This is a genomic window from Flavobacterium luteolum (assembly GCF_027111275.1).
GTDB classification, from domain to species: domain Bacteria; phylum Bacteroidota; class Bacteroidia; order Flavobacteriales; family Flavobacteriaceae; genus Flavobacterium; species Flavobacterium luteolum.
Genome location: NZ_CP114286.1, coordinates 2,998,916 through 3,114,258 on the forward strand (window position 1 = coordinate 2,998,916; position 115,343 = coordinate 3,114,258).

General features: G+C 33.6%; 102 protein-coding genes, 3 tRNA genes and 1 pseudogene (2 of these 106 running past the window's edge). 63 read left to right on the plus strand and 43 right to left on the minus strand.

Going from position 1 to position 115,343, the window contains the following annotated elements:
- Positions 1-54 carry the final stretch of a gliding motility protein GldC gene (gldC, locus tag OZP10_RS12905; protein WP_167365406.1) on the plus strand. The gene continues 282 nt to the left of window position 1, outside the view, so 54 of the gene's 336 nt are visible here — the last part of the coding sequence; the start codon falls outside the window, past its left edge; the stop codon is at positions 52-54.
- A gap of 842 nt (positions 55-896) precedes the next feature.
- Here gldC and yihA read toward each other — a convergent pair.
- Positions 897-1,517 carry a ribosome biogenesis GTP-binding protein YihA/YsxC gene (gene yihA, locus OZP10_RS12910; protein ID WP_177210813.1) on the minus strand — a complete coding sequence of 207 codons (621 nt, stop codon included), beginning with the start codon at positions 1,515-1,517 and terminating at the stop codon, positions 897-899.
- 42 nt (positions 1,518-1,559) lie between these two features.
- Complete coding sequence (locus OZP10_RS12915; protein ID WP_177210812.1) at positions 1,560-2,324, minus strand: alpha/beta fold hydrolase; 765 nt, start codon at positions 2,322-2,324, stop codon at positions 1,560-1,562.
- A gap of 378 nt (positions 2,325-2,702) precedes the next feature.
- On the opposite strand from OZP10_RS12915, the gene OZP10_RS12920 reads away from it, so the two are divergent.
- The 16 genes from OZP10_RS12920 (at position 2,703) to OZP10_RS12995 (ending at position 20,551) form a co-directional block, all read left to right on the plus strand.
- Entirely contained in the window at positions 2,703-3,176 is a 474-nt protein-coding gene (locus OZP10_RS12920) for a division/cell wall cluster transcriptional repressor MraZ (protein WP_035691746.1), read from the plus strand.
- Positions 3,151-4,059, plus strand: a complete 909-nt coding sequence (gene rsmH, locus OZP10_RS12925; protein WP_177210811.1) for a 16S rRNA (cytosine(1402)-N(4))-methyltransferase RsmH — start codon at positions 3,151-3,153, stop codon at positions 4,057-4,059. The genes OZP10_RS12920 and rsmH overlap by 26 nt, the downstream gene beginning before the upstream one ends.
- A 21-nt stretch (positions 4,060-4,080) precedes the next feature.
- On the plus strand, positions 4,081-4,428 hold the full coding sequence (locus OZP10_RS12930) for an FtsL-like putative cell division protein (protein WP_066032697.1): 348 nt from the start codon (positions 4,081-4,083) through the stop codon (positions 4,426-4,428).
- Positions 4,419-6,425, plus strand: coding sequence for a penicillin-binding protein (locus OZP10_RS12935; RefSeq protein WP_281631256.1), 2,007 nt, complete (start codon positions 4,419-4,421; stop codon positions 6,423-6,425). Before OZP10_RS12930 ends, OZP10_RS12935 begins: the two co-directional genes overlap by 10 nt.
- Positions 6,422-7,885 (plus strand): UDP-N-acetylmuramoyl-L-alanyl-D-glutamate--2,6-diaminopimelate ligase, encoded by a 1,464-nt coding sequence (locus tag OZP10_RS12940; protein WP_281631257.1) that lies wholly within the window; start codon positions 6,422-6,424, stop codon positions 7,883-7,885. The genes OZP10_RS12935 and OZP10_RS12940 overlap by 4 nt, the downstream gene beginning before the upstream one ends.
- 73 nt (positions 7,886-7,958) lie before the next feature.
- Positions 7,959-9,191, plus strand: a complete 1,233-nt coding sequence (mraY, locus tag OZP10_RS12945) for a phospho-N-acetylmuramoyl-pentapeptide-transferase (RefSeq protein ID WP_281631258.1) — start codon at positions 7,959-7,961, stop codon at positions 9,189-9,191.
- Complete coding sequence (gene murD, locus OZP10_RS12950; protein ID WP_177210807.1) at positions 9,192-10,523, plus strand: UDP-N-acetylmuramoyl-L-alanine--D-glutamate ligase; 1,332 nt, start codon at positions 9,192-9,194, stop codon at positions 10,521-10,523.
- A gap of 76 nt (positions 10,524-10,599) precedes the next feature.
- On the plus strand, positions 10,600-11,910 hold the full coding sequence (locus tag OZP10_RS12955; RefSeq protein WP_281631259.1) for an FtsW/RodA/SpoVE family cell cycle protein: 1,311 nt from the start codon (positions 10,600-10,602) through the stop codon (positions 11,908-11,910).
- 45 nt (positions 11,911-11,955) lie between these two features.
- Entirely contained in the window at positions 11,956-13,044 is a 1,089-nt protein-coding gene (murG, locus tag OZP10_RS12960) for an undecaprenyldiphospho-muramoylpentapeptide beta-N-acetylglucosaminyltransferase (protein WP_281631260.1), read from the plus strand.
- 74 nt (positions 13,045-13,118) lie between these two features.
- Positions 13,119-14,468 (plus strand): UDP-N-acetylmuramate--L-alanine ligase, encoded by a 1,350-nt coding sequence (gene murC / locus OZP10_RS12965; RefSeq protein WP_281631261.1) that lies wholly within the window; start codon positions 13,119-13,121, stop codon positions 14,466-14,468.
- A complete protein-coding gene (locus tag OZP10_RS12970; protein ID WP_281631262.1) occupies positions 14,455-15,177 on the plus strand; it encodes a cell division protein FtsQ/DivIB in 723 nt (240 codons plus the stop codon). The genes murC and OZP10_RS12970 overlap by 14 nt, the downstream gene beginning before the upstream one ends.
- Before the next feature lie 6 nt (positions 15,178-15,183).
- Positions 15,184-16,590: a cell division protein FtsA gene (gene ftsA, locus OZP10_RS12975; protein WP_281631263.1), complete on the plus strand. Its 1,407-nt coding sequence runs from the start codon at positions 15,184-15,186 to the stop codon at positions 16,588-16,590.
- Between the two features lie 79 nt (positions 16,591-16,669).
- On the plus strand, positions 16,670-18,676 hold the full coding sequence (gene ftsZ, locus OZP10_RS12980) for a cell division protein FtsZ (RefSeq protein WP_281631264.1): 2,007 nt from the start codon (positions 16,670-16,672) through the stop codon (positions 18,674-18,676).
- Positions 18,677-18,875: 199 nt separating this feature from the next.
- Positions 18,876-19,325 carry a GatB/YqeY domain-containing protein gene (locus OZP10_RS12985; RefSeq protein ID WP_008467137.1) on the plus strand — a complete coding sequence of 150 codons (450 nt, stop codon included), beginning with the start codon at positions 18,876-18,878 and terminating at the stop codon, positions 19,323-19,325.
- A gap of 75 nt (positions 19,326-19,400) precedes the next feature.
- Positions 19,401-19,474 (plus strand) — tRNA-Arg (locus tag OZP10_RS12990).
- Positions 19,475-19,609: 135 nt separating this feature from the next.
- Positions 19,610-20,551 carry an AraC family transcriptional regulator gene (locus OZP10_RS12995; protein WP_281631265.1) on the plus strand — a complete coding sequence of 314 codons (942 nt, stop codon included), beginning with the start codon at positions 19,610-19,612 and terminating at the stop codon, positions 20,549-20,551.
- Between the two features lie 211 nt (positions 20,552-20,762).
- On the opposite strand, the gene OZP10_RS13000 is transcribed toward OZP10_RS12995, so the two are convergent.
- The 6 genes from OZP10_RS13000 to OZP10_RS13025 form a co-directional block, all read right to left on the minus strand.
- The gene (locus OZP10_RS13000) at positions 20,763-20,954 is read right to left on the minus strand and encodes a hypothetical protein (protein ID WP_281631266.1); all 192 of its coding nucleotides are present in this window, start codon (positions 20,952-20,954) and stop codon (positions 20,763-20,765) included.
- Positions 20,955-21,100: 146 nt separating this feature from the next.
- Positions 21,101-21,607: a hypothetical protein gene (locus OZP10_RS13005; RefSeq protein ID WP_281631267.1), complete on the minus strand. Its 507-nt coding sequence runs from the start codon at positions 21,605-21,607 to the stop codon at positions 21,101-21,103.
- A 101-nt stretch (positions 21,608-21,708) separates the two neighbouring features.
- Positions 21,709-22,173 (minus strand): Mpo1 family 2-hydroxy fatty acid dioxygenase, encoded by a 465-nt coding sequence (locus tag OZP10_RS13010; RefSeq protein ID WP_281631268.1) that lies wholly within the window; start codon positions 22,171-22,173, stop codon positions 21,709-21,711.
- Positions 22,174-22,219: 46 nt separating this feature from the next.
- Positions 22,220-22,735 (minus strand): DUF2199 domain-containing protein, encoded by a 516-nt coding sequence (locus tag OZP10_RS13015; protein WP_281631269.1) that lies wholly within the window; start codon positions 22,733-22,735, stop codon positions 22,220-22,222.
- A 2-nt stretch (positions 22,736-22,737) separates the two neighbouring features.
- Positions 22,738-23,985, minus strand: a complete 1,248-nt coding sequence (locus tag OZP10_RS13020) for a TMEM143 family protein (protein WP_281631270.1) — start codon at positions 23,983-23,985, stop codon at positions 22,738-22,740.
- A gap of 514 nt (positions 23,986-24,499) precedes the next feature.
- Positions 24,500-24,964 (minus strand): hypothetical protein, encoded by a 465-nt coding sequence (locus OZP10_RS13025; RefSeq protein WP_281631271.1) that lies wholly within the window; start codon positions 24,962-24,964, stop codon positions 24,500-24,502.
- Positions 24,965-25,296: 332 nt separating this feature from the next.
- On the opposite strand from OZP10_RS13025, the pseudogene OZP10_RS13030 reads away from it, so the two are divergent.
- Positions 25,297-25,703, plus strand: a pseudogene (locus tag OZP10_RS13030) (helix-turn-helix domain-containing protein).
- Positions 25,704-25,759: 56 nt separating this feature from the next.
- On the opposite strand, the gene OZP10_RS13035 reads toward OZP10_RS13030, so the two are convergent.
- The 3 genes from OZP10_RS13035 to OZP10_RS13045 form a co-directional block, all read right to left on the minus strand.
- Positions 25,760-27,532 carry a DUF6119 family protein gene (locus OZP10_RS13035; protein ID WP_281631272.1) on the minus strand — a complete coding sequence of 591 codons (1,773 nt, stop codon included), beginning with the start codon at positions 27,530-27,532 and terminating at the stop codon, positions 25,760-25,762.
- A 236-nt stretch (positions 27,533-27,768) separates the two neighbouring features.
- On the minus strand, positions 27,769-28,482 hold the full coding sequence (locus OZP10_RS13040; RefSeq protein WP_281631273.1) for a LytR/AlgR family response regulator transcription factor: 714 nt from the start codon (positions 28,480-28,482) through the stop codon (positions 27,769-27,771).
- Complete coding sequence (locus tag OZP10_RS13045; protein ID WP_281631274.1) at positions 28,458-29,540, minus strand: sensor histidine kinase; 1,083 nt, start codon at positions 29,538-29,540, stop codon at positions 28,458-28,460. The genes OZP10_RS13040 and OZP10_RS13045 overlap by 25 nt, the downstream gene beginning before the upstream one ends.
- 81 nt (positions 29,541-29,621) lie before the next feature.
- Here OZP10_RS13045 and OZP10_RS13050 point away from each other — a divergent pair, with 81 nt between their 5' ends.
- The gene (locus OZP10_RS13050) at positions 29,622-29,867 is read left to right on the plus strand and encodes a hypothetical protein (RefSeq protein ID WP_281631275.1); all 246 of its coding nucleotides are present in this window, start codon (positions 29,622-29,624) and stop codon (positions 29,865-29,867) included.
- Positions 29,868-30,115: 248 nt separating this feature from the next.
- The gene (locus tag OZP10_RS13055; protein WP_281631276.1) at positions 30,116-31,645 is read left to right on the plus strand and encodes a SulP family inorganic anion transporter; all 1,530 of its coding nucleotides are present in this window, start codon (positions 30,116-30,118) and stop codon (positions 31,643-31,645) included.
- A gap of 129 nt (positions 31,646-31,774) precedes the next feature.
- Here the strand turns inward: OZP10_RS13055 and OZP10_RS13060 are convergent, their stop codons facing one another.
- The 10 genes from OZP10_RS13060 to miaB form a co-directional block, all read right to left on the minus strand.
- Positions 31,775-34,138, minus strand: a complete 2,364-nt coding sequence (locus tag OZP10_RS13060; RefSeq protein ID WP_281631277.1) for a hypothetical protein — start codon at positions 34,136-34,138, stop codon at positions 31,775-31,777.
- A gap of 281 nt (positions 34,139-34,419) precedes the next feature.
- Positions 34,420-35,619, minus strand: coding sequence for an alkaline phosphatase family protein (locus OZP10_RS13065; protein WP_281631278.1), 1,200 nt, complete (start codon positions 35,617-35,619; stop codon positions 34,420-34,422).
- Between the two features lie 319 nt (positions 35,620-35,938).
- Complete coding sequence (gene groL, locus OZP10_RS13070; protein WP_095928620.1) at positions 35,939-37,570, minus strand: chaperonin GroEL; 1,632 nt, start codon at positions 37,568-37,570, stop codon at positions 35,939-35,941.
- Positions 37,571-37,645: 75 nt separating this feature from the next.
- A complete protein-coding gene (locus OZP10_RS13075; RefSeq protein ID WP_008467105.1) occupies positions 37,646-37,921 on the minus strand; it encodes a co-chaperone GroES in 276 nt (91 codons plus the stop codon).
- 143 nt (positions 37,922-38,064) lie between these two features.
- Positions 38,065-38,409: a preprotein translocase subunit SecG gene (gene secG, locus OZP10_RS13080; protein WP_177210784.1), complete on the minus strand. Its 345-nt coding sequence runs from the start codon at positions 38,407-38,409 to the stop codon at positions 38,065-38,067.
- A gap of 3 nt (positions 38,410-38,412) precedes the next feature.
- Positions 38,413-40,134 (minus strand): tetratricopeptide repeat protein, encoded by a 1,722-nt coding sequence (locus tag OZP10_RS13085; protein WP_281631279.1) that lies wholly within the window; start codon positions 40,132-40,134, stop codon positions 38,413-38,415.
- Between the two features lie 89 nt (positions 40,135-40,223).
- Positions 40,224-40,727, minus strand: coding sequence for an LptE family protein (locus OZP10_RS13090; RefSeq protein ID WP_177210782.1), 504 nt, complete (start codon positions 40,725-40,727; stop codon positions 40,224-40,226).
- A 90-nt stretch (positions 40,728-40,817) separates the two neighbouring features.
- Positions 40,818-42,077: a sigma-54 interaction domain-containing protein gene (locus OZP10_RS13095; RefSeq protein WP_281631280.1), complete on the minus strand. Its 1,260-nt coding sequence runs from the start codon at positions 42,075-42,077 to the stop codon at positions 40,818-40,820.
- Positions 42,078-42,199: 122 nt separating this feature from the next.
- Positions 42,200-42,571, minus strand: coding sequence for a GxxExxY protein (locus OZP10_RS13100; RefSeq protein WP_281631281.1), 372 nt, complete (start codon positions 42,569-42,571; stop codon positions 42,200-42,202).
- Positions 42,572-42,664: 93 nt separating this feature from the next.
- The gene (gene miaB / locus OZP10_RS13105) at positions 42,665-44,110 is read right to left on the minus strand and encodes a tRNA (N6-isopentenyl adenosine(37)-C2)-methylthiotransferase MiaB (RefSeq protein WP_281631282.1); all 1,446 of its coding nucleotides are present in this window, start codon (positions 44,108-44,110) and stop codon (positions 42,665-42,667) included.
- A 561-nt stretch (positions 44,111-44,671) separates the two neighbouring features.
- Here miaB and topA point away from each other — a divergent pair.
- From topA to OZP10_RS13145, 8 genes are all read left to right on the plus strand, one after another.
- A complete protein-coding gene (gene topA / locus OZP10_RS13110; protein WP_281631283.1) occupies positions 44,672-47,200 on the plus strand; it encodes a type I DNA topoisomerase in 2,529 nt (842 codons plus the stop codon).
- A gap of 6 nt (positions 47,201-47,206) precedes the next feature.
- A complete protein-coding gene (locus OZP10_RS13115) occupies positions 47,207-48,358 on the plus strand; it encodes a formimidoylglutamase (RefSeq protein ID WP_177210778.1) in 1,152 nt (383 codons plus the stop codon).
- Positions 48,359-48,620: 262 nt separating this feature from the next.
- The gene (gene porK, locus OZP10_RS13120) at positions 48,621-50,015 is read left to right on the plus strand and encodes a T9SS ring complex lipoprotein PorK/GldK (protein ID WP_281631284.1); all 1,395 of its coding nucleotides are present in this window, start codon (positions 48,621-48,623) and stop codon (positions 50,013-50,015) included.
- A gap of 56 nt (positions 50,016-50,071) precedes the next feature.
- The gene (gene porL / locus OZP10_RS13125; RefSeq protein WP_008467092.1) at positions 50,072-50,719 is read left to right on the plus strand and encodes a type IX secretion system motor protein PorL/GldL; all 648 of its coding nucleotides are present in this window, start codon (positions 50,072-50,074) and stop codon (positions 50,717-50,719) included.
- A gap of 51 nt (positions 50,720-50,770) precedes the next feature.
- A complete protein-coding gene (gene porM, locus OZP10_RS13130) occupies positions 50,771-52,312 on the plus strand; it encodes a type IX secretion system motor protein PorM/GldM (protein ID WP_281631285.1) in 1,542 nt (513 codons plus the stop codon).
- A 43-nt stretch (positions 52,313-52,355) separates the two neighbouring features.
- Positions 52,356-53,345 carry a type IX secretion system ring subunit PorN/GldN gene (gene porN / locus OZP10_RS13135; RefSeq protein ID WP_177210776.1) on the plus strand — a complete coding sequence of 330 codons (990 nt, stop codon included), beginning with the start codon at positions 52,356-52,358 and terminating at the stop codon, positions 53,343-53,345.
- 181 nt (positions 53,346-53,526) lie between these two features.
- Positions 53,527-54,516: a type IX secretion system ring subunit PorN/GldN gene (porN, locus tag OZP10_RS13140; RefSeq protein WP_281634762.1), complete on the plus strand. Its 990-nt coding sequence runs from the start codon at positions 53,527-53,529 to the stop codon at positions 54,514-54,516.
- A gap of 75 nt (positions 54,517-54,591) precedes the next feature.
- Positions 54,592-55,665, plus strand: a complete 1,074-nt coding sequence (locus OZP10_RS13145) for an NAD(P)/FAD-dependent oxidoreductase (protein WP_177210775.1) — start codon at positions 54,592-54,594, stop codon at positions 55,663-55,665.
- Here the strand turns inward: OZP10_RS13145 and OZP10_RS13150 are convergent.
- Positions 55,646-56,029: a DUF983 domain-containing protein gene (locus OZP10_RS13150; RefSeq protein WP_281631286.1), complete on the minus strand. Its 384-nt coding sequence runs from the start codon at positions 56,027-56,029 to the stop codon at positions 55,646-55,648. The two genes, OZP10_RS13145 and OZP10_RS13150, sit on opposite strands and share 20 nt — an antisense overlap.
- A gap of 437 nt (positions 56,030-56,466) precedes the next feature.
- Here OZP10_RS13150 and OZP10_RS13155 point away from each other — a divergent pair, with 437 nt between their 5' ends.
- Positions 56,467-58,389: an ABC-F family ATP-binding cassette domain-containing protein gene (locus OZP10_RS13155; RefSeq protein WP_281631287.1), complete on the plus strand. Its 1,923-nt coding sequence runs from the start codon at positions 56,467-56,469 to the stop codon at positions 58,387-58,389.
- Between the two features lie 236 nt (positions 58,390-58,625).
- Here OZP10_RS13155 and OZP10_RS13160 read toward each other — a convergent pair whose 3' ends face one another.
- On the minus strand, positions 58,626-59,588 hold the full coding sequence (locus OZP10_RS13160; protein ID WP_281631288.1) for an App1 family protein phosphatidate phosphatase: 963 nt from the start codon (positions 59,586-59,588) through the stop codon (positions 58,626-58,628).
- Positions 59,589-59,649: 61 nt separating this feature from the next.
- Between OZP10_RS13160 and OZP10_RS13165 the strand changes: the two genes are divergently transcribed.
- Positions 59,650-60,519 carry a diacylglycerol/lipid kinase family protein gene (locus OZP10_RS13165; protein ID WP_281631289.1) on the plus strand — a complete coding sequence of 290 codons (870 nt, stop codon included), beginning with the start codon at positions 59,650-59,652 and terminating at the stop codon, positions 60,517-60,519.
- A 182-nt stretch (positions 60,520-60,701) separates the two neighbouring features.
- On the opposite strand, the gene OZP10_RS13170 is transcribed toward OZP10_RS13165, so the two are convergent.
- Positions 60,702-61,847 carry a GNAT family N-acetyltransferase gene (locus OZP10_RS13170; protein ID WP_281631290.1) on the minus strand — a complete coding sequence of 382 codons (1,146 nt, stop codon included), beginning with the start codon at positions 61,845-61,847 and terminating at the stop codon, positions 60,702-60,704.
- 117 nt (positions 61,848-61,964) lie between these two features.
- Positions 61,965-62,453 carry a DUF1761 domain-containing protein gene (locus OZP10_RS13175; protein ID WP_177210755.1) on the minus strand — a complete coding sequence of 163 codons (489 nt, stop codon included), beginning with the start codon at positions 62,451-62,453 and terminating at the stop codon, positions 61,965-61,967.
- A gap of 180 nt (positions 62,454-62,633) precedes the next feature.
- Here OZP10_RS13175 and OZP10_RS13180 point away from each other — a divergent pair, with 180 nt between their 5' ends.
- Both OZP10_RS13180 and OZP10_RS13185 read left to right on the plus strand, forming a co-directional pair.
- Positions 62,634-63,476, plus strand: a complete 843-nt coding sequence (locus tag OZP10_RS13180; RefSeq protein WP_281631291.1) for a leucine-rich repeat domain-containing protein — start codon at positions 62,634-62,636, stop codon at positions 63,474-63,476.
- Between the two features lie 260 nt (positions 63,477-63,736).
- Entirely contained in the window at positions 63,737-64,042 is a 306-nt protein-coding gene (locus tag OZP10_RS13185; protein WP_281631292.1) for a hypothetical protein, read from the plus strand.
- 75 nt (positions 64,043-64,117) lie between these two features.
- Here OZP10_RS13185 and OZP10_RS13190 read toward each other — a convergent pair whose 3' ends face one another.
- Together OZP10_RS13190 and OZP10_RS13195 are read right to left on the minus strand one after the other, a co-directional pair.
- Positions 64,118-65,317: a PQQ-binding-like beta-propeller repeat protein gene (locus OZP10_RS13190; RefSeq protein ID WP_281631293.1), complete on the minus strand. Its 1,200-nt coding sequence runs from the start codon at positions 65,315-65,317 to the stop codon at positions 64,118-64,120.
- Between the two features lie 106 nt (positions 65,318-65,423).
- Positions 65,424-65,495: transfer RNA gene (locus tag OZP10_RS13195), tRNA-Glu, on the minus strand.
- A gap of 397 nt (positions 65,496-65,892) precedes the next feature.
- Between OZP10_RS13195 and OZP10_RS13200 the strand changes: the two genes are divergently transcribed.
- The 20 genes from OZP10_RS13200 to OZP10_RS13295 all read left to right on the plus strand — a co-directional run bounded on the left by OZP10_RS13200 (position 65,893) and on the right by OZP10_RS13295 (position 91,057).
- On the plus strand, positions 65,893-66,222 hold the full coding sequence (locus tag OZP10_RS13200; protein ID WP_281631294.1) for a hypothetical protein: 330 nt from the start codon (positions 65,893-65,895) through the stop codon (positions 66,220-66,222).
- Between the two features lie 165 nt (positions 66,223-66,387).
- Complete coding sequence (locus OZP10_RS13205) at positions 66,388-67,188, plus strand: SDR family NAD(P)-dependent oxidoreductase (RefSeq protein ID WP_281631295.1); 801 nt, start codon at positions 66,388-66,390, stop codon at positions 67,186-67,188.
- A 93-nt stretch (positions 67,189-67,281) separates the two neighbouring features.
- Complete coding sequence (locus OZP10_RS13210) at positions 67,282-67,662, plus strand: nuclear transport factor 2 family protein (protein WP_281631296.1); 381 nt, start codon at positions 67,282-67,284, stop codon at positions 67,660-67,662.
- Positions 67,663-67,701: 39 nt separating this feature from the next.
- Positions 67,702-67,956 (plus strand): hypothetical protein, encoded by a 255-nt coding sequence (locus OZP10_RS13215; protein WP_281631297.1) that lies wholly within the window; start codon positions 67,702-67,704, stop codon positions 67,954-67,956.
- Between the two features lie 275 nt (positions 67,957-68,231).
- Positions 68,232-68,663, plus strand: coding sequence for an SMI1/KNR4 family protein (locus OZP10_RS13220; protein WP_281631298.1), 432 nt, complete (start codon positions 68,232-68,234; stop codon positions 68,661-68,663).
- 772 nt (positions 68,664-69,435) lie between these two features.
- Entirely contained in the window at positions 69,436-70,137 is a 702-nt protein-coding gene (locus tag OZP10_RS13225) for an outer membrane beta-barrel protein (RefSeq protein ID WP_281631299.1), read from the plus strand.
- 11 nt (positions 70,138-70,148) lie between these two features.
- A complete protein-coding gene (locus OZP10_RS13230; protein ID WP_281631300.1) occupies positions 70,149-70,880 on the plus strand; it encodes an outer membrane beta-barrel protein in 732 nt (243 codons plus the stop codon).
- A gap of 34 nt (positions 70,881-70,914) precedes the next feature.
- Positions 70,915-72,882: a T9SS type A sorting domain-containing protein gene (locus tag OZP10_RS13235; RefSeq protein ID WP_281631301.1), complete on the plus strand. Its 1,968-nt coding sequence runs from the start codon at positions 70,915-70,917 to the stop codon at positions 72,880-72,882.
- 69 nt (positions 72,883-72,951) lie between these two features.
- The gene (locus tag OZP10_RS13240) at positions 72,952-82,776 is read left to right on the plus strand and encodes a SpvB/TcaC N-terminal domain-containing protein (RefSeq protein WP_281631302.1); all 9,825 of its coding nucleotides are present in this window, start codon (positions 72,952-72,954) and stop codon (positions 82,774-82,776) included.
- Entirely contained in the window at positions 82,766-83,278 is a 513-nt protein-coding gene (locus OZP10_RS13245) for a hypothetical protein (RefSeq protein ID WP_281631303.1), read from the plus strand. Before OZP10_RS13240 ends, OZP10_RS13245 begins: the two co-directional genes overlap by 11 nt.
- Positions 83,279-83,326: 48 nt before the next feature.
- Positions 83,327-84,043 (plus strand): hypothetical protein, encoded by a 717-nt coding sequence (locus OZP10_RS13250; protein ID WP_281631304.1) that lies wholly within the window; start codon positions 83,327-83,329, stop codon positions 84,041-84,043.
- 217 nt (positions 84,044-84,260) lie between these two features.
- Positions 84,261-85,271, plus strand: coding sequence for an RHS repeat domain-containing protein (locus OZP10_RS13255; protein WP_281631305.1), 1,011 nt, complete (start codon positions 84,261-84,263; stop codon positions 85,269-85,271).
- 12 nt (positions 85,272-85,283) lie between these two features.
- The gene (locus OZP10_RS13260; protein ID WP_281631306.1) at positions 85,284-85,760 is read left to right on the plus strand and encodes a hypothetical protein; all 477 of its coding nucleotides are present in this window, start codon (positions 85,284-85,286) and stop codon (positions 85,758-85,760) included.
- 216 nt (positions 85,761-85,976) lie between these two features.
- Positions 85,977-86,891 (plus strand): RHS repeat-associated core domain-containing protein, encoded by a 915-nt coding sequence (locus OZP10_RS13265; RefSeq protein WP_281631307.1) that lies wholly within the window; start codon positions 85,977-85,979, stop codon positions 86,889-86,891.
- An 18-nt stretch (positions 86,892-86,909) separates the two neighbouring features.
- A complete protein-coding gene (locus OZP10_RS13270) occupies positions 86,910-87,335 on the plus strand; it encodes a hypothetical protein (RefSeq protein ID WP_281631308.1) in 426 nt (141 codons plus the stop codon).
- A gap of 104 nt (positions 87,336-87,439) precedes the next feature.
- On the plus strand, positions 87,440-87,625 hold the full coding sequence (locus OZP10_RS13275) for a hypothetical protein (protein WP_281631309.1): 186 nt from the start codon (positions 87,440-87,442) through the stop codon (positions 87,623-87,625).
- Positions 87,626-87,877: 252 nt separating this feature from the next.
- The gene (locus OZP10_RS13280; RefSeq protein WP_281631310.1) at positions 87,878-88,597 is read left to right on the plus strand and encodes a hypothetical protein; all 720 of its coding nucleotides are present in this window, start codon (positions 87,878-87,880) and stop codon (positions 88,595-88,597) included.
- 84 nt (positions 88,598-88,681) lie between these two features.
- Complete coding sequence (locus OZP10_RS13285; protein WP_281631311.1) at positions 88,682-89,194, plus strand: hypothetical protein; 513 nt, start codon at positions 88,682-88,684, stop codon at positions 89,192-89,194.
- A 173-nt stretch (positions 89,195-89,367) separates the two neighbouring features.
- On the plus strand, positions 89,368-90,345 hold the full coding sequence (locus OZP10_RS13290; protein WP_281631312.1) for an RHS repeat domain-containing protein: 978 nt from the start codon (positions 89,368-89,370) through the stop codon (positions 90,343-90,345).
- Between the two features lie 481 nt (positions 90,346-90,826).
- Positions 90,827-91,057, plus strand: a complete 231-nt coding sequence (locus tag OZP10_RS13295; protein ID WP_281631313.1) for a hypothetical protein — start codon at positions 90,827-90,829, stop codon at positions 91,055-91,057.
- A 110-nt stretch (positions 91,058-91,167) separates the two neighbouring features.
- Here OZP10_RS13295 and OZP10_RS13300 read toward each other — a convergent pair whose 3' ends face one another.
- From OZP10_RS13300 to OZP10_RS13315, 4 genes are all read right to left on the minus strand, one after another.
- Entirely contained in the window at positions 91,168-91,422 is a 255-nt protein-coding gene (locus OZP10_RS13300; protein ID WP_281631314.1) for a GIY-YIG nuclease family protein, read from the minus strand.
- Positions 91,423-91,479: 57 nt separating this feature from the next.
- Positions 91,480-91,552: transfer RNA gene (locus OZP10_RS13305), tRNA-Met, on the minus strand.
- 91 nt (positions 91,553-91,643) lie between these two features.
- Complete coding sequence (locus tag OZP10_RS13310; protein ID WP_281631315.1) at positions 91,644-92,168, minus strand: DUF4269 domain-containing protein; 525 nt, start codon at positions 92,166-92,168, stop codon at positions 91,644-91,646.
- Entirely contained in the window at positions 92,161-93,693 is a 1,533-nt protein-coding gene (locus tag OZP10_RS13315; protein ID WP_281631316.1) for a glycosyltransferase family 39 protein, read from the minus strand. The genes OZP10_RS13310 and OZP10_RS13315 overlap by 8 nt, the downstream gene beginning before the upstream one ends.
- A 231-nt stretch (positions 93,694-93,924) precedes the next feature.
- Here OZP10_RS13315 and OZP10_RS13320 point away from each other — a divergent pair, with 231 nt between their 5' ends.
- Positions 93,925-94,344, plus strand: a complete 420-nt coding sequence (locus OZP10_RS13320) for a hypothetical protein (protein ID WP_281631317.1) — start codon at positions 93,925-93,927, stop codon at positions 94,342-94,344.
- Positions 94,345-94,432: 88 nt separating this feature from the next.
- Here the strand turns inward: OZP10_RS13320 and OZP10_RS13325 are convergent, their stop codons facing one another.
- Positions 94,433-94,978, minus strand: coding sequence for a DUF4494 domain-containing protein (locus tag OZP10_RS13325; protein ID WP_177210723.1), 546 nt, complete (start codon positions 94,976-94,978; stop codon positions 94,433-94,435).
- 418 nt (positions 94,979-95,396) lie between these two features.
- Between OZP10_RS13325 and OZP10_RS13330 the strand changes: the two genes are divergently transcribed.
- Positions 95,397-95,639 (plus strand): hypothetical protein, encoded by a 243-nt coding sequence (locus OZP10_RS13330; protein ID WP_177210722.1) that lies wholly within the window; start codon positions 95,397-95,399, stop codon positions 95,637-95,639.
- A gap of 28 nt (positions 95,640-95,667) precedes the next feature.
- Here the strand turns inward: OZP10_RS13330 and OZP10_RS13335 are convergent, their stop codons facing one another.
- Both OZP10_RS13335 and OZP10_RS13340 read right to left on the minus strand, forming a co-directional pair.
- A complete protein-coding gene (locus OZP10_RS13335) occupies positions 95,668-96,606 on the minus strand; it encodes a hypothetical protein (RefSeq protein ID WP_281631318.1) in 939 nt (312 codons plus the stop codon).
- 88 nt (positions 96,607-96,694) lie between these two features.
- Positions 96,695-97,234 (minus strand): helix-turn-helix domain-containing protein, encoded by a 540-nt coding sequence (locus tag OZP10_RS13340; RefSeq protein ID WP_281631319.1) that lies wholly within the window; start codon positions 97,232-97,234, stop codon positions 96,695-96,697.
- Between the two features lie 189 nt (positions 97,235-97,423).
- On the opposite strand from OZP10_RS13340, the gene OZP10_RS13345 reads away from it, so the two are divergent.
- Complete coding sequence (locus tag OZP10_RS13345; RefSeq protein ID WP_281631320.1) at positions 97,424-98,890, plus strand: glycoside hydrolase family 130 protein; 1,467 nt, start codon at positions 97,424-97,426, stop codon at positions 98,888-98,890.
- Between the two features lie 199 nt (positions 98,891-99,089).
- Here the strand turns inward: OZP10_RS13345 and OZP10_RS13350 are convergent, their stop codons facing one another.
- The gene (locus tag OZP10_RS13350) at positions 99,090-99,866 is read right to left on the minus strand and encodes a TIGR03915 family putative DNA repair protein (RefSeq protein ID WP_281631321.1); all 777 of its coding nucleotides are present in this window, start codon (positions 99,864-99,866) and stop codon (positions 99,090-99,092) included.
- Between the two features lie 5 nt (positions 99,867-99,871).
- A complete protein-coding gene (locus tag OZP10_RS13355) occupies positions 99,872-101,128 on the minus strand; it encodes a putative DNA modification/repair radical SAM protein (RefSeq protein ID WP_281631322.1) in 1,257 nt (418 codons plus the stop codon).
- A 293-nt stretch (positions 101,129-101,421) separates the two neighbouring features.
- Between OZP10_RS13355 and OZP10_RS13360 the strand changes: the two genes are divergently transcribed.
- The gene (locus OZP10_RS13360) at positions 101,422-101,667 is read left to right on the plus strand and encodes a hypothetical protein (RefSeq protein WP_281631323.1); all 246 of its coding nucleotides are present in this window, start codon (positions 101,422-101,424) and stop codon (positions 101,665-101,667) included.
- Between the two features lie 36 nt (positions 101,668-101,703).
- On the opposite strand, the gene OZP10_RS13365 is transcribed toward OZP10_RS13360, so the two are convergent.
- Complete coding sequence (locus OZP10_RS13365; RefSeq protein WP_281631324.1) at positions 101,704-103,284, minus strand: tetratricopeptide repeat protein; 1,581 nt, start codon at positions 103,282-103,284, stop codon at positions 101,704-101,706.
- A gap of 425 nt (positions 103,285-103,709) precedes the next feature.
- Between OZP10_RS13365 and OZP10_RS13370 the strand changes: the two genes are divergently transcribed.
- The 7 genes from OZP10_RS13370 to OZP10_RS13400 all read left to right on the plus strand — a co-directional run bounded on the left by OZP10_RS13370 (position 103,710) and on the right by OZP10_RS13400 (position 110,217).
- Positions 103,710-104,936 carry a DcaP family trimeric outer membrane transporter gene (locus tag OZP10_RS13370; RefSeq protein ID WP_281631325.1) on the plus strand — a complete coding sequence of 409 codons (1,227 nt, stop codon included), beginning with the start codon at positions 103,710-103,712 and terminating at the stop codon, positions 104,934-104,936.
- A 37-nt stretch (positions 104,937-104,973) separates the two neighbouring features.
- On the plus strand, positions 104,974-106,422 hold the full coding sequence (locus OZP10_RS13375) for an aspartate ammonia-lyase (protein WP_281631326.1): 1,449 nt from the start codon (positions 104,974-104,976) through the stop codon (positions 106,420-106,422).
- A 21-nt stretch (positions 106,423-106,443) separates the two neighbouring features.
- Entirely contained in the window at positions 106,444-107,514 is a 1,071-nt protein-coding gene (locus tag OZP10_RS13380; RefSeq protein WP_281631327.1) for a type II asparaginase, read from the plus strand.
- A gap of 80 nt (positions 107,515-107,594) precedes the next feature.
- Positions 107,595-108,074 (plus strand): YybH family protein, encoded by a 480-nt coding sequence (locus OZP10_RS13385; protein WP_281631328.1) that lies wholly within the window; start codon positions 107,595-107,597, stop codon positions 108,072-108,074.
- A 37-nt stretch (positions 108,075-108,111) separates the two neighbouring features.
- Complete coding sequence (locus tag OZP10_RS13390) at positions 108,112-108,591, plus strand: hypothetical protein (RefSeq protein WP_281631329.1); 480 nt, start codon at positions 108,112-108,114, stop codon at positions 108,589-108,591.
- A gap of 77 nt (positions 108,592-108,668) precedes the next feature.
- Positions 108,669-109,739 carry a hypothetical protein gene (locus tag OZP10_RS13395; protein WP_281631330.1) on the plus strand — a complete coding sequence of 357 codons (1,071 nt, stop codon included), beginning with the start codon at positions 108,669-108,671 and terminating at the stop codon, positions 109,737-109,739.
- Positions 109,740-109,929: 190 nt separating this feature from the next.
- Entirely contained in the window at positions 109,930-110,217 is a 288-nt protein-coding gene (locus OZP10_RS13400) for a hypothetical protein (RefSeq protein ID WP_281631331.1), read from the plus strand.
- 32 nt (positions 110,218-110,249) lie between these two features.
- On the opposite strand, the gene OZP10_RS13405 is transcribed toward OZP10_RS13400, so the two are convergent.
- From OZP10_RS13405 to OZP10_RS13430, 6 genes are all read right to left on the minus strand, one after another.
- Positions 110,250-110,669: an arsenate reductase ArsC gene (locus tag OZP10_RS13405; RefSeq protein ID WP_281631332.1), complete on the minus strand. Its 420-nt coding sequence runs from the start codon at positions 110,667-110,669 to the stop codon at positions 110,250-110,252.
- 130 nt (positions 110,670-110,799) lie between these two features.
- Entirely contained in the window at positions 110,800-111,273 is a 474-nt protein-coding gene (locus OZP10_RS13410; protein WP_281631333.1) for a DUF6428 family protein, read from the minus strand.
- A gap of 59 nt (positions 111,274-111,332) precedes the next feature.
- The gene (locus OZP10_RS13415) at positions 111,333-111,659 is read right to left on the minus strand and encodes an ArsR/SmtB family transcription factor (RefSeq protein ID WP_111362835.1); all 327 of its coding nucleotides are present in this window, start codon (positions 111,657-111,659) and stop codon (positions 111,333-111,335) included.
- Positions 111,660-111,782: 123 nt separating this feature from the next.
- A complete protein-coding gene (locus OZP10_RS13420) occupies positions 111,783-112,883 on the minus strand; it encodes a DUF1254 domain-containing protein (protein WP_281631334.1) in 1,101 nt (366 codons plus the stop codon).
- Positions 112,884-112,941: 58 nt separating this feature from the next.
- Positions 112,942-114,342 (minus strand): DUF1254 domain-containing protein, encoded by a 1,401-nt coding sequence (locus tag OZP10_RS13425; RefSeq protein ID WP_281631335.1) that lies wholly within the window; start codon positions 114,340-114,342, stop codon positions 112,942-112,944.
- Positions 114,343-114,525: 183 nt separating this feature from the next.
- Positions 114,526-115,343, minus strand: partial view of an exopolyphosphatase gene (locus tag OZP10_RS13430; protein WP_281631336.1) — the 3' portion only. 280 nt of this gene lie beyond the right edge of the window; the window shows 818 of its 1,098 coding nt (coding positions 281-1,098); the start codon falls outside the window, past its right edge — the gene reads right to left on this strand; the stop codon is at positions 114,526-114,528.

Genomic DNA, 115,343 nt, shown 5'->3' on the forward strand with positions numbered 1-115,343 from the left:
ATGAAAGACTTCTGTGACTACTTTGCAGAAAAATTGGAGCTTACAAAGCAATAGAAAATCCAATATAAAAAAATCCCAAATTCCAATTTCAAAGATTGGGTTTGGGATTTTTTGTTTTTTTATTGTAAATTGTCTAGATAAATCAAATTATATGCTGTTTGCTTTTCTTGTAAGTCTTATCGGTTTGTTTTTTTTGCTAGCTAATGCCATACGCTTTTATATGACCTGCAAAAACAGAGATATATTGTATCGTATTATAACAGCTTATTTGGTTTTGTTGTTTTGTGTAGAATTGCTTTGTAATATAATCGGGATTCTTTATCCTAATTCTAATTTCTTCCTTTCGCACTATTATTTTATTTTCCAGTTTATCACGCTTAACCTCTTTTTTTATAAAAGTTTTTCAAGTAAAGTATTAAAGCAGATTATGGTAATTGTCTTTTGGGCCGTGCTGCTTTTTTTAGGATGGCAATATTATAATAAACCTTCGCTTTATTGGGAGTTTAATCTAATAGAAATAACAATAACATCTATTCCATTGCTGTTTTATGCGATCTATTTTATTGTCTCCAATTTAAAAAAGCATAAGCATAATTATTTCTATTTCTGTAACGGACTCATTATTTATGTAACAAGTAGTGCAGGGATTTTTCTCTCAGGAAATACCGATTCTGTATTTTTTACAGAACCATTTGTGCTCGATTTCTGGTTTTTCAATTCTTTATTTTATATTCTGTATCAGTTTTTGATTTATAAAGAATGGAAATCTTTAAATTTCAGAAGAAAAACGAAGCAAAAACTACACTAATAAATTCAAAAAATCCCAAAATTCCATTTTTAAAACTTGGAATTTGGGATTTAACTATTATGGGTTTTTAAATTTTTGGAATTTAATTTTAAAATTCCGAGTTGTTTTTAAAAACTTCTTGATTTACTTGATCGATGTAAGACAAAAGTTCTTCTTTTCCGATAGATTCAGTAGATGAGGTAACAAAATACTGAGGCATTTCGGCCCAGTTGTTGGCAAACATCTGTTTTTTGTAAGCTGCAATATGCGAATCTATTTTCGTTTTGCTTATTTTATCTGCTTTAGTGAAAATAATGCAGAACGGAATTTCACTTTCGCCCATATAAGACATAAATTCGATGTCGATATTTTGAGCTTCATGGCGAATATCAATCAAAACAAAGGCGCAGACAAGCTGCTCTCTAGTTTCGAAATAATCGGTGATGAACTTCTGAAAAGTTGATTTCGTTTTCTTTGAAACTTTAGCGTATCCGTAACCAGGTAAATCGACCAAAAACCAATTGTTATTGATTTTGAAGTGATTAATTAATTGTGTTTTTCCCGGTTTTCCAGATGTTTTGGCTAAGTTTTTATTGTTGGTAAGCATGTTTATTAAAGATGACTTACCTACGTTTGATCTTCCTATAAAGGCATATTCGGGTAAAAAATCCTTCGGACATTTTGATGCGTCAGAATTGCTGACAATAAATTCGGCGGTGTTAATTTTCATATTCCTTCGTTTTAAAACCTCCTAAAAAATAAATTTTAACGGCTATAAATTCTTTTCAGTAAGCCATTTTTCAAGAACTTCGTTAAATTCTTGAGGGTGTTCCATCATTGCGGCGTGTCCGCATTTGTCAATCCAGTACAAATCAGAATTTGGCAGTAATTTATGGAACTCTTCTGCTACATTTGGAGGTGTTACAGAGTCATTTTTACCCCAAATAATGCAAGTTTCAACAGTCATTTTTGGCAAATCTTTAGCCATATTGTGACGAATTGCACTCTTAGCAATAGTTAAGGTTTTGATTAATTTGATTCGGTCATTAGCCGTAGCGTATACTTCATCAATCAATTCGGGAGTTGCTATTTTCGGGTCATAAAATACATCTTCGGCTTTCTTTTTAATGTATTCGTAATCGCCTCTTCTTGGGTAACTGTCTCCCATTGCGCTTTCGTAAAGTCCAGAACTTCCGGTAATTACAAGTCCGGCAACTTTCTCAGGATAAAGTTTTGTATGGTACAAAGCGATATGTCCTCCAAGAGAATTTCCTAAAAGAATTACTTTGTCAAAACCTTTAAAAGTGATAAAGTCTTTTACGTATTTCGCAAAACTTTTTACGTTCGTTTTTAAAATGCTTTGGGTGTATATTGGCAAATCTGGGATAACAACTTTATATCCTTTGTTTGGGAAATATTGTGCTACACCATCAAAGTTACTTAGACCTCCCATTAATCCATGCAGAATAACGATCGGAGTTCCTTCTCCAGCTTCAAAATAGCTGTATTTGCCTTCTTTTTTATAGTGTTTGTCCATCTAATCTAATGCCAATTTCAATTTCGACAAATATAGGGTTAATTCAACAAAAATGAATTTTTGATGTCATTTTTTAACTAGATAATTTCAGTAGAATATGTAAAATGTTAAAAATCAATAGTTAAGGTGCTAATTGTTAAAACATGCAAATGTTAAGAAATGTGCATTATAATCAATTTTTTAAGAAAATTAGCGCATTATTTTTTTGAATGAATAATGTATTTAAGGATCTGTTAATTAATAGTTAAAGTATTGATTGATTGTAGATTATGGAATGTGGTAGTAAAGTGGTTAAACTTATTAACAAAGTGGTATAAAGTGGTAAAATGTGGTAATATTTTTTATATTTTTGCTGTATAACATGTTAACTAGTTTTTTTTGAACACAATTGTTGGAACATATGAATGTAAAGTCGATGCTAAAGGAAGGCTAATGATGCCTGCGCCTTTAAAAAAGCAGTTGACGGCTTCTCTTCAAGACGGATTCGTTTTGAAGCGTTCTGTTTTTCAGCCGTGTTTAGAATTGTATCCTATGGTAGAATGGGATGCGATGATGAAAAAAATCAACAAGCTTAATCGCTTTGTAAAAAAGAACAACGATTTCATTAGAAGGTTTACTGCTGGTGTTAAAGTAGTTGAGGTTGATGCATTAGGAAGATTGCTTGTTCCAAAAGATTTGGTAACGTTTGCAAGTATTTCTAAAGATGTGGTTTTTTCATCTGCGGTTAATATTGTTGAGATTTGGGACAAAGATTTATACGAGAAATCAATTAGCGGCGAAGATATGGATTTTGCAGATTTAGCCGAAGAAGTAATGGGAAATATTAATGACGACGAAGATGGAATATCATAATCCGGTTTTGCTTCATCCAACAGTAGATGGTTTAAATATTAAACCTGATGGTGTGTATGTAGATGTTACGTTTGGAGGCGGTGGTCATTCAAAAGAGATTTTAAAAAGATTAGGGCCAAACGGAAGGCTGTTTGCATTTGATCAAGACGAAGATGCGCTTGCCAATGCATTGCCGGACGAAAGGTTTACCTTGATAAATGAGAATTTTAGGTTCATAAAAAGATTTTTACGTTTTCACGGAGTAAAGTCGGTTGACGGAATCTTGGCAGATTTAGGAGTTTCATCACATCAGTTTGATGTTCCTGAAAGAGGTTTCTCAACAAGATTTGATGCCGAGTTAGATATGCGGATGAGTCAAAGAAATGATTTAAATGCTTATCGGGTGGTTAACGAATATGAAGAACAGGATTTACGTCGTGTTTTTTTTGATTATGGGGAGTTGAAAAACGCGCCCGTTTTGGCAAGAACAATTGTTGAGGCTAGAAAAGATTACCCAATCAAAACGACTGAAGAATTGAAAGAAGTTCTGAAAAAGTTTTTACCGGAGAAAGTTCGAAACAAAGTTTTGGCTCAGATTTATCAGGCAATCAGAATCGAGGTAAATCAGGAAATGGATGTTTTAAAAGAATTTATTGAGCAGTCATTGGAGATTTTAAAACCAGGAGGAAGGTTTTCTGTAATCTCATACCATTCTTTAGAAGATCGTTTGGTGAAAAGATTCATTAAAAACGGAATGTTTGAAGGTGAGCCAGAAAGAGATTTTTACGGAAATTTTTCAGTTCCATACAAAACAATTGGGAAATTGATTGTTCCAGATGATGAGGAGATCAAGATTAATAATAGAGCAAGAAGTGCCAAATTAAGAGTTGCAGAAAAGCTATAATATATATTAAGGTAGGAAATAATGAAAAGTGGCGTATTTAGCATATTAAAAGCAAGATTCCTGATTCATGAAGATGCAGTAAAAAATTGGCGATTTATTGTCTTTATAATTCTGCTGGCCATTTTGATGATTGCAAATACACAGCGATACGAACAAAAGGTTTTTGAAATCGCGAAATTAAATAATGAAGTAAAAGAGCTGAGATCTGAATTTGTAGATCGACGTTCAGAATTGATGAAATTAAAAATGGAGTCAACCATTTCGGATAAAATGTTAGAAAAACAAATTTTTCCGTCGACAGTTCCTCCAGTTAAAATAGAAGTTACAAAAGAAGAAGAAAAAAGTTTCTTTAAAAGAATATGGCAGTAGACGATAAACATATATCCTACAGAATTTACCTCGTAGCAGTTTTCATCTTTTTGATGGCAATTGCTATTGTCGTTAAATTAACCAATATTCAGTGGGTTGAAGGAGATTATTACAGAAAACTGGCAAAACAGCGTACTGTGAGAAACTTTGTGATTCCTGCAAACAAAGGGAATATTTATTCTGCTGACGGAAGTTTATTGGCAACATCGATCCCAAATTATGAAATTCGTTTTGATGCTAAAGCGCCAAAAACAGAAACTTTCGAAAAATATGTAAAGCCATTGTCAGATTCGTTGGCAACGGTTTTAGATAAACCAAGTAGTTATTTTCAGAAAGAATTACGAAAAGCACGTGAAAATAAAAACCGTTATTACCTCATTGCTCGCAATTTGAGTTACACTGAGTATGTGAAAATTAAAGGTTTTCCGTTGTTCAGTTTAGGAGCTTTCAAAGGAGGAATTATAGTAGAGCAAGAAACGGTTAGAAAACATCCAATTGGAAAAATTGCAGAAAGAACAATTGGTTACGACCGTATTGATCCAGCAACTGGAATAGAGGTAGGAAAAGGAATTGAATGGGCTTTTAAAAGTTATCTGAACGGAAAAGATGGTAAAATTTTAAAGCAAAAAATTGCAAAAGGGCAATGGAAACCAATTCGTGATGTAAACGAGGTAGATCCAATTGATGGTTACGATGTGATTTCGACTATAGATGTTTTTATACAAGATATTGCGCACCACGCTTTGTTGAAACAATTGGAAGATTACGAAGCAGATCACGGTTGTGTGGTTGTTATGGAAACGGAAACAGGATACATAAAAGCGATTTCAAATTTAGGAAGAGCAGAAGATGGTTCTTATTACGAAACAACAAATTATGCGGTTGCTGAATCTCACGAGCCGGGATCGACTTTTAAATTGGTTGATCTAATGGCGATTTTAGAAGATAAAGTAGCTGACACAAGTACGGTTTACGATAGCCATGGCGGGGAAATCAGATATTATGGAAGAGCCGTTCGTGATTCGCATAGAGGTGGTTACGGAAAAGTTACTTTAGCACGCGGATTTGAACTTTCTTCTAATACAGTAATGGTTCAGGCAGTTTATGACAATTATAAAAGTAACCCGCGTAAGTTTGTAAATCATATTAATGAATTAGGTTTAAATAAACCATTAGGATTGCATTTTAAAGGAGAAGGAAGACCTTATGTTCCACAGCCTGGAGACAAACATTGGTCAGGAACTACGCTTCCATGGATGGCTTTTGGATACAATGTTTCGGTTACGCCAATGCAGACTTTAACTTTATATAATGCGGTTGCGAATAATGGGGTAATGGTAAAACCACAATTTGTATCAGAAATTAAAGAATGGAATAAAACCATTAAAAAGTTCGATACAGAAGTAATGAATCCAAAGGTTTGTTCGCCTGAAACGCTAAAAAAAGTAAAAGCAGTTTTGGCGAATGTGGTAAAAAAAGGAACAGGTTCTAAGTTGTATTCGAAAGATTTCTCAATGGCAGGAAAAACAGGAACAGCTATGGTGAATTATGGTAACGCAGGAAGAGAAGGAATGTATTATGCATCTTCTTTCGCAGGTTATTTCCCAGCCGATCATCCTAAATATTCTTGTATTGTAGTGGTTCATAAGCCAAATACATCTAGAAATAACTATTACGGAGCAGATGTTGCTGGGCCAGTTTTCAAAAGAATCGCCCAAAAGATTTTTACTGATGCGCCTTCGACAAATAAAATTAAAAAATTAGATTCTAGGATTCCAAAACAGGATGCTAGTTATGATAAATATACGGCTGAAGCTAATAAAAAGCTGAACGAGATTCCGAATTTAAAAGGAATGCCAGGAATGGATGCAATTGCTTTATTGGAAAATTTAGGTTTGAAAGTAAAAGTAAATGGAATGGGGAAAGTGAAGAATCAATCAATTCAAGCGGGAACCAGTATTAGTAAAAACACAACAATTGTATTAGAATTATCGTGAAAGTATTAAAAGACATATTATATAAAGTGGCTATTGAATCGGTAAAAGGTTCAACAGATATTGCTATTCATAAAATTGAATTTGATTCGCGCAAAGTAGAAGCAAATGATATTTTTGTAGCAATTCGCGGTTCGCTTTCAGATGGACATGATTACATAGAGAAAGCAATCGAACTTGGAGCAAAAGCAATTATTTGTGATACGCTTCCTGCAACTGTTGCAAACGATGTTACATATGTTCAAGTAAAAGATACCAATACCGCTTTAGCTTTTATGGCAGCTAATTATTTTGAAGATCCATCTGCAAAATTAAAATTAGTTGGAGTAACAGGAACAAATGGAAAAACGACAATTGCGTCATTATTGTTTCAGTTGTTTGAAAAAGCTGGTTTTAAAGTGGGATTGCTTTCAACTGTAAAAATCGTAGTAGACAAAACAGAATATCCTGCAACGCATACAACGCCTGATTCTTTGACTATAAATCATTATTTGAATGAAATGGTTGAGGCTGGAGTTACGCATTGTTTTATGGAAGTAAGCTCGCATGGAATTCATCAAAAACGTACTGAAGCGCTACATTTTGTAGGCGGAATTTTTACGAACCTTTCTCACGATCATTTAGATTATCATCCAACATTTGCTGAATATAGAGATGTTAAAAAATCATTTTTTGACTCACTTCCAAAATCAGCTTTTGTTTTATCAAACATTGATGATAAAAACGGTTCTGTAATGTTGCAGAATACTGTTGCTAAAAAACTGACTTACGCTTTAAAATCTTACGCAGATTATAGAGCTCAGATTTTAGAAAGCCAATTGTCTGGATTATTGTTGAAAGTAAATGATAATGAAGTTTGGGTAAAACTAATTGGTACATTCAATGCATACAATGTTTTAGCAATTTATGGAACTGCTGTAGAGCTAGGAATTGATAGTCTTGAAGCGTTGCGTTTACTGTCTGATTTAGAGAGTGTTTCGGGACGTTTTCAGTATATCGTATCAGATGGAGGTATTACAGCTGTTGTAGATTATGCACATACGCCAGATGCATTGGAGAATGTTTTAAAAACGATAAACGATATCCGTACTAAAAATGAGCAGTTAATTACGGTTGTTGGATGTGGAGGAAATCGAGACAAAACAAAACGCCCGATTATGGCAAAGATTGCTTCAGATTTAAGTGATAAAGCGATTTTGACTTCGGATAATCCGAGAAATGAAGATCCAGAAGTTATTTTGGATGAAATGGAGCAAGGAGTTGAGCCACACAATTATAAAAAAATGCTGCGAATTACAGATAGAAAACAGGCAATTAAAACAGCTTGTCAATTGGCTCAGCCTAAAGATATCATTCTAATCGCAGGAAAAGGGCACGAAACGTATCAAGAAATAAATGGTGTTCGCCATCATTTTGATGATATGGAAACGGTAAGAGAAATTTTAGAACAACTGAATAAATAAAAAATTAAGTTCAAATACCATCACACAATTGGAATTTGGGATTTCACAATTGGAATTTAAAAAATAAAAAAATATGCTGTACTATTTATTTGAATATTTTGATAAAACATTGGATCTTCCAGGAACAGGAGTTTTCCAGTACATCACATTTAGGTCAGCTTTGGCATTTATGCTTTCGTTGCTTCTATCGACTATTTATGGTAAAAGAGTGATTAACTTTTTGCGTCGTCAGCAAGTAGGAGAAACTGTGCGAGAACTTGGTCTTGCAGGTCAGAATGAAAAAGCTGGTACGCCTACAATGGGTGGATTAATCATCATTTTTGCTACTCTCATTCCGGTTTTATTATTTGCAAGATTGCATAACATTTATATTGTTTTGCTAATTGTAACTACATTATGGATGGGAACAATTGGTTTTGTTGATGATTATATCAAAATATTCAAAAAAGATAAACAAGGGTTAAAAGGAATCTTTAAAGTTATTGGACAAGTTGGTCTTGGTATTATCGTTGGAGCAGTTCTTTATTTTAATCCGGCCGTTACGGTAAGAACTGATACTGGTCGTACAGATGTATTTAAAACTGCTGCAAATTCAACAGTTATTGTGCCTGCAGGTGTCGAAGAAAAATCTACAGCAACAACAATTCCTTTCGTAAAAAACAACGAGTTTGACTATGCGGAAGTATTGTCTTTTATGGGTGATGGATATGAAAAATGGGCTTGGCTAGTATTTATTCCCGTAGTAATTTTTATTATAACAGCAGTTTCAAATGGTGCTAATTTAACGGATGGAATTGACGGACTAGCCGCAGGAACCTCCGCAATATCTGTCCTCGCACTCGGGATTTTTACATTCGTTTCAGGTAATATTATTTTCTCGAATTATCTGAACATTATGTATATCCCCAATTCGGGAGAAATGACGGTTTTTATTTCTGCCTTTGTGGGTGCGCTTATTGGATTTCTTTGGTACAACTCATTTCCAGCATCGGTGTTTATGGGAGATACGGGGAGTTTGACTATTGGAGGAATCATTGCGGTTCTTGCAATTGCTGTGCGTAAAGAGATATTAATCGTTTTATTCTGTGGAATTTTCTTGGCAGAAAGTGCTTCAGTAATTATTCAAGTAGGTTATTTTAAATATACGAAGAAGCGTTTCGGAGAAGGACGAAGAATTTTTCTGATGTCACCGCTTCATCATCATTATCAGAAAAAGGGATATCACGAAAGTAAAATTGTAACCCGTTTCTGGATTGTAGCTGTGATGCTGGCCATTTTATCAATCATTACCCTAAAATTAAGATAAATGAGATTAGTAGTTTTAGGTGGAGGAGAAAGCGGAGTAGGAACCGCGATCCTCGGTAAGAAACAAGGTTACGATGTTTTTGTATCGGATTTTGGAAAAATAAAGGAAAGCTATAAAGAAGTTCTTATCATTAATAAAATTGCTTGGGAAGAAGAGCAGCACACAGAGGATTTAATTCTAAATGCAGATGTGGTGATGAAAAGCCCTGGAATTCCCGATAAATCCCCGATAGTAAAAAAACTCATCGCGGCAGGAGTAAAGGTAATTTCGGAAATTGAATTTGCGATTCCTTACACAGAAGCAATGACCATCGGGATTACCGGAAGTAATGGTAAAACCACTACCACAATGTTGACACATCACTTGCTCAAATATGCAGGATTAAATGTAGGATTGGGTGGGAATATTGGAAAAAGCTTCGCCTGGCAGGTGGCGGAAAATAAATTTGATGCCTACGTTCTTGAATTAAGCAGTTTTCAGTTAGACGGAATAATAAATTATAGGCCAGATATTGCCATTATAACCAATATAAGTCCGGACCATTTAGATCGATACGAATATAAATATGAAAATTATATCAATTCGAAGTTCCGAATAACGATGAACCAGACTGAGAACGATTATCTCATTTACGATGCAGATGATGAGGCAAGTACAGAATGGTTAAAGAAGAACAAAACAAAAGCAAAACTAATTCCTTTTTCATTGACGAAAAAATTTGATGAAGGGGCTTCTATAAATAACAACAAAATGGAAATAAAGATCAACCAAGAAGAGTTTACAATGGATACAGAACACATTGCGTTAGAAGGAAAACATAATATGAAAAACGCCATGGCAGCAAGCTCTGTAGCTAAATTGATGCAAATTAGAAATGCAACGATTCGTGAAAGTCTATCTAATTTCCAAGGTGTTGAGCACCGTTTAGAAAAAGTACTAAAAATACAAAACGTTCAATATATCAACGATTCAAAAGCAACAAATGTAAATGCTACTTTCTTTGCTTTGGATAGTATGAATGCTCCAACAGTTTGGATTGTTGGAGGTGTTGATAAAGGAAACGATTACAACGAATTAATGTCGTTAGTACGCGAAAAAGTAAAAGCTATTATTTGCCTTGGAATCGATAACCGTAAAATTATCGATGCTTTTGGAAACGTTGTTGATATTATGGTTGAAGTAAATAATATGAATGATGCAGTAAAAACTGCTCAAAGATTAACAGAAAAAGGTGATGTAGTTTTATTGTCTCCAGCCTGCGCAAGTTTCGATTTATTTGAAAACTACGAAGACAGAGGAAAACAATTTAAGCAAGCGGTACACAACTTGTAGAAAAGAAAGAGTTTCAGGTTTCAAGTTGAACGAAACTTGAAACCTGAAACAAAACAAAACCTGAAACAAAAAGATTATGAAGGAGCTAGTAAACAAACTAAAAGGAGATAGAGTAATATGGTCATTTGTGGCTTTATTGGCTTTGTTTTCGTTTATGCCTGTTTTTAGTGCGAGTAGTAATCTTGCCTATATCGGGCATGGGACAGGAAATACATTAGGGTATTTGGTAAAACATCTGGCGCATATCTGTATTGGTTTTTTAATTATTTACTGGGTGCATAGAGTTCCATATCACTATTTTAGAGCAATTTCTAAGATTGCGCTTCCAGTCGTTTGGATTTTATTGATCTATACGCTTTTAAAAGGAACTGTAATTGCAGGAGCAAATGCAAGTCGTTGGATTCAGGTTCCTTTTATCGGAATCACATTTCAGACTTCAACATTAGCAGCAATCGTTTTGTTTATTTATGTGGCACGTTATTTATCTAAAACCAAAGAAGAAAATGAGCCTTTTCAGACCTCATTGATTCAGCTTTGGATTCCAGTTTTCATTACGTTAATATTGATTTTACCAGCGAACTTTTCAACTACAGCGTTAATCTTTTCAATGGTTTTAATGTTGACATTTATTGGAAAGTATCCATTAAAATATATTGCTTTTATCATTGGTTCAGGAGTTGCAATGTTGGCATTCTTCTTATTAGTTGCAAAAGCTTTTCCAGATTCAAGGTTCTTTAGCAGGGTCTCAACTTGGGAAAGCCGTATTACGAATTTTACAACAGACAAACCTGATGAAGATGATTATCAGATTGAGAAAGCAAAAATTGCAATTGCATCTGGGAAATTAGGAGGATTAGGTCCTGGAAAAAGTGTTCAGAAAAACTTTTTGCCACAATCTTCTTCCGATTTTATCTACGCTATTATTGTAGAGGAATACGGTTTAGTTGGAGGAGTTTCGATAGTAATTTTGTACTTATTGTTATTGTTTCGTTTTGTAATAGCTTCTCATAAAGCACCAACTATATTCGGAAAATTAGTCGTCGTTGGTGTCGGTTTTCCTATGATATTTCAGGCTATGATCAATATGGCGGTTGCTGTTGAGTTATTGCCAGTTACAGGACAAACGCTTCCGTTGATAAGTAGTGGGGGAAGTTCGATTTGGATGACTTGTCTTGGACTCGGAATTATCATTAGTGTGACAAGAAAAGAAGAAGAAATTGCTGAAGATAAACTTGAGAGAGAAAAAAGAAAAGAAGCCTTACAGCGATTAATAGATAAAGAAATGGCAGAGGAAGATTTGCCTGCAGACGAAATATACGAAGAAGAGCCAATGTATTCCATCGAAGATAATTCAAGAAATCCGATGAATGCGGTTTTAAACAAATAGGATTAGAATATAAAAATTTTTTAAAAAGTTGTAATTTTTAGAACGATGACAAAGTATAAATTCATACTTAGCGGAGGAGGAACAGGAGGACATATCTATCCTGCAATTGCAATTGCAAACGAATTAAAATTACAATTTCCTGATGCAGAATTTCTTTTTGTAGGTGCCAAAGATAAAATGGAAATGCAGAAAGTGCCTCAAGCAGGTTACGAAATAAAAGGTCTTTGGATTGCTGGTTTACAGCGAAAATTGACATTACAAAATTTGATGTTTCCGCTTAAATTGGCAAGCAGTTTATTGGAATCAAAAAGAATAATTAAAAAGTTTAAGCCTAATGTTGTAATTGGAACGGGTGGTTTTGCTAGCGGACCCTTATTGCAGGCGGCAGGTTCGGCTGGAATTCCAACAGTGGTTCAAGAGCAGAATTCTTATCCAGGAATAACAAATAAATTGTTAAGCAAAAAAGCAAATGCAATTTGTGTGGCGTATCAAAATTTGGAACGCTTTTTTCCAAAAGAGAAAATTGTTTTAACAGGGAATCCAGTTCGTCAAGATTTAATTGACATTGAAAGCAAGCGTGATGAAGCAATTGCTTTTTATGGTTTAGATCCTAATAAGAAAACATTACTGGTTTTAGGAGGAAGTTTAGGAGCTAGAAGAATCAATCAGTTAATTGAAAAAGAATTGCAAAATTTTCTTTCTCAAGATGTGCAGGTAATCTGGCAATGTGGAAAATTATATTTTGAAGAATATAAAAAGTACAATCAGCCAAATGTAAAAGTGGTTGATTTTATTGAAAGAATGGATTTTGTCTACGCGGCATCAGATGTCATAATTTCACGTGCTGGAGCTTCGTCGGTGTCAGAATTGTGTATCGTGGGAAAACCAGTCATTTTTATTCCATCGCCGAATGTGGCTGAGGATCACCAAACTAAAAATGCACAGGCAATTGTGGATGAAAAAGGTGCGATTTTGTTGAAAGAATCTGAGCTTGACAGTCAGTTTAGCATTGTTTTTGAAGCGCTGCTGAAAGATTCAGGAAAACAGAAACAACTAAGTGATAATATTAAAAAACTGGCAAAACCAAAAGCTACACAAGATATTGTAGCAGAGATTGTGAAGTTAATTAAATAGAAAAATTAAAAAGCTGAAGACATATAGTTAAGAAACTTTAAAAACTTTAGACATTAAGATATTAAGACTCAATTATGAATTTAAATCAAATACAAAACGTTTATTTTATTGGTATCGGAGGTATCGGAATGAGTGCCTTGGCTCGTTATTTCAAGTTTATTGGAAAACAAGTTTCAGGTTACGACAAAACACCTTCTATGCTAACTAATGAATTGATTGAAAGTGGTATAGATATTCATTTTGAAGACAATATAAATTTGATTCCAACAGATTATTATGTTGAAAATACGCTAGTAATTTACACACCAGCGGTTCCTAAAACACATTCTGAATGGAATTATTTTGTTGAAAGGCATTTTGAGGTTAAAAAGCGTGCAGAAGTTCTTGGAATTATAAGTAGAGATACTTTCTGTTTTGCAGTTGCAGGAACACACGGAAAAACTACTACGTCTAGTATTTTGGGACATATTTTGTTTCAAAGTGGTGCTGATGTAACGGCTTTTATTGGAGGAATTGTAGAAAATTATAATTCTAATTTAATTGGAAGCGGAAAAACAGTAACAGTTGTAGAGGCAGACGAATTTGACAGATCATTTTTGCATTTGCGTCCAGATATTGCTTGCGTAACTTCTATGGATGCAGATCATTTGGATATTTATGGAACGAGTGATGCAATTGAGGCTTCTTTTAGAGAATTTGCTTCAAAAGTTGAAGATAAAAACAATCTTTTTATAACCAAAGAATTGCCTTTAGATGGTGTTCAATGTGCTATAAATGAAGATGCTGTATATAAAGCTTATAATGTTCGAATAGAAGATGGAGCTTATGTTTTTGATGTGCAGACGCCTTCAGAAATTATGAAAGATTTACGTTTCGGACTGCCTGGAAAACACAATTTAATGAATGGATTAATGGCTATTGCGATGGCTAAGACTTTCGGCACCCCGACCGATTCTATCGCAAAAGCCATTGCTTCATTCAACGGAATCAGAAGACGTTTTTCATATCAGATTAAGAGTGAAAATTTAGTTTATATTGATGATTATGCACATCATCCGACAGAAATAAATGCTGTTCATCAGGCAGTTAGGGAATTGTATCCAGGACGTAAAGTGCTAGCAATTTTCCAACCACATTTATTTAGTAGAACAAGAGATTTCGTTGACGGATTTGCAGCAAGCTTATCGCAGTTTGATGAAGTGTTTTTGATGGATATTTACCCTGCTAGAGAGCTTCCAATGGAAGGAGTGACTTCTGAGTGGCTTTTGGGTAAAATGACAAATTCGAACAAAAAAATTGTTGCAAAAGAAGATTTATTAGGTAAAATTAAAGCCAGTGATGCACCTATTATTGTAACAATTGGAGCTGGTGATCTGGGAGAAATGGTTCCGTCAATTAAAAAGGTTTTAAATGAAAATATTTAATTGGGCAAATATTAGATTAGTACTTATTTTCGGACTAGTTCTTTTTCTATATTCTTTCGCACAGCATCGAAATGGCGATCGAAAATTGAAAAAATCTATGGTTGTTTTTGTAGGAGAAAATACGCTTTTTGTGAAGCCGGAAACGGTTAATAAATTGTTGATAGAAAATAAAAGAGACGCTTCCAGTATTAGAAAAGATGAACTAGATTTGAATAAGATAGAGAAAACCCTCGATACGCAAGAGATGATTGAGAAGTCAAATGTTTTTGTAAGTATCGATGGAGTTCTAAAAGCAGTAGTAAAACAGAAGACGCCCATAGCAAGAGTTTATGATGGCGCTGCTTCTTTTTATATTGACTATGAGGGAAATAAAATGCCCTTATCAGACAATTTCACTGCGCGAGTTCCTCTTGTTTCAGGGGCAATAAATGAAAAAAATAACGAAGATTTAGCAGCTTTATTTCGCACAATTTATGACGATGCGTTTTTGAAAAAAAACATCATTGCTATAGAGATTATGCCGAATGGAAGCTTAAAAATGTTTAATCGCAACTATGATTACTTCATAGATTTTGGCAGAACGATGAATGTTGATAAGAAATTTAGAAACTATAAAGCGTTTTTTCAAAAAGCGGTTTTAGATAGTTCGTTATACAAATACAAAAAAATTGACCTTAGGTTTACGGAACAAGTAGTTTGCACTAAATAATAGAAAATGGAAAAAGATAACATTGCAGTAGGTCTAGATATTGGAACAACCAAAATCGTTGCCATGATTGGCAAAAAAAATGAATATGGTAAGTTGGAGATTTTGGGCATTGGTAAATCCAAAAGTTTGGGTGTTGCCAGAGGAGTAGTAAACAACATTACGCAGACGATACAATCGATACAGCAAGCGATACTTGAAGCAGAAAATAATTCAGGTTATAAAATTAAAGATGTAGTTGTGGGTATTGCCGGACAGCACATCAGAAGTATTCAGCATACAGATTACATCAGCAGAAATAATCCAGAAGAAGTAATTGGCGAAAAAGATATTCAACTCCTAATCGATCAGGTAAACAAACTGGCGATGTTACCGGGAGAGGAAATTATTCACGTTTTACCACAAGAATTTAAAATCGATGGGCAATCTGAAATTAAAGAGCCAATCGGAATGTACGGAGGAAGATTAGAGTCTAGTTTTCACGTTGTAGTTGGACAGGCATCTTCAATCAGAAACGTTGGAAGATGTATTCAGAGTTCAGGAATAGAATTGTCTGGTTTAACATTAGAACCATTAGCTTCGGCAGATGCTGTTTTAAGTCAGGAAGAAAAAGAAGCCGGTGTTGCGCTTATCGATATTGGAGGCGGAACAACAGATTTGGCTATATTCAAAGATGGTATCATTCGTCATACAGCTGTAATTCCTTTTGGAGGAAATGTAATTACAGATGATATCAAAGAAGGATGCTCGATTATTGAAAAACAAGCTGAACTTTTAAAAATCAAATTCGGATCTGCTTGGCCAGGAGAAAACAAAGACAACGAAATTGTTTCTATTCCAGGTTTAAGAGGAAGAGAGCCAAAAGAGATTTCGCTTAAAAATCTATCAAAAATTATCCATGCAAGAGTTGTGGAAATCGTAGAGCAGGTTTTTGCAGAAATTAAAGCTTACGGGCACGAAGATCCTCGTAAAAAGCTAATAGCTGGAATTGTTTTAACAGGTGGTGGTGCACAATTAAAGCACATTAAACAGCTGGTAGAATATATTACAGGAATGGATACTAGAATTGGTTATCCGAACGAGCATTTAGCAGGAAATTCTAGTGAAGAAATCTCTAGTCCGCTATATGCAACTGCAGTTGGATTAGTAATGAATAGTATCGAAAACAGTTCGCAAAGTGCTGTTAGATTGGAAATGGTTCAAGAACAGCCAAAAGTTGTTTACAGAACTGCTCCGCCAGTGCAGCGATACGAAGTTGAAGAAAACTACGTTGAGAAAGAAGAAACCATTGAAGAACCTAGAGAAACCGTAACTCAAAGGGTACCTAAAAATGAATCTACTGAGAACAAAATAAGAAGATCATTTTTTGATCGATATGTCGACAAAATCAAAGAATTTTTAGACAACGCAGAATAATAAAAAGAGAAGGATTATTTCTTGCCCCAAGTCAAGAAGTAAAAAATGTACTTAATAAGAATTTCAAAAAACCAAAAAGATGATGAGCAACTCAGAATTTGGAAGTATTTCATTTGATTTACCAAAAAATCAATCAAATGTAATCAAAGTAATAGGTGTAGGTGGAGGCGGAAGTAACGCAATTAACCACATGTTCAAACAAGGTATTAAAGGCGTAGATTTTATCGTTTGTAATACCGATTCGCAAGCGCTTCAAAATAGTTCAGTACCCAATAAGATTCAGTTAGGAGTTAATTTAACTGAAGGGTTAGGAGCAGGAGCAAATCCAGACGTTGGACAGCAGTCGGCAATCGAAAGTATTTCGGATATTGAAAAAATGCTGGATAAAAATACTAAGATGGTATTTATTACTGCTGGTATGGGTGGAGGAACAGGAACTGGTGCAGCTCCGGTAATTGCTCAATTAGCAAAAGAAAGAGAAATATTAACTGTTGGTATCGTAACAATTCCGTTTCAATTTGAAGGGAAAGTACGTCAAGAGCAGGCGATTATTGGAATCGAGAAATTGCGTAAGCAGGTCGATTCTTTAATTGTAATCAACAACAATAAATTAAGAGAAGTATACGGAAATCTTGGATTTAAAGCAGGATTTTCTAAAGCGGATGAAGTTTTGGCAACAGCCTCTAGAGGTATTGCCGAAGTAATTACGCACCACTATACTCAGAATATCGATTTACGTGACGCGAAAACTGTTTTGGCTAACAGTGGAACTGCGATTATGGGATCTTCTGTGGCTGAAGGCGACAACAGAGCTAAAGATGCTATTGTTTCTGCTTTGGATTCTCCATTGTTGAACGATAATAAAATTACAGGTGCCAAAAACGTATTGTTGCTTATCGTTTCTGGAACTAATGAGATTACTCTTGACGAAATTGGAGAAATCAACGATCACATTCAAGATGAAGCTGGTTACAATGCAAATATCATTATGGGGGTTGGTGAAGACGAAACTCTAGGTGAAGCTATTGCAGTAACTATTATTGCTACAGGTTTTGATGTGGAACAACAAAATGAAATTGTAAATACAGAACCAAAGAAAATCATTCATACGTTAGAAGATGAGCAGAGAAGTGTTCATAATTTAACCAATAAACCGCTTGCTTCTTTTGACCTAACTGTTGATACACCGACAGCAAAAGTAGAAGATAAAGTTGTTTTTGATTTAGTTGACGATGATGAAACATTTACTCCAACTGCACAAGCTGTTGCTCCAGCAATCAATCAGGAAGAGTTAGTGGTGATGTCTGAGTTTATCAAAAATCTAGATGTAACTTTCGAAATTGTTTCGCCAATTACAGATATCGATTTTACTATTTCATCTCCTGAGGCGCCAGCTGTTCAGCAAGTACAGCAAGTACAGCAAGTACAGCAACAACAGCCGATTCAACCAGTGCAGCAACAAAGAGTTTTTGAAAAAGAAGAACAAACTGCTTTTTCTTTTGATCTTCCTTTGTTTAAGCAAGAGCCTGTAAGAAGAGAGCCAGTTATTGAGGATAACAGAGTTCTATTTGAATTGACAAATGAAACTCGTGAAATTAAAGTAAACGATCCAGTGCAATTTGTTCCTGTAACTGAAGTTTCAGACAACGGAATTATTAAATATTCTCTAGAAGAATATATGGAAGTTGAAAACGATTTATTGGCTTCTAAACCAGTTGAAAAAGTAGTTGAACCTACAATTCCAGAGGAATTAAATATTACATTGAAACCAAGAGTTGATTTTGCAAGTCAGCCAGATATTTCAACAACTTCTGAAGTTTCTCCTTTAGAATTAACTATTGAAGAAACATTGCGCTTAAGAGCAGAAGAAAGAAGAAAGAAACTAAAAGAATTTAACTATAAATTCCATAACAATGTTTCTAGAATCGATGAGTTGGAAAAAGAGCCAGCTTACAAAAGATTAGGAATAGATTTATCTAATTCTCAGTCTAATAATACAAATTCTAGAATATCTGTTGGAACAGACAGTAATAATGATTTACAATTACGTTCAAACAATTCATTTTTGCACGATAATGTAGATTAATTTTTAGAATCATAATATTGGGTAACCCGAAAATTGGATTTAATTTTCGGGTTATTTTTTTTATCTTCGCACAGAATTTCAAAATTTGACTTCTTAAATAGGTTTTTAAAGTGAATCTTATTTTCACCCTGAGCGAAGTCGAAGGGTTAAATTAATATATCAATTAATAAGCACTAGCTTATTCAAATAAAATATAAACATGAGTTTACAAACACAGATAATGGACGAAATTAAAACGGCCATGAAAGCAAAAGACACAGTAGCTTTAGAAGCTTTAAGAGCTGTAAAGTCAGAATTATTATTGGCTTCAACAGCTTCTGGATCTAAAGAAGATTTATCTGAAGATGAAGAAATTAAATTGCTTCAGAGATTGGTGAAAACTCGTAAAGAAAGCGCAAGAATCTTTACAGAGCAAAACCGTCCAGATTTAGCTGAACCAGAATTGGCTCAAGTAGCAGTAATCGAGAAGTTTTTACCAGCTCAATTAAGCGAAGAAGAAGTAGAAGCTGTAGTAGCAAAAATCATTGCTGAAACAGGAGCTTCTGGAATTGCTTCAATGGGTAAAGTAATGGGATTAGCATCTGCTCAATTAGGCGGAACTGCTGAAGGAAAAACCATTTCTACAATTGTGAAAAAATTACTTTCGTAAATAATAATTTTAGATTTTAGAGCTCAGATTTTAGATTTAATCTGAACTCTAAAATCTAAAATCATAAATAAAACTGACCTCGTAGTTCAACTGGATAGAATATCAGATTTCGGCTCTGAGGGTTGGGGGTTCGAACCCCTCCGGGGTCACTATAAAATTTAAAAGCCTAAGAATGTATATTCTCAGGCTTTTTTTATGGTTCAAAAATACATTCTTAACTTTGACTTTAATAATGGTTTACACATCACGAATTTTTAGTTGAAACTAAATATAAAACCAAAAGCATGACGAAAGAAGAGTCTATTAAAGAGTATTATTTTAGAATTAATAAGAGTATAGATTATATTAAAGAAAACCTTCATGAAGAACTTTCTTTAGAGAAATTGGCGGTCCTTTCAAATTTTTCAAAATTTCATTTTCATAGAATTTTCAAATCAGTTACAGGAACAACAATTAATGATTTTATTAAAAATGCAAAAATTGAAAGAGCCTTATTCTTCTTAATGAACAATCCTTCCAAAACGATTAGTGAAATAGCTATGGAATGTGGTTTTTTAAGTATTTCGTCTTTCTCAAGAGCTTTTCGTGAAGTTAAAGAGCAAACACCTTCTGAATGGCGAAAGTTATATAAAAATAGCAATATTGGTATAATAGATAGCAATATTGGAAAAATGCAGTCCGAAATCGAAAACTACCTTGCACTCAAATTAAATAATTTAAAAAATAATGAAATGAGTGAAACTATAAAACTTGATTTTGAGGTCAAAAAGCTGGAGGCATTTAATGTTATTTATATTCGAAATCTGAATATTCACAAACATGATAGTGAAACATTTGAAGATATGTTTAAACAGCTTTTTAGCTGGGCTTCTCCAAGAAATTTGGTAAATTTTCCTGAAACAAAAGCATTAACTGTTTATAGAAGTAATGCTAATTTATCGGGAATGCTTCAGGCAGATGTCTGTTTGTCTGTTCCTGAAAAAATAAGAGGAGAAGGAATAATTGGAAATATTACCATAAGTGGCGGATTGTATGCTATTTTCCATAAAGAAGCGCCAATGTCTGAATGTTTTAAAACATGGAATTACATTTACGAGGTATGGTTTGAAGAAAATGGCTATCAGCCAGATAATAGAAATTTCTTTTTAAGCCATTTAAATGATCCTAAACTGCATCCTGAAAATCATCACATTATTGATATCTACATACCAATAAAATTATTATGATAATGATGAAATTGTCAGTTAATGTCTCATTTTCCCTTTCGGGGATTGGCTTGCGATTTAATTTTAGAATGAAGTATTTCTAGTTTTAAACCTTTTAGCAAATAAATATAGTTCAGTAACGTCAAGGTTATAAACCAAAAGCGCATTCTTTTAATTATTAAAGAAATACGCTTTTAAAATTGTACATCTGTGCGAATGTCTCGCAAGATATTTACTTTGGCTGCTTTCCAGAATTTTTAATAATATAATAAACCGAAAATACAAAGACAATGCTATATATAACAGCCATTGCTGGATTCTCAAATTTTAGATTCTGAAAGTCAAATTGCTTGTATAAAGTGACGCCTAAAATGATGGCTACTATCCAAAAGACAAATGTAATAGGTTGGTTTTTATTTTCCATATTTAGATTGTTGGTTGTCAAAGATGTTTCAGATTTTGCTTTATAGATTGAATTTTTAAACTATTTAGAAATGCTTTTTTAAATGAAAAGGACAAAAAAGATAAAATTCTTCCTTGTCCTTATATTTTTTTAGAATTTAAAGAATATTATAAAGAGGGTTTAAATTTGCTTATTCCGCTAAATTCTTTATACTCTGAATATATATCAATACCAAGAAGTATCCATTTTCTAGTTCCTCCTGCCTGATATTCAAAGGTGTTTTTCTGTTCTGTTTTATTTATAGTAATGTACTCTGTAGACCATTCTGTACCAAAAGAGTATCCAGTTCTTGGAATCAATGCTGAACGAGCATTTTCGCCATCGCAAATAACGTACAATTCGATTTTTGAAAAGAGATCATCTTCAAGAGTAGTTTTTGAAAGATAGGTATTGCGACTTGAAGATTGTTTTTCGGTTTCGCTATTTTCAAATTCAAATTTTTTATCTTTTTGTTCATTGCCTGGTCTTGTGATAAAAGATAAAGCAAAAAAAGAAAAGAGAATGGCAACGGATAAGCCAACTTTTTTACGAATCTCTACTGCTTTTTTTGCACTAAAAATAATAAGCACTAAAACGAGTGCAAGGTTTAGTATTCCCCAGATTAACTCTATCATAATTTTATTTTAGATATATCAAAAGTACATTTTTATTTCAAAAAATAAGATAATCCTTATTTTAAATTATTAGTCGCAATGTGGCATTATTTCGAAATGATTTACTTTCTGGAAAACAAATTCTCAACAACCCAAGCAGGACCAATCAATAAAAACTGAAGATCTTTTAAGAAAGAAGGTTTTTTGCCTTCAATATTATGCCCGTAAAATTGTCCGATCCAAGCGATAACAAAAACGCCAATTGAGAATGCCCATAACGGTACAACTTGTCCGATATAATAATTTAAAATTAAACAGATTCCCGAGAACAAAGCAATTTTAATAGCCATTGCAACCGATAATCTAATGTAGAAAACCAATACAAAAAGCAGAACCACAAAAGCCCAGTTTTCGATAATAGGTAAATTTAGGTTTAAAGTATTGGCAATAATTGCGCTTGGAATACTCATTAACAAGCCAACGATAGAAAAGAAAATTGCGGGAACGCAAATGTAATGAATCGCTTTATTGGTTGGGTTCTGATGACTTACGGCATATTCTGCAAACCATTGGTCTAATGTTCTCATTGTTTGTGGTTTTAGGGTTAGATGCGTAAATCTAATAAAATTTCTTTTAGCTTTTACCGTGCTGAATTTTCATTATTTCATCTACAATCGAAATGGCTTTTTCTAAAGTAATTCCGTTTTCCTGATCTAGGGTTAAAGGATGATTTTCTTCAATCATTTTTATTTCTGGAATTAATCCTAAACCTTGTTCAATGGCGATTGATTTTAGAGATATGGTTTTGCCGTAAGTAGGAACATCAGTCTGCATCCAGCCAAAATAAGGCTCTTGGTGAATTCTATTTGGATCTTCCCATAAATCCATTCGAAGGCAGAAATTATCTTCGCTTATCGTTGTCCATACATTAAAAACCAAGTCTTCATGATAGTCGATTATCGGAATTATTAATCTTCCACGATGAAAAAAATGTTCTTCATCTACATAACACCAATTTCCTCCAAATTCAATTCGTTTTTCTCTTTCTTCTGGCGGAATAGCAAAATAATAAGCAGGAAATTCGTTTCCAAAACACAAAGGCATTTCGTCAAAAACTTCGCCGCAGCAAGAACATTTGTAAGTATACATTTTTAGTATTTTAGAGAATTTACATTTTGATTATATTGAAAAACATTGTCCCACAACTCATCAATAGCGATAAGCGCTTCATTTAACGGAATCACGTCCCATTTTCCGTTAGTTTCTGTTCCTAATCCTATGCTTTTTAGTTTCAGTAAAGCATCGTTTACATCAAAATCTAAATCGGTATTTAGTTTGGTTTGAAACCAAGATTCAATTTGATTGTCTAGTTCTTCGGCTGTTAAAGCTTCTTCGCTTTCGTGTAAAAATGTATAAGCAAGAATAGTTTCTTTCAAGGCTTCTTCTTCTGAAGAATTTAGTAAAGAATAAAATGCACCGCTATTGTTGCCGACATTCTTAAAATACAAACTGTCAGAAAGGGTTTTAGAGTATCTGATTTTCTTGTTTACAAAGTTGTTGTATTGACGGAAACAATAAGCACCTAAAATTCCTAATGCAATTAAACCTTGATTTAAAGAAGTTTTACTGTTTAGTAAATCGATGGTTTCGCCAGTCTGATAAGCTTCATACATATTAATCAAGGCAGGAATTACTTTGGCGCTTAATAAAGAAAGTCCGCCAAAAAGACCTGGAACCCAAAGCAGCAATTTATCTTTGAGAGACATTTTCGGAATGGCATTCGGGAAAATAGTTTCAAGATCGTTTTTAGGAACACGCTTAAAAATTTTCAGAGCAATAGAACCCGGATCAATTGGCATTTTACTTAACTTGACTTTCTTTTCTTTCAGGTAATCTGCTTCGCTGTAATTAAGATATATTAAGACACGATCATAATATTCAATTTCAACTTCTTTGGTCCAGAAAAAGTATTTTTTGACTTTTTCTTTCGCTTTATGATGTCCGCGAGCATAAAGTTCGAAATCTTTAAAAGCATTAAAATCGATAGAAAGATGCAATCCAATCAAATCAGATTCATTAAATGCATCGTTTAAAGCTTTTTGATTAATTCTGTAGTAATTACCGCGCTCGAGAACTTTCAGCAATGTTTCTTTAAAAACGGGAAAATCGCTTTTATTGATAAACTGTTCACGTTCTTTTTCGCTTAAATCGGGATCGTAAAGCGCGTAATGCTGTTTTAGATTTCGGTTAAGATTAAAAGATTCATAATGATAATAATGTTCGATAATTTCGAATAACTTTTTAAAATCATCAGCCTTTTGTGCGTTTTCGGCAAATGCAGCAATTTGCTTTTCCAGTAAGAATTCTTTATTAAACGGAATATAATGTTCTCTAGTCATGCGGACTTAATTTCGAGGCTTTTACAGAACGCAAAAATACTGCCTGAAATTTGATTTTGGGCTTTATGCGTGATGTTTTTTTAACGCAAAGAGCGCAAAGAATTTTTAATGAAGAAACTTAATAAAACCGCAAAGTTCGCAAAGCTTTGTGGTAATATAGTTTTCCCGCAGATTTTGCAGATTAAGCAGATAAAACAAAATCTCTTAGATCTGCTAAATCTGCGAGAGAAAAACTTTGCAAACTTTCCGTTATCCTTAGCGCTCTTTGCGGTAAAAAAACGATTAAGTAGGTAAACAAAAAAAAGTGAAATTTCCAATCGGTACCAGCGATTTGAAATTCCACTTTCTGTTCCAAAAAAAAAGTGACAAAAAATTAAAAAGCTCTCTATTAGAAAACCTTGCCTAAACTAAAAATTATTCACTACAATATTAGTACAAAACAAAATGATGGCTACGAGTATTTATACCTGTTTTTGTAAATGGTCAAAGATTTTGAATAGTTAGAGTGCAAAGGTTATTGCAATACCGATTTTTTTAATTCGATTACACCTTGAATATATTTTATTAATTCTTCTTTAGTAACTGCAAAAGGAGCTTTTTCGGCTTCGAAGTTCAAATACAGATTGGCAATACTTTCGGCATCAAGATTTTGAGCGAGGTAATGATGCTCTGTATATTCTATAAGATGGTCTACAAAACGTTCGCGCTGTTTTCCTTTTTCGACTGTTTCTAGATCGCCTTCTTTTATTTTTTCGATTACAGATTCTGGCAGATCGATTGTGAGATACATGCAGTTAACAGCAACTTTAGAAAGCAGTTCTTTGGGCACTCTTCCTGTTGCATCGCAATATGCGCAAGGTGCGGGAACCCATTTTAATTGGCGGTTTAAACGGCGGATATCATCCCAATCAACAAATCTTTTTCCAAGACATCTCGGACATTTTGTATCTGATCTTCTAAAAAAATTAAAAATGCTCATTGGTTTGTAAGTAGCTTAGTGGTTTGGTTGGCGCGAATTTAAATAATTAAGTAAGAAAAGTTTCTTGGTTTGCGATTTTTTTTAAGAAAATAATTCACAAAATCCCAATTTTATACAATTGGCATTGATTTAAAACAAATAAAAATAACGATTGCTAAAATCTGAAATCCCTGTAATTACTTGGCATACGAAGTTTTGGTCTTGTATTAGATTTAGTACAAAAAGGAAATGTGCATTGCTTTTTTAGTTGTGAGAAAAATGATACTTTTGTTTGTTAGAAAGGTGTTTTATTGAAATAAAAAACTTTAAAGAATTTTAAATATCTTTGAACTATGAGCACAGCAACAAAACCAAAACATATTGGCCGAAATATCAGCCGAATTAGAGAGCTTAGAGGTATGAAACAAGAAGCGCTTGCTATTTCTATCGGAGTAAGCCAGCAATCTGTTTCTAATAGGGAAGTGAAACCATCGATGACGAAAGACTAAATAAAATTGCCGAAGTTTTAGGCGTTTCTGCAGAGACTATCAAGAATTTTAGTGATGAAGCCGTTTTTAATATTATTGGTAATACAGTTACTAATCACGATAATTCTGCTTTATTTCAATTTCACCCAACATTCAATCCAATCGAAAAGCTGATTGAATCTTATGATGAAAATAAGAAACTTTATGAGCGTTTATTAGAATCGGAAAAAGAGAAGATTTCTTATTTGGAAAAGTTGCTTAAAGAGAAATAATATTTTCGAGAATAATATAAAATTGGAAAAGAGACTTTTGTGAAAAAGTCTCTTTTTTATTTGGTTCTTATGCGTTCAAATAGTAATTCAAAATTAGTTCTTCTCATATCTCTTATCACATATACTAAGGATAATTTGGCAATTCTAGATCGTGTCTTTTTAATTTCTTCTTTTATTGATAATTTACTATCAGAAGAATAAACAAAAACAAAGCTAAATTTTTTATCTGATTTAAATATTTGAATAAATTCTTCTTCTGAAATACTTTTCAAAGTACCATTAATATTTAAAGTTAAAGCATTTCCATTATAATGTTTATCGCATATATTTTTATAATAAGATTTCAACCCGGTACTATTTTCTTCATCTTTATAATACGTTAAGTATCGAGCAGCATTAATAATTTGACTAATTAAAACTCTTGTATCTTGACCTAGACCTTTCTTAACATGATAAAAATAAATTTTATTTTGATCTACTTTAATTAAATCTGCCATCTCAATAAAATTTAAATATGTTCGATCAGTGACAATAAAATCTTTAGTGTTTTTAAAACTCTCATTATATTCTCCTTCAGATTCTTCCGTCCATGATTTAAGAGGAATGGGCGGACAATTTTCAAAATCTATATCTTGAAAAAATATATTTAAATATTCGTCCAAGCTATTTCGATACAAGTACCACGCATTATCTAATTTAAAATATCTTTTTTGTTCATATTCAATTTCACCACAAAACCATAAATCTAAGGGTACACCAACAGAGAATTCAGTATCTTCATTTAGTTTATATCGGCCATACGTTTTTTTTAGAGATTCTATGAATTTTGTTTCATTGGTATCATCTATTAAACCAGTTTGAATTAGTGAATTAATAATATTATTATATCCAAAGGACGAAGCAAACTCAATTTTATCCAAAAGACCATCCTCTTCATTGTAAAATTGCGTTTCAATGGATTGCAGATATGGAAAAATATTAGGGCTATAAAAATCTATCGTTTCTTTATTTTTAAAACAATTGTATGCATAGTTTAATAAGGCATTATTTAGTTTCTCTTTAATTGGATTTAACGCAGAAGCTGGTAATCTATAAAATTGATTAAATTCCACTCCTTCGGTTTCTAAGACTTCTTTAATTTTTATTATCCTGTCAATTAATTCCTTATAGGTAAAATTTGATGAAACTTCGAGAGAAGAACTTCCAGTAATTGATAACTTTTTAGTAGATGTTTTTTTTTGTTTTATTCCTAATCTTTTAAAATCTGCTTCTTCGATTGATGCTAACATTGTTTTGTATATCTTGCCAAAATCATCTTCAAACGCAAGATTATAATTTTCTCTGAAATATCGTTGAGCACCAATTTCTGTTCCAAATAGTCCTCGTTCTTCTATTTGTTTAATCTCGGTTGAGCTTTTGTTGACTAATCTGGAGAGAACCTCCAAACCAAAAAAGTTATCTATATAATCTTCTAATAGGAAATGCCCATAATATCCTTTAGAAATAATAAAAATTGAATTTTTATCAAAAATAAAAAGAACAAAAGATGAATACTGAATTTTTATTTTATCTAAATCTGCTTCATCTTCAACAATTTCAGATAGAAATTCTTGCCAATAAGGAGGTTTTGTGTCTGTAGTAAAAACAAATAGTTTTGCCGACCAATCATCTAAACTTGACTCATTGGAAACTTGAATTTCTGAAAACTTGTTTCCGCTCTTAATATTATAAGTGCGAACGATTTTATCAATCAAGATTTCATTATTCTCACCAGCTTCAACAATAGAATCTTGAATTTTATAAAGTTTTGCATTAACAGTTTTTGACATATTCCTAAGTATTAATATTTTTTTGAATGTTAATTAAAAAGCAAGTTTCAATATTTGAATAAATACAATTTTACGGAAATCCATAGCTCACTAAATTTATTTTCAGACAATTATATCAATAAATAAAAACTCAATACCAAGTATTTATACGCATTTTGCAAAAACAATAAAAAACAAAAAAGCCCAACTTAAAAGTTGAGCCTTTCAAAAATTATCTAATTATCCAAATTGACAAATTATCTCATTGGCAAATTATTTAGCAGAATCTGATATTTCCTTCCCACAGGAATAATATCGCCATTTGACATCGTAAGATTTTTGGATGTAACAGCAGAAATTTTAGTTGTATTTACAATATAAGATCGGTGAACTTGAAGGAAATTCGCACAATCAATTTCGGCACTTATACTCGCAAGCGAGCCGTAAATAACAATTGGAGATTTTAATTTGCAGTTGTACAATTTCATGTAATTACCCAGACTTTCGATGTATAAAATATCAGAAAGAGGCGTTTCAATTACTTGTCCGTTCGAGCGGTACGAAAGTACTTTTTCGTCTGCGGTGTTTTCTTTTTTAAGATTATTTCCAGAATGATACGTTTTGGCTTTTTCGATTGCCTTTGAGAATTTATCAAACGAAATGGGTTTCATTAAATAATCTATCGCATCGTTTTGATAGGCCGAAAGCGCAAAGTCAGAATAAGCCGTTGTAACAATCGTAATGGGGCGTTTGGGCTGAAGTTCCATCAATTCTACGCCAGAAATCACGGGCATATTAATGTCGAGAAAAATAATATCGTATTGGTTTTCGTTGAGCAGTTTTATGGCTTCCATGCCATTAAAAGCGCTTCCAGAATGTTCCAGTTCGTCAAATTTGGAGATATGCGAAATCAAGGCTTTGTGCGCCGGCGATTCGTCATCAATTATTAGACAGCGGTAGGTAAGTGCCATATATTCAATTTTACGATAAACATCTCTTTATCTTTTTTACAGCTCAAATCGTGTTTTAGACCGTATACTTCTAGACGTCTTTTTAAGTTTTCAATTCCAATTCCCGTGCTCGAAAGTCGCGATCCCGAATCGAGATAATTGTTTTTTAAGGTAAAAGTAACGCTTCGGCAATTTACCTTCAAATCAAGATTGATAAAAGGTTCGGCAGTTTCGGCAGAAAACTTCACCGCATTTTCAACCAAGGGCAAAAAGAACAAAGGCGGAATCTCGATTTGATCGTGAACACCTTCAATTTTTTGCGTTACAGCTAGTCTTTCGTTTCTAAACGTGTAATATTCAATGTATTTTTTAATAAACGCAATTTCTTCCTGCATTAAAACATAATCTTTCTTAGAAGCTTCAATCTGATAACGCAGCATGTCTGAAAGATTCAGGATTCGATCTGGAACTTTTTCTGGTTCTGCCAACGCTTCTCCGTAAAGATTATTCATTGCATTCAATAAAAAATGCGGATTTAGCTGTTGTTTTAAAAACGAAAGTTCCGATTTGAAATTCATAATATCTTTATCGGCTTGGCTCATTTTTTTGCTAATAACAATATGCAGGAAATAAAAAAAACAGCCGTTTATAATAAGCGATACAATCTGAAGGGCTTTTAAATTTCCTAATTCCACAAGCGGAAGAAACCAATTCATGAAGAAATAAAAACAAGTCCAATATACGGCTAGAAGCGTGAAAAAGATTTTGAACCTTTTATGAAATAAAAAAGGCTTAATGATGCAGATGTTAAAAATCGTAATCCAGACAATACACGGAAAATACCCCATGGCAATTTTGCTGAGAATAAAAGTCCAGCTATGTCCGTCGAGTTTTACTTCGTCGTAAATGCAGGCGAAAATAACTAAATAAACAAGTGTGTTTACGATTAGGTTTCGTAGAAAAAAATTCTGGTAGATTTTTGCAATTGTCATAGCGGCAAAAATAATACAATCGTATAGTTTGTAAGTATTTATAAAGAAAAATTTATACCAACGCCATTCGTATAAATCGTACGCCATTGGTATAAAATTGCTGTTAAAATAGAGGTTTCTCCTTTATTTTTGAATTCGAATTTCTATACTCTTTTAAAAAAAATAAAAATGTACCAGTTTAAAGAATTAAAAGATGCCGATATGATCGTGGAGATTTTTAAAACAAATGTTCAGAATGAATCTGATCGAGATCATGTCATCGCAATGATGCAAAAGCATTTTCCAGAATATAAAATTAATTTTGATTTGGAAGACTGCGATAAAATTTTAAGAATTGAAGGTTTTGATTTGCAGTATGATAACGTTGTAAATCATGTTTCTCGTTTAGGCTATACTTGCATAAGATTGGAATAATATTTAAAATAACTTCAAAATTAAATCAGGTAAAAATACGCAGCTGTATTTGCTTTTTTTGTAAGTATTTTGCAGAATATTTTAATTTAAAATTAAATACAGAAATGATCGGTTTTATACTTTCGATTTTCCTTTTTCTTTTAGAACAGCTAACTTAATCAAGCTGTTTAAATTCTTATATCATTACTGCTTTTTCATTACGAAAAGGTTTGTGCTTTTTTGCATATTATTTTTCTAATTTTGTGCCCATGAAAAAAGCATTCCAACTCTTCGATTTTAGCCAAAAAGTCAACTATAAAAACGAAATTTTAGCAGGTTTAACTGTTGCAATGACTATGATTCCAGAATCGCTGTCGTTTGCTATTTTGGCTGGATTTCCGCCGTTGGTTGGTTTATACGCCGCTTTTATTGCAGGATTGGTTACGGCTATTTTTGGCGGAAGACCTGGAATGATTTCGGGCGGGGCAGGAGCAACGGTCATTGTTTTGATCGCCTTGATGAAATCGCACGGAATTGAATATGTTTTTGCCGCTGTAGCTCTTGGAGGTGTAGTTCAGATTTGTATCGGACTTTTTAAACTAGGGAAATTTATTCGGTTAGTTCCGCAGCCTGTTATGTTTGGTTTTGTGAACGGTTTGGCAGTTGTCATTTTTATGTCGCAGTTGGAGCAGTTTAAAACAATTGTAAACGGACAGGTTTCTTGGCTTCAAGGAACTCCGCTATATATTATGTTGGGTTTGGTCGCTTTGACTATTGCCATTGTTTTAATTTTTCCGAAGATTACAAAAGCGGTTCCAGCATCTTTAGTAGCTATTATGGTAGTTTTTGCTTTGGTAATTGTTTTTAATATTGAAACCAAAACAGTAGAAGATATCGCTTCGGTTCAAGGCGGATTTCCTCCGTTTCACATTCCGAATATTCCACTTTCTTTTGAAACTTTAAAAGTGATATTTCCGTATTCGGTCATTGTTGCGGCTGTTGGTTTGACGGAAGGTTTGCTTACGCTGAATCTAGTTGACGAAATCACAGGAACAAGAGGAAACAGCAATAGAGAATGTATCGCACAAGGAAGCTCAAATATCTTAAATGGCTTTTTTTACGGAATGGGAGGCTGCCCAATGATTGCACAGACTTTAGTAAATCTTGGTGCAGGATCAAGAGCCAGACTTTCGGGAATTATTGCAGCACTCACTATTTTATTGATTATTCTTTTCGGAGCTCCTGTAATCGGGAAACTGCCAATGGCGGCTTTAGTTGGGGTAATGATGATGGTAGCCATTACGACTTTTGAATGGGCAAGTTTTAGGATTATTAATAAAATGCCACGACATGATATTTTTGTTGGAATTCTAGTAGCTTTAATCACCATTGTGTTGCATAATCTTGCTTTGGCGGTTTTAATTGGTGTAATCATTTCGGCTTTGGTTTTTGCTTGGGAAAGCGCTAAGCGAATTCGCGCAAGACATTATATTGATGAAAACGGAATAAAACATTACGAAATTTATGGACCGTTATTCTTTGGTTCAACAGCAGCTTTTTTAGAAAAATTTGATATTCAGAACGACCCAGATCATATTATAATAGATTTTAAAGAAAGCCGTGTTTCTGATATGTCTGCAATAGAAGCTTTAAATAATCTGACTAAGAAATACAATCAGCTCAATAAAACAGTAGAATTACAGCATTTAAGTGCCGATTGCAGGCAATTGCTGAAAAATGCTGATGCGGTTATAAATGTTAATGTTATTGAAGATCCAACTTATAAAGTGGTTAGTTAATTTAGCTAATGTGCCAATTTGATAATTAGAAAATTGTCTTAGCGTTGTGTATAAACCATATTGCTGGCGCTTCTACAATTATAGACCATCAATAAAATTATCTAATTGTCACATTATCTAATTACCGCATTAAAAAACTCCTCCAACCGAAACTTTTCTAACTTCTGAAATCAGTTGTCCGTCATTAGTAAAACCTTCAATTAAAACCTGTATTTCTTTTTGCTGATTCTTTGGAATTTTAATTTGATAATCTGAACGATCATTTAACTCAATGTTTGGCATCCAGCCCAATGTGCCGAAATAATTAAATTCATCTTGATTTTCAAATTGAGCTGTTTTATAATTAAAATCTTTTGCGAAACCTTTTGTTACAATAAATGTTGTGAATTTTGGTTTGAAATAATTGTTTTTTTGTCCAGTTTTCATGAAAATTTTAATTGTACCATGTCCTATGGTAGAAGTGTCAGAACTTCCAGTCTGATCAATATAAATTTCATCTATTTCATCTAATGTAAGGTTGAAGAGTTGATCAAAATCGAAAACTAAAAAATTGTCAATATATACATTTGGAGATTTTCCAGATTCGCCAAGATAAGAACTTCTTCTTTCTTTTATATATACGCTAAAGTCAGTTGGATTAATGCCAGTTTCATAACCATTTGAAGATAGAAAACTCAATACAGTTCTAAATTCTTTGCCATCAAATTTAAAAGCTTTTGCCATTGGGCTCATGTCGTCTTTATGAGTAAAAACCTCTTTTTTGAAAGTGTTTTTTATTGCAACTTCTTTTAGTTCGCTAGCTTTCGTTTTGGGTGGCGGAAAATTAAAAACATTTTCAGAAGCTTTTAAAATGGGACAAAATGTTTTTTCAAATGATGGTCCTAAAACAAATCGAGGTTCATTTCGAGCTATTCGCGCTTCTATTTTTGTGGTTAAAGCAACATTTTTCTCATTGGTCATTTGTAAAGCCAAAACAGTTGAATCTTGGACAAAAAAATGTTCAAATTTGAAATCATTGTTCTGATCTATATTGGTTTGATCAAATTGATTGTTTTTTAATGCAACGAGAGAAATTTTGTTCTTAGAATTCGGTTTTAGTTCTTTCTCTACTTTTCCGCTTATGGCGAATCCTTTTTCAAATTCAAAACTAATTTTTGGTGGACCTGATTTAATGTTTTCCCATAAATATTTTCCTCTGCTCTGATTTAGCAGCAATAACTCTATGTCTTGTCTTCGAGTTTTATTTTCTGGATTAAAATAAAAATAAGCATCAGTTTCAGGTTTCTCTAAATAGGCATTTAGGTAAAAAGTGCTTAAAATTGTCTTTTTTTGATTGAAGCATACGCTCTTTTCGGGAAGAATGCTAATGCTTAAATCTGCTTTATTAACATCGGTTTTTCCAGATAATAGAATGCTGTCATTAGATGTTATTTTTGCTTCCAATGTTGTAGACGGAATCTTGTTTTCTTCAATATAGGTTAGCTTTTCTGTGATTTCATTTAAATCTTCATCCAATACTCTGATTACATTTACTCCATTTGGCAAATATTTTTTATCGAAATAAAAAGGCTGCTCCGTTTTATTGTTTTTGAAGCTGACTTCTTGTTGCATTGAATTCCCATTTTGCTGAATCAGAACGGTGAATTTTTTATTTTGATACGATTGAAGTCCTTTTTCGTTTGTTTTTAGAACAACAAGTAAATTGTTTCTGGCGGGATTATTAGGAGCACTTAAAATAACTCCAGTTTCTGCAATTTTGCCTAGAGGCTGTGTTATTTTTACTTTATCAGTATTTATTTTAAGGGTATATTTTTCGTTTAAATCGGCTCTTAGGTAAAAAGCCCCATTTCCCGTTTGGTTGGTATGAAAGTGAGTAATTTCATTTGATTTAGAATCCAAAATAACTCCATCGGCCACTTCTATTCCTATTTTATTGCAGTCTGTAATCTTAATTCCGATCGTATTAATAATATCATTTAAGATAATTCCTCCTTCTGGAAACAAGTTTACCTCTGCTGTTTTCCAATTAGGTTCAGTGGTTTGAAATGCATACGGAACGTTTTTATCAATAATTTCGATTGTCTCATTAAAGGAATCATCTTCCTTAAAATTATTCATCCAGTTTGTGTAGAAATGAAAATGATATTTGCCAGATTTAAATTTTTCGTTTAAATGAATTCCGCCAGAAAAAACACCAAATTGTGCAAAAAGTAACTGTTTCTGAACGATTTGGTCTTCGCCATTATAAACGATTAGTTGAACATTTGTAGTATTGCTGTTTGGAATGTTATAGTTTTTACTGAGAATATATCCTTTGAAGGCAATATCTTCATTATTTGTAAAAAGATTTTTATTGAATTGCACATGAATAACCTCGCGATCCTGAGAAAAATAATCATTAAGGTATTTGGTAATTTTGTCTTGATTGGATATAGCCTGTGCAAAAGATTGAAGGCAGAATAGAAAACTAAAAAACCTGATGATTAATTTCATAAATAGAAAATATTTGGCAATTATGATGCTTATAACGTAGCTCTAAAATTAATTAGAATAGTGTCTCAAAATGGTTAAAAGATTCATAATATTTTTAAAGTTTTAACAAAATAACTCGGCGAATGTGAAGCTGGTCAATTAAATAATTATAATGACTTAATATTTATATATGTTATCAAAAAATAAACCCGACAGGTTTTAAAAACCTATCGGGTCTAAACTTTGTTTGTCTTTATGTTTTTGTCAAATTATCTAATTATCAAATTGACACATTATTTAATTTAGCGAAGCATTGACTCAACATCACTCAATTTTCCGTCAATTTCACCCGTTTGTAGGCCTAGAATATGAGCAATTAAGGGATAAACGGAAACATTCTGAAACGTTTTCACCTTTTTATTGACTTTAAAAGCTGGGCCTTTTGCGTAAAAAATAGCATGCATATCTTTTTCATTATTATCATAACCGTGAGTTCCGCCTTTTATATGTGTGCTTTCTTTGCTTACTAAACTCCAACCTTTATCGGCCTCAATAACAAAATCATGAACACGCGGATTCGTTCCGTAATGTAGTCTTTCAGGAACTTCGGTCGATTTCCAGAATTTAATATGAGGAACTTTTTTCAAAGCAGTAGCAATAGAATCTTGATAGCCAGGTTTTGCCTGTAAGCTCATAATCGGATTAATTACGTCTTTATAACCCAACCATTCTGGTTTTAAGTAATCTAAAACGGCTACTTTTTTATCATTGCTAATATTGGCCATTCCGTGATCTGAAACGATAATTAAATTGATTTGTTTTCCGATAGGCAATTGATCCAATCTTCGAGATATTTCACCCATTATAGAATCCATCTTGATGACCATTTTTTTATTTTCAGACGAAAGTGGACCGAAATTATGACCCGTATGATCTGGTTCATCAAAATATAAAGTCACCAAATGCGGACGCTGTTTTTCTGGAAGCTGTAGCCATTTCATAACCGTATCGATTCTTGCACCATACGGAATTTTACCATCGTAATTTTTGAAATAACTTGGATTTCTTTTGTCAATATCAGAACCTGGCCAAAAGAAAGAGGCTGTTTTTACACCTTGCTGTTCGGCTAAATTCCAAATCGGATTTCCACCATAAAATCTCGAATCATTTTTAGCGTTGCTCGATAAGGAAAAAGATTGATTTAAAGAAGCATCATAAAAAACATTATTGATGATTCCGTGATGATCTGGATAAAGTCCTGTTACAATCGAATAATGATTTGGGAAAGTTTTACTAGGATATGAAGGTTTCATTGATTTTGCATGAACGCCTTCTTTTTCAATTTGCTTCAAATTCGGAAGATTGAATTGTTTGCCGTAATCCCAGCGAAAGCCATCCATAGAAACTAAAACTACATAGTTTTCTTTAGCATTTTGGGCTTGTAAAACGAATGAAAGCGAAAGGAAAACTAAAGATAGGAGTGAAGTAAAATACTTTTTCATTTTTAATATTATTGTGAAGCCACAAAGGTATTGATAACAGATTTTTTAAAGAAAAAGAGAATGTTAAATAAAAAAGATAGCCACGAATTCACGAATTTATTTTTTCTAATCGTTATGTTTATTTTTAGCCACAGATTAAACGGATTAAAAGGATTATAATCTGTGAAAATCTTTTTAATCTGTGGCAAACAAATCGCACGCAAAGTGTTCGTTTAATTTATTGACAAAGATTATAGAATCAATAATTCGTGAATTCGTGGCGAACAAAAAAAGCGCTAGAAGTAAATCCAGCGCTTTTAATTTTTAAGAAGAGAATGAATTACATCATTCCTGGCATTCCGCCACCCATTGGCATTCCGCCTCCGGCATTTTCTTCTTTAATATCAATTAATGCACATTCTGTAGTTAAGATCATTCCAGAAACAGATGCAGCGTTTTCAAGAGCTACACGAGTTACTTTCTTAGGATCGATAATTCCAGCAGTAAGCATATCTACATATTCGTCAGTTTTTGCATTGTATCCAAAATCACCTGAACCTTCAGAAACTTTAGCTACAACAACAGAACCTTCAAGACCAGCGTTTTCAACGATAGTTCTTAATGGAGCTTCAACAGCTCGAGAAACGATTTGAATTCCAGTTGCTTCATCAGCGTTGTCAGCTTTTAAATCAGCTAAAGCAAGTTTAGCTCTCAATAAAGCAACACCACCACCAGCAACGATTCCTTCTTCTACAGCAGCACGAGTTGCGTGTAAAGCATCATCAACTCTGTCTTTTTTCTCTTTCATTTCAACTTCAGAAGCAGCACCAACGTAAAGAACAGCAACACCTCCAGCTAATTTAGCCAAGCGCTCTTGTAATTTTTCTTTATCGTAATCAGATGTAGTAGTTTCCATCTGACCTTTAATTTGGTTTACTCTGTTTTTGATGATATCAGCTTCACCAGCACCGCTTACGATAGTTGTATTGTCTTTATCGATAGAAACTCTTTTTGCGTTTCCTAACATTTCGATAGTTGTATTTTCAAGAGTATAACCTCTTTCTTCAGAAATTACAGTTCCACCAGTTAAGATTGCGATATCTTCTAACATTGCTTTTCTTCTGTCTCCAAAACCTGGAGCTTTTACAGCAGCAATTTTAAGAGCACCTCTTAATTTATTTACTACTAATGTAGAAAGAGCTTCTCCGTCAACATCTTCAGCAATAATCAATAATGGTTTTCCTGATTGAGCAACTGGCTCTAAAACCGGAAGTAATTCTTTTAAAGAAGATACTTTTTTGTCGTATAATAAGATGTATGGAGAATCTAATTCAACTTCCATTTTCTCTGGGTTTGTTACAAAGTAAGGAGAAAGGTACCCTCTGTCAAACTGCATTCCTTCAACAACATCAACGAAAGTATCAGTTCCTTTAGCTTCTTCAACAGTGATAACACCTTCTTTACCAACTTTAGCGAAAGCAGTAGCGATTAATTCACCAATAACTTCGTCATTGTTAGCAGAGATAGAAGCAATTTGTTTGATTTTGTCAGAATCGCTTCCAACAACTTTAGCTTGTTTTGCTAAGTCAGCAACGATAGTTTCAACAGCTTTGTCGATACCACGTTTTAAATCCATCGGATTTGCACCTGCAGCAACGTTTTTAAGACCTTCTTTTACGATAGCTTGAGCTAAAACTGTAGCAGTTGTAGTTCCGTCTCCAGCTAAATCATTAGTTTTAGAAGCAACTTCTTTTACCATTTGCGCACCCATATTTTCTAGTGCGTCTTTTAATTCGATTTCTTTTGCAACAGAAACACCATCTTTAGTAACAGTTGGTCCACCAAATGATTTTCCGATAATTACGTTACGACCTTTTGGTCCAAGAGTTACTTTTACAGCATTTGCTAATGCATCAACACCACGTTTTAATCCGTCACGTGCTTCAATATCAAATTTTATATCTTTTGCCATTTTAATTTTTGTTTAAAGTTTGATTTGTTTCAAGTTAAATGAAGTTTTTAACTTCATACCCAATACAATATATTTTTAGATAATTGCAAGGATATCGTCCTCACGCATAATCAAATAATCAGTACCTTCTAATTTTAATTCAGTACCTGCATATTTACCGTAAAGAACAGTATCTCCAACTTTTACAGTCATTGTATGATCTTTAGTTCCGTTTCCTACTGCAACTACAGTTCCTTTTTGAGGTTTCTCTTTGGCAGTATCAGGAATAAAAATACCTGAGGCAGTTTTAGTTTCAGCTGCAACAGGCTCAATAAGTACGCGGTCTGAAAGCGGTTTAATGTTTAAAGCCATGATTTTATATTATTATAAGTTATACGTTTTTTTCTGTTCTATAAACTTTCAGAAACTGTGCCATGCTAGAAAAACTGACATTATTTCTTAAAAAAAATGCCAGCTTTGACAGGCTGGCATTAGATTGTATATCGAGCTACTTTTTATTTTGCTGGTGCAGGTGTTGCAGGCGCAGGAGTAGTTCCTTGTGCTGGAGCAGCAGGTGCATTTACAGGAGCTTCAGTTTTATCAATGATTTTAGATTCAGTATCGCTTAAAGATCCAGAGAAGCTTAAGCTTGAAAGTAAAATTAGCACAATTAAAACAGTAGCCAAAGTCCAAGTACTTTTGTCTAAAAAGTCAGTTGTTTTTTGTACTCCACCTAACATCTGCGTTCCGCTGATTGTAGAAGACAATCCGCCTCCTTTAGGGTTTTGTACCATGATAACTACGATCAATAGAAAACAAACTATTGTGATTAAAACTAAAAAAATTGAAAATGTGCTCATTACTTAATTATTGTTATTGTTATTTTGTTGTAAAATCTTTATATCCGATATGCGGTCTGCAAAGAAAGTAATTTTTTCTGGATATTTCAAAATTAATATTTCATAAGCTTGAATTGCTTTTGTATATTTCTTTTGTTCCAGATATACTCTGGCCAAAGTCTCGGTCATTAGATACGAATTGTCCTCTATAGTAGTCTCAATTTGGACTGCTGGAGCACTTGTTCCAGGTTTAATTGGAGATATTTTCGGATTGGTTTCGATAAATTTATCGATAATTTCAGCCTTCTTTTGTCTCTCTTCTTCTTTAGCAGCTTCTATTTTTGCTTGTTCTTCTGGAGAAAGTTCGTTTGAGCGGTCAATTGGTTCTGTTCGAGATAATTGAAGCCATTCTTGGAACGAATGTTTTTCGCTAAGAGAAAAATCCAAAGGTTTTCCAATTTCTAAATGTTCAGCAGCCGTTTTTGCAGGTTCATTAGGCTCTTCTTCTTCGATTATTTCTTCGATCGGCTCTTCATTTTCCTCTCTAATCTCTTCTTCTTTATCTTCTTCGCGATCCTCAGCTTTGATAACCTCTTGAATTGCTTCTTTTGGTTCTGCAGGTTTTTTTGTTTCAGCTTCTTTAATCGAAGAGAGAATAGATCGCTCAACAGAATTCATTTTAAATTCTGGAATAATCATTTCTTCGATAACGCTGTCGTCTTCCTCTTCTTCAACCGAATTTAAAATAGGCTCTTCTATAATAGGTTCAGCTTTTATTTCCTCAGCTTTTGCAGATTGTTCAGTAGTTGCGGCTTCTGATTCTTTGATCGAACTTAAAATAGAATTTTCAATACGATCAAATTTATGCTCTTCAATTGTAATTATAGATTCAGGTTCAGTTATAGAAGGAGTTTCAGAAACTTTAATAGAACTTAAAATAGAGTTTTCAATACGGTCTATTTTAGGTTCTTCTGTTATTATCGTTTCTTCTTCTATTTCTTCTTCTGATAAGATTTCATTTTCTTCCTCAATATTTGAGACTGAATCAACAGCATCAATTTTATTTTCTGTTTCGATTACTGGTTTTTCAAAACTAACGGAATGCGCTTCTTTAATAGCAAGAAAAATAGACGGATCTATTTCTGGAAGTTTTTTTGGCTCTTCTATTATTATTGGTTTTTCAAAAGTAATAGAATGTGCTTCTTTTATAGCCAGAAAAATAGAAGGGTCAATTTCAGGAACTTTTTTAGGTTCTTCAATAATGACAGGTTCTTCCGCTTTTACTGGTTCCTGCGTTTTAATTGGCTCTTCGATTTTTGTAAATGAAGGAGTTTCTATAGTAGAAATTGGAGTTTCTTTTATTATTTCAGAAACAGCTTGTTCTTCAATGTCTGTTTTTATTTCAATAGCTTTCTGAATTTGTTCAGGCGAAATGATTTCACTGTCAAAAACAGTGATTTCAAGAAGATCTCTCAGTTTTTGCTCGTAGAAATCATTCTGAATAGAAGTGAAAGCTTCAGAAGTAATAAAATCAAATAGAACAGAACGATCAGCAGTATGCGCTGCTGTTACCTTTAAAGCATAATTATACTTAAAACTGTTTTGATTGTAAAGTCCTTTTAATCGCAATGCGCGTGCACTTTGAAAATACGGAAATTCATTCAAAACACTGCCTAATGCATCCGCCTGCTTTTCAGTAATAGCATCGGGTTTGTTCATTAAGTAGGTATAATCGCTAACGTTCATTCTTTATTTTTGGTTTAATCGGTTAATTGTTTAATCGTTTATTCGTTTTGTTTGTTTTATCGATTAAACGATTAAACAAACAGGCAAAACTACCATTTTGCTAATGACTCATTAAAGATATCTTGTGTAATTCTTTCAAAAATAACTCTAATTGCTTCACTTAAAACAGATCCTGTTGGTAAGTCTCTTCCTGGGAAATCATAATAGAATTCAAAAGATTTCTCAAAATCATCTGTTTCTTTCTTTTTATTCATAAAACGAACATTAACACGAATCGATAAACGGTTTTGAGCAGCTTGCTGATCGGCAGTTGCTGTCATTGGAGTAATTCTGTAATCTGTAATTTCTCCTTCATAAACCAAATCACCTCCATTACTGACTAAATTTAAATTGGTTTGATTCATAATCAAATCCTGCAAAGCCAAGGTAAAAGTTCTATCGATTCCAGGTTCAATTAAATCGGCATTATTTTGAAAGAAGTTAACTTGAAATGTTTTAGCATCGATTTTTCCAGTTCCTGTAAAGTTATAAACAGAACAGCCACTCAACATAAAAAGGCTTAAAAGTGCAAAAAGAGAATATATTTTTTTCATAATGTATATTAGTCAAATTCCAATATTTTGAAATTCCAAATTTCGCCAAATATACTAATTTGGGATTTGGAATTTAAAAATGGAGATTTATTATAGGTCGAATTGCTTGATTTTACGATATAAAGTTCTTTCGGAAATACCAAGTTCATCTGCCGCAGCTTTACGTTTTCCTTTGTTTTTTTCTAATGATTTTTTGATCATTTCAATTTCCTTTTGCTCTAAACGTAAAACTTCTTCTTCCTCGATAGTTTCAGCAAACAAGTAATTGTCATCTTGCATCTGATAATTATCTTCACGTACAGCAGGAGTTGTCATAACAGCGGTTCTTGGTTCTTCCTCAAAATCAATTTCGCTGTCATTCTGCTGATTTCCGTATATTTTCTGAATCAGATTCGGATTGATATCCTGTACTTTAGAAGTTCCGTTTTTCATTAACTCCAAAGTCAGTTTTTTCAAATCGTTCAAATCGCTTCTCATATCAAAAAGCACTTTGTATAAGATGTCTCTTTCCGTACTGAAATCGCTTTCTTTTTTGCTGTCATTAATAACAGAAGGTAAATTGCTTCCTTCAGCAGGCAAGTACGATTGTAAAGTAGCAAGACTGATATCTCGATTCGTTTCTAAAACAGAAATCTGCTCAGCGACATTTCGCAATTGACGAATGTTTCCACTCCATCTGAATTTTTGTAAAAGCTGAACAGCATCATCGTCCAATCTTAAAGGCGGCATTTTATATTTATGGGCAAAATCGGCCACAAATTTTCTGAACAACAAATGAATATCGTCCTTTCTTTCTCTTAAAGGAGGTAAAGTAATTTCTACAGTGCTTAAACGGTAGTACAAATCTTCACGAAATTTACCTTTTTCAATAGCATTAAATAAGTTCACATTGGTTGCTGCAACAATACGAACATTTGTTTTTTGAACCTGAGAGGAACCTACTTTTATAAATTCACCATTTTCAAGTACACGAAGTAATCTTACTTGAGTAGTCAGTGGCAATTCACCAACTTCATCGAGAAAAATTGTTCCGCCATCGGCCACTTCAAAATAACCTTCACGAGTACTTGTTGCACCTGTAAATGCACCTTTTTCGTGACCAAAAAGTTCACTGTCAATAGTTCCCTCAGGAATTGCACCGCAGTTTACGGCAATATATTTACCATGCTTTCTGTGTGAAAGCGAATGTATAATTCTTGGAATATTTTCTTTACCAACGCCACTTTCCCCAGTTACCATAACCGAAATATCAGTTGGAGCAACCTGAATGGCTTTTTCAATGGCACGATTTAATTTCGGATCATTTCCAATAATCTCAAATCGCTGTTTTATTGCTTGAACTGTTTCCATATCGATTTTGTTTCAAGTTTTTTTGTTTCAGGTTTCAAGTTTTAAGCTTTGACCTTAAACGCTAGGCTTATATTTTTTTTCTTTTTGCCACAGATTAAAGTGATTAACACAGATTACCTAAATTATAAAATATATCTTTTGTATTGTAGAGATTTTGTTTGAAAATTTACAAGCAATCCTACTTCTGAATCTGATAGTTTTATGTAATTTAAAATCTGAGCAATATGTTCATTTGAAAATTCTTTTATTGCTTTCACCTCTAAAACAATGTCTTCATTAATAATGAAATCTGCATAAAATTTATGAGGTAAAATAATTCCTTTATATTCAATTGAATATTCTTTTTCTCTTTCGAAAGGAATATTATTTTGTTTAAATTCTAATTCTAAAGCGTCTTTGTAAACTACTTCTAACAAACCTGGTCCAAGATTTCTGTGAACTTCCATACAAATTCCAATAATCTTGTAAGTGTCGTTTTCTTTATAGTGTTGCATCAATATTTATTTTACCACAAATCTAAAAGAAATAAAGTAAGAAAAATAATTCAAAAAAAATCATTTTAATCCTTTTAATCTGTGGCAAAAAAATTAATTCATGCTACTAAGCCCAACCGCTTCACCTTTTAAAGTTCCCGAAGTACAGCTTGTGATTTTTACGTTTACGAAATCTCCAATTTTATAATTCTCTTTTGGGAAAACCACTGTAATACTCTGAGAATTTCTTCCAGAAAATTCATCTTTAGATTTTTTAGAAACTTTCTCTACCAAAACTTCAACTGTTTTTCCAACAAACTCTTCGCTTCTAAACCAAGCGTGTTTTTGTTGTAAATCAACAATTTCTTGTAATCTTCTGGCTTTGGTTTCTTCCTCAACATCATCCTTCATTTTTCTTCCAGCCAAAGTTCCAGGGCGTTCAGAATACGAATACATATAACCGAAATTATATTTTACATATTCCATCAAGCTCATTGTATCTTGGTGGTCTTCTTCAGTTTCTGTTGGAAAACCAGCAATCATATCTTGCGAAATCGAAGCATCAGGAATAATCGCCTTAATTTTATCAATCAAAGCCATATATTCTTCACGAGAATGCAGACGATTCATTTCTTTCAAAATTCGGTTACTTCCAGACTGAACTGGTAAGTGAATATGTTTGCAGATGTTTGGATATTTCGCAATAACATGAAGAATACTCTCATGCATATCCTGCGGATTTGAAGTCGAAAATCGAATACGCATTTTAGGAAAACCAACAGCAACCATTTCTAACAATTGATCAAAATCGACCGCAGTTGCTTTTTGCATTTCAGAAGCATTTACAAAATCTTTTTTCAATCCACCACCGTACCAAAGGTAACTGTCAACGTTTTGTCCTAAAAGTGTGATTTCTTTAAAGCCTTTTTCCCAAAGATCTTTAATTTCATTCATAATACTTTGCGGCTCACGGCTACGTTCACGGCCACGTGTAAAAGGCACAACGCAGAACGTACACATATTATCACATCCGCGAGTGATCGAAACCAAAGCAGTAATTCCGTTGCTCATTAAACGAACAGGCGAAATATCTCCGTAAGTCTCTTCTTTTGATAAAATTACATTAATGGCGTCACGTCCTTCTTCAACTTCAGCCAATAAATTCGGAAGATCTTTATAAGCATCTGGGCCAACCACAAGATCAACTATTTTCTCTTCTTCCAAAAACTGACTTTTCAAACGCTCAGCCATACAGCCCAAAACGCCCACTTTCATTTTCGGATTAGTACGCTTTACTGCATTATATTTCTCTAAACGCTTGCGAATAGTTTGTTCTGCTTTATCGCGAATAGAGCAAGTGTTTACCAAAACCAAATCGGCTTCTTCAAGAACTGAAGTTGTGTTATATCCTCCGTCAGACAAAATGGAAGCTACGACTTCACTGTCCGAAAAATTCATCGCACAGCCGTAACTCTCTATAAATAGCTTTTTAGTATTCTCAGGTTTATTTTCCAAAACAAGACTTTCGCCTTGTTTGCTTTCTTCAATAATCTTTTCCATTGTAAAAATTCAAAGTGCAAAGATAGCGTAATTGAATCTAATATGACAAGATGTCAGATAAAGAATTAACAATGTTTTGAGAAATGTTCAGAGCCAGTGTTTTGTGTGCTTTTAATGATAATTAGAAGCTATTTCCAGCTTTCCACTCCATCCCGATAGCTATCGGGACATAAAAAAAGCAAAGTTTCTAATGTTGTAAAAAGAGCTTCCGCTGGTCGCTTTTTTAAAACAAGAAACTTTTGCTTTTTTTATTCCGGGCTTTCCGCTATAATCTGGGCTAGGAAATTCGATTTCAAAAGAAAACTTTACTAAAGTAAGTTGTAAATTGAATCAGAGATTTTAAGAAATGTTTTTTACAATTTAAAATTTTAGCTCTGAAATCTAAAATTAAAAGGGATTTCTTGGTTAAAAATCACTAAAAGTTATACCTATATATATTATCGAGATTATTACAGATAAATCTGCAATTTTAAGTTTCATAATATCAAAATACCTCAAAAATGCATTCGTAAGGTTAATATTTAAAAAAAATAAATACTTTTGTTGCAGAAAAATAGAGCAATGGCAAAGAATTTAGTAATAGTGGAGTCACCTGCAAAGGCGAAAACGATCGAGAAATTTCTTGGGAGTGATTTTCAGGTGGAGTCAAGTTATGGACACATAGCGGACTTACCATCAAAGGAAATAGGAGTAGATGTAGAAAATGGTTTTAAACCTAAATATGAAGTTTCTCCGGATAAAAAAGCCTTGGTAACGAAGCTGAAGTCACTTTCTAAAAATGCCGAAACGGTTTGGTTAGCATCCGATGAGGACCGCGAGGGAGAGGCTATTTCATGGCACTTGGCGGAAGAATTAAAGCTAGATAGAAAAAAGACCAAACGAATTGTTTTTCATGAGATTACAAAATCTGCGATTCTCAAAGCAATCGATAATCCAAGAGAAATTGACTATAATTTAGTAAACGCACAACAAGCACGTCGTGTTTTAGACCGTTTAGTGGGTTACGAATTATCTCCGGTTTTATGGAGAAAAATTAAAGGCGGACTTTCAGCTGGTCGTGTACAGTCGGTTTCTGTGCGTTTGATTGTTGAAAGAGAACGCGAAATACAAAGTTTCAATGCAGTTGCAACTTATTCTATTGTTGCAGAATTTGTAAACGAAGCAGGAAAAGCTTTCAAAGCAAAACTTCCAAAAAACTTCAATACTAAAAAAGAAGCCGAAGATTTCTTAAATCAAAACATCGGTTCTAAATATAAGGTAGCAGATTTAGAAACTAAACCTACCAAAAAATCTCCAACAGCACCTTTTACAACTTCTACGTTACAGCAGGAAGCAGCAAGAAAATTATACTTGCCAGTTGGAATTACCATGCAATTAGCGCAGCGTTTATACGAAGCCGGACTTATTACTTATATGAGAACCGACTCGGTAAACCTTTCTAAAGAAGCAATGGATGCTGCACAAGCAGAAATCATAAAATCGTACGGGAAAGAATTCTCTAAACCGAGAACTTTTGCAAATAAAAGTAAAGGAGCTCAAGAGGCGCACGAAGCAATTCGTCCGACAGATATGTCTCGTCACACCGTAAATATCGACCGTGACCAAGCTCGTTTATACGATTTGATCTGGAAAAGAACTTTGGCTTCGCAAATGAGCGATGCACAGTTGGAAAGAACAAATGTAAAAATTGAAGCAGATAACCATAGTGAGATTTTTACAGCTTCTGGAGAAGTATTGCTTTTTGAAGGTTTCTTAAAAGTGTACTTAGAAGGACATGATGATGATGAGGAAGAGCAAGAAGGAATGCTTCCAGCTTTAAAAGTAAATGAGAAACTGGCAAATAACTATATTACAGCTACTGAACGATATTCAAGACCGCCTGCACGTTACACTGAGGCATCTCTAGTTAAAAAATTAGAGGAACTTGGAATCGGACGTCCGTCAACTTACGCACCAACAATTTCTACAATTATCAATAGAAATTATGTTGAAAAAGGAACTCTTGAAGGCGTAGAGCGTAATTATACACAGCTTACTTTGCAAAATAGTAAGGTAGGAGAAAAAGTTCTAAAAGAAAACACAGGTTCAGATAAAGGAAAATTGGTTCCTACAGATATCGGAACGATTGTTACTGATTTCTTGGTAAAGAATTTCGGAAACATTCTAGATTATAATTTTACTGCAAAAGTTGAGCAAGACTTTGATGAAATTGCCGAAGGAAATATTGACTGGGCAAAAATGATGCAGGATTTCTACAACAAATTTCACCCAAATGTAAAGGAAGTTGAAGCAAATGCAGAACGTGAAAGTGGAGAAAGAATTTTAGGAAAAGATGCAGATGGAAGACAGGTTTCTGTTCGTTTAGGAAAATTTGGACCAATGGCGCAAATTGGAGAAGCAGACGATGAAGATAAGAAGTTTGCTAGTTTAATGGCGGACCAGAATATTGGAAATATTACACTTGAAGAAGCTCTGAATTTGTTCTTGCTTCCAAAAAGTTTAGGAGAATATAAAGGAGAAGAAGTTGAAGTAAACAATGGCCGTTATGGACCTTATGTTCGTCATGGAAGTGTTTTTATATCATTACCAAGAGGAGAAGATCCGCTTAATGTTTCTAAAGAAAGAGCTCAGGAATTAATTGACGAAAAAGCACTTGCTGATGCGCCAATTGCGGTTTACAAAGGCGAAGCTGTTCAAAAAGGAGTGGGACGTTTTGGACCATTCATTAAATGGAACGGACTTTTTGTAAATGTGAGCAAGAAATACAATTTTGATAATCTTTCTCAAGCTGATGTTGAAGAATTGATTGAAGATAAACTTCAGAAAAACATTGATAAAGTTATTCATAACTGGGAAGAAGAAGGAATTGTAGTAGAGAAAGCCCGTTGGGGACGTTCTGTGATTCTGAAAGGTAAAGTCAAAATTGAATTAAGCAAAGATGTTGATGCAACAAAATTAACTCTGGCTCAAGTTCAAGAAATGATTGCTGCTAAAGCACCTGCAAAAAAAGCGCCTGCAAAGAAAACTGCGGCTAAAACAACAACAGCTAAAAAAGCCCCGGCTAAAAAAACAACTGCTAAAAAGAAATAAATATAGATGGAATTTGATTTTCTAGAACCAGTTAATGATGCAATTGTAAGATTCGTCGGAGGACTGTCTTCACAAGAGCTTGGGAGTAAAGTTGTTTTTCATACCCAAGATCAGTTTCCTGATATTGCGCAGATAAATATTGCTATTATCGGTGTTTTAGAAGACCGTACAAACATCAATATGATTAATGAAGTTAATCTTTCTGCTGTACGTAAAAAGCTTTATAGTATGTTTCCAGGTAATTGGGATGCTTCGATAGCAGACCTTGGAGATATACTTGCAGGCGATTCTGTAGAGGACACTTATTTTGCATTAAAGAAAGTTACAGCTGCATTAATCAAGAATAAAGTCATACCTATAGTCCTAGGAGGTTCTCAGGATTTGACCTATGCTTTGTATCGTGCTTACGATGATTTAGAGCAGATGGTAAATTTGGTTGCAGTGGATAATAAATTTGATTTTGGTAAAGAAAATGAGTCGGTTTCTGCTAACTCTTACCTGACAAAAATTATTATTGATGAGCCTAATAATCTTTTTAATTACTGTAATATAGGATATCAAACTTATTATAATTCGCAAGAAGAAATTGACTTGATCGAAAAGTTGTTTTTTGATGCTTATAGATTGGGTGAAATTTCTAATAAAATAACTTTGGCAGAGCCAGTTTTTAGAGATGCAGACTTGGTTAGTATAGATTTAAATTCTGTAAAATCTTCTGCTTCAGCTAATATGGTTACTTTTGAGCCAAACGGATTTAATGGAAAAGAGATTTGTGCTTTGGCTAGATATGCTGGTATCAGTGATAAAGTTTCTTCTTTTGGAGTATTCAATCATAACAGTACATTGGCCGAATCGGCTATTATTGCTCAGATTGTATGGTATTTTATTGAAGGATATCACTACCGCTCAAAAGAATATCCATTTGGAAGTAGGGCTAACTATTTAAAGTATATAGTTCCGTTAGAAGATGAAGAACTGATATTCTATAAAAGCGATAAAACTGACCGTTGGTGGATCGAAATTCCATATGAATCAAATGGCAGCAATAAATTGAAAAGAAATACGTTATTACCTTGTTCTTACGAAGAATATTTGTCGGCTTGCAATCAAGAATTGCCAGAAAGATGGTGGAAAGCGCAACGAAAAAATGCTCTGTAGAACAAAAATATAAGTGAAATCTTAACTTTTTAAAACCTCTTTAAAAATGTTAATTTTAATTAGTAAGAAAAAGCTTATATAATATAAAAATTAACGTTTTACGTCGATTTTTTGAAGCAGTTTGTCGATAAAATATTTTTTTTTTATTTTATTTAACATTATTTTTGAACGATAAAATAAATTCGCAAGTAGTATTGTTTTTTAGATAAATAATAAATACGTTTACGGACTTTTAATAATGAATAGATAATCCCAAATTTATATGAAGAAGTTTATTGCATTTGCAGCAATGTTAACACTAGTAATCGGCTGTGGTAAGTCTGGTGACAAAGGTGAATTAGTCGGTGTTACAGGAGGGAAATGGCATCCCGAGAAGCCTTATGGAATGACATTAGTTCCGGGTGGATCTTTTATTATGGGTAAATCAGATGCTGATTTAGCTAACGTGGAAGATGCTCCAACTAAAACTGTAACTGTTCGTTCATTCTATATGGATGAAACTGAGATTACAAATAGTGAGTATCGTCAATTTGTGGAGTGGGTAAAAGACTCTACAATGAGAGTTCGTTTAGCGATCTTAGCAGACGAAACTGGACAGAAAGCTACTGATGGAAAAGGTAAAAAAGCCGGAAGTATTGCTGATTATGCTTTTAACGACTCTGATCCAGAAAAAATGACAGCTTATGATAAATATATGTATGATAACTACTATAGTGTTGGTACAAAGGATGATCCATATGCTGGAAGAAAATTAAACAGAAAAGTAAAATTAATTAAAGATACTAAAGCTTATCCAGACGAGTACTACGCTGAAGTAATGGATTCTATGTATTTACCAATTGAAGAATCATATAATGGTTTAAGAACAATTGACGTAAATAAATTGAAATTCCGTTATTCTTGGATGGATATTCAAGCTGCTGCAAAAGCAAAAGTTGGAAAAAGAAGTGACTTCGTAAAAACAGAGCAGGTAAATGTTTATCCTGATACTGCAGTTTGGATTAAAGATTTTGCTTACTCGTACAATGAGCCAATGCATAATGATTATTTCTGGCACAAAGCTTACGGAGATTATCCAGTAGTGGGTGTGACTTGGAAACAAGCTAAAGCATTCTGTGCTTGGAGAACTTTAAACAAAAACAGCTACATTAAATCTAAGAAAAAAGGACGTGACTTAGTAAACTCTTTCAGATTGCCAACTGAGGCAGAATGGGAGTATGCTGCTAGAGGAGGTCTGGAGTCTGCTACTTATCCATGGGGAGGTCCTTATACTAAGAGTGATAGAGGTTGTTTCTTAGCAAACTTCAAACCAAGTAGAGGAGATTATGCTGCTGACGAAGCGCTTTACACAGTTGAAGCTAAATCATACGATGTAAATGGTTACGGATTATACAATATGGCAGGAAACGTGTCTGAGTGGACAGATTCAGCTTATAATCCAAACGCTTACGAATATGTATCAACAATGAATCCAAACGTAATTGATGGTAAAAACCAAAGAAAAGTAGTTCGCGGTGGTTCTTGGAAAGACGTTGCTTATTTCCTACAGGTAAGTACACGTGACCACGAATATGCTGATTCTGCAAGAAGTTATATCGGATTCAGAACTGTACAAGATTACATGGGTACTCAAGTTACAGGAAACAGAAAAAAGTAATTTTATAATTTTATCAATATCCAACAAATCTATTTTAAACCTAAAAAAAAAGTATTATGGCATTATTAAGTAAAAAAGCAATGAATTTCGCTTATGGTATGGGAGCGGCAGTGGTAATCGTTGGAGCGTTATTCAAAATTACTCACTTTGAGATTGGACCATTAACAGGTACAGTTATGCTTTCAGTAGGATTAGTTACTGAGGCTTTAATTTTCGCGCTTTCTGCTTTCGAACCAGTTGAAGAAGAACTAGATTGGACTCTAGTTTACCCAGAATTAGCTAACGGACAAGCTAGAGAGAAAAAAGCTAAAGCTGAAACTCCAACTGACGCTCAAGGATTATTATCTCAAAAATTAGATACATTATTAAAAGAAGCTAAAATTGATGGTGAATTAATGTCAAGTTTAGGAAACAGCATCAAAAACTTCGAATCTGCTGCTAAAGGAATTGCTCCAACTGTAGATTCAATCGCTGGACAAAAGAAATATTCTGAAGAATTATCAGTTGCTGCTGCTCAAATGGAGTCATTAAACAGCTTATATAAAGTTCAATTAGAAAGCGCTTCTAGAAATGCTGAGGCTAACAAAGAAATCGCTGAAAATGCTTCTAAATTAAAAGAACAAATGGCATCTATGACTGCAAACATTGCATCTCTAAACAGTGTTTACGGTGGTATGCTTTCTGCAATGAGTAACAAAGGATAATTAGTTTTTAACTAATATTAAATTTATTAATAAAGAACTAATTAGAAAAAAATGGCAGGAGGAAAATTAACCCCTAGACAGAAGATGATTAACCTGATGTATCTGGTTTTCATCGCGATGTTAGCAATGAACGTATCAAAAGAAGTTATTTCTGCTTTTGGTTTGATGAATGAGAAGTTTGAAGGTGCAAACACTACTTCAACAGAAACAAATGCAGGTTTATTAACATCTTTAGATCAAAAAGCTGCTGAAGCAAAAGGAGAATTCGCTATTGCTGCAGTAACAGCTCACAAAGTTGAAACAATTACAAAAGAATTTTATGATTATATAGGTACTCTTAAAGCTCAGGCTGTTAAAGGTTTTGAAGTTGATAAAGCAACTGGAAAAATGCCTTACGAATCTATGGATAGAGGAGATAATATCGATGACTGGTTTACAGGAGACGGTTACACTAAAAAAGGTAACGAAATTATTTCTAAAATCGAAAAATATAAAGCTGATATTAAAGCTGCTTTAGGAACAGACAAAAAATACGCTGCAATTATTGCGGAAGTTGAAAAGAAATTTGATGTTTCTGATGTTAAAAACAAAGAGGGAATTAAAGAAAAATACTTAGCGTACCACTTTAAAGGATTCCCTGCTATCGCATCTGCTGCTAAACTTTCAGCTTGGCAAAATGATGTTAAAAAAGTTGAAACTGACGTTTACAACAGTGCTTTAGGTAAAGCTGCAGTTGCAGCTGCTTCTTACAGCAATTACCAAGCAATTGTTGTTTTAGATAAAAACGCTTATTTCCAAGGTGAAAAAGTTACTGGTAAAGTTGTTTTAGGTCGTTACGACGAAAACACTACACCAACTTCTTTCCAAGGTCCTGGACAAATTGTAAACGGACAAGCTGTTATCTCTTTAACTGCTGGTGGAGTTGGAGAACAAGATATCAACGGACAATTTACTTTCTTAGAGGATGGAAAAAATATTCCTTTAAAATTCTCTGGAAAATATGTTGTAGTTCCAAGACCAAACGCAGCTACAATTTCTGCAGACAAAATGAACGTAGTATATAGAGGAGTTGTTAACCCAATCTCTGTATCTTTCGCTGGTGTTGATGCAAACAAAATTGTTGCTAGTGCTCCAGGATTAGCTTCAGCTGGAAAACCAGGAAAATATAATATGAGCCCAGGTCAAGGTACTGAAACTACAATTTCTGTAACTGGTACTTTACCAAACGGTGACAAAGTAACTGATAAGAAAACATTCAGAATTAAAGGTATTCCTGGTCCAACAGGAACAATTAGAGGTGAGATGGGAGTTGTTAAAGGTCCTAAATCTAACTTAGAGATTGCTACTATTGGAGCTAAACTTCTTGATTTTGATTTTGAAGTTGGTTTAGATGTTGTTGGATTCAACATGAAGATTGCTGGACAGCCTACAGTTGTTGTTACAGGAAACAAAATGAATGCACAATGTAAACAAGTACTTTCAAGAGCAGGTAAAGGAGACCAAGTTACTATTTCTGAAATTAAAACTAAACTTGTTGGAGCTGGTAGTTATTTATTGCCAAGAACTGCTCCTGTAATTTACGAAATACAATAATAAAGTAGTGCAGACTACATTCAATATCTTATACGATACCACGATGAAAGTAAGAAATTTTTTAATAGCTATTGTTTCTATCGCTGGAGGTTTTGCTTCTCATGCGCAATCTAACTTGCTTAATGCTAAAACTCCTGCTCAGATTGGACTTAAAACTCCTGCTCAATTAATCTCTGATAATGATAAGCCTTTGGCTTATGGTTATGTAGATGATAGAGATATCCTGATGGGAAAAACAACATGGGAAATCATTGATTTAAATGAAAAAATCAACTTTCCAATGTATTTTCCGGTAGATACAGCTAATATTGGTCCTAACAGACGTTCTCTTTACGACGTTTTAACTAAAGCTATTAAAGGTGGAAAAATTACTGAAGTTTATACTGATAGTTATTTCAACACTAAAAAATCTATGAAAGACATCGAAGGATCATTATCTCGTATTGATACAACAGATGCAGGTAGAGAGTTAATTAACCAATATCCTGATGACTACAAATCACGTGTTGTGAAGAAAAAAGTAGTTTCTGGTAAAGGTAAAAACAAATCGGTTTCTTATGTAGAAGAAACAGTTGGGCCAACAAGAACGGTTCCTGCTGAATATATCTTGAAACAAGATCTTACTGCTGCAGATGTTACTCAGTATAAAATTAAAGGATACTGGTATTTTGATAAACGTCAAAGTGAATTAAAATATCGTTTACTAGGAATTTGCCCAGTAACTCCAGACGTTTATACAATGAATAGTGATGAAAAGGATTATATTGAATTGTTTTGGGTATTCTTCCCAAATGCCAGAGAAGCACTGCATGAAGCAAAAGCTTTCAATGACAACAACTCAGCTCTTCCAATCTCATTTGATCAGATTTTAAATTCAAGACGCTTTAACGCTGTTGTTTACAAAGAAGAAAACCTTTATGGAGACAGAGCAATTAGCGATTATATGAAAGACAACGCTCAAAATCAGTTGTTGGAATCTGAAAGAGTGAAAGAGAAAATTCGCAATTTCGAACAAGATATGTGGAATTACTAAGTTGCACGTAATCAAATATTTAAAAACTCTTACTACCTTTGTAGTGAGAGTTTTTTTTTTATGTCAAAAAGTTTCAAAACAATCTAATCTTAGATTAATATTTGATTTATTTTTGGTTATGTAAGAAAAATAACAATATTTATAATAAAATTTCGTTTAATGTTCTGTAAAAGTTATCATGATGAAAGTAAGAAATTTATTAATTGCTATTGTTGCTGTTCTCGGGAGTTTGACTTCTAATGCTCAGTCTAATTTACTTAATGCCAAAACTGCCGATCAGATTGGGTATAAGACACCTGCTCAAATGATATCTGATAACGATAAACCTCTGGCGTATGGTTATGTTGATGATCGAGATGTTTTGATGGGTAAAATGGTTTGGGAAATTATTGATTTAAACGAAAAAATCAATTTTCCATTATACTTCCCTGTTGATACTGCTAATATTGGGCAAGATAGACGTTCGCTTTATGATATTTTAACCAAAGCAATCAGAAATGGTAAAATAACAGAAGTATATGCAGATAGTTATTTTAATACAAAAAAGTCCTTAAAAGATATTCAAGGAGGATTATCTCGAGTTGACACAACAGATGCTGGCCGAGAATTAATTAATCAATATCCTGACGATTATAGAACCCGCGTTGTTAAGAAAAAAGTGGTTACCGGTACGGGGAAGAATAAAAAAGTTACTTATGTTGACCAGACAGTAGGGCCAACTAGAACAGTTCCTGCTGAATATATTTTGAAACAAGATCTTACTGCTGCCGACGTAAGTCAGTATAAGATTAAAGGCTTTTGGTATTTTGACAAAAGACAGAGTGATTTGAAATATCGTCTGCTTGGAATTTGCCCAGTAACGCCCGATGTTTACACCATGAACAGTGATGAAAAAGATTATATCGAGCTCTTCTGGGTTTTCTTTCCCAATGCTCGAGAAGTATTGCATGAAGGAAAAGCTTTTAATGATCAAAATTCTGCACTTCCGATTTCTTTTGATCAAATCCTAAACTCTAGACGTTTTAATGCTGTAATATATAAAGAAGAAAATGTTTATGGAGATCGTGAGATTAAAGATTATATTAAGGATAATGCACAGAGCCAATTATTAGAATCTGAAAGAGTAAAAGAGAAGATTCGTAATTTTGAAGAAGATATGTGGAATTACTAAGTTTGTAAACTAAATTATAAGAAAAACTCTTGCTACCTTTGTAGTAAGAGTTTTTTTTATTTTATATACTTCACAATGCTTGATTATTTAATCGTCGGATCTGGATTGGCTGGAATTTCTTTTGCCGAAATCGCCCTAAAAAACAATAAATCTATTTTAGTTGTTGATGACAAATCTCAGAATTCTTCAAGAATTGCTGGTGGCTTGTACAATCCAGTTATTTTAAAACGTTTCAGTGAAGTATGGAATGCCAAAGAACATTTGGTTTTAATGAATGAATTTTACGAACAGGTTGAAGACAAGCTACAAGAGAAATTCAATTTTAAAATGCCAATTCTTCGAAAATTTTTTTCAATAGAAGAACAGAATAATTGGTTTGCAGCTTCTGATAAAATAAACTTAGCTCCTTTTTTATCAACGAAACTAATTACCAAGAAATATCAAGGAATCGATTCTCCTTACGATTACGGAGAAGTTTTACATACAGGCTATGTTAAAACTGGACAGCTATTGGAAAGTTATAAAGCCTACTTAAAGGAAAATAATTTACTTCTTGAAGAATCTTTCCATAGTTCTTTCTTGGAGATTCTTGATTCGGGAATTCAATATAAAAATATTAAAGCTCGCAATATCATTTTTGCAGAAGGTTTTGGCCTACATAAAAACCCTTATTTTAATTATCTGCCTTTGGATGGAACAAAAGGTGAGTTATTTTTAATAAAAGCGCCAGATTTGAAATTGGATTTAATTGTTAACACCAGTGTTTTTATTCTGCCAGTAGGAGGTGATTTATTTAAAGTTGGCGCTACTTACAATTGGCACGATAAAACAGATCTTCCTACCGAAGAAGGAAAACAAGAGCTTTTAGATCGTATTAGAGAAATTATTACCTGTGATTTTGAAATTGTAAAGCATTTTGCCGGAGTTAGACCAACAGTTGCAGATAGAAGACCTTTGGTGGGCACTCATGAAGCATATCAATCCATTCATCTTCTTAATGGATTAGGAACACGCGGTGTAATGCTGGGACCGGCTTTAGCTAAAATGTTGTATGATAATATCGAAAACGGAACCCCGATAGATCGTGAAGCTGATATAAAACGCTTCCATAAAAGATATTTAAAATCTCTTACTCCTGACCGGCCTTAGGATCGTACGATACAAACATATTGATATATAGGTTTCTTGAAAGACGCAGTACAAAAGGAAACAATACAACTAATGTCAATATGATTGTAATAAAAGACTGTTCAATTGTGGCTCCAAAAAAGACAAAAGAGACAATAAAAGCTGCAATTCCGACTGCAACATTTAATCCGTAGCTTACATACATGGCGCCATAAAAAAATGAAGGTTCAATTTGGTATTTGAATCCACAGTGGCTGCAATGTTCATTCATTTTGAGAACTTTGCTTAAATGAAGCGGATTTTTGTCTTCATACATACTTTCTTTTTGGCATTTTGGACAACTTCCTGTTATTATGCTATTTAGTTTGGAACCTCTTTTAAACATTTAAGTAAGTTTTATAGTCTTTAATTCACCTCGATTGTATTTAGATACCAATGTGAATGGGAAAAATTATTTAGAACAAATATAGGGCATTTTCAGGCGTTAAGCTATTAAATTAGGATAAAAACTTACGGCTTATCTCGGTTTGGTTTTGGGAATCCCTCTAACTTATACAATGTTTCTTTTTTTTCTGAAATTCATATTAGGGCATATTCTCAATGCAATTACTTTTTACTTAACTAAAGAAGTAAAATTCGGAATTAGACAAAGTTTTTGGTTTTAGAATTTTGCAAAAGCGATTGTTTTTCAGTGCCAAAACTTCAATTAAAAGTTATACTTTTGCACTTTCAAAATTGTAACAGGATAATTCGCTTGTTTACAGTTTATTTATTTAATGAATAAAAAAGGTTTTTTAACCTTTACATTTACAGCAATACATTATGCTTAATATACACAATCTTTCTGTTTCTTTTGGAGGAACCTATTTATTTGAAGAAGTTACTTTTCGTTTGGGTGCCGGCGACCGCGTAGGTCTTGTTGGTAAAAACGGAGCTGGTAAATCTACAATGTTAAAAATGCTGGCGGGAGATTTTAAACCAGATTCTGGGGTTATTTCTCAGGAGAAAGATATTAGAATGGGATTTCTACGTCAGGATATTGATTTTGAACAAGGAAGAACCGTTTTAGAAGAAGCGTATGAGGCTTTTACAGAAATTAAAGTTGTAGAGAAAAAACTAGAAGAAATCAATCATCAATTGGTTACTAGAACCGATTATGAAAGTGAAGAATATGGACAAATCATTGAAGATTTATCTGATTACACGCATCGTTTTGAGCTTCTTGGAGGTTACAATTATGTAGGAGACACAGAGAAAATTCTTTTAGGTCTTGGTTTTAAAAGAGAAGTTTTCAATAATCAAACAGAAACATTTTCTGGTGGATGGAGAATGCGTATCGAATTGGCTAAACTGTTATTGCAATCCAATGATGTATTGCTTCTGGATGAGCCTACTAACCACTTAGATATCGAAAGTATCATTTGGTTGGAGAATTTCCTTCGTAATTATCCTGGAGTTGTGGTAATTGTTTCGCACGATAAAATGTTCTTGGATAATGTAACGAATAGAACAATCGAAATCTCTTTAGGAAAAGCATACGATTTCAATAAACCATATTCTCAATATTTAGAGTTGCGTCACGAAATTCGCGAAAAGCAATTGGCAACTCAAAAGAATCAGCAGAAAAAGATTGAAGAAACAGAAAAATTAATCGAGAAATTCCGTGCAAAAGCTTCAAAAGCTTCGATGGCGCAATCCTTGATTAAAAAATTAGATAAAGTTGAAAGAATCGAAGTTGATGAAGATGACAATTCGGTAATGAATATTTCATTTCCAGTTTCAAAAGAACCTGGAAAAGTAGTTATTGAAGCTGAACATGTAACAAAAGCTTACGGAGATAAAACGATTCTTAAAGATATTAGTTTATTGGTAGAAAGAGGAAGCAAAATTGCCTTTGTTGGTCAGAACGGACAAGGAAAATCGACTTTTATTAAAGCTTTAGTAAACGAATTTGAATACCAAGGAAATATCAAATTAGGACATAATGTACAATTAGGATATTTTGCTCAAAATCAAGTTGAATATTTAGACGGAGAAATCACTTTACTGCAAACAATGGAAGATGCAGCGACTGATACAAACCGAATGAAAGTTCGCGATATGTTAGGTTCGTTCTTGTTTCGTGGAGATGATGTGGAGAAAAAAGTGAAAGTGCTTTCTGGAGGAGAACGTAACCGTTTGGCACTTTGTAAGTTGTTATTGCAGCCAATCAACGTGTTGCTTATGGATGAGCCAACGAACCACTTAGATATTAAATCTAAAAACGTTTTAAAAGCCGCGCTTCAAAAATTCGGTGGAACTTTATTATTGGTTTCTCATGACAGGGATTTTCTTCAAGGAATGTCGAATATTGTTTACGAATTTAAAGATCAAAAGATTAAAGAATATTTAGGAGATATCAACTTTTTCTTAGAACAGCGTAATCTAGAAAACATGCGCGAAGTTGAGAAAAAAGATGTGGTAAAAAATGCACCTGCTCCGAAAGAAAAAGAGACTAGTAAATTGTCTTACGAAGATCAGAAGAAAGGAAAAGCACTTCAGAACAAGCTAAGCAAGATCGAAAGTCAGATTCAGCAATTAGAAAAACAAATCCAGCACGACGATAAGATGTTAGAAACCAATTACGACAAACATATCGAAGATGCATCATTTTTTACAGCTTACAACAAAAAGAAACAAGATTTAGAGCAATTGTTAATCGACTGGGAAGTTGTTTCAGAAGAAATTGAAGGAATGAATGCTTAATTTTTTTGTTTCAAGTTTCAAGTTTCAAGTTGTAATCTTAAGAGGTAAATTTAACCGCAAGGCACGTTAAGTTTTTTGTAGTTTGCATGCAATGTAAAAAGTTCGCAAAGCTTTATCGATAGATAGCTTTGCGAACTTTGCGTTTTATAAAAGCTTATAGAAATCTTAGCGTGCTTTGCGGTTAAATATTTATTCAGTTCAAAACTTGAAACTTGAAACCTGAAACCTGAAACAAACTACTTAATAATTCCAATCGATTTAGAATGTTCAATTGCTTTGCTGCTGTCTCTAAAATAGCAAACAGAAACATTCAGACTTTCTAAATTTCGCAAAATCTTTTGAACTTCTTTTTTAGGAGATTTGCCAGTTTGTCTAATATAAACCGCAACAACGGTAACGGGAAATATTTTGCAAATTCTTTCGTAAAGTATTGGATCATGCTGTGAATCATCGCCCATTAAAACATATTTTAAAGTTGGGTAGAACTCTACAACATGTTTAATTTTTTCGTATTTATGATCGTGATTTCCTCTTCCGCTCATGAAAAAATCAGTAATTCCTCTTTTGATATCTTTTAGTAGAAAAACCGCTTTTGGCAGTTTGTTGATTCGTGTGAATTTGGCAATAAATCGGTATAAATTCCATTCACTGCTAGAAATATAGAAAAATGCATTTACTTCTTCGGTATTATTTCTTCCAGCAGAACTTAATGCTTGGTAATGTGCTACAACATCATTAAAAACTTTACGATCGTTAACGTTTTTGAACAATAGGATATAAATTTTTCTAAAGATGTTATTGGTGTGCGAAATCAAAAAAGTATCATCAATATCTGATATAATTCCTAGTTTCCCTTTATGAGGTCGTATAAAACTGCCTTTGCAGGTTGTGGTTTCATTTTGGTATTTTAAGCTTACTTCGTAAGGCATCCAGCCAAAATGGGTTTCTTTTTCTAGTGGAATACAAAAGTTAAAGTACCCGTCGTCTAGTGTTTTGGTATGAATTATTTCGTTGTTGTAATGAAGATATACGTCAAAATTTTTGATGGTTTTTATTCTGAACAATTTAAGGATCGAAGTGGCATTTTTTAATTTTCTATTCTCAAAATTGTATTTGTGTTCCCTTTTAAAAACATGCCCCATTACAATTAACTCTTGTTCATTTGCATAACCGCGATATAATTGTAGAATTGGTTTCATTAATTACGTATATTTATGTAACTGTAAATTACTTAATTTAATTGGTTTTAAAAATAAAATTTTGAAAAAGAATATTCTGTTTGTGGTAAATCCTATTTCTGGAGACTTAGATAAATCTGATTTGATAGATGCTGTCGAAGAGTTTGCTGTAACCAATCATTTTGATTTAAAAGTGTATGAGACTACAGGGAAAAATGATTTAAAAGCAATACAATCTTTATATAATGAATCTGAACCAGAACGAATTATTGTTGCGGGAGGAGACGGAACCATAAAAATGGTAGCAGAAGCTATGGAAGATCAAGATGTCATAATTGGGATTTTACCAGCAGGTTCTGCAAATGGACTTTCGGTAGATCTAAATCTTCCGACAGGAATAGAGGAGAACCTTAAAATAGCCTTTTTGCACCATTATATCGAAATGGATATGATTTGCATTAACGGTAAAAAAAGCATTCATTTGAGTGACCTCGGATTAAATGCCAATCTGGTTAAAAATTACGAACAAAGTGATGTGCGTGGTTTTTGGGGATATGCATTGCAAGCTTTTACAACGCTTAAAGAATCTGAAGAACCTTTCGTTGCAACTATTTCAGCAAACAATAAAACGGTCGAACATGTCGCAAGAATGATTGTAATTGCCAATTCGCAGAAATACGGAACGGGTGTAATTATCAATCCGAATGGCGCTATGAATGATGGGAAGTTTGAGCTGGTAATTTTAAAGAGTCTTGATCTGCTTTTAATTGGAAAAATAATTACGGGAAATATGCCAATTGATTCTGAGGATATCGTAATTATCTCGACCGATAAAGCCGAAATTAAAACAGATTATCCCGTTAATTTTCAAATTGATGGGGAATATTGCGGTGCGCAGACTTCGTTAGAAATTCATATTCTGCATAAACAGATGAAAATTGCGGTTCCGTGATTTTATTGAAGAAATATTGATGTTGAATTATGTCGCTCCGCTGGAGCTTTTATATTTTACAGCTAATTTTTTTATAAATATTTCGCTCTTCCAGAGCTAAAAAAAGCTCCGTTAGGAGCGAAATATTTGTAGAAAGTGTATGAGTCACAAGTTCTAAAAGCTCCAGCGGAGCGACACATTTTTTATTTAAACGGATTTCTCTCCTGCCATTCTGTTTTTGGTTCCAAATAATTGAAAAATCTCGAAATATTATGATTGATTAAAGCATTGCTGTGCGTAATTAAACCATACATTTTTACAGGTTTTGCACCAACAGAACTTTTGATTTCAAGAGCGGTTCTGGCAAAAACAATTTCGTGGAAACCTTTTTTAATAGAATACGCAATCATATCGTAAAGCATGTTTAAATACAACATTTTTTCACGCTGCATACTTTCGTCATAGCCTAAAAAATAGGTATCCATTACATCTCCATTTTTTATTAAAGTATTGAAACCGATTAGTTTTTCATCCAAGAAATAACCATACAGAAGAAAATTTTCTCCCATTATTTCTTTAAAAAAACTAAAGTGGTTGCGAGCTAGAAAAAAAGTGTTGAAAGGAGCATTTTTGGCCACATGAAAATAAAGATCGTAAATAACATCTTCATATTGTTTAATATCAGAAAGTGACATTTGCTGTTTTACAATTCCTTCCGATTTTTTTCGTGCGCGTTTGTACTGATCTCGATATTTTTTGGACAATGCATCAATATAATCTTGTTCTGATTTCCAATTTTCATTGATTTTAAAAATCATATTGGGCTGAGTAGAAAACGTGTAATTGTTTTTGAATTCAGCTTGAAGCGGTTCGATTTCTTTTGCGGTAAAATCTTTTATGCTCGTAATGTGAACTTTTCTTCCGCTTTCTTTTAAATCTTTTTTTAGTTGATTAATCGCCTTATGAAGTGTTTTAATCGCTTTGGATTCTTTGATTGTTTTATCAAAAATAAAAGCATTTTGTCCTGTAAGCATATTGTTTCCTACGAATAAAACATGCGAAGCAAAATTCTTTAAAGCAAAATTGCGCACCGAAGTTTTTAAACATTTATCGCGCTCGCCGAAAGATTCGAGTTTTTCTGCAAATAAGAACTGCGTTAACACAATTCCGATTAATTTTTTCTCTTCAAAAAGACCGATAAAATGGCAAGTCATATTTACTGGACAAGAGTTTTCCAGCACTTCGAGATATTCGCGTGTCAAAAAAATGTTATTTGCTGCAAGCGAGTTCCATTCTACAGGCAGTAATGATGCGCTTTTGTAAATCTGGAAAGAATATGTTGTATTCAAAAGAGTGAGCTAATTTCTTCAAAATTAGAGAATATTTATAATAACTAAAGGGGTTTAAGTTATTATTAAGAAAACCCGTTTGAGATTATTCTTCAAACGGGTTTTTTATAAATGATATTAAGCAAATCCGCAAATGATTCCGCCCATAAGAGTTAGAGTAAGAATCCAGTATCCGCTATGGATGAAAATATATTTCCAAGATTTTCTTTCAAACAAACCATTGATTCCAATTAACGGAAAAGCAAAAAATAGCCCCGACATAAAGCCGTGAAGCGCACCATGCTTAAAAGTTCTGTAAGCCATTCCGTAATCTGCCATAAAAGCGGCAAATGAAGGTTTTGCGCTATCCATTAAAGGAGGGCCGCCAACCATTCCGATTGCACCAGACTGATGAATAGTAAGAGACATTAAAGTCATTGTAATCATTAAAGAAAAAATATACGTAAGACCAAAGATTTTAAGCATATTCCCTTTTCTTAACTCTTCTTGAGTAAGATTATTTTCTTTCATCCAGATCGTTCCGAATACTTTTGGGCTGTACCAGATAAAACCAGTTACGAGTGTGACAATGGCTGCAATGAATAAAGCAACGAAGTTAATTTGCATAATGTGAGGTTTTTAGAATTAGTTGATCAAATGTAATCAAAAAAAATGCAGATTTTTAAAAATATTTAAAAGCAGTATAAATCCTACAATTGAAATTTTTATCAACAGTTTGCCGATATTTAGTGTATTTTACCTACGAATTGTATATTTTTACCCTTATAACAAATCCCCAAATCTGTTATGAAAATTGTATTTACTCTTTCGTTATTATTTGCTTTTTCGCTAAACGTTTTGGCAGATGCTGTTTCGGATAAAGAAAAAGAAGCGCTTATAAAATTGTATCATGCAACAAATGGTTTGCAATGGAAAAACAAATGGGATTTGAGTCTTTCTGTTTCTACCTGGTACGGTGTAAAAGCTGAAAATGGAAAAGTTGTTGCATTAAATTTGGCAGACAATAATCTACAAGGAGAATTGCCCGAGGCTTTTTACGATCTTATAAATTTGGAATCGCTCAATTTGGAAAAGAATAAAATTGAAGGAGGTTTGTCTTCTTCCATTTTTAATCTAAAAGAATTGGAAACGCTTAATATTGCCGATAATAAATTGTCAGGAACAATTCCGTCTTCGATTTGCCAATTGACAAAATTGAAAGATTTGGAGCTTTTTATTAATAAGATTTCAGGAGAGCTTCCGTTAGAAATTGGAAAGCTGAATCAGTTGGAAATTTTAGCTGTTTGCCATAATGAGATAAACGGAAAACTGCCTGTTTCGATTTATAAAATCGCTGGACTAAAAGTATTGTTGCTGAATAATAATAAGCTGTCGGGAAATTTGACAAATGAAATTATTAATTGGAGTGCGTTAGAGAATTTTAGTTTATTTGACAATGAATTTTCGGGCGCGATTCCGCAAGAAATTGAAAAGCTTGGCAGTTTAGAAGAATTAAATCTTTCGTACAATAAATTTACAGGCGAAGTTTCAAAAAAGACAGCATTGTTAGATGCTTTAAATATGACCATGATGGACGAAAACGGAAATCCGTTTTTATTAGAAATAAACCAAGAAAATAAATTACAATAGTTACCCAAAATTAATCGATGCTTATGAATGAATTTTACACTCGTTAAACAAGTTGATTAAATATATTTAGTTAATTGCCAAAACCGTAACTATGTTACGGTTTTATGGTTTCTAGAGGTTTTGTCTTAAAAAAAAATAACATTTAATTTAGAATTGAATTCTTTATGTTTGTCTAAAATTTTATAACTTTAATAAAAGTATCCGGAGAACCAAAAACCGATTAATCAGCGGTATTACTAATTACTTAATAAGAAGAAATCATGACACTACAATATCAAGGTGAGCAGTACGGAAAACCAACAACTTTTACAATTAGAATTATTGGAAATAACTTGTCAAAAAGCAGTTCAAACTACCAGATTGATCTTTTGGTAGGTGACAAGAAGCTGCCAACTTTTACAAGTGAAATTCACCAGAGTCTTTCTAATTGCCTGAAAGAAATTTACTTGTTTAGAAAGTACAACGGAATCACATTCAATGAATCAACAGAGAAAATAGTTTCGCTTTATGTTCCTTATGATGTAGTTTTGTTTAACTACAATAAATATGCTTTGTTTAGAGCATAAATTTTTCTCAAAAGAGGATAAAAAAGACCATTTGAAAAAATGGTCTTTTTTTTTATTTCAAAAAGTAAGAAGCTCTTATCGAATTATCTTTAAATACGCACTATAAGCGTCATCTTTAATAGAAGTGCGCATGTAGTATACGTTTTCGTCTTTTTCTTTTAAATCAAACTGAATTAAGCCTGCATCGCAATAATAGTAAAGCAAGTTGTCGTCGGCAGGAAATTCAATATTAGAAATAGGCAGTGTAGTTAGTTTTTCTTCAAAAGCAATTTCTCCATTTGATAAGTCCAGTTCAAAAAGTTTCTTTTTGCGCGTGTATCCCCAAAGATTATCGACTTCTTTTACAATGTATTCTACATTATCGCCTTTAAAATCTGTTTTCCAAAGCTGTGTTCCTGTTTTAGAATCTACAGCGTAAATAGAGGAGACTTCAGGACCTTGTGCTGCAAAATATAATTTTTTGTCGTGGCATACTATGCGTTCTTTAACATTGTTCTGGTTTTCGTCTATTTTAAATTGCCATAAAACATCTAAGCTGTTTGGTTTTAAAGCATAAAGCCAATTTTTGTCGCCCGCTATAAAAATGCTTTCACCATCTGTAACTGGTTTTCCAGTCATGATTTCGTCAAAGCTTTTTTGGTAAAGCAGTTTTCCTGTATTAGCTTCAAAACAATACACATTGTTTGCGCTTTGGGTAAAGATCTTATTGTCGAAATAAAGTGGCTCAATATCGTTGTTTGGAGTGTCTAGTTTGTAGTTCCAAGCCAAGCTTCCATCTTTTAGATCCAAAGCATATAAATTACTGCTCTGATTCTGATTTTGGGCAGTGATAAAAAGTTTTCCGTTAGCTACAATTGGAGTCTGATCTTTTAAAACAATTTGGTCTGTAATGTTTCCTATTCTAGATTTCCAGAAAATAGTTCCCGTTCCGTTATCTACAGCGTAAATCTCTCCATTAATAAACGGAATATATACAACGCCATCGTGTATGGTTATTTTGTTGGCGCACATCTCTGTGTGGGCGTCTGAAGCTTTTACGGTCCAAACAATGCTTTCTACTTCTAAATCCCATGAAAAAATAGAACCGTCGTAATCGTAAATTAAAATTGAGGAATCGTCTAGAGAAATCTTTTTAAGCGGTTTTAGAGACTTGTTAGTAACAGCTTCTTCTGCAGGTAATTTGCTGTTTGTGTAATTGGTTTTGCTGGCGGGCGCTTGTCCAGACATATTTGCAAAGGCGAATACAAATAAAAGGGCTATTAATTTGTGTTTCATTTTAAGATTTGGGTTGATTTTTTGATTGTCTTTTTTAAAACATTTAACGGAGTAAATATAAACAAAAAAAGCTCCAGATTTCTCTGAAGCTTTTGTCTTAAGTAAGTAGTCCGTGGGGGAATCGAACCCCCCTTACCAGGATGAAAACCTGGCGTCCTAACCGATAGACGAACGGACCTGCTTTGCTATTGCGGGTGCAAAAATGCAACTATTTTTGAGATGTACAAAGGATTTTGAGAAAAATTTTTATTTTTTTTTGATTGGAAATTGTTTTAGATGATCGTTTTTTGAGTTTTAATCGAGTTAATGTGGTTGTATTTGTTTGATTAGTAATTTGTTGTTTTATGTGTATGCGAAGAAAAGGTTTGTTTTTAAATGGGAAAATATTTTTTAGAAATATTAAGCAATTTTTGTTTTGAAAGAATAATCTTGTGGTTTTTGAGAAGAAAATGAAAGGTCAAATTAGGAAAATAATTGTTTCTACTATTTTAACAGACGTATTTGACTGGATAAATACGTTCCTTATTTTTTGTTTGTGTCCTTATAAATTTGTCAGATAATAAAAAAGTATGATTATGAATTTAGAACAAAGAGAAATAGCATCAGATTTTGTAGAATTGATGAATAGAATTAATTATTTCAAAAAACTAGAACCAGATCCAAAAAGCAAAAACGAATTTAAGTTATCGCTAAAAATTGCTTCGTATAGCGAATTAAATCTTACAATTGCCTCTTTATTAAAAACAAGTATTTGTGCATTAAAAGATGACCCGATTTCAACAGGAATGGATGTATTGCTTTTGCTTGAAATTGCTTTGCAAATGCTAACAAGTGATGAAATGGAATTGCTAGACGAATTTTATAGGATTAATTCTGAAATAAGAAGAGTTTCTATTGAGGATTAAATTGCGCTTTCTTTGAGTGTTCACTTTGTATAAGTTTTTGTTTTATCAAATGTGAAACTCGCTAGAACAATCTTTCTGCTTGTAAACTTATTAGTTTAAAAACTTGATTTTTGATTATGTTTCTTATAATGAATAAGTTATATCTTTGAGGTAAATATTGCAAAAATGACAAAAGCTAAAGAAGAAGTAATATGGATAACAGGTGCTTCATCTGGCATTGGAAAATCAATGGCTTTTGAATGTGCAAGATTAGGATATAAAGTAGTTCTTTCTTCAAGGCGAAAAGAACTGCTCGATGAAGTTGCTGATTCGGTTAGAGATTCAGGTGGAGAAGCGCTAGTGATTCCGTGTGACATAATGCAAGAAACTTCTATTGAAAATGCAGTCCAACAAATCATTAAAGAGTGGGGGCGTTTGGATGTGGTTGTAGCCAATGCTGGTTTTGGCATTTTTGGAAGTATCGAAAACCTAACAGCCAAGGACTGGAACAGGCAATTGCAAGGCAATGTTACAGGATTAGCTTTAACGGTAAAATATGCACTGCCACATTTAAAGAAAAATAAGGGGAGAATTGGTTTGGTTGGAAGCGTCGGCGCTTATCTTCCTAATCCTAATGTAGGTGCATACGGTGCTTCAAAAGCGGCTGTAAACTCTATTGGCCAAACTTTGCAGGTTGAATTAATGGGAACGGGTGTGAGCTGCACTACGATGCATCCCGGATTTGTGGTTTCGGAAATTGCAAGAATAGATAATGACGGAATTTGGCATCCTGAACAGTCAGATCCGCGACCTTCAAACTTAATGTGGCCTACTGATAAAGCTGCAAAAGTGATGGTAAAGGCTGTTTTAAAACGAAAAAGAAATTACATCTTCACGGGACACGGCAAACTAGCAGTATGGCTGCAAAGATGGTTTCCTGGCGTAATGAGATCTATTATTTCAAAAGGTCCAAAATCAGATTTGTAAATAAGTGGCTTGAATTAAATCTATGTTAAAAGAGCAGCTTTATTTCGATATTAATGTGAAATTTGTGAAATGTCTAATTAACAACGAGATAATATGGAAGGACAAATTATAGAATTGGAAAAGAAATACTGGCACGGAGTTGAAAATAATAGCTATGAAACGGTAAAAAATCTGACACTGTTTCCTTGTATAGTTGCCGGAAAAAATGGTATTCAAAGTATCAGCGAAGCTGATTTCAAAAATATGTTTGACTCTGGGCAGACCAATAAAATAAAAGTGCTGAACATCTATGATGTAAAAGAAAAGCTAATTGCCGAAAATACTGCCGTAATAGGATATCGTCTAGATTTTGAGATAGTAGACCAAAGTCAAAATGCGCCTATAAAGTGTGTTTGTACATCTACTTGGATTAAAGAAAATAATAAGTGGGGGTGTGTAATGCATACCGAAACCGAACTGGAAATAAGATCCTAATTTGGTATTGCTTTTAATAATGAAATTAACCGCAATTTTATGAGTACTACATTCAATTATGAAATTTATTTTGACAAAAAAATGACAGATGAAGAATCAACGGTATTCTGTAATTTAATGGAGGAAGCTACGACTAGCCCGAAACTAATAATTTGGCAAGCGGTTGGCGAAGATTTTGTAAAAGGATTTGTAGAATATAGTTGCAGCGGAATGGATAAAGAAAATTCGATAAAATATTTTATTGAACAAATCAATAAATTAGATTATTCGCTTGAAATAAAAAACTGTTATTAAGGTGTTTATCTTAAGTGTTTTTGTTAATGAATACAAGGTTTATACAAGTTTAAGCGAAATTATAAAAACAAAAAGCTTCAGAGTGATCTGAAGCTTTTTTTCTTAGTAATGGGAAGCATTCAAATATCTAACCAATTTATTGGAGGTTTTTACGAAATTATTCTTAGTTTGTGAGGATCAAATCGGGAGACTTCTTATAGGCGAAACCTCCCAATAAGACATTCTGATGTATTGCATCAATTAGAAAGTATTATTTGAAAATTAGTGATTAAAATATGAGAAAGTTAACTTTAAGTGATCGGTTTTTCCCGCATCAATACAGTAGAATTGAAAATGAAATGGGGATCAAAATACCTGATACAATTAAATATTTTATTTCAGAATATGCAGATCTGTCAGTAAAGGAAAATAAGTTTGTAAATAATGATGGAAAGTTATTTGAAATTTCGCAATTTATAAATTATAGGCTGATGTATGATTTTATCAAAGAATTCAAGGAAGAAGGCTTAGGGAAAAAACTACCTTTAGCTATAGATGATGGAGGCTGGGTATTTTGCATATCTTTTGATGAAGAATGTATGGGTGAAATTCTGTTGTATCAAATGGAAATGGAGTGGAAAACAAAAAATGATGCTTTTGAATTAGTAGCCAATAGCTTTGAAGAGTTTATAAATGGCTTGCGAGAAGAGACCTCCGTTCCTTTATAAAAGTGTACTGCCTCCGCTCTTCGAAATATTCTCTTTTAGCATTGCGCAATCTCGAAAGCTTTTGGGACTGACTTTGCGCCATTTTTTACTAATTATAAATCATAAGCGTTTCAAAAGTCTCTTGATTTTTACGGTTATCGTAAACGAAAAAAAACTCCAGATTTCTCTGAAGTTTTTTCTTAATAGCGGGAAACATTCAAATATCTAACCGATTTCTGTAAGATTACTATAAGGTCGTATCTTAAATGCCATTGGTTTTGCAAAATTTTTATACTTGGATTTCTGGAGCTGCCTTTCTTTTTTGTAAAGTCCCAGCATCATCATGATTTGCATTTTGACGCCATTTAAATATTTGATGTGATCACGTTTAATGTCTGCTAAGCAAGGCCTACAAGCATTTATTTTTGTCAAAAATCCTTCAAGCTGGTCAATCGCCTATTTTAGTTTAGAATCATTGTATCCTAATTTTTCTGCCAGTCCTTTTTTCACTGTTCATTTTCCATGTATAAGACTGCCTTAACGTATTATGTTTGAATTGTGGTAGTAAATAATAAAAGGACTACTAAAAGTAAAGCCGTGTTTTTCATGTGTTTTTTAAAAAATTATAGTAAACGTAATACAATTTATTTGTGACACTTAAGCAAATGTATAAGTAATCCTGAAAACAAAGATTACCTGTAATTAGGTATATAATCGGATTTTTTGTGCCTTTTATCGGATTTTTTTAATTGTAAGCTAAAATTAATACATATATTCGCAGAAATTTTTGCTAATGAAAGTAATATTACACTTAATAATTTTTAGTTTTTTTTTTAGTGCCCCAATCTACAGTCAAAACGAAACTAACATTACCTACGGATTAAAATTTGGTGTTCTGCACTCCACCTTCAGTAATCTTCCAGAGAGCATAAAAGGGAGAGATAATACTTTTGATAACAGTGTTATGGAAAGTAAGGGAAAATTTGGCTTAGAAGGCGGTTTCTTTTTAAATTTTAAACTTCATGATACACGAGTTGCCATTCAGCCGGAAATCTTATTTAGACAGTCAGGAGAAAAAGTGACTTACAAAGATGCCGTTGGAAAAGAATTCGAACTCGGATTAAATTATGCTTTTCTGCAAATCGGTGCTTTATATAAAGTTTATCCTTATGAAGGTTTAAATTTTGGTGCCGGTGCTTTTTATGGTATCAATTTATCTCCCAACGATATAACATATAATTCTAATGAAGCAGGTGGTATGTATGATGTTGCCACGAGACAGTTTTATAAAGATGGTCTTGATGGAGACGATGATTTTTCGTTGTGCTTTGCATTAGGCTATGAACTTCATAAAAGCATACACTTTGACTTTCGCTATTATCTAGGCGTAAAGGACATGATTAAGAGTAATGCATCATCTTTTCAGTTTATCGAAAATCAAAATAAAAGCAGTGTCTTTTGTTTTTCGTTAGGCTACAGTTTTCATCAATGGTAATTTATAAAAAAATGAAAAAAATTATTTTGCTTCTTTTACTAGTAAGCACAAAATCTTTATTGGCACAGGGTGATCGAGAAATTACGTATGGTCTTTTTGGCGGCGGAATTTATTCTAAAATGTCCAATCTTCCAGATGTGATAGTGCCGAAAGGTATTTATGAAGGTTATACTTTAAAAGAAGAAGGCAAGTTTGGAGGAATGGGCGGTTTCTTTATTAATTGGAAATATCCTTATGCAAAAGTTGCTATTCAGACCGAAATCTCCTATTCAGGTCAGGGGACCGATTTGAATTACGAAGATGTAAAAGGACTCAAATATAAAATGACTTTTGGTTATAGTTATATCAATGTCGGAGCGCAGTTTAAATATTATCCTGTGGAAGGATTTTATATTGGCGTTGGGCCTTATGTAGGATTTAATATTGCGAGTGATAATATAAAATACTCCTCAAACGCACAGGAATTGTTTGCCGATTCTGGTGTTTATTTTGAGCCAGATGCCAATGTTCAGAAAGTATTGAAAGAATCTTTGACGGGTAAAAATTATTTCTACGGAGTTTTATCTGCTGGATATGAATTTGGCAATAATCTTTCTATTGGAGCAAGATACTCTTTGGGGCTTACAGATGCTTTAATGACCGAAGAAAATGGACATCGTTACAGCGAAAACAAAAATAAAATCAATAGTATTTCACTAATTATTGGTTATTCATTTGACTTTGATGATTTAGGAAATTTCTAAAAAAAAAACATCATCATAAAAATCACTTTAGAATATGAATAAAAGGATTTTTTTATTGGTAAACTTAACAGCATTTCTAATTGTGAATGCTGTCTTTTCGCAGGAAAAAATAGTTCCAGGAGCAGTTTCAGAACCTTTTTTTTGGATTAAATCCAGAAATACGGGAGAGAGTTACTATTGGGAAAGTCTCATAAACAATAAAGAAGCAAAGGTGCCTGTAAAGAAATACAATGGCGCTGCTTTTAATTTTAATCCCAGTATTGTTATTGATACGGATCTGGATTCTTTAATTGTGCCTCTTGGCTTAGATAGTAAAAGGCGCCAGACACTTTTTATGGTATACAAAGTAAAGGACAGTCTGAAAGAACAATTTTTATGGACAATTAATGATCCTCAAAAAATAATATCGGCTGCGACAAACAAACGTTTGGTTGACTTAAAAAAATATTCTTATCAGTCTTATCAGGAAAAGATCAAACCTCATAAAGCCAATATTCATTTTTTTCAGCAGAATGTAACTGATAGCGTTGCAAAACTGTCTTCATTAACTATTGGCCAGAAATCAAAAATGGAGAAATTGCCGCCAGAAGATTTTAAAGGAAGCATAAGCGAAATCTTGATTTACAACCGCGTTTTGTCTGGTTTAGAAACGCAGAAAGCGGCGAGTTATTTAGCCATTAAATACGGAATTTCACTTTCTCAGTTTGACAATAAAAACTATTTAAACAGTAAAGGAGAAAAGATCTGGGATGCCGAAAAACACAAAGGATTTACGTCGTCAATTACCGCAGTCGGACGTGACGACGCGAGCGGTTTGCTGCAAACCAAAAGCAGCAATATGATAGAAGAAGGAATGATGACGTTTGAAGTTAAAAGTAAATCGGACAAGATTCCTAATGATTATTTTGCTTTTTGGAGCGATAACGGAAAGAATCTCTTAGTTAAAAAGCAAGAGCAAGGAGAACCGATCGGAGTTTCTAGAGAATGGCAGCTGGATTATGCGAACCCTAGTGATCTTAGTTTAGACTGGACATTTAATCCTGCTTTTATAAAAGGAACACTGCCAAAAGACACTTATTACTGGCTTTTAGTTGATTACTCTGGAAAGGGAACTTATGATGAAAACGATTCAGAATACATTCGTTTAGGAAGTACTTCCAGCACAGAAAAATTGGTATTAAAAGATTTTGACTGGAATAAGCAGAAATCTGGGACAGCAAAATTTACTTTAAAAGTAGCGCCACAAATGTTCAGCAGAGTTTGGATAACCGAAGCTTTATGCGGCGTTTCAGGATCTGGTGAGTTAAATTATACCATTGAAGGTGGAGAAGCTCCTTTTACGGTTACAGTTAAAAAAGAAGGCAGTGAAGCAGTTGTAAAACAATGGAGTCAAGCTGCAAAAAGTCAGACCGGCGTGCAGCTTTCATCAGGAACTTATGATTATATCGTAAAAGACAAAAAAGGAAATCTGTATTCAGAAACCGTATTTGTGGCAGATAAGGAAGGAACTTTTCCTAATCTAAAATCAGATTATCTGCTGACAGATGGAAATGCACTTCTTTTGGATGCCAGTGCAGCTCTGCCGTCTGGAAATTATCAATACCAATGGTTTTATGAAGGGAATTTTATAGATGACAATCCGAAGATATTAATCGATCAGCCTGGTAATTATGAGCTTCGATTAATAAACGGGCAGGAATGTAAAACGTCTAAAATGATTGCTGTAGCGACAGATGGAAAAGAAATTACAGATTCTAGTATCCTGATTTTATATCCGAATCCAACTCGAGACGGAAAGTTTGCAATTGCGATGCAGTTTCCTAAAAAGACCGACGCAAAGATTCGCATTTATTCTTTGACGGGATCACTTTTAAAAGAGAAGAAATACAATCAGATCGAAACCTATCTGCATGAAGATAATATAAAAGAACCGTCAGGAATGTATTTGGTTAATGTGAGTTCAGATTTTGGAAATAAGACTTTTAAAGTAATTGTGAAATAACTAGACAAAGAAAGTATTCGTCAAATTCAATAATATAAACCGATTGCCTCAAATCGATTTAATCTACTTATGAAAAATAGAATTATAGTATTGGTATTTTTAATAGGAGCATTTTTGTTTGCCGCTAATATCAGCGAATATAAAATAGCTTCTCTGTTTTCTGAAAACACAGTGGAAGAAAAGGAGGTTTCAGTCTCTGATTCTACGGTTATTCAAAAAAATGAAAATAAAACCACAAAGTTATTCGCAGCTGATATTAAAGAAGGTATAATTGGGGTTGACAATCCTGAAGATATTGATGATGCCTACGATAATGTTTTTCATTTAAAAGTAGATGAACTTCCCGCACAAAATGAAAACGCTTATTTAGAATACGAATTATTCGGTTACGATCAAGCAGCCTCAATTTCCAGAAGTTTAAACAACCAGCCCAGTATTGGAGGGCAATTTTTGTCTTATAACAAAGCATGGACTAGTCAGTCTGAATTATTATCTGAAAAATCATTGCGAATAGGAGATAACGTGCTTTTGTTTACCGCTCCTGAAGGAACTGCGAATGGATACAAAATTAAAAATGTACGAATAGTATATAAAAACGGAAATCAGAATTCCAATTTTACGCTTTTAAAAGCAGCTGATAAATTATATATCAAAGGAACTAATTTTCCTTCTCAGTTAAAAAAAATGACTATTGCCGGAATTACGATAGATGTCACTCAGCCGGAATTTGAATTGGTTTTGGATGCTGAAAAGATCGGAGAATCTGTCTCAGTTTTAAAAGAAACTGCTTCGGGAGTTATTCTAAATGAAGAAATAAAAGTAAAGCAATTTTCTAATGTAGAAAGTTTCAGACCAATTGAGAGTGCAAAAGAACGTGTTTCAAAAATCATCAATTTTGAAACAGCTAATGCTTTAGAATATAAAGATTTCTTGGCTGTTTTTCCTGCCGGCGCTTTAAAAAATAATGTAAAAGTATCGGTAAGCGGTTTACGTAAAATTGATATTGCGCCATTAAACTCGGCAATGGTAAATGTGACCGCTATAAATGCAGGTTTTCGTTTACTGCCACACGGAACTATTTTTGAGAAAGCCGTAACACTTTCACTTCCTTACGATAAAAAAACAATTCCCGAAGGTTATACAGAAAAAGACATCAATGTATTTTATTTTGACGAGAACAAACGTCTTTGGCAGGAAGTAACCAAAGATTCTCTTGACATCAAACAAGGAATTATTAAGGCCAAAACAACCCATTTTACAGATTTTATTGCGGGAATTATCAAAATGCCCGAATCGCCTGAAACTTCGGGTTACACACCAACAAGCATTAAAGATCTAAAAGCGGCCAGTCCGTTGGTAGGAATCCAATCTATTGCACCGCCTTCGGCAAACGGAAGAGGAACCATGAGTACAGGTTTTTCCATCGTTATTCCGAATGGGCGAGGTGGTATGCAACCGTCTTTTAACTTACAGTATGATAGTGACGGCGGACAGAGCTGGGCAGGAATGGGATGGGATATTTCGGCGCCGGCAGTAAGTATTGAAACACGCTGGGGAGCACCAAGATATGATGCAGTTAATGAAACAGAAAGTTATGCTGTTGCAGGAGAAGCTTTGATTCCGAACTCACATAGAGCAGAATGGATTGCCAGGACTGCTGATAAGCAGTTTTATCCAAGAAGAGAAGGTGCTTTTCAGCAGATTATCCGTAAAGGATCATCTCCTAAAAATTATTATTGGATTGTAAAAGATAAGAGTGGTGTTGCGAGTTATTATGGAGGAACACAATCCGGACTTGCGGTTAATAGTGTTTTGCAGGACGCAAATGGAAATATCGGACATTGGGCACTTTGTCTTCAAGTCGATTTAAAAGGGAATACAGTAGAGTACGAATACGACAAACGCGATGGCGAATTGTATCTTAAAAAAGTATACTATACTGGTTCTGGATCGCAAAAAGGAAATTACAGTGTCACTTTCGTAAAAAACTCAGATCTTGGTGAAGCAAACCGAACAGATGTTCAGGTTTCAGCTAGATTAGGTTTTAAACAGCTGAATAATCAATTATTACGAAAAATAGAAGTCCGCTACAAAAATGACCTGGTTCGCAGTTACGAATTGAAATTTAAAGAAGGTGCTTTCAAAAAGACTTTGCTAGAGTCCATTTTAGAATACGATTCAGAGTCTAAACTGTTTTATACGAATAAATTAGATTACTTTGATGATGTTCGTGACGCATCAGGAAAGTACAGTCCGTTTGGAGCGGAACAAGTTTGGAATGTTCCAAATGATAATTTAAAAAATAGCTCGATTCCAGCTTTCAGCGATGTGCTTTTTTCAGGAAAACACTCTTTAGTCAGCAGTTCAGAAGGAGCTACAAATGGCGTAAGTTACCGTCTTGGAATTGGTTTGGCAACTAATGCAGGAAGTTTGAAAGGCTTTACGGTTGGAGGTCACGGAGGAAACAGTTGGGGATCATCTGATACAGCAGTAAGTCTAGAAGATTTAGATGGTGACGGATTGCCAGACAAAGTTTTCAAGAATAAAAATGGTGTTTATTACCGAAAAAATTTGGCTGGTTCGGGACAATTAGGTTTTGGTGAACTACAAGAAATTAATATTAGTGATGTTGGATTTTCAAAATCAACTTCATTCAATTGGGGTGTCGACTTAAATCTGAAATATGGAAATATTGGTTACGATCAGCAAAGATCTACCAATAAAACTAAAGCGTATTTTATGGATTTTAATGGAGACGGTTTGGTAGATTTTGTTAAAAACGGACAAGTATATTATAACCGATTGGAGAATGGAGTACCAACTTTTAGAAATAGCAGTACAGGAACACCTTCGCCCGTTTTTGGAGGAGGAGATATAACAATTCCAGGTTTTACTACGATTTCTGCAGAAGAAATCGAAAAACAGAATCCACTTCATGATGTGGTGCGTATGTGGGAAGCGCCTGTAAAAGGAATAGTGTCTGTTTCGCATCAATACCAATTAATTGAAGATACCACTCCTGATGGAATAAAAGCTCGTGCAGCATACGTAAATAATGCAGGAAATGATAAAGCAGACGGTGTTCGTTTGTATTTTCAAAAAGGAAACCAATTGCTTTGGAATGAGGCGATAGGTCCAAAAGATTATGCCATTAAAACGAAACAAAATACTGGAATTGCTGTAGAAAAAGGAGAACGATTATACTTTAGAGTAAGTTCGGTAAAGGATGGAAATTTTGATGCTGTAAATTGGAATCCTGTTGTCACTTATTCGCAAGTAAAACATTTTGACCGCAGTTCAAGTGGAAATGTAACGGAGAGCGATTTTATAATTCCTGCCACTTTAAAAGATGTCAATGAGTATTCTTTGGCTTCATATAATGCAAATGCAGATTTTTTCAGCAGTTCTGTTGCAGGAAAAACAATTGCTACTGCTGGCAACGTTGTATTAAAAGGAATTTTAAACAAACCAGTGACATCAGATCATATTAAATTGGTTATTACGAAAAGCTATTTGGATCAGACCAATCCAGCTGTAGTTGTTTTTGAAAAGACTTTTTTAGCTAATGAAGTAGCATCATTTAATTTAGCGTCAGTAAATCTCCCTGCATTTGAAGCCGAAACGCAGATTAGTTTGGCTCTTCAAACCGAAACCAACATCAATTGGCAAACTATTTCTTTTGCTCCAACGGTTACAGTGCCAGCTTATGCAGGTGGTGTTGCAGAAGAAGTTCCTATGGAAGTTTCACATACTTTATACAATAAAAGAGAAGGAAATTATAATATTCCAGGAATAACTTCAACGGTAAACGGAAAAGTAAAACTGAGCATATTACCACAGGATTTAGTGTTGGCAACACCTTTCCAATATCCTGGAAATATTAATAATTATAATGGAGATGTAATTATTTCGGCTAAACAAAATAATGTTTTATTGGCACGCAATCGTTACAGAATCACAGCAGGAACCATGGTTTTAGTGAATAATACTTTTGATAATGCGGTCAACTATCCTGATGCTGTTTTAGGAACTCCAATTCAATTGGAAATGACGGTTTCTAATGCGCAGTCTGTGACCATTATTAAAAACTATCCAAAAACCAATGCCTTAAATATTCAAGTTCAGATTACCGATTTAAAGGATATAGCCGATTTAACAGATGATGTAATTTCAAATACTGCAACAGATGATTTTGCCATTTATAGTCTTTTAAACGCTGATGAAAGAACTTTCGGTTTGTACCATCGTCAATGGGGCGGATTTGTGATTAACGGAAATTTAGCTTCCAATACTATTGATCAAACGCTTTTAAAACAGTCAGATGCTTACAATACAGAACCAGATTTAAACAATACAGATCCTGATAATTATGATGGAAAAGGTTATGAAATTGCTGATAGTTATTTTGTATCATTAAATCCGTCTTATAGTAAATACAAATGGGAAGGTCTAGAAGAAGGAATTTACATTAAAGGACAAACCATCGGGACATCGAGATTAGGAGAAGATGATATTGCTGATTATACCGATTTTACTCTTCCGAATCTGCAGGGAGGAAGCACTTCTGCTTTAGATATGATCAGCGAAAGTAAAAGTAAAAGTATTTCTGGGGGAGTTTCTGCAGGAGGTTCAGCAAGTTTTGGATACAGTAAATCGATTGACGGAGATTCGTATATGACCCAGACCATGAGCGATTTTAATGGTGACCGTTTTCCAGATTATATTCGTGGAGGAAATATACAATTGACAGCGCCTGTCGGAAAAGTTTCGGACCAAATCGTAAATATTGGAGATAATTTCAGTCATTCTAGAACAAGCTCTGAAGGACCTAATTTTGGTGGAAGCTACAGTCACGGTGCGCCATCCAATTCTATGAGTGTTACTGTGGCAAAATCGAAAGTAAAAGGGGATTCTGCAAAAGAAACGGCCTCAAAAGAAGCTGAAAAAGGAGGGAACAGCATTTCTGTGAGTGCTTCACAGGGTAAAGGTGAGGACCGTTCTGTACTGATTCATAGCGATATTAATGGCGATGGACTGCCAGATAAAATAACAGAATCTGGAGATGTGTTTTTAAATACAGGTTACGGCTTTTTGCCAGCAGAAAAATGGAACCTAGCGAGTATCAACAAAGGAAATTCTACAGATTGGAGCGCAGGTTTAGGATACAGCATTAAACAGGGATCAATTTCTGGTGGAGCCAATTATGCCAGATCACAGTCGGATAGTGATGAATCTTTTATGGATATTAATGGTGACGGACTTGCAGATAAGATTAGATATGTAGGCAGCACTATGTTGGTTTCTTTAAACTTAGGAAACTCGTTTGATGCGCCGGTTGTGTATCCTAGATTTCCAGAAATGAGTCAGAATAAAGGCGTGAGTTATGGATTAAATGCAAATGTATCATTGGATATAATTGCTTGGTTCTTGCGTATTACACCAACAATAGGAGGAAGCAAAGGCTGGAGTACCAACCGTTCTGAAGGTACTTTTATGGATATCGACGGCGATGGAAATTTAGATTATGTGGTTTCGAAAGACGACGGTCATTTAACAGCACAATTGTCTAACATTAAAAGAACCAATAAACTAAAAAGCGTTACAAATGGCGCGGGAAACAGTTATACTGTAGATTACGAATTACTAAAACCAAGCTACGAAAACCCTTCAGCAAAATGGGTTTTACAAAGTGTTGATGTTTTTGACGGACATACTGGTGACGGAATTGATCATTCTATTGCCAAATTCAGATACGAAGACGGTTATCAGGATCGTCGTGAAAGAGAGTTTTACGGTTTCGGAAAAGTAACTCAGGAACAGATTGATGCAGCAGACAATTCGGTTTTTATGACGACTGTTCAGGAGTTTTACAATCAGGATTATTTCAGAAAAAATCTGTTGAAACACAGTTATACGTTAGACAAAAACGGAAAAATACGCCAGGAGTCTGAAAATGAATATAGTTTTATAGATGTGGCAACACAGGCGAGCGTTGCCGTTTCAGAATTGAATTTACCTTCTTGCGATGCCAAACGTATTTTTGTTGGATTAATTCATGCCAATCAGAAAGTCTATGAAGGCGGTAGCGATTATCTGGAAACGAATACTTTTAATACGTATGATGCTAACGGAAACATTATTCAATACGAAGATTTAGGCAACGGTGCCGCGGCTGATAAAGTAACCGCAAAAATCAGTTATTACGAAAGTACAACGCCTTATTATGGCGGTATTCCAAAACAATTAGAAGTATTTACAACCGATGGTCTACGCCGAAAAAGAGCGACAACCATCAATACGACAACTGCCGAAGTGACGCAGATTAAAAATTACGCTTCAGCAGATAAAATTGCGATTACCGATATTGAATACGATGCATACGGAAACTTGCAGAAAATTACAGGTCCTTCAAATCACAAAGACCAGCGTATGACTTTAGAATATGTATACGATGCAGAAAATCATCAGTACATGACGGAGATTAAAGATGCTTTTGGTTATCAAAACAAAATGGAATACAATTACCGTTTTGGAGTACCAGTTAAAACAACAGACCGTAACGATCAAAGTACAGATTATACTTTGGATACAAAAGGCCGTATTGCAACGATTCGTGCGCCTTATGAAATTGCTTCGGGTAAACCGTATACGATTGCTTATGAGTATTTCCCAGAAGCCAAAGTGCCGTATGCCAAAACCAGAAATTACGATCCAGAATTGGATAAAGATATTGAGACTTATACTTATACAGACGGATTAGGAAGAGCTTTGCAGGTTAAAAAAACTGCCAGTTTATTTACCGCTGCAGGAAGCGCCGATCAAGAAGCGCATATTATTTCTGGAAAAATAATTTATGATGGATTAGGAAGAGCTATAACCAGTTATTACCCAACCACAAGTACAACTTTAGACAATAATTTCAGTACGGCAGTTTCTACTGTCGCACCAACGAAAACAGATTATGATGAAGTAAACCGCCCCATAAAAGTAACCTTGCCAGACGGAAGTTCCAATATTACAGTTTTTGCTTTAGAAAGTTATGATGGTCTTCCAGTATTAAAAACTACACAAACCGATGCATTAAACAAAACCAATACTACGTATACCGATGCTACAGGACAGAATGTAGCCAGTATGCAAAACGATTTGACAACGAAATTTGACACTAATGCATTAGGCGAAATGATCAAAGTTACCGATGCCATGGATCATATCACCAAAAGTACGTACGATTGGCTCGGAAGACGCATCGAATTTACGCATCCAGATGCTGGAACAACGAAAATGGAATATGATTTAGCAGGTAATTTGACTACTCGTATTACACAAGACATTAAAAATACAGTTCCTAATGGAGGCGCTATACAATACGTGTACAATTACAACCGTTTAGAGAGTATCAAATATCCTAAAAACCCGCAAAACAACGTGCAGTACAATTATGGTAAAGCAGACGGTACACCATCTCGCCGAGGCAGATTGTGGTTTGTGCAAGATGCCAGCGGTGGTCAGGAATTTTTCTATGGTAAACTAGGAGAGGTGGAAAAAGAAATTCGAACCCTCCGTATTACGCCTACAGATATACAGACTTATATTTCTCAATACGAATACGATACCTGGAATCGTATTCAGAAAATGATATATCCAGATGGCGAAGTGGTAGAATATACCTATAACCGCGCAGGAAACTTGCAAAGCATGCAGGGTAAAAAAGAAAGCCATACCTACGATTACATCAAACAATTGAGTTATGATGAATTTGAACAGCGCAAATATTTAAAATACGGAAACGACACCGAAACCAATTATACCTACGATCCTGTTATGCGCAGACTACAGCAGCTGCAAGTAAAAAGCGGTTCAAGACAGGTTATGAATAATGCCTACGGTTATGATTTGGTCGGAAATGTATTGAGTATAAAAAATACAGCGCCAATCGTTAATAATACTTTGGGAGGAACTGCTTCGCACGAATACCAGTACGATGATTTTTACCGTTTAAAATCTGCTAAAGCAGTTTATCAAGGCGAGTTTACCAAAGCGAGTTATGAGCTGAATATGAGCTATAACAAAATGCATAATATTACCAAAAAGGATTTGGTGCATATTGTAAATAATGAGCAAAAAGGATATGTATTAGATTATAATTACGACAACGAACTGCACCCTAACGCACCGAACAAAATTGCAGAAGCAGGAAAAGTACAGCCAAGAGAATATGTGTATGATGGAAACGGAAACCCAACAAGCTATACCGAAGAAAAGAATTTCAGAAAAATGACTTGGGACGAAGAAAATCGTTTAATGGGAATTAACGATAACGGAAGAATTCACCAATATACTTATGATGCAGGAGGAGAAAGAGTAATAAAAAGTTCAGGTGACTCGCAGAATGTAGCCATAAACGGTGAAACAGCCGCAACCATTGTTCATACAGATGATTACACAGGTTATGTTTCGCCATATTTTGTAATAAGCAAAGGGAAATTTACCAAGCACTATTTTGAAGGAGCAGGGCGAATTGTAAGTAAACTGGGCAACGGAACTTTTGCACAGCCTTTAAAAATAACAGCAGGAGGTGTCAATTACGGCAAACTGACAGCAGAACAGCAAAAAGCATTAGATACTTATGTGAGGAGTCTAGGATTGCCTCCTGGACCTCCAACACAACAAGGTATTTACGCTACACCAGAATTTACAGGAGATCCTTATCCTAGTGAAGTTTTAAAACCCGTAGAAGAAAACCAAGAACCGCCAGCAGGCTGGCCAAGAAATCCAGTTTTCAATGCACCGGGCGATGTGCCAGGACCGCCAGTACAATTTGGACCGCCGGTAGAACCTACCACCGTAAAATCTGGTGAAGGTTTTACAGGAACCGGTATGCCGGAAAATGATATTTTCTATTTTCATCCGGATCATTTGGGAAGTACTTCGTATATTACCAACAAAAACGGAAGCATTAGCCAGCATGTGGAGTATATTGCTTTTGGGGAGGTTTTGTTTGAGGAGCATAGTTCTACTTTTTCAAGTCCTTACTTGTTTAATGGTAAGGAATTGGATAGGGAGACGAATTTGAGTTATTATGGGGCTAGGTATTATGATGCTAAAACTAGTTTGTGGTTGAGTGCAGACCCATTAGCTGAAAAATATCCTAATGTAGGTGCTTTCGTTTATTGTTTGAATAATCCGATTGTTTTTGTTGATCCCGATGGAAAAGATCCTATCACAGGTATAATAGACGCTGTATCGAGTTTTGCGTTAGACGTAGGTATGGATTACTTTGGAGGTATGTTAATTGAAGGTAAGTCATCTCAAGAAGCATATAATGATATTGGGTGGGCTTCTGCTACATGGGGGGCAGTTGGATCCTATGCGATTTCATCCGTCACTCCAACAGGAACAGCTACCGCTATTAAAATCCAAAAATTTGCTAAATCAAGAGCAGGTAAGATGATAATAGGTACAGTAACTAAAATGACTACTAAAATTATTGATAATTACAGTAAAGGGAAATATGACACAGATGGGCATTTTGATATGGATAAATTATTGGAAGGTGAAGATGGGTTAATGAATATATTTTTAGAGTCATCAATTGAAACTCTAGTTGAACAAGGGTTTGGCAATAAAGCTGAAGAAATGTTGGGTAGTTTGAAAATTGAAAATAAGGCTTTAATACGTAAAGTAAATAAAATGCTAAATAAAGTTGAAAATGGTGAATCTCCTACCAGAATTAAAAATTATTTTAAAAAGGTAAAAGAACAAGGGAACAGAGCATTAAAAGGTACAAATAACCTTTTACGACAAAAGACAAAAGATGCTGTTCAAAAAGGAGCCATTTCAAAAAAAGCAAATCAATATAGAAAAGATAAACAAAAAGAAAATGATAAATAAAATTTTAAAGAGCAAATGGATTTATTTTTTATTGCTAATAGGTATAGTATTATATCTACGAAACAATCAATTAATATTAAACTCTCCTAAATATATTTTTTGGATATTATTCTCATTATCCTTTATTATATTATCTGTATTAGAGATTAAAGATAAAATCAAAATAACAAAAAGCATTTGGGACTATTTTTTCGTAATGATAACGGTTTCTTTTTTTTCCATTTATATCGCTTTAATTTTAAAAATTCCAGTTAATGAATTTATAATATATAAAAGTCAGAACGAAATTTTAGTAAAAAAATGTAAAATATCAAATTACATTTCAGGTCGATCAGATAGATTGCTTTTTTATTTTGATGATAAAATTTATAGTGTCGGATTTCAAAATCATAACCATTTGCAGAGAAAAAATATTATTGATAATTATTTATTAAGAGTGGAGTACAAAAGATCTATTTTTAATACTTATGTAGTACAGGAATATGAGTTAATTAAAAAATAGAATATAGAGAAGACATTAAATTACTAATAACACAAAAAACAAATCTAAATGAAAAATTTAATTCTTTATTTTTTTTTCTTTTTTGCACTTCAGATTAATTCTCAATCTTTTGAAGGCAAGCTTGAATACGTTGTAAATACTACTACTTTAGGTGATACTTTAATAAATGGGATAAGTAAGAATAATTTAATTGAGAATTTGAAAAAACAAGGTGAGATACCAGTTGATACAATAACTTATATGTATACAAGTAAAGGTAACTTTCTTAATATTTATAAATATAAGGACATAGGTATTATAAATACATATTTACAAAAGAATAATTTGCTTTATCGATTTGTTGACAATTCAAATATTGTCTCTGCTATAGATGTTTCACTAGATTTGGAAGAAAAACTGGGGAATAAACCTATTGTTACAAAAAAAGAAAAAAAAGAAATGGTAGGAGAGATTAATTGCTCTATAGTTGAAGTGGCATGGAAAACAGGGATTTATCGATATTATTATGCTGAGGGACTTTTGAGTATAAATCCAGATCTTTTTAAAAATTATAAATATGATCAATTTTATGAATTTCTCAAAATTTCTCACTCATTACCAATAAAAATTGAGAAACAGGTATATAATTTTTATAAGTCAGTATATGATTTAGAAGCATATAATAATGAGAATATTGATGAAGAATTGTTTGTTTTGCCCAAAATGAAGGAAAATAAAGAGCTGGGTAGTATGCAATCAAATAAAAAGATTTTTATAATTAAATAGTTAATAATTTACTGATTCGGAGTTAGTGGTATGAGTTTTTAAAATTATAACTTATTAAAATAAAAGAGAACTATAAGTTAAAGATGAGCAGTAATGCTCATCTTTTTTGCTTTAATATTTTAATTCGCCTGGAGATGTTCCAGGACCGCCGGTACAATTTGGAACGCCTGTTGAACCAGAAACCGTAAAATCTGATGAAGGTTTTACAGGAACTGGAATGCCAGAAAATGATATTTTCTATTTCCATCCGGATCATTTGGGAAGTACTTCGTATATTACAACCAAAAACGGAAGCATTAGCCAGCATGTGGAGTATATTGCTTTTGGGGAGGTTTTGTTTGAGGAGCATTCGTCTAGTTTTTCTTCGCCTTATTTGTTTAATGGGAAGGAGTTAGATAGGGAAACGAATTTGAGTTATTATGGGGCGAGGTATTTGGATATTAGGACAAGCTTGTGGCTCAATGTTGATCCGCTGGCTTTATATAATCCTATATTTGAAGAAGAATTTTATTTTGATGGACAACATAATGGAGGGGTTTTTTATAGTGGAAATCTAAGCTCTTACATCTACTGCTATCAAAATCCAATCAAATACATTGACCCAAATGGGAAACAAACTGAAGTTACAAATAATGGAACTATTTTTAATGCTAACAAAAATACTAAGATAGATCCTTTGTTACGAGGAGTTGACAGAATAACAGAACAATCTCATATAAGAACGAATACTTCAATATATAAAAATGCATTAAATCAAAAACAGGAGAAAAATACAACACATATTTATTCTCACGGATGGTATACTGATGGAGATAAAAACTCTAAAGGATTTTCTTATTTATCAATTTTTTACGAAAAAGAACAAAAACATTTTGCTATTCGGAATACTGAAGATTTAAAAAATTGGCTTGCAAGTAATAATGTTAAAAGTGATTTTTTATCTAAAAAAGATGAAATATTAATACTTCACGGATGCAGAAGTGCTTACGGAGAGAATTCAATAGCAGAAACACTTTCTAAGGAAAATAAAAATACAGGTTTAATTACCGTGGGGGCTACTGGAAATGTACTATATGATGAAAAAGGAGAATATATGGGTACAGCATCTAATGGTACTAAAAATAAAGGCTCTTGGAATGTCTATAAAAATGGTAAAGTAATTAAATCATTTCCATGGAACTGGAAGCCAAATAGTAAAGACGTAAAAAATATAATCGATAGTAAATAAATTAATATTCAAATGAAAATTTCTTCTATTCTAATAAGTTTAATCTTTCTTAGTTGTGTTAAAGATAAAAAACAAAACTCTTTTTATGACAAAGTAGAATATTATCATAGTGATCATTATAATATTCCTGGTCCACCAGATGGAACTAAAAAATTTGATATTTATTATTCTGATTTTGTGGAAAAAAAAGCTAAAACTACTTATGAAAACCTATCGCATTTTGGATTTGTAAAAATTGAAATTAGCAATAACTTCTCAGAAAAGATAGATGATTTTTTTACAAATCAAAATCCGGGAAAATATTATCCAGATTATAAATGTTTAAATTGTTACCAAGATATTTTAATCTTTTATAAAAAAAATAAAATGATTGGTGTTGCAAAGTTTGATTTTAGGTGTAATAAATATTGTTACTCTAATTTTAATTCTGATAAAATAATTTATCTAAAGAAGGATTGTTTAAAATATAGAAATTTATTTAAAGAATAAATTTAGAAAAAAAACGATCACGCGGATATATCCGCCTTTCCCTCGCTCCCGCACGAATCCTTTCGTGAGGCCCAAAGATAATCGATAAAGAATAGCAAAAATATAACCTCGCAAGTTGCGAGGTTTTTTGTGTTTTATAGTTAGACTTATTATTTTTCTGATCATTTAGGAAGTACTTCGTATATTACAACCAAAAACGGAAGCATTAGCCAGCATGTGGAGTATATTGCTTTTGGGGAGGTTTTGTTTGAGGAGCATAGTTCCTCATTTAGTTCTCCTTATTTATTTAATGGGAAAGAATTGGATAGGGAGACTAATCTTTCTTACTATGGGGCTAGATATTTGGATATGAAGACTTCTCTTTGGTTAACTACAGATCCAAAAATGGAAAAATATCCGCATGAAAGCTCATATATATATTGTGGTAATAATCCTATTGCTTTTGTAGATCCTGATGGAATGGATAGAATTTATAGTGCCTCAGGCAGATTGATTAGAGATACAGGTGTAGGCACTAAAATTATGATACAAACAAAACACGGCTTAAGGTATTTATCAGGACTTGACTATACTAAAAAAGGCACTAGATATGCGGTATCTAGAATAATAGCTAAAGAAGCTTCTTTAAGATGTTACGGAGGGTATTATGGAGTTAGAAATATGGATGAGGAAAATACAGGTGCATATACTAACAGGGCAAATACCATTTGGACAAATACTAAGCAATTAAGGAAAGGAACATATGATGATTACAGAGATTTAGGAAGTATGCTTGATCATGAAGGTAATCCTGATTTTGGGCACAAGGGAGAAACAAACCGTAATAATTACACCTTTGTGAGACATGCAAATGTATATTTAGGGCAGTCACAAACAGACGATTTTAATAGCACAAGCGATGATAATAAATATACAGTAGCTACAGGTTTTGCAAACAGAATGTATAATGCCTATTTGAAAGAAGAGATAAGTTTTGAGGATTTTAAAACTCAAGTAGGTAAATTTAATAAACTTAATGCTAAAAATGGAGTTCAGCTTTTATCAAAATTTGATGGGAATGGTATCAGCGTTCAATTACCGGATGGGTCTCATCCTATTCATTTGAAGACTTTAACTTTCCCAGAAGAATAAATATAAATATACAGAAATATGAAAAAGGTAATTATTTTAAGCCTACTTATCTCGATTGGTTGTACAAATAAGCAAAAAGAATTAGAATATTTAATCTGTAAAGATTCTATTCAATATTGGAATTATGAGTGGCCTCGATATAGGGCTCAATATTATGGATTTACGTTTAGTTTTGATAAAAATGGAAATTCAAAAAAATATTCTTTTGGTAAAACAAAAAATAAAAGATGGGAATTTTGGGATATTCCTGATCCAAGCATTAATAGATGGAGTATATCAAAAGATTCCATACTAAGTGTTATGGGAGACAAGCAGAAAATAACTAGATATACTGAGGATACTATCCATGCTATTAATTTAACAGACAAGACTAAAGTTTACTATGTTAGAGTAAAGGGAAATCTAAATATTGATAAAGAGCTTACAACAAAAATAGATTTATAATAGCTTTTTTGAAGTGTTTCAAATTTAGTGATGTTTGCGCCCACTCCCACAAGAATCTGAAAAGATAATCTAATAAATAATAGCCAAAAAGATAACCTCGCAAGTTGCGAGGTTTTTTTGTGTTTTATATAGAGGCTTATTATTTTCCTCCAACGCAACAAGGTATTTACGCTACGCCAGAATTTACAGGAGATCCTTATCCTAGTGAAGTTTTAAAACCCGTAGAAGAAAACCAAGAACCGCCTGCAGGCTGGCCAAGAAATCCAGTTTTCAGGAATGCCAGAAAATGATATTTTCTATTTTCATCCTGATCATTTAGGAAGTACTTCGTATATTACAAACAAGAACGGAAGCATTAGCCAGGATGTGGAGTATATTGCTTTTGGGGAGGTTTTGTTTGAGGAGGTTTTTTGAACAAACTATTGACAAATGGAATCTACAAAGGATGGACTAAATATGAAAAAGGAGCAGTTATCGATAGATTTAAAGGACTTAAAATTGTCCTCTACATCAGGAAATGCTGTGCCAATAAGATAAAAAACATGAAAAAAATTATTTGGATTCTTGCTTTTTTCTCGTACATTAATTTGAATGCCCAGGAAAAAACTAATTATAAACTAAATGAAATTCAATCTTTTAATTCATTTCTTGAGATGAAAACAAAGGATAAATATACTGTTGGATTAAATAAAAAATTACAAAAGACAAAGAAAAATTTTTCTTTTATACCAATTAAAAAAGGAAAACAATATTGGATCTACTTGATGATAGACAAAAAGCAACTTTTTAGTATGAAAAGCGATGACCTCATACTAAGTAAAAGCGAAATATATATTTATGACGTAAATTCAAATCTCTTGATTAGTGTAAATTATGATGATGCAAATCGCACAAGATTTGAAAAAAGGATGAGTAAATATTATTGTGAATTTTATTTACCCTATAGTGATATTGACAGTGTCGATATGTTTAATACAGATCTTTATCCAGATTATTCTATTAAATATACCGGTTCACTAGCATTAATTGACGAACCAATAGATCATAGGCCTTTTTGCATTTACAATTATAAAATGGATAGTTTTTATTATTTTGAGAATAATACAGATAAACTTTATTTCGAACTGGAAGAAATTAATATCAACGATTTATATGAAAAAGTTGCTTTGCTAAAATTTAATAGTAATAATAATATTAATAGATTTAATGTTAGATTTAGAAATCGCTTATTATTAAATGTAAGTAAAAATGTCTCAGATTGATGATAATTCGAAGAGGATTTATAAATATTTCAAAACTTTGAAGTGAATACGTTTCAGATTAGGTTTTTTATAAAAATAAGCAAAATGAAAAAAATATTGTTTGTTTACTTCATAGTGTTTTCTGCTCATTCACAGACTTCACTTCATAATTTACTAAAATCACTAGATGGAGTTGCAGAGATTAATATATCAAAAACTAATAGAATCAAATTTTTTTTAGGAAAAGATGAGTTAAGTGAATTTAACTCAAATAAAGTAATTGAAATTTATAAAGAGTCAGATGCTAAACCAGAAGTTTGCATGGTACCTATTAGCATATCCAGCAGATTTAATGTTTACGTTGAAATACCATTGTTTCTTTTTATGGAGAGGAAAAATCTCGTTACTAGCAATACATATGGTTCTTATATAATATTTGATAAACAGACAAATGCATTATATCGAATAGAATCTGATATGGCTTGCGGTTCTGTATATAAGAAAAACAGAAAAATTCTAGTTACAAATAGTTATTTTGGAGCATTGATGGAAAATGTTTTTATCTTAGATAATAGTCTAAAAAATATTAAGATAGCTAATGGAAATATTGTGAATTAATTTTTTTGTATTGATGATGAGTTTTTAAGGTTGGACTTGACTAATAATCCCTCGCTCCACACGAATCCTTCCGTGAGGCGCAAAGATAATCGATAAAGAATTGCAAAAATAGAACCTCGCAAGTTGCGAGGTTTTTTGTGTTTTATAGTTAGACTTATTATTTTTCTGATCATTTGGGAAGTGCTTCGTATATTACAACCAAAAGCGGAAGCATTAGCCAGCATGTGGAGTATATTGCTTTTGGAGAGGTTTTGTTTGAAGAGCATTCGTCTAGTTTTTCGAGTCCATATTTGTTTAATGGTAAGGAGTTAGATAGGGAGACCAATCTTTCTTATTATGGGGCTAGGTATTATGACGCGAAGACTAATTTGTGGTTGAGTGTTGATAAGATGGCGGAGAAAATGCCTAATTTTGGAACTTTTGTTTTTAGCTTTAATAATCCTATAAAGTTTGTAGATCCAGATGGTAATACGCCATATCCTATAACAATAAGATCATTTGCTCCATTTAAACATTTTGGAGGTGGATTTCATGGTGACGATAGAAGTTTTTCTACTAATCTAAATGCTTCGGCAAGAGTACATCAGAAAATTAATTTTGATACAGATAAAGAAAATATTAGTCTTCGAACATGGAGTTCTAATACTTATCATACTGCCGCACCTTCAATAAAAGCTACCGCAAGTCCATCTGGTACTTTTACTTCGGGTTTTGGTGTTTACAAAGAAGGTTCTGATAAAAATTTCACATTTAGTACTTCTTATTCAGGAGCTAATCCATTAACTCCTGGTGCACCAAATATAGATGTATCTGCAAGTTTTTATATTAATGAAAATAAAGAAAAAGGATTTTTATCAATAAGAGGAAATTTAAAGGGAGATAATTTTCCTAGTACTGAGGCATTTATTACTGATCCAAGCGGGCAAAGTGTCTTTATTGGAGTAGGGTATTATGAAGGAAGTCCATTTTCAAGTCTATGGGGTAAAAATGAAAGACCAATTTCTGAGTTTAGTTTTAATATTATGATAGATAAAAAAGGTAATTTTACTGGTGTGCAATCTACTGATGGTAGCAACAAGGTGTATAGTTTAAAGGAATGGAACGCCCTTTTTGAAAAGGCAGACCCACATAAAAATGAAAAGAATGAATAAAATGAAAAAATTAGTAATTTGTTGTCTAATAAGTTTTTTAGTTATTTTTCTATTATCTTATTTATCTGGATTTAACGATGATATTTTTAGAGAAAAATATTATGAAGGAATATGGTATAAAGATTTAATAAATTACTTTATATATTACGTAATGTGGGTTTTACCATATTGGTGGCTTATATTACTGCTGGGTAGTATGATTTCAGGCATAGTCATGTTTTTATTTGTAATAGTTTGTAACAGAATATTATATTATTTTAGATCCCGATCGCGCTGATTTGGAACTCGATCGCGTAGATTTGCAATCTGTGCCCGAGAAGTAATTTCGTCAATAGTAGTTTGATAAGGAATTACTCTGCATTTTAATGTTTTTAGATGTTTTATTATTTTATTATGAAGCGCTAATGATATACATTTTTAAATTTATAACTCATTAAAAAAGAGCGAAAATTATCAAATTATAACTTAGAGATGAGCAGTAATGTTCATCTTTTTTGTTAGAAAATCTGGTGAAGGTTTTACAGGAACAGGAATGCCGGAAAATGATATTTTCTATTTTCACCCGGATCATTCGGGAAGTACTTCCTATATTGCAACCAAATATGGTTTTATTTCGCAGCCCCGCTCTCCGAAGAGTTCTAATGAAATGCTGTGCGAATGTCTCCTGACTTCGCACTGGCAATCTGAATCAAAAATTACTTATGTCTATTAAAGATCGTATTTAAACAAAAAAAAGCTCCAGATTTCTCTGAAGCTTTTTGTCTGTGTAGCGGGAACAGGACTCGAACCTGTGTCCGCCGCGGCGGATATGAGCCCGACGAGCTAAATCTTAGAAATAAGATTTTTTATGAATTCTCTTCCTGTTCCGGTTTTTAAATATTTTTCTCTTTTCATTGCTTCGGTTTTAGAATTAAAAAAATCAACATGAATAACTATCCACGGTCTGAATTTTAGAGTATAACCTTTTGTTCCAAGAAGATTATGTGATTTGAATCTATCAATTAAGTCAGAAGTGAAACCAGTATAAGTTTTCTTATATTTTTCAGAATAAAGAATGTAAACAACAAATTCATCCATATTACAAACTGATATAAATAAAAAAACACCACTTGTAGCAAGTGGTGTTTTTCTTAGTAGCGGGAACAGGACTCGAACCTGTGACCTTCGGGTTATGAGCCCGACGAGCTGCCTACTGCTCTATCCCGCGATGTTTCGGGTGCAAAGATACACACTAAATACGGTTATGCAAATAATTTTAGTACTTTATTTTTTATAATTTTTATAAAAGACGACTTTTCTTAGATTTTATAATCCAATAATTCTTGGTAAACGTTTCCTTTTAAGCCTAATAGCGCGCCAAATGCAGGTTCGGTTTTTATACCGTTTTCTTTTAGTTTTATGATGGCTAATCTAAAGTTTTCGTCTCTAGAGCAAAGAATCTGGTCTTCAATAAGCATATGTCTGTAGCCATTTTGAAGTTCGGTCGGAGTATTTTGTCCAAAGATTTCTATTTCGAAGGCCTCAATAAAGAAGTTTGCAACAACCGATTCCTTATTGTCAATCACAATTTCTCGAATCGAAAAACGGTTTTCTTTTTCGAATAGATTTTTAATTCTTTCAATAAAGGCAGATTTGTTTTGCCAATAACAGACAATATCCAAATCACTGTCTCCAATAGCAATATTTATAGGAATCGTGCCAACCAAAATAGGATCAAAATCAGCAAGGTTTTCCAAAACTTGATGTTTGGTTAAAACATGAAATGCAGCTTGCTGTTTTGGATTTCCAGTTTTTAAATAAGATATGTCTTTGAAATTAATCATTTATAATTTCGCTTTTTTCTTCGTTAATTTCTTGTTCTAATCTTTTGTTGATATTGATTTTAGCTTTTGTGAAAACAAAAATAGTAGTTCCATATTCTCTGGCGTATTGATTTTTTATCTGATCGCCAATAACAGCCGTTTCAAAATACGGACTTGTTTCTTTAAGCTCTTCATTGTTTTCGTCATATTCCTTAACACGAATCAGATTTTTGTACTGAATGCTAAGATCAAACCAATTGAGATAGTCGGCGTTGAAAGAAACGGCTTTGATTCCTTTCTTAGAATAAAAATTAATCGCTCCCGCTTGTCCGTAATTATCGCAGAGCACAATGGTTTCTTTTTGGTTGGGCAATAATGCGTAAAGTGAATCTGTTTTTCTCGCCAATTCTTTCCAGCCCAGCATATCTGCAAAATCCTGAGGCAAATGATGGTCTTTTCCGTCTTCCCAGCGCAGCATTCCCATTTTTTTGTATTTCTCGGGATGTGCCACCATATATTCAGGACTTTTGTTTGGAAAAGCAATGTTGTACATCGGAATAAAAAACAATAACGGAATCAGGATAAAAACAGGTTTTAGAAAACGTTTCCAACCATCGTTTAGAATTTCAGATAAAAATACAGCTCCAAAAGCAATATAAATCGGATATAATCCGATAGCGTAATAAGCCTTTGCTTTGAAGTAAATAAAAATCAAAAGCGTGAAAATAAAGGTTGCAAAAAACAACTGGTACTTTTTGAAAGGCTGGTAAAATAAAACGGCATAAAGTCCAGCTAAAATCACCAATAATCCTCCAATAAAAAAGAGAATCTGTTCTTTTATAAAGTCGGCTCTATCTACATTGACTAATTGTGTTTCAGCTAATTCTTTCATATGATGTACAATCGGAAAATGATTGCTGTACTGCCAGTAAAGATTTGGCAGAATTAGTATTAATCCTAAAATAAGGGCAAAATAAAACTCCTTTTTTGCGAGTATTTTTCGCTGTTTAGAAAGTAAAATAGCGGGAATTAATCCGAGAAATAAAAACACAATATTGTACTTGTTCAGGAAACCCAAGGCGAAACTTATTCCAGCGAAATAAATCCATTTTGTGTTTTCTGAAGTAATGTATTGTATGAGAAAATAATAAAATGCAGTCCAGCATAAAACGTCGAAAGAATTGGGCTGATATAATGTGTTGAGACGAAGCAAACACGAAAACAAAACGCATAAAGCACCAAGGATTAAAGCATAAAGATTTCCTTTTAAAAGTTCTATAGTTTTCCAGACAATTAAAAGCGTCAATGCGCCAAATAGGGCAGGGAAGAACTTGATCCAGAAAACCGAATTCCCGAGCAGATAAATAATATACGAAAACCAAGAAGTAACAGGCGGAACAGATAAATAGCCCCAAGCCAAATGATGCGCCTGATCGAGATGTAGATATTCGTCACGCTGTAAATCGTATTCTGGACTAATTAAAATATATTGGAGAATGAATTTTAAAACAATAAATCCGAATAAAATCAGGTTTCTTTTGGTCATATAGATTTTGGTTTCTTAGGTTTCTTGGGCTTTTGTGTTATAAGTGGTTTCAAATCAACACGCAATTCTGTAGCTAAGATAGAACTTATTTTGATTTTAGAATATTCGGTATGTTTCTGAGTAAAATGGTGTAAAGTGCAGGTGTTTAGATATTTATAGTTTTAAGATGTCAGTTGGATTAACATTTTTATTACCTTTAGTATCAAGCAAATAACTTTAAAAGAAAATACCATGAAAAAGAAATTATTGATTTTAGTTGTCTTTTTAGGGACAATTTCATTTACAAATGCACAAAGTATAGGAGATGTTACAAAAGCGGCGAGTAAGGCGTCGACAGCGGCAGTACCCGGTTTTGATGTTGCTAGTTTAGCGAATCAGGTTATGGGTGTGCTATCTCCAAAATTAAAATTAACAGATGCTCAAAAACCGGTGGTAAATTCATTGGTAAATGAAACTCTAAACAAAAAGAAGAATATTTTGCCTACGATGGCTACTGACAAAGCGGGCTATACTTCTAAAATGACTACCACTAGAGAGTCTTTTATATCCAAAATGAAAAAGAGTGTAAGTCCGACGCAATTTGATGCACTTACGGCTTTATTGCCAAAATCGGCTTCGGCAGTTACGCCATTGGCAAAAATGCTTTATTAAAATAGGATGAAATAAAAAAAGCAAAATAGAAATCTATTTTGCTTTTTTTATTTTGAGTCTTTTAGAAAAAGTCTTGAATTTAAAGATCTTATTCCTCGACAGTTTCAAATTCCATGTGGTCAATTACTTCTGCTTCTGGCTTTTCTGGTTTAGAAGCTTTCAAGGTATTAAATCTTTCCAACATTTCTGTTTCGCCTTCTTCACCGCTGAAATATGGGAAAACATCCATAATTGGTGTTTCTGTAATAGCAGGAATAGAATATTCGCCCATTGTATTTTTCATTATGTGAAGTGTGTTGTCATAAGCTTCTCGAACATCATTTGCCTGAACCAGCATATACATGCTCGTTTTCCTTTCCTTACCGCTTTCTTCATCATAAGCGATTAAAGTGATTTTAGATTTAAACCATCTGTCTGCATTTTCAAAAGGATGAATTTCAGCATAATTTGCCACTTTGATCGCCGTGATTTTAAATTCTTCACTCGTATAAGCGGCCATTTCTTCGGTCATTCTTTTTTCAGCTTCTGTATAAGACAAAGCATCAACCAAATAAGGCTCGGTTAAAACTTTTTGTCCTCCAGTTTCATCTGTCTTTCTATATTTTACTTTGCATTCGTACCAAATTGCGCTCATCTCTTTTTAAATTTTAAGGATGCCAAAGATAAATCTTACTGCAAAATAATTAGTTAAATCTTCAAATAGATATTCACAATTTTAAATGATTTTTGCTAATGTTTTGAGATTCTGAAAGTTGTGTTTTTTAATCGTGAAAATGATTTGTAATCACATTCATTCTTTTCTGTTTTGCTTCAAAATTAAAAATATTTCCTTCCTGTTTTTAATTTAAACATTTGTAATTCAATTGTTTATTTTCTTGTTTTAAAAATTATCAAAAAAATAGGAAAATTTCTAAATCCAAAAAATCAATTTGTTCGTAAGTACCAGTAACAATGGCTGGGGATGAGGTTGAATTCAAATGGTATTGGTTTTTGGAGCATATTGAATTCTTGCATTTCCAGCAATTGTTTTTATAAATATTAAAAATAAAGGTTTGGGAAAATTAAACGTTCAAAAGTTAAAAGAGACTTTAAAATATCTGGAAAGCAAACAGCGTGAATTAAAAAGACAAAATCAAGATGACACGCGAAGCCTGGAATCGATGATCAAATATTTAAAAAAAGATATGATGGAGCAGCACGATTTGTCTGATCATCATCAATTGATAAAACAAGAAATCAAAGACACCGAAACTTTTATCGAGAACGTCAAAAATATCATCAAAATCAATTCTTAAAATCGTTTAGTATTGTAGAATTTTACTTTTATTCCAATTTAAATTTTTCGGTTTTGCAATCCAGAATCAATTTGTGGTTTAGGAATAGTTTGTTGCCAATCATTCCCTGCATTCCCGAACGTTTCATTAAGAAATTTTGCAGATCTGAAGTACCTTCGATATAGGTAACTTCAGAAAGATTTATAATGGTTTTTTGAAATTGTATTTTCTTTTTCGCGGAAGCGGAATAAACGCTCAAAGTATTTCCCCAAGAATTTCCTTTTTCAGTTTTCACAACGCTATTTTTATTGCGGTATTCCTGCCAGATTTCTTTTGTAGTAATCAATTCATAACCGCTGGTTCCAGAATCGTAAAGCAGTTTTAATTTTTCATTTTCGATGGTAGAAGGAATAAGAATTTTACGTTTTTTAAATTCAAAATCCACAAAATCATCTTCTTGAATTTTTTCAATGAAAGAGCATTGATTGTTTTTAAAATCTAAAATAGTAATTCGTTTTTCTAATAAGTCGGTTCCAATTGTACCAATTATATTTACAGCTTTTAAATCGTCAAAATTTATTTTTTCGCCATAATTCAAAACTTCAAACGTATCTGAAATTACATTCATATTTTCGATTGTGAAAGCAGTAGAAATCGATGAGTTTTCATTGTCAATTTTCGGCTGATTTTGAAATTTTTCAGCAATAGATTCTAATGATTTTTTGTAGAAAACAGTAATAGGCGAACCCGAATCAAACTGCATGTAAAATGTCCGACTAATTCCTTTTATTTTAACAGGTAAAAGCAAAGCAGAATGTGGGTTGTTGTTGCTTGAAATCCATTTTATTGGAATTTTTTCTGCAATTCCCGAAACCTTCAAATAGTTCTCTGGCGGAGTGAATTTCTTTTGGAAATAAAAATAGCCACCCAACAAGAATAAAAGGATAACAATTAAAAGTACGGATGCAATTTTCTTAAATAATTTCATGGTCTGTTTTTTCTGCAAGATTCGGATTTCGATTCCGATTTTCGTGAAAAAACAGTACGACAGTTTTACGTCATTTTTATGACTTGCTTTATAAGAAGTTGGTTTTCAGTTTTATGGCCAGTTCTTGTTTTTGGTCTAAACAGATTCCATTTAGAACGACAATCAGCAGTTTTAAGCTAAGGATAGCAATTAATGGAATTATAAAAAGCGGAAATTTTAAAGTAAACGAATTTTGAATAAACGGACTTGCAATCATTAAAACCGAAAGGATAAGACTTAAAACAATTTGGAGGCTTACAATTTGTTTTCCTAATTCTTTGTTTGTTGAATCTTGGGTTTTATACGTTAAAATTAAAGGAAAAATAACGCTTCCAAACGGAATGATAAGTCCGGATAAAACAGAAAGATTAATCAGTTTGGCTCTTTCGATTTGGATGTTTTCTTTTTTGAAAGTAAGGTTTTCTGGATTGGTTTCTAGAGCTTCGGCAAGTGTTTTTAAAGTAAAACCTTTGAGCATATTTCCAGCTTCAATTCTCTGTATAGTTCGTAGTGAAAGACCCGATTTTTCGGCAAGTTCATTTTGAGTCATGTTTTTTTCTTCTCTCAAAAATTTAACTTTATTCTTCATTGCTTTAAGTTGCTGGTATAAAAACGAAATTAAGAAAAAACTTTTGAGAAAATTGGTTAAAGAGAACTTAGGATTATAGACCAATTCGAAGTTTTAATAAAAAATTAAGTTTTTTACTTTAACAAAAATCACTAACTTGTTGTGTAATAAAATATTCCTTTAATGTTACAGTCTTAAAATTTCCCAGTTATGCGAGTATCCGTTGTCCGAAAAAATGTAAAGTTTTTGCCCGATTCAAGAAGAGTTGTTGCCCGATATTTTATGAACGGGCAGGAACGGACCCAGCAAATGATAGTTCGGATAATGATGCTGGATGAGAAACAGGTGCTGCAGACTTTGGAGCAGACGCTTCGCGAATTTGCGAGAAGACATCGAAATATTTCGGCTGTATTCTTTAGACACTGCGAAAGAATAAGACCAATTATAGAAGGAATGCAGATTGATTATGAAGCCATGTCTCTAGACCGAAAAATGCTGATTGGGTCTTACTGCACGATGGAATATGCTATAGAATCGGCTGCGATTTTTAATCCTTCTATTGTAGAAGATTTTGATCAGACGGGATTGGAAATGGGAGAAAAACGGGTTATAATTTCTTTTCGTGCAACGGGTGAAGGCCATATCTCATCTATTGTTTTTAGAAGAGCTATTTTAGATCGCGACAATAATCTGCATATCATGAAAATAGGAAATCATATTGATCAGGCAGAAATCGAGCATAAAACATTATTTAATAAAGAGCGATTTTTGACCAAGCTGTATGAAATGCATACAACCGATAAGTATATTGCTCAGATTATGCAGGATCTTCCTGATGAATTTGAATTTGCTGTTCTTAAAAACATGCTGATTGAGGCTTTAAAAGATCCTTTGATTCGAGAAGAAAGAAAGGTAGCGCTGGAAGAAATTTTGTGGCTGGCAAATTCCTTTTACGATTTGCAGTTCAAACATGATTCGGATATAACGGAACGTGTCATTTTTCCGATTTCAGATTCTGAAAGCCGCGGAATAGAAGATGCTCGTTTTGTACGTTTTGTTGATGATAACGGCTCAGATCGTGTTATGGCAACTTATACTGCTTATAACGGACACACAATTCTACCCAAATTAATTTCTACTGAAGATTTTTATAGTTTTAGAGTTATGCCACTTCATGGAGAAGGAGCACAGAATAAAAATCTCGCATTGTTTCCGAGAAAAATAAAAGGCAAATATGCCATGCTGGCGAGAATTGACGGCGTGAACAATTATATTATGTATTCTGATCGTGTCACGCAGTGGAACACGCCAATTCTTTTGCAAAAGCCTAAATTTACTTGGGAATTGACTCAGATAGGAAATTGCGGTTCTCCATTATGGACAGAAGAAGGCTGGCTTGTTATTACGCATGGAGTTGGTACAATGAGACGTTATTGTATTGGTGCTTCGCTATTTGATCTTGATGATCCTTCAAAAGAAATAGGAAGGCTTACAGAACCTTTGCTTTCTCCTTTGGAAGATGAGCGAGAAGGATATGTGCCAAATGTGGTGTATTCCTGTGGAGCGATTATTCATAACAATAGTTTAATTCTGCCTTATGCTGTATCAGATTATTGTTCAACTTATGCTGTGGTAGATATGGCAGAGTTGCTTGATGCTCTTAAGAAAAGTAAATAGTAACACCATGTTTAAATTATTTTAACACATAGAGACATAGTTTTTGGAAGTTAAAAAAAGGCGTTTCACTTATTTAAAAGCACATAGCTTATCTATGTGTAGAAACTGGTTTCTTTGAATTTTCTTTTTCATTATAAAAGTCTATGTTTCTATGTGTTGAAAGTGTACTTTTTAATTTCGACTAATGGCTTAGACAAAATTACCTTTTGTTGAGGTTTGGGATTTTCTCCGTCAGGTTTTTCCAATATCGTTTTGGCATGTGTTTGATATGAAGTTTGGTATTTTTTCTGGATTCGATATTGACACTCTTGAAATAATTGCGCCATAGATTCTCGAAAAATTCTTCGTTTTCATCATTGATTTCGGCTAGAAAACTAGATGATGGATTTGACTCAAATTGCATTTCGACCGTAGAAACATTTTCAAGGTCATAATAAATTCCGTACTTGTGTTTTGAATCGTAAATGAGCCAGCGCTGGTCGGCATAACGATTTTTAAAATGCTGTTCGATAAGTGGCAAAACGTCGCAATCGGGTTCTATAATGGCATAATATAATCCGTCTTTCGTTAGTTTAAAACGAACAAAAGCCTTCATTCTATGACTTTCTTTTCCCGTTAAATGTGCTGCTTTTTTTACATTTAGTACTTCGCTTCGGCTTAAATCTGCTTCAATATTAATTTTACTTGCAAAAACGTAGGCTACAAATCGGAACAAAATTTCTTCAATCTGATCTAATTCAGATAAAAAAGCAAAATAAAGATTGTTGAAGCCATGATGCGAAAGACGTTGCTGTAAACCACTTAAAACCCGATTGGCTTTTACCTCATCCGTTATTACAGAATGCGTGTTGGAGAAAAGTAAAGTGTTTGAAATTTCTTCTTTGGCAAAAACAACATCTTTAAGTTTGTACTCGTAGATTTCAAAAATAGCTGTAAGCCAGCCTTCATAACTTCCATCATAAAGAATTTGTGTCATTTGAATTAAAATAAAGCAAGCTGGTTCGAAAAATTATTCTTGTATTTACTGTTTTGCAAATTCAAAATCTGATTTTTTATTTGAATAGGACTCAAATCTTTTTGTAAATAAAAAGGTGAAGAGAAAGCCAAAAAATACTTTGACCGACTGTACGAAATGCCAAGTTTCTTTAAATCATCAGGCTGTAATCTTTTAAAAGTTCTAGCAGCAACAATCTTTTTCGCGCCCAAAAAACCTATTCCTGGAATACGTTGAATCATTTCTAAATCGGCTGTATTGATATCAACAGGAAACTGATGAAGATTTCGCAAAGCCCATCCTAATTTTGGGTCAATATCCAAGTCAAGATTCGGTTGATCAAAACCAACAATTTCATTTACATTAAATCCATAATAACGAATTAGCCAATCGGCTTGGTATAAACGATTTTCGCGAATCATAGGTACGGGAGTTCCAATAGCAGGAAGCCTGTTGTCGTGGCTTATTGGTACATAACCAGAATAATAGACACGACGCATTTTCATTTGTTCGTAAAAGTAATTGGCCATTCCAAGAATTTCCAGATCATTTTCTTTTGTTGCACCAATCACCATTTGTGTGCTTTGTCCAGCAGGAGCAAAAAGCGGTGTTTTGTAGTTCGTTTTTTTCTCTTCCTGATAACCAATAATCTCATTTTTTAGATATTGCATTGGTTTAATCACATCTTTATGATTTTTGTCTGGAGCAAGTAATTTGAGGCTTTGTTCTGTCGGCATTTCGACATTTACACTCAAACGGTCGGCGTATAATCCAGCTTCTTTTAGTAATTCTTCGCTGGCACCTGGAATTGCTTTTAGATGAATATAGCCATTAAAATTTTCTTCCAATCTTAGTTTTTTGACAATTCTAACCAGACGTTCCATCGTATAATCTGCATTGTCAAAAATTCCAGAGCTAAGAAATAATCCTTCGATATAATTTCTTCTGTAAAAACCAATTGTTAAGTCTACAACTTCTTGTACGGTAAAAGCAGCCCGTTTGATGTCGTTGCTTTTTCGGCTTACACAATAAGCACAATCAAAAATGCAATGATTGGTAAGAAGAATTTTTAGAAGAGAAACACAGCGTCCGTCTTCTGTAAAGGCATGGCAGATTCCGCCTCCAGTATCTCCTAATCCTTTATTTTTATTTTTTCGTGTGCTTTGTCCCGATGAGCAAGAAACATCATATTTTGCCGCATCTGCTAAAATTGCCAATTTCTCCATCACTCTTTCCTGTATCATTTTGCTCTTTTTTAGTTGTTTTTGAAACAAAAATTCATTCTTTCAAAACTAGGAATTCATGGTAGAAAAGAAGCAAAAGAAGCTGTTCTAAATTGTATCATTTTTTTTTTGGAAGGTAATTTTTACATTAAAAAATTAATTATATTTAAGATTCAAAAAACAGGTATAAATACGGGTTGATAAATTCCCGAAACTTTATACATTCGCCGAAATTGAAAAACCGATTAACCCCCTTAATATTGGTTTTTATATTTAGAAGTATTAGCAGCGATTACGAACAAACGGCTAAAACAATGAAATTTGTAAAAGGACAAGAGGTATCCTACACAGCAATAAGTGGGAGATCTTACAAGGGAACCATAATCGAAAGAAAAATGGATTTAAAGAAGGCGTTTATCATAAAATCGACTTCAAAAGAAAGAGATTTTCATTATCTCATTGAAATACAAAAGTACGGCACGACCGAGAAAATTTTGTGTGCCGAAAATCATCTTAAATTATTGGAAAAGAAAAAACGTGCAGTAAAGAAGGTGGCTTAGTCTTAGGACATAGTTTTTGATTAAATCTCTCAGAGATCAGATGCCATCTTTTAACCCGATTCTTTTTAAACTGTTGATGATTTTAAAAACAATTTCATCAGAAAACATAAAACTGAAAAGCGTTTCTTTTATTTCTGTCACAGTTTGCGGCTGTAGTTCTAGAAGGTTATTTAGATATATTTTTGCTTTTGCGTCTTCACTAAGCAGCGATAATGAAACGGCTTTTAGCAAAGGATCCCAAATAGTCTCTTCAAAGTCCATTTTTTCTGCCCAGTATAAAGACTTTTGATATTCTTTTTTATGAATGTAATAGTACCAATATCCAACATTAATCCACCACGGATGCGCAGGGTTTGCATGTACAGCATTTTCTAATAAATTAAATCCTTTTTCAAAATAACCTGCAAAAATCAATACGCAGCCAATTCCTGCAGTTATACCAGAAGAATTTGGATTTATTTTCAGGCATTGTTCTGCGGTAGAAAGACAGTCATCCTGATCTTTTTTAAAGCAGTTTATAATAGTCTGTGCATACCAAGCCTGTTGGCAATTAGGATCAATATTTAAGGCTTTTGTAATGCAGTGGCTGCTTTTCTCAATTGTTTTTTTGCAATTGTCTAATCCTAGGGCAATAGAAGCCAAATGCATTTCGCCCAGCATTGCCCAAGCAATTGCATGGTTTGGATCCAACTCTACAGCTTCGGTTAAATTGGATAGAGCACTAGCAAAATTTTCAATAGAATAAGAACGCTGATATTCATGATAACTGCAAATTGCCCTTAAAATGCCAGAGTTGTTTGATATTTTAGATGGCGCCGTTTTTACCATTTCATTAAAAATAACACCATAGTAACCGCCCATAGTAGAAACAATATCTTTTACTATTTCATTTTGAATTCTAATGCCATCATCTAGGGTCGCAGGAGTAAACAATTTGGTCATTACAAACTTGCCAGAAGAAGGGTTTATCAGATTAATTCTTATTTGCAGTTTGTTACTAATAATTTGAATATGCCCTGTAATAATAAAATCGGCTCCAATCAAGTTGGCGGCTTCTAGAATATTTTCATTAATTTTTGAAATGATATCAGACGGGAAATGACCTATTACAGAGATGTCCTGAAAACGGGAAAGTTCTGCACTGATTTCTTCGGAAAGAATTTGCGAAAAAGCCTCTAAATCTGGCCGTTGATCAATTGTTTTAAAAGGGAAGACTGTAATAACAGGATTGCTTTTATTGGTGTTGATAGGAAGCTCAGCAGGTCTTAGTTTATTATTATGAATAAATTCAGGAACATAACCGCCCTTTGGTACATGAATAATAAGGGGATTATCTTTTCCGTCAGAAGAATAATATTCAGTAAGTAATTTTCTTAATCGTCCTGCATGAATGCGAACCATGGCGTCATCATGGGGATTAAAATGAGAAGGTCTACTTAGTGCATTTACTGCTATAGAATATTCTTTAATGAACTGCTGCCTTTGATCTATAGTTTCTGTGACAATATAGCGCAGAAAATTGCTTAAAAGCGTTGAGTTCTTAAAAGAATAGAATTTTAATACATTTTCCAGCTCATTATAAATTTTATCCGAGGGGATTTTTTTTGTAGACTCCATAATAAATTATTTGAAAATTATTAATGTCAAAAAAAAGTCACTGGGGCGTATAAAATGTTAAAGACCAAATGCTTATGAAGTTATAAATTTATGAAAATATTTAACATGTTAGTATTATTTATCTGATATTTTAACGGTTAAATGTAACGGTTAATAACTCTAATGGTGCAATTGTATTAGTTATATTTGTTTGATAATCAGGTAAAAATTGTGTTTTGTTTCTTTTTTTAACCAAAAAAGACTGTAATGTATAGGTGTTGAAATTTTTGCATTCCCATACTAAAAGCTTTTAGGATCAGATGAAAGCTTTTGAGGCGAATAAAAATTCGTACTGAGAGATATCAATTTTTTAAAATAAAATGACTGCCAGGACTGCAAAAATCAGATTAAAAGTTGTATCCCATAATAAACAAACTATAATCATTATGAAAAAAAGGTTTTTGCAAATGACAGCTATGAGGCATTGTGCCCTCATAATTTGTTTTCTCATTTCCAGTTTTGTTCAGGCTCAAGATGAAGGGAATAAAAGCATGGAAATCTATGGTTTTATTATGACCGATATTGGTTATAATTTTAATCAGATACAATCAGATTGGTATGATGTAGTAAGACCAACAAAACTTCCTGCCTATAAAGACCAATACGGACCAGACGGCAGTTATTACGCTTCTGTGCGCCAAACCAGATTAGGATTTAAAAATTACTTTGATACAGGAATTGGCGAATTAAAAACTCATTTTGAATTCGAGTTATTCGGTACGGGTGTCGATGCCGGACAAACTACTTTTCGTTTGCGTCATGCTTATGCGGAATTAGGAAAATTTGGTGCTGGACAAACTTGGAGCCCTTTTATGGATATTGGCGTATTCCCGAATTCGCTCGAATATTGGGGACCAACCGGAATGGTATTTTTTAGAAATATTCAGATACGTTATATGCCAATTCAAGGCGATACTCGATTAACGATTGCATTAGAAAGACCAGGAGCAAGTGCCGATCAGGGAGATTATGCGAATCGTGTGGAACTGCAAGGAGTAAAGGCAAGATTTCCGCTGCCCGATCTTTCGGCAGAGTATCATTATGGCACAAGATGGGGTTATATTGAATTAGCAGGTATTTTGAGAAAAATCGAATGGAAAGATATGAATAACGATCAGTACGATTTGTCTGGAGATGCTATAGGCTGGGGACTTAATTTAAGCACCAATATCAATTTTAGCGAAAATGATGTTTTTAGAGGACAAGTTGTATACGGAGAAGGTATACAAAACTACATGAATGATGCTCCTGTTGACATTGGTATTAAAAACAATTTTGGTAACCCTGTAACTCCCGTAAAAGGTGTTGCGCTTCCTCTAGTTGGTGTTGTCGCTTTTTTAGATCATACTTGGAGTGACAAGTTTAGCACTGCAATAGGATATTCTATGATTGATATTGACAACTCAGACGGACAAACAGATGATGCCTTTAAAAAGGGACAGTACGTTTTGGGAAACCTTTTGTTTACTCCTGTAAAGAATTGCATGGTCGGAGTTGAATTTCAGTGGGGTAACCGCGAAAATTTTAATGACGGATGGAGTACTTCAATAAATAAAATACAGTTTTCTTTTAAATATAATTTTTCACAATCATTTTATAAAAGAATTCAGTAAATGCCTTTTGTTTTTTAATTAATAAAAAAAAGAAAATATGTGTAAAACTGTACAATACCTGCTATTGTTCGGATTGTCTTTAGGCTTTCTTAATGCTCAAACCCGAACTGAAAAAGATCTTCTAGGAGAAAAACAAATCCCAGCAAATGCTTATTACGGTGTGCAGACAGCACGTGCGTTAGAAAATTTTCAGATAAGTAGCTTGACTACGCAATCTTATCCTGATTATGTAAAAGCTTTTGCAATGGTTAAATTAGCAGCGGCACGCGCCAATGCTGATGTCGGCCGACTTAAAAAAGATAGACTTGCTGCTATAGAAAAAGCTTGCCAAGCTGTAATTGATGGCAAATATCATGATCAATTTTTGGTCGATTTGTATCAAGGTGGTGCTGGTACTTCTGCCAATATGAACGTAAACGAAGTTTTGGCCAATATTGCATTAGAACTGAGCGGACATAAAAAAGGAGAATATCAATACATCGAACCTCACGATGATCTTAATATGGGACAATCGACAAATGATGTGTACCCAACAGCGATAAAAGTGGCGCTGCTGCTTCATAATGACAAATTGCTTAAAGAGGCAGATCTTTTGGCTAAAGCTTTCCATAAAAAAGGGGATGAATTTAAAGACATCCTAAAAATGGGAAGAACCGAAGGGCAAGATGCTGTACCAATGACAGTAGGCCAGGAATTTCATGCTTTCGGGAATCAGCTTGACGCAGAAATTAGTGCTTTAAAAAAATCTGAAGTTTATTTATGCGAACAAAATATGGGAGCTACAGCAATCGGGACAGGAATTACAGCTTCTCCAGGTTATGCTGAAAAAGTAGCTGCGCATCTGGCAAAAATTACAGGAAAACCAATCGTAATGAGTAAAGATCTTATTGCTGCCACAACCAGCCAGCAAGGTTTTGTAATGTATTCTTCTACACTTAAAAGTATGGCAGTTGCCTTGGCAAAAATAAGCAGCGATTTGATTATTTTGGCTTCTGGTCCTCGTACCGGTTTTTTCGAAATCAATTTGCCTGCACTTCAGCCTGGATCTTCAATTATGCCTGGAAAAGTAAATCCGGTTATGCCAGAACTTATGAATCAATTGTGTTTTAAAGTAATGGGGAATGACTTGACTGTAACGGTTGCCGCGCAATCTGGTTTATTGCAGTTAAATGCTTTTGAACCTGTTCAAGCCATTGCCATGATGGAATCTCAAGGATTGTTTTTTAAAGCAATGCCATTGTTTAGAAAAAACTGTATTGATGGCATTACAGTAAACAAAGACGTTTTGGCGCATTATATGGATAGAAGTGTTGGTGTTGTAACGGCTCTAAATCCTATTCTAGGTTATGAAAAAACAACTGAATTGGCCAAAGAAGCATTAGCAACCAATAAAGGAATCTTAGAACTTATACGCGAAAAGAAATTGCTGACAGAAGATCAAATTAAAAAACTGCTTGATCCAGCAACTTTAACAGGCCAAAAATAATCTTCAACCTAAAAAGACAAAATGATGAAATTAAATATCAACTTTTACAAAAAAATGCTTTTACTGCTGATATTGTCACTAAATGTCAGCATGTTCGGACAGGCTAAACCTAAAGTGCTAATATTGGCAACAGGCGGAACAATTGCAGGTTCGGCTAAAACTGGAGTACAGTCCGGATATACTTCGGGCCAAGTTACTATTGATGCAATGGTAAATGCAATTCCGGATGCTTTAAAAGTGGCAGATATAAAAGGCGAACAAATAGCGAATGTTGGATCTCAAGACATGTCATTTGAAATTATGCTGAAAGTAGCTAATCGAATTAATGAATTGGCTAATAGCAACGATGTAGACGGTTTCGTAATTACGCACGGAACTGATACGATGGAAGAAACGGCCTTTTTTTTAAATCTAACTACAAAAACAGATAAACCAGTTGTGCTTGTAGGATCCATGCGTCCGTCAACAGCGATTAGTGCAGACGGACCTTTAAATCTTTATAATGCGATTGCTGTAGCTGGCGATCCTAAAGCAAAAGGACGCGGAGTGCTTTTGGTGATGAATGATTGGATTCATTCGGCACAATCTTTAACAAAAGTGAGTACAACGGCTGTTCAGACTTTTATGTCTCCGCTTCGTGGACTTATCGGTATTACTTCTTACGGAACAAACGATTTCTTTAATTACCCTAGTCAAAAATTTGGGAAAAACTCAGAATTTGAGGTAAAGGGCGTTAGCTCCTTTCCTCGCGTAGATATTATTTATGCTGATGCCGATATGAAGCCAGATTTAATAGATGCTTCGATAGAACGCGGTGCTAAAGGAATTGTAATTGCTGGGGTTGGAAACGGAAATATGAACAAAGCTTCGCTAGATGCTTGTGCAAGAGCCAGTAAAAAAGGAATTATCGTAGTTCGAAGCACGCGTGTTGCAACTGGACTTGTAAGCCGTAATGTAGAATGCAATGATGATGAACTTGGACTTATCGCTTCATACGCTTTGAATCCGCAGAAATCTAGAATCTTATTGTCGGTAGCATTATTGAAACAAAGAAGTTTAGCAGAACTCCAAAAGATATTTGAAGAGTATTAAAAAAACTGTGTTTACGAACAAATTCTTGAACCTGTTTGTAAAAGGAAATAATCTTATATCAACTTGAAAATTAAATGTATATGAAAAATAAAATAATTACAAGAGGGGTTCTTGCAGGATTCTGTGTTTTATTGATTTCCTGCAATACAAAAAAGGACGAAAATACTGTAATTGACTTAAAAGAAGTTAAGAAGCAAATTCAGGCAAAAGAAAATGAATATGCTGCAACATACAATGCTGGCCAGCTGAAAGAAATTGGATATTATGCAGACGATGCCATAACTTTTTATCAGAATAGGCCACCGATTATTGGTAAAGAGGCGAGATATGAATTTTTAAAATCAGATTTAACTAATAACACCAATACGATATCATTTGAAACCAAAGAAGTTTTTGTTTCTAAAGACGGTAATATGGTTGTAGAAATAGGATATTATAAAGTGACAGATTCTACCAAAACGCCAATTAATACTGGAAACTACATGAGCTTTTTCGAAAAAAGAGACGGCAAATATGTGTGTGTAAGAGACATGAGCGCTTCTGATGGAATGATAGAGTAAATAGCCTTTTTGCACAATAAACCTATAAAATAAAAATATGAAAAAAATACTATTTGTACTGTCATTGGCTTTTGGATTGAATGCCGCAGCACAGACTTCTGTTGACGAAATTAATTTAATCCAAGACCTTTATGGAAAATCGAAAGCCGATGTAGTCGAAGAATACTTAAACTTATCTGATGCGCAAGCTGCAGCATTTAAACCTATTTATGATAAATACGAAACGGAACGTAAAGCCTTAAGTCAGCAAAAGATTTTGATTTTAGAAGATTACGGAAAGAATTATGCCACTTTGAGTGATGCGAAAGCAACAGAATTAACTTCAAAGAATTTGAAATACAATCAAGAATCTGAAAAACTCCTTGCCAAAACACATTCTAAATTGGTGAAAGTTATTGGAGGAATAAATGCAGCAAAATTTGTACAGCTTGAGCAGTATTTACAAGTAACCATACGAGCAGAGATTCAAGATGTTATTCCTTTTATTGGAGAATTGGATAAAGCCAAAAAACACTAGCCGATTTCTGGGTACAGAGTAGAAAGTATAGAAAGAATCATTTTCTACTCCTCTTATTAATATTTTATACTCTTACTATGATAAAGATATTTACAAAATATTTGACAGTCGCATTAATCATGTCTGCCCAGTTGATTTTTTGTCAAGCTGAAAATGATGGTCCAGAACTTGGACTTCCTGGCGACAATCTTGATTTATATGCTGTGATGTCCTTGTTCCAGAAATCAAAAACTATTGAGGAATTTGAAAAAAATCTGAATCTGGAGAAAACAGGCATCAATAATCTGGATTTGAATCTGGATAAAAAAGTAGACTTTATAAAAGTAGTCACAAAGAAAAACGGTAATTCGTTTACGTTTATTCTTCAAGTTGCCGTAAACAAGAACGAAAACCAAGACGTTGCTGTTATTTTGGTCGATAAAGACAAAAACGGAAAGGTAAAAATGCAGATTGTGGGCGATGAGCTGCTGTACGGAAAAGATTATGTAATTGAGCCAGTTGCTAAATCAACTCCAGCTAAAACAGCAAATCCTGCTTATACAGGAGATGAACCCGTACAAAGCGCACCAGCTGTAACCGCAGTTGTAGTAGAAACGGTGCCAATTGTGCAATATGTATATTCACCAGCTTACGTTCCGTACTATCCACCATATTATTACGGATTTTATCCGCCTTATTTCGCTGCTTTCACTGTAATGGCAGTAGGAATTTATCGTCACAACCATTATTACCATCATCATGGTTATCATGGCGGGCATTATCATGGCGGACATAATAATGTATATATTAATAACAGAAACAGTTTTAATAATTACAACAACAATAGGTCGAGATCTACTACAGTGCGAGACAATTCGACCAATAATAGATACAATAATAATCGGGGTAATTCGCGTCCTTCTGCGAGCACACGACCATCAGCAGGGAATTCCAATCGTGCAGGAAATACTAGTGCATCTGGAAGAACGAGACAAAGTGCATCGCCAAGTGCAGGGACTTCGAATCTTAATAGAGGAAGTTCTTCAGGATCCAATTTTAATAGAGGCGGAGGTGCTTCGTCAAGACCAAGCGCTGGCCAAATGGGAGGCGGTTCTCGTAGTATGGGAGGCGGTGGCTTTGGTGGCGGAGGCGGCGGAAGAAGAAGATAAACGGCGTTTTTTATAATGTTTCATCAGAAAAAATGCGTAAGTCCTTTTGGGTTTACGCATTTTTGGTTTTTGTATTTGATGAAATTTTATAAAAAGAAGAATTTATTTTGCTGGTTATCATATAAGATAACCGATTAGTGAAAATATATTATGACATTTGAATTATTGAAAATGATATAAAATTCAAAGAATGAAAGTGGCAGAAATAGAGTACCTAAAAAAACAATCGGCTCAATATTTAAATATTTTAAAAACGGCTGATAAAGGTTACAACGCAGAAATCAATGTTTTAAATTACTCCGAATTAGGCTGTGTAATAACAAATATGCTAAAGCTATGTATTTTGGCTTTAGAAAATGAAAATCATAAAACCCCTTCAATAGATGTTGGATTGGTTTTAGAACAAGCGCTTCAATTATTTCCAACTGATGAAATGGAATTGTTGGATATTGTTAACGAAATGTTGGTTAAGGAATAAAAAAAAGCTTCAGATTGTTCTGAAGCTTTTTGTTATGCTAAGTTTTCTGCAACAAAATTTTTGCAATACTCTTTTATCAGCTCTCTAACGCTTCTAAACTGTTCCAAGATTTCAGAATCAGTTCCAGTCGCTTTTGCTGGATCGGGAAAATTATAATGAAATTTGACTGCCTTTGTCGGGAAAAACGGGCATCGCTCTTTAGCATTATCACAAACCGTAATCACAAAATCAAAATCGATATTAATATATTCATCAATATTATTTGATGTATGATTTGAAATATCTATTCCGTCTTCTTTCATTATAGAAATAGCTTTTGGATTAACGCCATGAGTTTCTACACCAGCGCTATAAACCTCAGCTTTATTTCCAGCAAAAAACTTCATGTAACCTTCGGCAATCTGACTTCTACAGCTATTTCCTGTACAAAGTATTAGTATTTTCTTTTTCATATTAAACAAATAGCCAAATGATATTTATAATGCAGAATTTGGGTTCAAAACCGAAAATAAGCTGCAATAAAATAACAGATGAGGTTATTACAATTGGTTTTTTGTATTTAAAGATTAGCCCTTTCATTTTTTAGCAGCATCCCGAATTTGGAGTACAGCAAGAAGCAGAGTCATTAGTTAATTGAGTACGATTGATCTTTTGCTTTTCTGCTGGAATTCCGCATGCATCTTGTGCTAAACAAGCTGTTGTTTTATTTTTTAGAATAAATGTTTTTCCATTAAACTCTAAATCATACTTGCCAATTGTATTACTTTGGTATTCCACTTCAATCTCTAAGTCTTCGATTTTTAATTTATCTTCAGACAGCTGAATGATGTTCAATAGTTTGTTAGGTTTTAAACGATGTTCAAAATCGTTAGCATCCCAAAGCTGAAAGTTTACTGCTTTTTCATTTCTGATTACTCCACCACAATCAATAAAATTTTTGGTAACTACTCCAACTTCTGTCACATGAAAATGTTCTGGTACAAAAGTTCCATTTTCTAATTGAAATTCCACATTATCTAATGTTGGCAAAATCTGTTTTACTTCTGATAATTTCATTTTGTTTTTATTTATTTGTTAATTGCAATATTGCGATATACTTAGTCAAAAAAAATGTTTTAGCAACATTTTGATTTTGAAATAGTTTGTGTGATGTTTAAAAAATAGGAGTTTAAAATGTCAATTGTTTTTTCGTCAATACAATAGCAAATGGCATTTCCTGAGATATTTCCTTTTATAATGCCAGCGTTTTTCAGCTCTTTTAAATGCTGAGAAACTGTAGGTTGGGCAAGAGGCAGTTCGTTTACAATATCGCCACAAATACATTCATTCACTTTTAGTAAATATTCGATTATAGCAATTCTTGCAGGATGCCCTAATGCTTTAGCAATTGTAGCAATTTGATTTTGTGCGTCTGTAAAATGTTCAGTCTTAGTTGCTCCCATATTAGATTATATTAATATTGCAATATTACGATATAGTTTTTAGATGATGAAATTTTTAACAGATTAATTTAAATAAAAAAGCTCCAGATTTCTCTGAAGCCTTAATTTTATTGATAATACTATTTATTTAACTTCAACTGCTTCAGGAAATTTCCATGAGCCATTAAGTATTTCTTTGTGCGGACGATAAAGTCTAACCCAATAATTCCAGCCAGCAGTAACCGGAATACAATTTGGTGTTTTTCCGTCACAACCTCCAAACTGAATAGTGATCGATCCGTCAGCATCTTTTTTTGCTGTAATATTATTTAAGGTATACATATTGAGATCGTTTTTCTCAAAATAACCTTCTTTATTGTATACACTTATAGACCAAAATCCATCTACAGGAACATTTTTTACTTTAAGTTTATAGACCGTTTTTCCGTCATTTTTTTTAGGATAAACAGAAAGATAAAGTGCATCTTTTTCTGGATTTCCGCCCCATCCTGTTGCGCTTCCTAATAAATGGCGTGTTTCATCAATTTTACCTTTTAAGCCAAACATTCCTTTTGTATCAGTTAATTTTTTAGAAACACCAATTAAAGAATCTCTAACTTTCTTTTGACTAACTAGATCCCAATTTGGAACCGAAAAAGTTCCTTTATCTTTTTGGCTAATTTTAATTGCATCTTGCAATGCCGTAACTTTCGGTAAATCATTCGGATCGTTAGGATCAATAAAAGTTCTTATTCCTAACATCAAATAACGTGTCCCGATTTTTTCCTTTGTAAAGGTAAAAGTTCCAGGAGCGTAGTACGTTTCAGAATATTGATCTTCGTCGATAGTCTGCATAGACATAAAACGTTTTCCAGGATCTGGCAGTGTAACAGTTATTGGTCCAGCATCGAGATCATAAACTCCAGAAGAATACAAGACATCTCGGTTAGCACGAATTACAGCTTGTTTGTCAATTGGCATTAAAGTTCTATAATGATGTATATTACCAATACCACCAGCATCTTTAACCGAAGTTGTAAAGTAGAGATCTGTTTCTGCGCGGTTAAAATTTGCAGCAGTAACAGGAACACTATTTTTTTGTGCGACTGAATCAGAAGTCACAGCAGTTGAATCTTTTAATGCAGAAGAATCCGTTTCTGATTTGCCGCTATTCTGTTTGCAGGAAGAAGTTAGTAACGATATAGCAACTAAAAATAGACCTGATAATAATTTGTAATTTTTCATATTATTTGAAATTAGAATTAGAAAAATGGTTATGATTTTATTTCTGTACTAATGGTTCTCATTTTACAATTTCCGGAAGAGGCATTTTCCAAATGTTATTAATAACATCTGGTTGCGGACCATAGATTCTCATCACAAATATGAATTTTTCATCTTTAGGTGTCGGAAGCCAGTTGCTTTCTTTGTCTTTTCCTGGTGAAGTGCTTTGCAGATAAATAACTAAATCTCCGTTTGGCTCATACTTTAAACCTTTGGTTTTATTGCCAATAGAATATCTGTTAATTGAATTTGGCACAAGAAAACGTTTAGGAAGATTGTACATCGTGATGCTCCAAAAGTATTTGGCTTCAGGCAGCTGATCTTTAGTAAATTTTAATACATATTTATTGTTTCCTAAAAGCTGCTGATTGTCTTTATCAACGTTGCTTCCGGTATAAACAGCTTCCTCTTTGGTGTTTCCGTAAATTCCAGCAGCTGCTGCAATTGCACGATTTAGAAAGTTATTTTTAAGCTCAGCGCGCGTACCAAAAAGACTTCCGGCATCTTTGACATTGTCTATTTTAGAGTTCAGTTCTTCTTTGGCTTCAGCAATTCCTTTTTCAATTGCTTTTATCGTTTCTGGCGAATATTTTGAACTGTCAAAAGGTTGTCCTGGCACAATTCCAATTTTGGCAAAACGCTTTCTCAGTTCTTTTTCGCTGCTGTCTTCGTTTGCATATTGTAATAAAGCATTTAGCGCACTGATAAATTGAAGCGAACCATAATCGCTTTCTTTCCAGACTGGTAAAGGTAGATTGTATTTTTTTACAGGAGGAGCGGGCTGTTTTGTGTATTCATGCAACGGAATTAATTTATATTGAGCCTGTATTTTTTTAAGATTTGATACATCGGCTGGATCGTGTAATTGAGTACGGCCTACAAGATATATTAAATTGGTTTCAGAATGTAAAACCTTATCAATGCCTTTAGGAGTTTCTCCTTTCCAATCTGGTCCTGCAATAAGATATTTACCTGCATTATTGCCAGTTGCTCGCGATCCTACATATTCAAAATTGAAGGTGTAGAGATCTACTAACTGCATTACATAATATCGATCGCTTTCTATTTTTGGCACTTCAAGAATAACAGGTTCGTCTGAAACATTAATTGGTGCCATTGAGTACGGAGTATCGTTATTTATGGTTATGATTAAAGTATCTGCGGGAGTTGCGCTTGCAGCTACGCTTTTGAATTTGTTAAATCCTGAATATTCTTTAGCTCCTTTGTTGATTGCACTGGAGTAAATAGCTTTGTAATTATAAAATATTGGATAGCCGTATATCCAGGCTTCTTTTGCAATAGCAGTTATGGAGTCAGTAGACATTGCATTTGCTGTTTCTTGATTTTCTTTTGATGGTTCTTTTTTGCAGGCAGTTACTGCTAAAAGTGTGACGATAAAAAAAGCGGTTAAATTTCTCATAATCGGGAGGTTTTATTTCATATATGATTTTTTCCTGATTTTTAAAATTAGAGTTTAAAAGAAAAATTATGCTTTTTTGATTGGCAAACATGGTTTCAAATTATAAGTTGCAACCATTTTGAGAAGATCGCATAAAAAAAGCCCCAGATTTCTCTGAGGCTTTATAATGTTGAAAAATACTTTTTAGAAATTAGTATTGATCTTTTTCGAACGATCTGCAATGTAAGAGATCAACCAGATTACCTGTCCTTCTTTTACAAAGTAGATTTTCTTTGTAGCATAGTCTGGAATACTTTCAAGACAAGTTACAAGAATGTTGTTAGCAGAAATTAAGTATTTTTGATCGTAAGTGCTTAAAACTCTTGCGGCCTCTTTGTTTGTTTTTGCAAGGTTTGTAAACTTACCGAAGTTGTTTTTAAGAACAGCATCATAATCGATAACATCTTGAAGAGTTAAAGAAACATAATGATCTTTATTTACATTCTCATCATAGAAAAGAGTTGAAAACGCCCAAACAGCACCACCAGATAAATATAGTTTATCTTTTTTTGCTAAAGGAGGATTGGCATCAAATAACTCTTTAGTCTTTTTGCGTAGAATTACATTATAGTCAAAAGATTTTTCTTGATAAGTCGACATATCGTTCACCTGACTTTTATTTACCACTGTCTTTTCTACGGCATCAGTAAGCGTCATTGTTCCAAAACTAAGTTCTAATGGAACAAATTCTAATTTACCGTCTTTAAGTTCGTCAATATAACCTCCTTTTGTAGTTTGAGCACCAATATCAAGAAGGAAAGCATTAGCAAAATCAACAGGAGGAATAGCACCTTTTACAAGTGTTTTTGCTTCCTCGTTAACGTCTAATATTTCTAGCTGTTTGCTAGTTAAAAGTGCGATTTTGTTTTTTAATACATCGATGTTACGGGCAGATGCAAAAACAGGAGCAGCTACAACAAAAATGTTTTCTTCAAGAATTTTGTTTTCGGCTTTAATTTTTT

Excerpts from the sequence above, each read along its gene's own strand:
- yihA (WP_177210813.1), bottom strand. The coding sequence starts at position 1,517 with ATGAAAATTAACACCGCCGAATTTATTGTCAGCAATTCTGACGCATCA.
- OZP10_RS12915 (WP_177210812.1), bottom strand. The coding sequence starts at position 2,324 with ATGGACAAACACTATAAAAAAGAAGGCAAATACAGCTATTTTGAAGCT.
- rsmH (WP_177210811.1), top strand. The coding sequence starts at position 3,151 with ATGACGACGAAGATGGAATATCATAATCCGGTTTTGCTTCATCCAACA.
- OZP10_RS12930 (WP_066032697.1), top strand. The coding sequence starts at position 4,081 with ATGAAAAGTGGCGTATTTAGCATATTAAAAGCAAGATTCCTGATTCAT.
- OZP10_RS12935 (WP_281631256.1), top strand. The coding sequence starts at position 4,419 with ATGGCAGTAGACGATAAACATATATCCTACAGAATTTACCTCGTAGCA.
- mraY (WP_281631258.1), top strand. The coding sequence starts at position 7,959 with ATGCTGTACTATTTATTTGAATATTTTGATAAAACATTGGATCTTCCA.
- murD (WP_177210807.1), top strand. The coding sequence starts at position 9,192 with ATGAGATTAGTAGTTTTAGGTGGAGGAGAAAGCGGAGTAGGAACCGCG.
- OZP10_RS12955 (WP_281631259.1), top strand. The coding sequence starts at position 10,600 with ATGAAGGAGCTAGTAAACAAACTAAAAGGAGATAGAGTAATATGGTCA.
- murG (WP_281631260.1), top strand. The coding sequence starts at position 11,956 with ATGACAAAGTATAAATTCATACTTAGCGGAGGAGGAACAGGAGGACAT.
- murC (WP_281631261.1), top strand. The coding sequence starts at position 13,119 with ATGAATTTAAATCAAATACAAAACGTTTATTTTATTGGTATCGGAGGT.
- OZP10_RS12970 (WP_281631262.1), top strand. The coding sequence starts at position 14,455 with ATGAAAATATTTAATTGGGCAAATATTAGATTAGTACTTATTTTCGGA.
- ftsA (WP_281631263.1), top strand. The coding sequence starts at position 15,184 with ATGGAAAAAGATAACATTGCAGTAGGTCTAGATATTGGAACAACCAAA.
- ftsZ (WP_281631264.1), top strand. The coding sequence starts at position 16,670 with ATGATGAGCAACTCAGAATTTGGAAGTATTTCATTTGATTTACCAAAA.
- OZP10_RS12985 (WP_008467137.1), top strand. The coding sequence starts at position 18,876 with ATGAGTTTACAAACACAGATAATGGACGAAATTAAAACGGCCATGAAA.
- OZP10_RS12995 (WP_281631265.1), top strand. The coding sequence starts at position 19,610 with ATGACGAAAGAAGAGTCTATTAAAGAGTATTATTTTAGAATTAATAAG.
- OZP10_RS13000 (WP_281631266.1), bottom strand. The coding sequence starts at position 20,954 with ATGGAAAATAAAAACCAACCTATTACATTTGTCTTTTGGATAGTAGCC.
- OZP10_RS13005 (WP_281631267.1), bottom strand. The coding sequence starts at position 21,607 with ATGATAGAGTTAATCTGGGGAATACTAAACCTTGCACTCGTTTTAGTG.
- OZP10_RS13010 (WP_281631268.1), bottom strand. The coding sequence starts at position 22,173 with ATGAGAACATTAGACCAATGGTTTGCAGAATATGCCGTAAGTCATCAG.
- OZP10_RS13015 (WP_281631269.1), bottom strand. The coding sequence starts at position 22,735 with ATGTATACTTACAAATGTTCTTGCTGCGGCGAAGTTTTTGACGAAATG.
- OZP10_RS13020 (WP_281631270.1), bottom strand. The coding sequence starts at position 23,985 with ATGACTAGAGAACATTATATTCCGTTTAATAAAGAATTCTTACTGGAA.
- OZP10_RS13025 (WP_281631271.1), bottom strand. The coding sequence starts at position 24,964 with ATGAGCATTTTTAATTTTTTTAGAAGATCAGATACAAAATGTCCGAGA.
- OZP10_RS13035 (WP_281631272.1), bottom strand. The coding sequence starts at position 27,532 with ATGTCAAAAACTGTTAATGCAAAACTTTATAAAATTCAAGATTCTATT.
- OZP10_RS13040 (WP_281631273.1), bottom strand. The coding sequence starts at position 28,482 with ATGGCACTTACCTACCGCTGTCTAATAATTGATGACGAATCGCCGGCG.
- OZP10_RS13045 (WP_281631274.1), bottom strand. The coding sequence starts at position 29,540 with ATGGCGTACGATTTATACGAATGGCGTTGGTATAAATTTTTCTTTATA.
- OZP10_RS13050 (WP_281631275.1), top strand. The coding sequence starts at position 29,622 with ATGTACCAGTTTAAAGAATTAAAAGATGCCGATATGATCGTGGAGATT.
- OZP10_RS13055 (WP_281631276.1), top strand. The coding sequence starts at position 30,116 with ATGAAAAAAGCATTCCAACTCTTCGATTTTAGCCAAAAAGTCAACTAT.
- OZP10_RS13060 (WP_281631277.1), bottom strand. The coding sequence starts at position 34,138 with ATGAAATTAATCATCAGGTTTTTTAGTTTTCTATTCTGCCTTCAATCT.
- OZP10_RS13065 (WP_281631278.1), bottom strand. The coding sequence starts at position 35,619 with ATGAAAAAGTATTTTACTTCACTCCTATCTTTAGTTTTCCTTTCGCTT.
- groL (WP_095928620.1), bottom strand. The coding sequence starts at position 37,570 with ATGGCAAAAGATATAAAATTTGATATTGAAGCACGTGACGGATTAAAA.
- OZP10_RS13075 (WP_008467105.1), bottom strand. The coding sequence starts at position 37,921 with ATGGCTTTAAACATTAAACCGCTTTCAGACCGCGTACTTATTGAGCCT.
- secG (WP_177210784.1), bottom strand. The coding sequence starts at position 38,409 with ATGAGCACATTTTCAATTTTTTTAGTTTTAATCACAATAGTTTGTTTT.
- OZP10_RS13085 (WP_281631279.1), bottom strand. The coding sequence starts at position 40,134 with ATGAACGTTAGCGATTATACCTACTTAATGAACAAACCCGATGCTATT.
- OZP10_RS13090 (WP_177210782.1), bottom strand. The coding sequence starts at position 40,727 with ATGAAAAAAATATATTCTCTTTTTGCACTTTTAAGCCTTTTTATGTTG.
- OZP10_RS13095 (WP_281631280.1), bottom strand. The coding sequence starts at position 42,077 with ATGGAAACAGTTCAAGCAATAAAACAGCGATTTGAGATTATTGGAAAT.
- OZP10_RS13100 (WP_281631281.1), bottom strand. The coding sequence starts at position 42,571 with ATGCAACACTATAAAGAAAACGACACTTACAAGATTATTGGAATTTGT.
- miaB (WP_281631282.1), bottom strand. The coding sequence starts at position 44,110 with ATGGAAAAGATTATTGAAGAAAGCAAACAAGGCGAAAGTCTTGTTTTG.
- topA (WP_281631283.1), top strand. The coding sequence starts at position 44,672 with ATGGCAAAGAATTTAGTAATAGTGGAGTCACCTGCAAAGGCGAAAACG.
- OZP10_RS13115 (WP_177210778.1), top strand. The coding sequence starts at position 47,207 with ATGGAATTTGATTTTCTAGAACCAGTTAATGATGCAATTGTAAGATTC.
- porK (WP_281631284.1), top strand. The coding sequence starts at position 48,621 with ATGAAGAAGTTTATTGCATTTGCAGCAATGTTAACACTAGTAATCGGC.
- porL (WP_008467092.1), top strand. The coding sequence starts at position 50,072 with ATGGCATTATTAAGTAAAAAAGCAATGAATTTCGCTTATGGTATGGGA.
- porM (WP_281631285.1), top strand. The coding sequence starts at position 50,771 with ATGGCAGGAGGAAAATTAACCCCTAGACAGAAGATGATTAACCTGATG.
- porN (WP_177210776.1), top strand. The coding sequence starts at position 52,356 with ATGAAAGTAAGAAATTTTTTAATAGCTATTGTTTCTATCGCTGGAGGT.
- porN (WP_281634762.1), top strand. The coding sequence starts at position 53,527 with ATGAAAGTAAGAAATTTATTAATTGCTATTGTTGCTGTTCTCGGGAGT.
- OZP10_RS13145 (WP_177210775.1), top strand. The coding sequence starts at position 54,592 with ATGCTTGATTATTTAATCGTCGGATCTGGATTGGCTGGAATTTCTTTT.
- OZP10_RS13150 (WP_281631286.1), bottom strand. The coding sequence starts at position 56,029 with ATGTTTAAAAGAGGTTCCAAACTAAATAGCATAATAACAGGAAGTTGT.
- OZP10_RS13155 (WP_281631287.1), top strand. The coding sequence starts at position 56,467 with ATGCTTAATATACACAATCTTTCTGTTTCTTTTGGAGGAACCTATTTA.
- OZP10_RS13160 (WP_281631288.1), bottom strand. The coding sequence starts at position 59,588 with ATGAAACCAATTCTACAATTATATCGCGGTTATGCAAATGAACAAGAG.
- OZP10_RS13175 (WP_177210755.1), bottom strand. The coding sequence starts at position 62,453 with ATGCAAATTAACTTCGTTGCTTTATTCATTGCAGCCATTGTCACACTC.
- OZP10_RS13180 (WP_281631291.1), top strand. The coding sequence starts at position 62,634 with ATGAAAATTGTATTTACTCTTTCGTTATTATTTGCTTTTTCGCTAAAC.
- OZP10_RS13185 (WP_281631292.1), top strand. The coding sequence starts at position 63,737 with ATGACACTACAATATCAAGGTGAGCAGTACGGAAAACCAACAACTTTT.
- OZP10_RS13190 (WP_281631293.1), bottom strand. The coding sequence starts at position 65,317 with ATGAAACACAAATTAATAGCCCTTTTATTTGTATTCGCCTTTGCAAAT.
- OZP10_RS13200 (WP_281631294.1), top strand. The coding sequence starts at position 65,893 with ATGAATTTAGAACAAAGAGAAATAGCATCAGATTTTGTAGAATTGATG.
- OZP10_RS13205 (WP_281631295.1), top strand. The coding sequence starts at position 66,388 with ATGACAAAAGCTAAAGAAGAAGTAATATGGATAACAGGTGCTTCATCT.
- OZP10_RS13210 (WP_281631296.1), top strand. The coding sequence starts at position 67,282 with ATGGAAGGACAAATTATAGAATTGGAAAAGAAATACTGGCACGGAGTT.
- OZP10_RS13215 (WP_281631297.1), top strand. The coding sequence starts at position 67,702 with ATGAGTACTACATTCAATTATGAAATTTATTTTGACAAAAAAATGACA.
- OZP10_RS13220 (WP_281631298.1), top strand. The coding sequence starts at position 68,232 with ATGAGAAAGTTAACTTTAAGTGATCGGTTTTTCCCGCATCAATACAGT.
- OZP10_RS13225 (WP_281631299.1), top strand. The coding sequence starts at position 69,436 with ATGAAAGTAATATTACACTTAATAATTTTTAGTTTTTTTTTTAGTGCC.
- OZP10_RS13230 (WP_281631300.1), top strand. The coding sequence starts at position 70,149 with ATGAAAAAAATTATTTTGCTTCTTTTACTAGTAAGCACAAAATCTTTA.
- OZP10_RS13235 (WP_281631301.1), top strand. The coding sequence starts at position 70,915 with ATGAATAAAAGGATTTTTTTATTGGTAAACTTAACAGCATTTCTAATT.
- OZP10_RS13240 (WP_281631302.1), top strand. The coding sequence starts at position 72,952 with ATGAAAAATAGAATTATAGTATTGGTATTTTTAATAGGAGCATTTTTG.
- OZP10_RS13245 (WP_281631303.1), top strand. The coding sequence starts at position 82,766 with ATGATAAATAAAATTTTAAAGAGCAAATGGATTTATTTTTTATTGCTA.
- OZP10_RS13250 (WP_281631304.1), top strand. The coding sequence starts at position 83,327 with ATGAAAAATTTAATTCTTTATTTTTTTTTCTTTTTTGCACTTCAGATT.
- OZP10_RS13255 (WP_281631305.1), top strand. The coding sequence starts at position 84,261 with ATGCCAGAAAATGATATTTTCTATTTCCATCCGGATCATTTGGGAAGT.
- OZP10_RS13260 (WP_281631306.1), top strand. The coding sequence starts at position 85,284 with ATGAAAATTTCTTCTATTCTAATAAGTTTAATCTTTCTTAGTTGTGTT.
- OZP10_RS13270 (WP_281631308.1), top strand. The coding sequence starts at position 86,910 with ATGAAAAAGGTAATTATTTTAAGCCTACTTATCTCGATTGGTTGTACA.
- OZP10_RS13280 (WP_281631310.1), top strand. The coding sequence starts at position 87,878 with ATGAAAAAAATTATTTGGATTCTTGCTTTTTTCTCGTACATTAATTTG.
- OZP10_RS13285 (WP_281631311.1), top strand. The coding sequence starts at position 88,682 with ATGAAAAAAATATTGTTTGTTTACTTCATAGTGTTTTCTGCTCATTCA.
- OZP10_RS13295 (WP_281631313.1), top strand. The coding sequence starts at position 90,827 with ATGTTCATCTTTTTTGTTAGAAAATCTGGTGAAGGTTTTACAGGAACA.
- OZP10_RS13300 (WP_281631314.1), bottom strand. The coding sequence starts at position 91,422 with ATGGATGAATTTGTTGTTTACATTCTTTATTCTGAAAAATATAAGAAA.
- OZP10_RS13310 (WP_281631315.1), bottom strand. The coding sequence starts at position 92,168 with ATGATTAATTTCAAAGACATATCTTATTTAAAAACTGGAAATCCAAAA.
- OZP10_RS13315 (WP_281631316.1), bottom strand. The coding sequence starts at position 93,693 with ATGACCAAAAGAAACCTGATTTTATTCGGATTTATTGTTTTAAAATTC.
- OZP10_RS13320 (WP_281631317.1), top strand. The coding sequence starts at position 93,925 with ATGAAAAAGAAATTATTGATTTTAGTTGTCTTTTTAGGGACAATTTCA.
- OZP10_RS13325 (WP_177210723.1), bottom strand. The coding sequence starts at position 94,978 with ATGAGCGCAATTTGGTACGAATGCAAAGTAAAATATAGAAAGACAGAT.
- OZP10_RS13335 (WP_281631318.1), bottom strand. The coding sequence starts at position 96,606 with ATGAAATTATTTAAGAAAATTGCATCCGTACTTTTAATTGTTATCCTT.
- OZP10_RS13340 (WP_281631319.1), bottom strand. The coding sequence starts at position 97,234 with ATGAAGAATAAAGTTAAATTTTTGAGAGAAGAAAAAAACATGACTCAA.
- OZP10_RS13345 (WP_281631320.1), top strand. The coding sequence starts at position 97,424 with ATGCGAGTATCCGTTGTCCGAAAAAATGTAAAGTTTTTGCCCGATTCA.
- OZP10_RS13350 (WP_281631321.1), bottom strand. The coding sequence starts at position 99,866 with ATGACACAAATTCTTTATGATGGAAGTTATGAAGGCTGGCTTACAGCT.
- OZP10_RS13355 (WP_281631322.1), bottom strand. The coding sequence starts at position 101,128 with ATGATACAGGAAAGAGTGATGGAGAAATTGGCAATTTTAGCAGATGCG.
- OZP10_RS13360 (WP_281631323.1), top strand. The coding sequence starts at position 101,422 with ATGAAATTTGTAAAAGGACAAGAGGTATCCTACACAGCAATAAGTGGG.
- OZP10_RS13365 (WP_281631324.1), bottom strand. The coding sequence starts at position 103,284 with ATGGAGTCTACAAAAAAAATCCCCTCGGATAAAATTTATAATGAGCTG.
- OZP10_RS13370 (WP_281631325.1), top strand. The coding sequence starts at position 103,710 with ATGAAAAAAAGGTTTTTGCAAATGACAGCTATGAGGCATTGTGCCCTC.
- OZP10_RS13375 (WP_281631326.1), top strand. The coding sequence starts at position 104,974 with ATGTGTAAAACTGTACAATACCTGCTATTGTTCGGATTGTCTTTAGGC.
- OZP10_RS13380 (WP_281631327.1), top strand. The coding sequence starts at position 106,444 with ATGATGAAATTAAATATCAACTTTTACAAAAAAATGCTTTTACTGCTG.
- OZP10_RS13385 (WP_281631328.1), top strand. The coding sequence starts at position 107,595 with ATGAAAAATAAAATAATTACAAGAGGGGTTCTTGCAGGATTCTGTGTT.
- OZP10_RS13390 (WP_281631329.1), top strand. The coding sequence starts at position 108,112 with ATGAAAAAAATACTATTTGTACTGTCATTGGCTTTTGGATTGAATGCC.
- OZP10_RS13395 (WP_281631330.1), top strand. The coding sequence starts at position 108,669 with ATGATAAAGATATTTACAAAATATTTGACAGTCGCATTAATCATGTCT.
- OZP10_RS13400 (WP_281631331.1), top strand. The coding sequence starts at position 109,930 with ATGAAAGTGGCAGAAATAGAGTACCTAAAAAAACAATCGGCTCAATAT.
- OZP10_RS13405 (WP_281631332.1), bottom strand. The coding sequence starts at position 110,669 with ATGAAAAAGAAAATACTAATACTTTGTACAGGAAATAGCTGTAGAAGT.
- OZP10_RS13410 (WP_281631333.1), bottom strand. The coding sequence starts at position 111,273 with ATGAAATTATCAGAAGTAAAACAGATTTTGCCAACATTAGATAATGTG.
- OZP10_RS13415 (WP_111362835.1), bottom strand. The coding sequence starts at position 111,659 with ATGGGAGCAACTAAGACTGAACATTTTACAGACGCACAAAATCAAATT.
- OZP10_RS13420 (WP_281631334.1), bottom strand. The coding sequence starts at position 112,883 with ATGAAAAATTACAAATTATTATCAGGTCTATTTTTAGTTGCTATATCG.
- OZP10_RS13425 (WP_281631335.1), bottom strand. The coding sequence starts at position 114,342 with ATGAGAAATTTAACCGCTTTTTTTATCGTCACACTTTTAGCAGTAACT.